The sequence below is a fragment of the Nitrincola iocasae genome (genome assembly GCF_008727795.1).
Taxonomy (GTDB): Bacteria; Pseudomonadota; Gammaproteobacteria; order Pseudomonadales; family Balneatricaceae; genus Nitrincola; species Nitrincola iocasae.
The window spans coordinates 230,687-346,029 of sequence record NZ_CP044222.1 but is presented as its reverse complement, the minus strand read 5'-3'; the positions used below and the strand labels follow the sequence as shown (position 1 = coordinate 346,029).

General features: G+C 49.4%; 120 protein-coding genes and 5 tRNA genes (2 of these 125 running past the window's edge). 27 read left to right on the top strand and 98 right to left on the bottom strand.

From position 1 onward, the window contains the following. The 17 genes from F5I99_RS01710 to F5I99_RS01640 all read right to left on the bottom strand — a co-directional run. A protein-coding gene (locus F5I99_RS01710; RefSeq protein WP_151053358.1) for a KilA-N domain-containing protein crosses the window boundary here: on the bottom strand, positions 1-778 show its 5' portion. 71 nt of this gene lie to the left of the window's left edge; the window shows 778 of its 849 coding nt (coding positions 1-778); it begins with the start codon at positions 776-778; the stop codon falls past the left edge of the window. Between the two features lie 20 nt (positions 779-798). Continuing rightward, positions 799-1,428, bottom strand: coding sequence for a type I-E CRISPR-associated protein Cas6/Cse3/CasE (gene cas6e, locus F5I99_RS01705; RefSeq protein WP_191906021.1), 630 nt, complete (start codon positions 1,426-1,428; stop codon positions 799-801). Between the two features lie 28 nt (positions 1,429-1,456). Next, positions 1,457-2,137: a type I-E CRISPR-associated protein Cas5/CasD gene (gene cas5e, locus F5I99_RS01700; protein ID WP_151053356.1), complete on the bottom strand. Its 681-nt coding sequence runs from the start codon at positions 2,135-2,137 to the stop codon at positions 1,457-1,459. Between the two features lie 3 nt (positions 2,138-2,140). After that, positions 2,141-3,301 (bottom strand): type I-E CRISPR-associated protein Cas7/Cse4/CasC, encoded by a 1,161-nt coding sequence (gene cas7e, locus F5I99_RS01695; RefSeq protein WP_151053355.1) that lies wholly within the window; start codon positions 3,299-3,301, stop codon positions 2,141-2,143. Further along, positions 3,298-3,846, bottom strand: a complete 549-nt coding sequence (gene casB / locus F5I99_RS01690; RefSeq protein WP_151053354.1) for a type I-E CRISPR-associated protein Cse2/CasB — start codon at positions 3,844-3,846, stop codon at positions 3,298-3,300. The genes cas7e and casB overlap by 4 nt, the downstream gene beginning before the upstream one ends. Then, on the bottom strand, positions 3,843-4,910 hold the full coding sequence (gene casA, locus F5I99_RS01685; protein WP_151053353.1) for a type I-E CRISPR-associated protein Cse1/CasA: 1,068 nt from the start codon (positions 4,908-4,910) through the stop codon (positions 3,843-3,845). The genes casB and casA (F5I99_RS01685) overlap by 4 nt, the downstream gene beginning before the upstream one ends. Next, positions 4,907-6,087 (bottom strand): IS3 family transposase gene (locus F5I99_RS01680; RefSeq protein WP_151053352.1). Its coding sequence is split into 2 segments (ribosomal slippage): positions 4,907-5,820 and positions 5,820-6,087, totalling 1,182 coding nucleotides; the frame shifts between segments, so codons are not numbered across the junction. Before F5I99_RS01680 ends, casA (F5I99_RS01685) begins: the two co-directional genes overlap by 4 nt. A 42-nt stretch (positions 6,088-6,129) precedes the next feature. Next, positions 6,130-6,621, bottom strand: a complete 492-nt coding sequence (casA, locus tag F5I99_RS01675) for a type I-E CRISPR-associated protein Cse1/CasA (RefSeq protein ID WP_151053351.1) — start codon at positions 6,619-6,621, stop codon at positions 6,130-6,132. Continuing rightward, positions 6,618-9,263, bottom strand: a complete 2,646-nt coding sequence (cas3, locus tag F5I99_RS01670; RefSeq protein WP_191905923.1) for a CRISPR-associated helicase Cas3' — start codon at positions 9,261-9,263, stop codon at positions 6,618-6,620. The genes casA (F5I99_RS01675) and cas3 overlap by 4 nt, the downstream gene beginning before the upstream one ends. Further along, the gene (locus F5I99_RS19400) at positions 9,256-10,293 is read right to left on the bottom strand and encodes a hypothetical protein (protein WP_191905922.1); all 1,038 of its coding nucleotides are present in this window, start codon (positions 10,291-10,293) and stop codon (positions 9,256-9,258) included. The genes cas3 and F5I99_RS19400 overlap by 8 nt, the downstream gene beginning before the upstream one ends. 134 nt (positions 10,294-10,427) lie before the next feature. After that, entirely contained in the window at positions 10,428-11,258 is an 831-nt protein-coding gene (locus F5I99_RS01665) for a helix-turn-helix transcriptional regulator (RefSeq protein ID WP_225307505.1), read from the bottom strand. Between the two features lie 115 nt (positions 11,259-11,373). Then, positions 11,374-11,502, bottom strand: a complete 129-nt coding sequence (locus F5I99_RS19815; RefSeq protein ID WP_267903004.1) for a hypothetical protein — start codon at positions 11,500-11,502, stop codon at positions 11,374-11,376. Positions 11,503-11,632: 130 nt separating this feature from the next. Next, a complete protein-coding gene (locus F5I99_RS01660) occupies positions 11,633-12,097 on the bottom strand; it encodes a methyltransferase family protein (RefSeq protein WP_151053348.1) in 465 nt (154 codons plus the stop codon). A gap of 3 nt (positions 12,098-12,100) precedes the next feature. Then, complete coding sequence (locus F5I99_RS01655) at positions 12,101-12,316, bottom strand: anti-sigma factor family protein (protein ID WP_225307504.1); 216 nt, start codon at positions 12,314-12,316, stop codon at positions 12,101-12,103. Between the two features lie 7 nt (positions 12,317-12,323). Next, a complete protein-coding gene (locus F5I99_RS01650; protein WP_225307503.1) occupies positions 12,324-12,962 on the bottom strand; it encodes a sigma-70 family RNA polymerase sigma factor in 639 nt (212 codons plus the stop codon). Beyond that, positions 12,955-13,587: a TIGR04282 family arsenosugar biosynthesis glycosyltransferase gene (locus tag F5I99_RS01645; protein WP_151053346.1), complete on the bottom strand. Its 633-nt coding sequence runs from the start codon at positions 13,585-13,587 to the stop codon at positions 12,955-12,957. Before F5I99_RS01645 ends, F5I99_RS01650 begins: the two co-directional genes overlap by 8 nt. Beyond that, a complete protein-coding gene (locus F5I99_RS01640) occupies positions 13,584-14,276 on the bottom strand; it encodes a TIGR04283 family arsenosugar biosynthesis glycosyltransferase (RefSeq protein WP_151053345.1) in 693 nt (230 codons plus the stop codon). Before F5I99_RS01640 ends, F5I99_RS01645 begins: the two co-directional genes overlap by 4 nt. Before the next feature lie 226 nt (positions 14,277-14,502). Between F5I99_RS01640 and mtnP the strand changes: the two genes are divergently transcribed. Continuing rightward, entirely contained in the window at positions 14,503-15,369 is an 867-nt protein-coding gene (gene mtnP, locus F5I99_RS01635; RefSeq protein WP_151053344.1) for an S-methyl-5'-thioadenosine phosphorylase, read from the top strand. Between the two features lie 3 nt (positions 15,370-15,372). On the opposite strand, the gene arsS is transcribed toward mtnP, so the two are convergent. The 5 genes from arsS to pomA all read right to left on the bottom strand — a co-directional run bounded on the left by arsS (position 15,373) and on the right by pomA (position 19,944). Next, on the bottom strand, positions 15,373-16,335 hold the full coding sequence (gene arsS / locus F5I99_RS01630; protein WP_151053343.1) for an arsenosugar biosynthesis radical SAM (seleno)protein ArsS: 963 nt from the start codon (positions 16,333-16,335) through the stop codon (positions 15,373-15,375). Between the two features lie 85 nt (positions 16,336-16,420). Beyond that, positions 16,421-16,810 carry an acyl-CoA thioesterase gene (locus F5I99_RS01625; protein ID WP_151053342.1) on the bottom strand — a complete coding sequence of 130 codons (390 nt, stop codon included), beginning with the start codon at positions 16,808-16,810 and terminating at the stop codon, positions 16,421-16,423. A gap of 44 nt (positions 16,811-16,854) precedes the next feature. Then, positions 16,855-18,168, bottom strand: coding sequence for an ABC1 kinase family protein (locus F5I99_RS01620; RefSeq protein WP_225307502.1), 1,314 nt, complete (start codon positions 18,166-18,168; stop codon positions 16,855-16,857). A gap of 69 nt (positions 18,169-18,237) precedes the next feature. Next, positions 18,238-19,167, bottom strand: a complete 930-nt coding sequence (locus F5I99_RS01615; protein ID WP_151053341.1) for a flagellar motor protein MotB — start codon at positions 19,165-19,167, stop codon at positions 18,238-18,240. Positions 19,168-19,173: 6 nt separating this feature from the next. Further along, entirely contained in the window at positions 19,174-19,944 is a 771-nt protein-coding gene (gene pomA, locus F5I99_RS01610; protein WP_151053340.1) for a flagellar motor protein PomA, read from the bottom strand. 173 nt (positions 19,945-20,117) lie between these two features. On the opposite strand from pomA, the gene F5I99_RS01605 reads away from it, so the two are divergent. Genes F5I99_RS01605 through F5I99_RS01595 form a run of 3 tightly spaced genes read left to right on the top strand, consistent with a single transcriptional unit; the run spans position 20,118 to position 23,028 of the window. Beyond that, positions 20,118-20,363: an exodeoxyribonuclease VII small subunit gene (locus F5I99_RS01605; RefSeq protein ID WP_151053339.1), complete on the top strand. Its 246-nt coding sequence runs from the start codon at positions 20,118-20,120 to the stop codon at positions 20,361-20,363. Beyond that, positions 20,360-21,247, top strand: coding sequence for a polyprenyl synthetase family protein (locus F5I99_RS01600; protein WP_225307501.1), 888 nt, complete (start codon positions 20,360-20,362; stop codon positions 21,245-21,247). The genes F5I99_RS01605 and F5I99_RS01600 overlap by 4 nt, the downstream gene beginning before the upstream one ends. Further along, positions 21,247-23,028 carry a 1-deoxy-D-xylulose-5-phosphate synthase gene (locus tag F5I99_RS01595; protein ID WP_151053338.1) on the top strand — a complete coding sequence of 594 codons (1,782 nt, stop codon included), beginning with the start codon at positions 21,247-21,249 and terminating at the stop codon, positions 23,026-23,028. Before F5I99_RS01600 ends, F5I99_RS01595 begins: the two co-directional genes overlap by 1 nt. Here F5I99_RS01595 and ribA read toward each other — a convergent pair. The 10 genes from ribA to glyA form a co-directional block, all read right to left on the bottom strand. Then, positions 23,019-23,630 carry a GTP cyclohydrolase II gene (gene ribA, locus F5I99_RS01590; protein ID WP_151053337.1) on the bottom strand — a complete coding sequence of 204 codons (612 nt, stop codon included), beginning with the start codon at positions 23,628-23,630 and terminating at the stop codon, positions 23,019-23,021. The two genes, F5I99_RS01595 and ribA, sit on opposite strands and share 10 nt — an antisense overlap. A gap of 12 nt (positions 23,631-23,642) precedes the next feature. Further along, positions 23,643-24,122 carry a phosphatidylglycerophosphatase A family protein gene (locus F5I99_RS01585; RefSeq protein WP_151053336.1) on the bottom strand — a complete coding sequence of 160 codons (480 nt, stop codon included), beginning with the start codon at positions 24,120-24,122 and terminating at the stop codon, positions 23,643-23,645. After that, a complete protein-coding gene (thiL, locus tag F5I99_RS01580) occupies positions 24,115-25,098 on the bottom strand; it encodes a thiamine-phosphate kinase (protein WP_151053335.1) in 984 nt (327 codons plus the stop codon). The genes F5I99_RS01585 and thiL overlap by 8 nt, the downstream gene beginning before the upstream one ends. Then, positions 25,098-25,574: a transcription antitermination factor NusB gene (nusB, locus tag F5I99_RS01575; protein WP_151053334.1), complete on the bottom strand. Its 477-nt coding sequence runs from the start codon at positions 25,572-25,574 to the stop codon at positions 25,098-25,100. Before nusB ends, thiL begins: the two co-directional genes overlap by 1 nt. Positions 25,575-25,579: 5 nt before the next feature. Then, entirely contained in the window at positions 25,580-26,053 is a 474-nt protein-coding gene (gene ribH, locus F5I99_RS01570; protein ID WP_151053333.1) for a 6,7-dimethyl-8-ribityllumazine synthase, read from the bottom strand. Positions 26,054-26,066: 13 nt separating this feature from the next. Further along, positions 26,067-27,188: a bifunctional 3,4-dihydroxy-2-butanone-4-phosphate synthase/GTP cyclohydrolase II gene (gene ribBA / locus F5I99_RS01565; protein ID WP_151053332.1), complete on the bottom strand. Its 1,122-nt coding sequence runs from the start codon at positions 27,186-27,188 to the stop codon at positions 26,067-26,069. A gap of 19 nt (positions 27,189-27,207) precedes the next feature. Continuing rightward, on the bottom strand, positions 27,208-27,888 hold the full coding sequence (locus F5I99_RS01560) for a riboflavin synthase (RefSeq protein WP_151053331.1): 681 nt from the start codon (positions 27,886-27,888) through the stop codon (positions 27,208-27,210). Position 27,889: 1 nt separating this feature from the next. Continuing rightward, complete coding sequence (ribD, locus tag F5I99_RS01555) at positions 27,890-29,008, bottom strand: bifunctional diaminohydroxyphosphoribosylaminopyrimidine deaminase/5-amino-6-(5-phosphoribosylamino)uracil reductase RibD (RefSeq protein ID WP_151053330.1); 1,119 nt, start codon at positions 29,006-29,008, stop codon at positions 27,890-27,892. Then, positions 29,008-29,481, bottom strand: coding sequence for a transcriptional regulator NrdR (gene nrdR, locus F5I99_RS01550; protein WP_151053329.1), 474 nt, complete (start codon positions 29,479-29,481; stop codon positions 29,008-29,010). The genes ribD and nrdR overlap by 1 nt, the downstream gene beginning before the upstream one ends. 61 nt (positions 29,482-29,542) lie before the next feature. Beyond that, positions 29,543-30,799, bottom strand: coding sequence for a serine hydroxymethyltransferase (gene glyA, locus F5I99_RS01545; RefSeq protein ID WP_151053328.1), 1,257 nt, complete (start codon positions 30,797-30,799; stop codon positions 29,543-29,545). A 232-nt stretch (positions 30,800-31,031) separates the two neighbouring features. Between glyA and ettA the strand changes: the two genes are divergently transcribed. Then, positions 31,032-32,690, top strand: a complete 1,659-nt coding sequence (ettA, locus tag F5I99_RS01540) for an energy-dependent translational throttle protein EttA (RefSeq protein WP_151053327.1) — start codon at positions 31,032-31,034, stop codon at positions 32,688-32,690. Here the strand turns inward: ettA and F5I99_RS01535 are convergent. Further along, positions 32,687-33,775 carry a GGDEF domain-containing protein gene (locus F5I99_RS01535; RefSeq protein ID WP_151053326.1) on the bottom strand — a complete coding sequence of 363 codons (1,089 nt, stop codon included), beginning with the start codon at positions 33,773-33,775 and terminating at the stop codon, positions 32,687-32,689. The two genes, ettA and F5I99_RS01535, sit on opposite strands and share 4 nt — an antisense overlap. A gap of 200 nt (positions 33,776-33,975) precedes the next feature. On the opposite strand from F5I99_RS01535, the gene F5I99_RS01530 reads away from it, so the two are divergent. Beyond that, on the top strand, positions 33,976-34,344 hold the full coding sequence (locus F5I99_RS01530; protein ID WP_151053325.1) for a PilZ domain-containing protein: 369 nt from the start codon (positions 33,976-33,978) through the stop codon (positions 34,342-34,344). 4 nt (positions 34,345-34,348) lie between these two features. On the opposite strand, the gene radA is transcribed toward F5I99_RS01530, so the two are convergent. Continuing rightward, positions 34,349-35,734 (bottom strand): DNA repair protein RadA, encoded by a 1,386-nt coding sequence (gene radA / locus F5I99_RS01525; protein WP_151053324.1) that lies wholly within the window; start codon positions 35,732-35,734, stop codon positions 34,349-34,351. Between the two features lie 100 nt (positions 35,735-35,834). On the opposite strand from radA, the gene F5I99_RS01520 reads away from it, so the two are divergent. The 5 genes from F5I99_RS01520 to F5I99_RS01495 all read left to right on the top strand — a co-directional run bounded on the left by F5I99_RS01520 (position 35,835) and on the right by F5I99_RS01495 (position 41,607). Next, a complete protein-coding gene (locus F5I99_RS01520; protein WP_191905921.1) occupies positions 35,835-36,860 on the top strand; it encodes a DNA adenine methylase in 1,026 nt (341 codons plus the stop codon). A 116-nt stretch (positions 36,861-36,976) separates the two neighbouring features. Next, a complete protein-coding gene (locus tag F5I99_RS01515) occupies positions 36,977-37,570 on the top strand; it encodes a hypothetical protein (protein ID WP_151053322.1) in 594 nt (197 codons plus the stop codon). After that, a complete protein-coding gene (locus F5I99_RS01510; protein ID WP_191905920.1) occupies positions 37,563-38,510 on the top strand; it encodes a beta-ribofuranosylaminobenzene 5'-phosphate synthase family protein in 948 nt (315 codons plus the stop codon). Before F5I99_RS01515 ends, F5I99_RS01510 begins: the two co-directional genes overlap by 8 nt. Continuing rightward, positions 38,503-40,050 (top strand): non-canonical purine NTP pyrophosphatase, encoded by a 1,548-nt coding sequence (locus F5I99_RS01505; protein ID WP_151053320.1) that lies wholly within the window; start codon positions 38,503-38,505, stop codon positions 40,048-40,050. Before F5I99_RS01510 ends, F5I99_RS01505 begins: the two co-directional genes overlap by 8 nt. A gap of 351 nt (positions 40,051-40,401) precedes the next feature. After that, complete coding sequence (locus tag F5I99_RS01495) at positions 40,402-41,607, top strand: IS256 family transposase (RefSeq protein WP_151053319.1); 1,206 nt, start codon at positions 40,402-40,404, stop codon at positions 41,605-41,607. 32 nt (positions 41,608-41,639) lie between these two features. On the opposite strand, the gene F5I99_RS19930 is transcribed toward F5I99_RS01495, so the two are convergent. Together F5I99_RS19930 and F5I99_RS01485 are read right to left on the bottom strand one after the other, a co-directional pair. Further along, positions 41,640-41,900, bottom strand: coding sequence for a zinc ribbon domain-containing protein (locus tag F5I99_RS19930; protein WP_151058877.1), 261 nt, complete (start codon positions 41,898-41,900; stop codon positions 41,640-41,642). A 340-nt stretch (positions 41,901-42,240) separates the two neighbouring features. Beyond that, positions 42,241-42,684, bottom strand: a complete 444-nt coding sequence (locus F5I99_RS01485; protein ID WP_151053318.1) for a hypothetical protein — start codon at positions 42,682-42,684, stop codon at positions 42,241-42,243. 355 nt (positions 42,685-43,039) lie between these two features. On the opposite strand from F5I99_RS01485, the gene F5I99_RS01480 reads away from it, so the two are divergent. Further along, the gene (locus F5I99_RS01480; protein ID WP_151053317.1) at positions 43,040-44,311 is read left to right on the top strand and encodes an O-acetylhomoserine aminocarboxypropyltransferase/cysteine synthase family protein; all 1,272 of its coding nucleotides are present in this window, start codon (positions 43,040-43,042) and stop codon (positions 44,309-44,311) included. Positions 44,312-44,521: 210 nt separating this feature from the next. Here F5I99_RS01480 and can read toward each other — a convergent pair whose 3' ends face one another. Together can and hemE are read right to left on the bottom strand one after the other, a co-directional pair. Beyond that, positions 44,522-45,181 (bottom strand): carbonate dehydratase, encoded by a 660-nt coding sequence (gene can, locus F5I99_RS01475; RefSeq protein WP_151053316.1) that lies wholly within the window; start codon positions 45,179-45,181, stop codon positions 44,522-44,524. Positions 45,182-45,191: 10 nt separating this feature from the next. Further along, on the bottom strand, positions 45,192-46,256 hold the full coding sequence (gene hemE, locus F5I99_RS01470; RefSeq protein WP_151053315.1) for a uroporphyrinogen decarboxylase: 1,065 nt from the start codon (positions 46,254-46,256) through the stop codon (positions 45,192-45,194). Between the two features lie 170 nt (positions 46,257-46,426). Between hemE and F5I99_RS01465 the strand changes: the two genes are divergently transcribed. Both F5I99_RS01465 and F5I99_RS01460 read left to right on the top strand, forming a co-directional pair. Continuing rightward, positions 46,427-47,212 carry an AraC family transcriptional regulator gene (locus F5I99_RS01465; protein WP_151053314.1) on the top strand — a complete coding sequence of 262 codons (786 nt, stop codon included), beginning with the start codon at positions 46,427-46,429 and terminating at the stop codon, positions 47,210-47,212. 57 nt (positions 47,213-47,269) lie between these two features. Continuing rightward, positions 47,270-48,199: an ornithine cyclodeaminase family protein gene (locus F5I99_RS01460; RefSeq protein ID WP_151053313.1), complete on the top strand. Its 930-nt coding sequence runs from the start codon at positions 47,270-47,272 to the stop codon at positions 48,197-48,199. Between the two features lie 5 nt (positions 48,200-48,204). Here the strand turns inward: F5I99_RS01460 and proC are convergent, their stop codons facing one another. Further along, a complete protein-coding gene (proC, locus tag F5I99_RS01455; protein ID WP_151058875.1) occupies positions 48,205-49,029 on the bottom strand; it encodes a pyrroline-5-carboxylate reductase in 825 nt (274 codons plus the stop codon). 202 nt (positions 49,030-49,231) lie between these two features. Here proC and putA point away from each other — a divergent pair, with 202 nt between their 5' ends. The 12 genes from putA to F5I99_RS01395 all read left to right on the top strand — a co-directional run bounded on the left by putA (position 49,232) and on the right by F5I99_RS01395 (position 64,324). Further along, entirely contained in the window at positions 49,232-52,351 is a 3,120-nt protein-coding gene (gene putA, locus F5I99_RS01450) for a bifunctional proline dehydrogenase/L-glutamate gamma-semialdehyde dehydrogenase PutA (protein WP_151053312.1), read from the top strand. After that, on the top strand, positions 52,351-53,049 hold the full coding sequence (locus tag F5I99_RS01445) for a hypothetical protein (protein ID WP_151053311.1): 699 nt from the start codon (positions 52,351-52,353) through the stop codon (positions 53,047-53,049). Before putA ends, F5I99_RS01445 begins: the two co-directional genes overlap by 1 nt. 175 nt (positions 53,050-53,224) lie before the next feature. Continuing rightward, complete coding sequence (locus F5I99_RS01440) at positions 53,225-53,536, top strand: transposase (RefSeq protein ID WP_151053310.1); 312 nt, start codon at positions 53,225-53,227, stop codon at positions 53,534-53,536. Beyond that, the gene (locus F5I99_RS01435; RefSeq protein WP_191905919.1) at positions 53,533-54,393 is read left to right on the top strand and encodes an IS3 family transposase; all 861 of its coding nucleotides are present in this window, start codon (positions 53,533-53,535) and stop codon (positions 54,391-54,393) included. The genes F5I99_RS01440 and F5I99_RS01435 overlap by 4 nt, the downstream gene beginning before the upstream one ends. Before the next feature lie 158 nt (positions 54,394-54,551). Continuing rightward, positions 54,552-55,580 carry a sensor histidine kinase gene (locus F5I99_RS01430; protein ID WP_151053308.1) on the top strand — a complete coding sequence of 343 codons (1,029 nt, stop codon included), beginning with the start codon at positions 54,552-54,554 and terminating at the stop codon, positions 55,578-55,580. After that, complete coding sequence (locus tag F5I99_RS01425) at positions 55,561-56,292, top strand: LytR/AlgR family response regulator transcription factor (protein ID WP_151053307.1); 732 nt, start codon at positions 55,561-55,563, stop codon at positions 56,290-56,292. The genes F5I99_RS01430 and F5I99_RS01425 overlap by 20 nt, the downstream gene beginning before the upstream one ends. Before the next feature lie 102 nt (positions 56,293-56,394). Continuing rightward, positions 56,395-56,892, top strand: a complete 498-nt coding sequence (locus tag F5I99_RS01420) for a GspH/FimT family pseudopilin (RefSeq protein WP_151053306.1) — start codon at positions 56,395-56,397, stop codon at positions 56,890-56,892. Positions 56,893-56,913: 21 nt separating this feature from the next. Further along, complete coding sequence (gene pilV / locus F5I99_RS01415; protein ID WP_151053305.1) at positions 56,914-57,345, top strand: type IV pilus modification protein PilV; 432 nt, start codon at positions 56,914-56,916, stop codon at positions 57,343-57,345. Then, positions 57,342-58,397, top strand: a complete 1,056-nt coding sequence (locus tag F5I99_RS01410) for a PilW family protein (RefSeq protein ID WP_151053304.1) — start codon at positions 57,342-57,344, stop codon at positions 58,395-58,397. Before pilV ends, F5I99_RS01410 begins: the two co-directional genes overlap by 4 nt. 7 nt (positions 58,398-58,404) lie before the next feature. Then, entirely contained in the window at positions 58,405-58,866 is a 462-nt protein-coding gene (locus tag F5I99_RS01405; RefSeq protein WP_225307500.1) for a pilus assembly PilX family protein, read from the top strand. A gap of 29 nt (positions 58,867-58,895) precedes the next feature. After that, a complete protein-coding gene (locus F5I99_RS01400; RefSeq protein ID WP_151053303.1) occupies positions 58,896-63,881 on the top strand; it encodes a pilus assembly protein in 4,986 nt (1,661 codons plus the stop codon). After that, positions 63,863-64,324: a type IV pilin protein gene (locus tag F5I99_RS01395; protein WP_325063006.1), complete on the top strand. Its 462-nt coding sequence runs from the start codon at positions 63,863-63,865 to the stop codon at positions 64,322-64,324. The genes F5I99_RS01400 and F5I99_RS01395 overlap by 19 nt, the downstream gene beginning before the upstream one ends. A gap of 57 nt (positions 64,325-64,381) precedes the next feature. On the opposite strand, the gene F5I99_RS01390 is transcribed toward F5I99_RS01395, so the two are convergent. The 10 genes from F5I99_RS01390 to pilM form a co-directional block, all read right to left on the bottom strand. Further along, positions 64,382-65,815 carry an FAD-dependent oxidoreductase gene (locus F5I99_RS01390; protein WP_151053302.1) on the bottom strand — a complete coding sequence of 478 codons (1,434 nt, stop codon included), beginning with the start codon at positions 65,813-65,815 and terminating at the stop codon, positions 64,382-64,384. Between the two features lie 77 nt (positions 65,816-65,892). Further along, positions 65,893-70,347: a glutamate synthase large subunit gene (gene gltB / locus F5I99_RS01385; protein ID WP_151053301.1), complete on the bottom strand. Its 4,455-nt coding sequence runs from the start codon at positions 70,345-70,347 to the stop codon at positions 65,893-65,895. A gap of 196 nt (positions 70,348-70,543) precedes the next feature. Then, a complete protein-coding gene (locus F5I99_RS01380) occupies positions 70,544-72,154 on the bottom strand; it encodes an AAA family ATPase (RefSeq protein ID WP_191905917.1) in 1,611 nt (536 codons plus the stop codon). A 34-nt stretch (positions 72,155-72,188) separates the two neighbouring features. Further along, positions 72,189-73,262 (bottom strand): 3-dehydroquinate synthase, encoded by a 1,074-nt coding sequence (gene aroB / locus F5I99_RS01375; RefSeq protein WP_151058869.1) that lies wholly within the window; start codon positions 73,260-73,262, stop codon positions 72,189-72,191. Positions 73,263-73,310: 48 nt separating this feature from the next. Then, positions 73,311-73,832 carry a shikimate kinase AroK gene (aroK, locus tag F5I99_RS01370; protein ID WP_225307499.1) on the bottom strand — a complete coding sequence of 174 codons (522 nt, stop codon included), beginning with the start codon at positions 73,830-73,832 and terminating at the stop codon, positions 73,311-73,313. Positions 73,833-73,842: 10 nt separating this feature from the next. Beyond that, entirely contained in the window at positions 73,843-75,945 is a 2,103-nt protein-coding gene (gene pilQ, locus F5I99_RS01365) for a type IV pilus secretin PilQ (RefSeq protein WP_225307498.1), read from the bottom strand. Between the two features lie 12 nt (positions 75,946-75,957). Next, the gene (locus F5I99_RS01360; protein ID WP_151053299.1) at positions 75,958-76,530 is read right to left on the bottom strand and encodes a pilus assembly protein PilP; all 573 of its coding nucleotides are present in this window, start codon (positions 76,528-76,530) and stop codon (positions 75,958-75,960) included. Next, positions 76,517-77,119 carry a type IV pilus inner membrane component PilO gene (locus tag F5I99_RS01355; RefSeq protein ID WP_151053298.1) on the bottom strand — a complete coding sequence of 201 codons (603 nt, stop codon included), beginning with the start codon at positions 77,117-77,119 and terminating at the stop codon, positions 76,517-76,519. Before F5I99_RS01355 ends, F5I99_RS01360 begins: the two co-directional genes overlap by 14 nt. Continuing rightward, complete coding sequence (locus F5I99_RS01350) at positions 77,116-77,667, bottom strand: PilN domain-containing protein (protein WP_151053297.1); 552 nt, start codon at positions 77,665-77,667, stop codon at positions 77,116-77,118. The genes F5I99_RS01355 and F5I99_RS01350 overlap by 4 nt, the downstream gene beginning before the upstream one ends. Before the next feature lie 11 nt (positions 77,668-77,678). Continuing rightward, on the bottom strand, positions 77,679-78,734 hold the full coding sequence (pilM, locus tag F5I99_RS01345; RefSeq protein WP_151053296.1) for a type IV pilus assembly protein PilM: 1,056 nt from the start codon (positions 78,732-78,734) through the stop codon (positions 77,679-77,681). 149 nt (positions 78,735-78,883) lie between these two features. Here pilM and F5I99_RS01340 point away from each other — a divergent pair, with 149 nt between their 5' ends. Next, on the top strand, positions 78,884-81,247 hold the full coding sequence (locus F5I99_RS01340; protein WP_151053295.1) for a penicillin-binding protein 1A: 2,364 nt from the start codon (positions 78,884-78,886) through the stop codon (positions 81,245-81,247). A gap of 285 nt (positions 81,248-81,532) precedes the next feature. Here F5I99_RS01340 and rplQ read toward each other — a convergent pair whose 3' ends face one another. The 49 genes from rplQ to birA form a co-directional block, all read right to left on the bottom strand. Next, positions 81,533-81,928: a 50S ribosomal protein L17 gene (gene rplQ, locus F5I99_RS01335; RefSeq protein ID WP_151053294.1), complete on the bottom strand. Its 396-nt coding sequence runs from the start codon at positions 81,926-81,928 to the stop codon at positions 81,533-81,535. A 39-nt stretch (positions 81,929-81,967) separates the two neighbouring features. Then, entirely contained in the window at positions 81,968-82,972 is a 1,005-nt protein-coding gene (locus F5I99_RS01330) for a DNA-directed RNA polymerase subunit alpha (RefSeq protein WP_151053293.1), read from the bottom strand. A gap of 26 nt (positions 82,973-82,998) precedes the next feature. Then, positions 82,999-83,619, bottom strand: a complete 621-nt coding sequence (gene rpsD / locus F5I99_RS01325) for a 30S ribosomal protein S4 (RefSeq protein WP_151053292.1) — start codon at positions 83,617-83,619, stop codon at positions 82,999-83,001. Between the two features lie 15 nt (positions 83,620-83,634). Beyond that, on the bottom strand, positions 83,635-84,024 hold the full coding sequence (rpsK, locus tag F5I99_RS01320) for a 30S ribosomal protein S11 (RefSeq protein ID WP_036524450.1): 390 nt from the start codon (positions 84,022-84,024) through the stop codon (positions 83,635-83,637). A gap of 19 nt (positions 84,025-84,043) precedes the next feature. Further along, positions 84,044-84,400, bottom strand: coding sequence for a 30S ribosomal protein S13 (rpsM, locus tag F5I99_RS01315; RefSeq protein ID WP_036524444.1), 357 nt, complete (start codon positions 84,398-84,400; stop codon positions 84,044-84,046). A gap of 130 nt (positions 84,401-84,530) precedes the next feature. Further along, positions 84,531-84,647 carry a 50S ribosomal protein L36 gene (gene rpmJ / locus F5I99_RS01310; protein WP_007021200.1) on the bottom strand — a complete coding sequence of 39 codons (117 nt, stop codon included), beginning with the start codon at positions 84,645-84,647 and terminating at the stop codon, positions 84,531-84,533. A gap of 18 nt (positions 84,648-84,665) precedes the next feature. Continuing rightward, a complete protein-coding gene (gene secY / locus F5I99_RS01305) occupies positions 84,666-85,988 on the bottom strand; it encodes a preprotein translocase subunit SecY (protein ID WP_151053291.1) in 1,323 nt (440 codons plus the stop codon). Beyond that, the gene (rplO, locus tag F5I99_RS01300) at positions 85,989-86,423 is read right to left on the bottom strand and encodes a 50S ribosomal protein L15 (protein ID WP_151053290.1); all 435 of its coding nucleotides are present in this window, start codon (positions 86,421-86,423) and stop codon (positions 85,989-85,991) included. A gap of 13 nt (positions 86,424-86,436) precedes the next feature. After that, entirely contained in the window at positions 86,437-86,619 is a 183-nt protein-coding gene (gene rpmD, locus F5I99_RS01295) for a 50S ribosomal protein L30 (protein ID WP_036524467.1), read from the bottom strand. Between the two features lie 3 nt (positions 86,620-86,622). Continuing rightward, positions 86,623-87,126, bottom strand: coding sequence for a 30S ribosomal protein S5 (gene rpsE, locus F5I99_RS01290; protein ID WP_036524438.1), 504 nt, complete (start codon positions 87,124-87,126; stop codon positions 86,623-86,625). Positions 87,127-87,137: 11 nt separating this feature from the next. Beyond that, on the bottom strand, positions 87,138-87,488 hold the full coding sequence (gene rplR / locus F5I99_RS01285; protein WP_151053289.1) for a 50S ribosomal protein L18: 351 nt from the start codon (positions 87,486-87,488) through the stop codon (positions 87,138-87,140). Positions 87,489-87,497: 9 nt separating this feature from the next. Further along, the gene (gene rplF, locus F5I99_RS01280) at positions 87,498-88,031 is read right to left on the bottom strand and encodes a 50S ribosomal protein L6 (RefSeq protein ID WP_151053288.1); all 534 of its coding nucleotides are present in this window, start codon (positions 88,029-88,031) and stop codon (positions 87,498-87,500) included. A gap of 11 nt (positions 88,032-88,042) precedes the next feature. Next, on the bottom strand, positions 88,043-88,435 hold the full coding sequence (gene rpsH / locus F5I99_RS01275) for a 30S ribosomal protein S8 (protein WP_151053287.1): 393 nt from the start codon (positions 88,433-88,435) through the stop codon (positions 88,043-88,045). Between the two features lie 81 nt (positions 88,436-88,516). After that, on the bottom strand, positions 88,517-88,822 hold the full coding sequence (gene rpsN, locus F5I99_RS01270; RefSeq protein WP_151053286.1) for a 30S ribosomal protein S14: 306 nt from the start codon (positions 88,820-88,822) through the stop codon (positions 88,517-88,519). Positions 88,823-88,836: 14 nt separating this feature from the next. Beyond that, entirely contained in the window at positions 88,837-89,376 is a 540-nt protein-coding gene (gene rplE / locus F5I99_RS01265; protein WP_036524430.1) for a 50S ribosomal protein L5, read from the bottom strand. Positions 89,377-89,390: 14 nt separating this feature from the next. After that, positions 89,391-89,714, bottom strand: coding sequence for a 50S ribosomal protein L24 (gene rplX / locus F5I99_RS01260; protein WP_151053285.1), 324 nt, complete (start codon positions 89,712-89,714; stop codon positions 89,391-89,393). A 98-nt stretch (positions 89,715-89,812) separates the two neighbouring features. Continuing rightward, complete coding sequence (gene rplN, locus F5I99_RS01255) at positions 89,813-90,181, bottom strand: 50S ribosomal protein L14 (protein ID WP_151053284.1); 369 nt, start codon at positions 90,179-90,181, stop codon at positions 89,813-89,815. Between the two features lie 71 nt (positions 90,182-90,252). After that, positions 90,253-90,549 (bottom strand): 30S ribosomal protein S17, encoded by a 297-nt coding sequence (rpsQ, locus tag F5I99_RS01250; protein ID WP_151053283.1) that lies wholly within the window; start codon positions 90,547-90,549, stop codon positions 90,253-90,255. After that, entirely contained in the window at positions 90,550-90,741 is a 192-nt protein-coding gene (gene rpmC / locus F5I99_RS01245; protein WP_036524423.1) for a 50S ribosomal protein L29, read from the bottom strand. It abuts the gene before it with no gap. Further along, the gene (gene rplP / locus F5I99_RS01240) at positions 90,741-91,154 is read right to left on the bottom strand and encodes a 50S ribosomal protein L16 (RefSeq protein ID WP_036524414.1); all 414 of its coding nucleotides are present in this window, start codon (positions 91,152-91,154) and stop codon (positions 90,741-90,743) included. Before rplP ends, rpmC begins: the two co-directional genes overlap by 1 nt. 11 nt (positions 91,155-91,165) lie before the next feature. Beyond that, on the bottom strand, positions 91,166-91,849 hold the full coding sequence (gene rpsC, locus F5I99_RS01235) for a 30S ribosomal protein S3 (RefSeq protein ID WP_151053282.1): 684 nt from the start codon (positions 91,847-91,849) through the stop codon (positions 91,166-91,168). A gap of 26 nt (positions 91,850-91,875) precedes the next feature. Beyond that, a complete protein-coding gene (gene rplV, locus F5I99_RS01230; RefSeq protein WP_036524462.1) occupies positions 91,876-92,205 on the bottom strand; it encodes a 50S ribosomal protein L22 in 330 nt (109 codons plus the stop codon). A 13-nt stretch (positions 92,206-92,218) separates the two neighbouring features. Then, a complete protein-coding gene (gene rpsS / locus F5I99_RS01225) occupies positions 92,219-92,497 on the bottom strand; it encodes a 30S ribosomal protein S19 (protein WP_036524409.1) in 279 nt (92 codons plus the stop codon). A 12-nt stretch (positions 92,498-92,509) separates the two neighbouring features. Beyond that, positions 92,510-93,337: a 50S ribosomal protein L2 gene (gene rplB / locus F5I99_RS01220; protein WP_151053281.1), complete on the bottom strand. Its 828-nt coding sequence runs from the start codon at positions 93,335-93,337 to the stop codon at positions 92,510-92,512. Positions 93,338-93,351: 14 nt separating this feature from the next. After that, positions 93,352-93,648: a 50S ribosomal protein L23 gene (gene rplW, locus F5I99_RS01215; protein WP_036524402.1), complete on the bottom strand. Its 297-nt coding sequence runs from the start codon at positions 93,646-93,648 to the stop codon at positions 93,352-93,354. Beyond that, positions 93,645-94,250 carry a 50S ribosomal protein L4 gene (gene rplD / locus F5I99_RS01210; RefSeq protein WP_036524399.1) on the bottom strand — a complete coding sequence of 202 codons (606 nt, stop codon included), beginning with the start codon at positions 94,248-94,250 and terminating at the stop codon, positions 93,645-93,647. Before rplD ends, rplW begins: the two co-directional genes overlap by 4 nt. Before the next feature lie 10 nt (positions 94,251-94,260). Continuing rightward, positions 94,261-94,899 (bottom strand): 50S ribosomal protein L3, encoded by a 639-nt coding sequence (gene rplC, locus F5I99_RS01205; protein ID WP_151053280.1) that lies wholly within the window; start codon positions 94,897-94,899, stop codon positions 94,261-94,263. A 111-nt stretch (positions 94,900-95,010) separates the two neighbouring features. Then, a complete protein-coding gene (rpsJ, locus tag F5I99_RS01200; protein ID WP_151053279.1) occupies positions 95,011-95,322 on the bottom strand; it encodes a 30S ribosomal protein S10 in 312 nt (103 codons plus the stop codon). Between the two features lie 167 nt (positions 95,323-95,489). Then, the gene (gene tuf / locus F5I99_RS01195) at positions 95,490-96,683 is read right to left on the bottom strand and encodes an elongation factor Tu (protein WP_151053272.1); all 1,194 of its coding nucleotides are present in this window, start codon (positions 96,681-96,683) and stop codon (positions 95,490-95,492) included. Positions 96,684-96,715: 32 nt separating this feature from the next. Further along, complete coding sequence (gene fusA, locus F5I99_RS01190) at positions 96,716-98,809, bottom strand: elongation factor G (protein WP_151053278.1); 2,094 nt, start codon at positions 98,807-98,809, stop codon at positions 96,716-96,718. A gap of 18 nt (positions 98,810-98,827) precedes the next feature. After that, complete coding sequence (gene rpsG, locus F5I99_RS01185; RefSeq protein WP_036524672.1) at positions 98,828-99,298, bottom strand: 30S ribosomal protein S7; 471 nt, start codon at positions 99,296-99,298, stop codon at positions 98,828-98,830. A 148-nt stretch (positions 99,299-99,446) separates the two neighbouring features. Further along, complete coding sequence (gene rpsL / locus F5I99_RS01180; protein WP_036524675.1) at positions 99,447-99,821, bottom strand: 30S ribosomal protein S12; 375 nt, start codon at positions 99,819-99,821, stop codon at positions 99,447-99,449. Positions 99,822-99,940: 119 nt separating this feature from the next. Then, a complete protein-coding gene (gene rpoC, locus F5I99_RS01175) occupies positions 99,941-104,164 on the bottom strand; it encodes a DNA-directed RNA polymerase subunit beta' (RefSeq protein ID WP_151053277.1) in 4,224 nt (1,407 codons plus the stop codon). A 74-nt stretch (positions 104,165-104,238) separates the two neighbouring features. Next, positions 104,239-108,339: a DNA-directed RNA polymerase subunit beta gene (gene rpoB / locus F5I99_RS01170; protein WP_151053276.1), complete on the bottom strand. Its 4,101-nt coding sequence runs from the start codon at positions 108,337-108,339 to the stop codon at positions 104,239-104,241. Between the two features lie 174 nt (positions 108,340-108,513). After that, positions 108,514-108,879, bottom strand: coding sequence for a 50S ribosomal protein L7/L12 (gene rplL, locus F5I99_RS01165; protein ID WP_036524681.1), 366 nt, complete (start codon positions 108,877-108,879; stop codon positions 108,514-108,516). Between the two features lie 71 nt (positions 108,880-108,950). After that, a complete protein-coding gene (gene rplJ, locus F5I99_RS01160) occupies positions 108,951-109,442 on the bottom strand; it encodes a 50S ribosomal protein L10 (RefSeq protein ID WP_036524683.1) in 492 nt (163 codons plus the stop codon). Between the two features lie 228 nt (positions 109,443-109,670). Then, positions 109,671-110,363: a 50S ribosomal protein L1 gene (gene rplA / locus F5I99_RS01155; protein ID WP_151053275.1), complete on the bottom strand. Its 693-nt coding sequence runs from the start codon at positions 110,361-110,363 to the stop codon at positions 109,671-109,673. Next, complete coding sequence (gene rplK, locus F5I99_RS01150; RefSeq protein ID WP_036524689.1) at positions 110,363-110,797, bottom strand: 50S ribosomal protein L11; 435 nt, start codon at positions 110,795-110,797, stop codon at positions 110,363-110,365. The genes rplA and rplK overlap by 1 nt, the downstream gene beginning before the upstream one ends. A 92-nt stretch (positions 110,798-110,889) precedes the next feature. Next, positions 110,890-111,435: a transcription termination/antitermination protein NusG gene (gene nusG, locus F5I99_RS01145; RefSeq protein ID WP_151053274.1), complete on the bottom strand. Its 546-nt coding sequence runs from the start codon at positions 111,433-111,435 to the stop codon at positions 110,890-110,892. A 9-nt stretch (positions 111,436-111,444) separates the two neighbouring features. Beyond that, a complete protein-coding gene (secE, locus tag F5I99_RS01140; RefSeq protein ID WP_151053273.1) occupies positions 111,445-111,813 on the bottom strand; it encodes a preprotein translocase subunit SecE in 369 nt (122 codons plus the stop codon). Between the two features lie 62 nt (positions 111,814-111,875). Continuing rightward, positions 111,876-111,951 (bottom strand) — tRNA-Trp (locus tag F5I99_RS01135). A 64-nt stretch (positions 111,952-112,015) separates the two neighbouring features. After that, the gene (gene tuf / locus F5I99_RS01130; RefSeq protein ID WP_151053272.1) at positions 112,016-113,209 is read right to left on the bottom strand and encodes an elongation factor Tu; all 1,194 of its coding nucleotides are present in this window, start codon (positions 113,207-113,209) and stop codon (positions 112,016-112,018) included. A gap of 88 nt (positions 113,210-113,297) precedes the next feature. After that, positions 113,298-113,372: transfer RNA gene (locus F5I99_RS01125), tRNA-Thr, on the bottom strand. Between the two features lie 6 nt (positions 113,373-113,378). After that, positions 113,379-113,453 (bottom strand) — tRNA-Gly (locus F5I99_RS01120). A gap of 20 nt (positions 113,454-113,473) precedes the next feature. After that, positions 113,474-113,557: transfer RNA gene (locus tag F5I99_RS01115), tRNA-Tyr, on the bottom strand. A 20-nt stretch (positions 113,558-113,577) separates the two neighbouring features. Continuing rightward, a tRNA-Thr gene (locus F5I99_RS01110) sits at positions 113,578-113,653 on the bottom strand. A gap of 87 nt (positions 113,654-113,740) precedes the next feature. Beyond that, positions 113,741-113,914, bottom strand: coding sequence for a hypothetical protein (locus tag F5I99_RS19395; RefSeq protein WP_191905916.1), 174 nt, complete (start codon positions 113,912-113,914; stop codon positions 113,741-113,743). Next, positions 113,914-114,642: a type III pantothenate kinase gene (locus F5I99_RS01105; RefSeq protein ID WP_151053271.1), complete on the bottom strand. Its 729-nt coding sequence runs from the start codon at positions 114,640-114,642 to the stop codon at positions 113,914-113,916. The genes F5I99_RS19395 and F5I99_RS01105 overlap by 1 nt, the downstream gene beginning before the upstream one ends. Continuing rightward, positions 114,639-115,343: the 3' portion of a bifunctional biotin--[acetyl-CoA-carboxylase] ligase/biotin operon repressor BirA gene (birA, locus tag F5I99_RS01100; protein WP_151053270.1), read on the bottom strand. It continues 264 nt past the right edge of the window; the window shows 705 of its 969 coding nt (coding positions 265-969); the start codon falls outside the window, past its right edge — the gene reads right to left on this strand; it ends in the stop codon at positions 114,639-114,641. Before birA ends, F5I99_RS01105 begins: the two co-directional genes overlap by 4 nt.

Here is a 115,343-nt window from a genome sequence, read left to right as displayed (position 1 = left end):
TGCGCATCTGCCGGATCGCCAGTTCATTCAATTTCTGCAGGCGTTCCGACTGGTACATACCTTCCTGTATAAAGTGTGCATTCATGCTCTCCAGATTGGCCAGACAAACCAACTGATGGACATTGGCATGATCACGCATATTGCCCTGCAAATCCGGGTTGGCGTCCCGCCACTTCTTGGCCGTAACGCCGAACAGAGCCATATTCAGCAAGTCTGCTTCGTCGGCGTACACATAACTAATTTGGGCCGAACTCAGAGTGTCCGGGATCAGGTTTTCCTTCACAGCATCGGTATGGATGCTGTAGTTAACCTTGGCCAGGTTACGCTTGATATCCCAGCCCAACTGCTGGAACTCCTGCTCCTTCAGACGTTGAAATTCTTTGATCAGATAAAGCTTAAACGCCACCGAGATCCAACTGGCAAACTCAAAAGCAATGTCCTTCTGAGCAAATGTGCCAGCATAACGGCCTTGCTTAGAAATCAGTCCGATGGCATTAGTTTTGGCGATCCACTCTTTGGGGCTAAGTGTAAAGCTGTTCAAGCCTGCCTCTTTTTTAATTACGTCGAATTCGACGTAATTAAAATCCGGGTTGTTGAGTTGCTCCCAGATCCCAATAAATTCAATGGTGTTTCGATTGCGCAGCCAATTTCGAATAATATCCCCAACCCGGCTAGGATTTTTGTACTTGGCAATATCGGTGATATTGATGTACTCGATTCCCTCCTTGGTCGTGGTGGATATAGCGTGGTCCAGAACTTGTAATTTAGGTTTTGTCATGACTCCTCCTTGAAGATCTCCTAAACGGGAATAATTGAAAGCATTCCTTGACCCATTGCTTTAGCATGCCCTATTCCGCTTCCAAGTGTCTGTATGAACTTTTCTGGTTCAGTCACACTCAAGACCCCTTCGAACAATACCGAAAAGATAGTGATGCTGTTACCTGAATGCTGCTTGCCCCGCAGTACTCTTTCTTCAACTATGCACACATCTAAACGACAATTCTCTGATTCAGTCAGTGCAAAAGAAGGAAGTTCCTGTAACTGAAATCCATGCAGGTGACTTTTCTTTTCGAGCCACGACTCCTGCTCTGATGCCTGCATCAAGCCAAATCGCTTCCCTTTACGGGTAACACTGGGGTTAGCCCGCAGCCGGAAGCGAAAGCGTTGCCCTGGTGAAAGCTGTTGTAACTGCAACTTTTCTTTTAAGTCGATAGCTGGATCCACAGAGTTCAACCAGCCCTTGATCCCGATACCACTCCAGTCAGGTAGATTTTTGCTCAGGATTAATATTTGCGGTAAGCCTTTTGCATTTGTTTCTGGTTCATGTCGCCACAAAAACTCGCCTGGCGGGCATTTTTTATCAGCTTTGCTAAAAGCACGGCATAGAGTCGAGTGCAACTGATAGTAATCAGCCAAATCACGACGCACTTCCTTACATCGCGGGTCAAGATGAATTCTATGCAGGAGCATTTTGCACCTCACTTGGCAGTTTAATCCAATCTGAACGTACCAAACGAGCACCAAAGCGACGCTCAGCAAAAGATGACAACGGTTGATCCATTTTAAGTAAACCTGTGCCATCGTCGGATTCAAAGGTAATACGTAAACTCCCCGGTGCCTTTTCACCCCTACGCCTTGTAGCAATCCATGGCCAGTTCTGCAGAGCATCTCGCAGAGACAAATCCAGCAAACCATTTTCTATCCAGATAGATTCAGAGGGTACATAAGATTTACGGCCCAAAGAAAGTGGCCAAACCGGATTTCTCAGTGCAGTATGAACATTTTCGAGCAATCTCATATTTGCTGACTCAAAACCAACAAGAAAAGCTGCGTCAGCAATATAATCCCGTGTAGTAACGGCGGTTGGTTGGATTTCTTTCCCGTTTGCACGAATAATGTTCTGGGCTGTCTGATAGTCGCGTTTCGGAATGCCAGGCCTGTCATGTCGAACCCCCATTGATAATTTTGTGAGTGGCTCCAGATCTATCCAGTTTTCACGATCAATCCCCAATGCAGCAGCAATCAGGCCTAACACACCAGATTTGCTAGGCTCATTTCCAGTATCTCGCTGATCAAAGCGGCTGGTAGTTCCCCATGATTGCATTGGCCCAGTCAACTGAAGCAATAATGTTGGCATTGTTTACTCCATCACTGTAGCTTGTGTTCTATCAAGCAGCGTACTCAGAGAAGAGGTGGCAGTTCCGAACTCGCCCAAATCAGCACCAATAAGATTCAATACATTCGTTTGGTCATCACTGCCAAAGGCAGCCTTCAGAATCAAGGCTTTATTAACTAGAGCCTCTGCTGATTTTCTGGTAAGTGACTCCCCTTTTCTAACAAATATTGGTGTCTCAAAAGCATTGGCCAAGTTCCTCGGCGCACCATTGTGGCGCACTGAAATAGCTACAAACTCAGGCGGGTTATGCGCTGCAAAGGTGTTTTGTTTTCCAGTAGGCTCAGCAACCACAAATCCCTCCAAAAATGCTCTCAGTCCCTTTGCAGCCAATTCGATATCGCCTTGCAAATTCTCAACAAGTTTCTCCCAATCCACCACCGCATACCTGTAAAAGCAGGCAGAATTAAACTCAATAGTACCCATCATGTCGGCCCCGGCAGTATCTTCAGGCTTCAAGTCATCCACAGCAGTGTAATAATCAAATTCGCGCTCAACTGCATGTGTGGAGATGGCATGAGAAACCTGGCAAGCAGCATGCTGATTTTTTCCAGGCATGTCTGCAAGCATTCGTCCAAAAAGTGCCAGGTCCACAGCTTTGCCACCGTTGAAAATGGCTTCAATACACTCTTTGACTTCTTTTGGAGCAGCTTTTGCTACGTCTTTTTTACTTTTTCCCTTCTTCTTACCGTCTTCCTCCGCTTCAACAGGGGCAGAAACAATTTGGTCCCAATATTTATCAATTGCATCGGCTAATGCCATTATTTCCTTCTGACCAAGATAGAGTAAATATTGACTCTTCCCTCCCTCAGCTGACTTGAGCTTTACATAAGACAAAGCCTGTTCTGCTTTTTCTATGACCTCTTCCGCATCACGCCTACCTTCTAATGAATTCGCTATTGCCCCATAGACACGCTTAGTCCTCACTGCCAAATCACTTTCATCAAAAAAACCATCTTTTTTCTTCTCCGCAAAAAAGGTACGTACCGCCCGCTTATTACATTGGCTGGAAACTCGTGCCCGGCGAACGCCGCCAAATAAGGCGTCCTTAGGTGCACCGGTATCATCACGATTTAGATTGGATGGCGCAAAGTTCTGCAGAGCGTGGATTTCAATAAAAGTTTTCATGCTGCACTCTCCTTTTGAGAAGTTTTATCCAATTCAGGTTCATGATTAAGGTGTTGGTAAAAATCACGCGCCCATTTGTTCTGTGTGCGTTTTTGTTGATCCCGCCAATTAAGCAAATCTGTAAGCATATGTTCAAAATCGATGGTGTATTCTTTCAATAATGCCACCATCTGCCGTAAACGGTATGGCAACTGATCTTCATCGGCATCCAGTAATGCGATTAAGCGCTTTTCGGTACTGGTCAGTTTGTGCTTGTCATCCATACCCATGCTGTCACGTTTTTCCCTATCAAGCCTGGCGCAAGCTTTTCCAATGGACAGAGCCTCTTCTTCACGACCCTCACGCCAATGCATAGCCCACACACCCGCTACCAGGTAATGAATATCTCTTCTCCAGCGGCTTACATCACCTCTCAAGAATGGTTCTACATAAGGGAATGCAGGCACATGTTGGCCCGGTTCAAACGCCAAGCTTCGGCGCAACACTGCACGGGCCTTGCTGTCACTCTGGTTTAATTTCTCCAACCATTCAATTAGCCCACTCATGCTCCAACCTCCCGTGGTTCGTATTTTTGAATCTCATCTTTCAGTTCCTTCATTTTTTTTCGTATCAGCCCCTCGCTTTTCATCAATGACCTCAATGTCCAAGCATCATTGGTAGCAACAGAAGCGGCATGTTGTTCCCATGCTTCACACAAAGCATCGAGCACAGACTTCAGCCATTGACAACGGATATCATCGGGGTCGGCTTCGAGGGTGTATGAACTGAGGGTTTCGTGAAATCGGGATTCGATCATTGACCAGTAGAGGGAACTGGCAGTCATTTGTTTGACGGCTTTGCTGATGTCTTTCTTATCCGGATCACGATCACCGTGGCTTATAATGCCCCGCGCATAATCACTACAGGCCTGCCACAGAGTTTTTTGAGTTTCCTCAGCTACATCGAGAAACTGTCTAACATCTTCTCGGCTAAATCTATTCGTTGCCAACACTTCTGGAAGAACAAATCGTTCCATACGCCAGAAATCGACATTCGCATTCGGAGGAGTATATCTTAAGCCTAGAACCAGAACAGAACCTGGCATGAATCTTAAGTTCTTTCCTGCCAACCGAAGTGCGTTCTGAATAGTCAATGGAGCTAATTCGGAGCTATCTGGTATCAATGAATCAAAATCTCTCCATGTGCCTCTATCTTCTCGAAACTGGACAGGAAGCCGACCCTTTTCCTTGTCCGTTTTATATGGCTGCATTGGGTCGATAATATTTGAAGTTACATCAAAGCCATGGCCCGCCACGAATCGCATAAAAACAACGTTACCGGATGTTTCACTTTCAAGATAAATCATGCGCGAAGGCCATGTATAAAGGTTTGCATAACCGGATACAGGCTGCTTAGGAATGGCAATAGGCAGTGACGCTGGCTCATGCTCCCAGAGAGCAGAGTCGCCTCTATTTGAATCGACGTTTTCAGGTACAAGGTTGTAACTGAGCGTTTGATGTAATGTATTTCCAAGAGGGATACACATTATTCCGTTGACTGATGGTGACGGATAATATCCTCTACCTCCACTTAACGAAAAATTTAGTGTTGCAAGTAATGTAGTGGTCAAGTAAAACTGGCCACCGGTTTATAGTTAATCCAGTACTGTTCCTCTGCCTGATTCGGACTCATTCCATTGTTATGCCGGTGTGGTCGAAGCTGACTATAATACCCGATTAAATACTTCACTACGTGATGCTGCGCCTGAACGAGTGAGTGGTAGCCGTAGGTAGGCACCCATTCAACCTTCAAGCTTCTAAAAAAACGCTCCATTGGTGCATTATCCCAGCAGTTACCACGTCGGCTAAGGCTCTGCTTTATTTGACACTTCCAGAGCGTCTGACGGAATTTACGACTCGTATAATGGCTACCCTGGTCACTATGGAACATCACGCCTTTCGGTCGACCACGGCTCTCATACGCCATTTTTAGTGCATTGCTGGTAAGCTCACTGTCTGGCGATAGCGACATCGCCCAGCCCACTGGCTTACGTGCAAATAAATCAATGACAACCGCTAAATAAGCCCAGCGATTGCCAGTCCAGATGTACGTGACATCGCCACACCAGATGCAGTTTGGCGCATCAACGTTAAACTGGCGGTCTAAATGATTCGGTATCTGAACATGTTCATCACCTGTTTTCTTATATGTGTGACCAGGTACCTGGCAACTGATAAGTCCAAGCTTTTCCATCAAGCGTCCGGCTCGATAGCGGCTCAATGGCACGTTCTGATTGGTAGCCATTTCCGCAATGCTTCGTGCACCCGCAGAGCCCTCGCTCGCGCGAAAGAGCTCCCTAACGACTGCCTGTTCTACGGTCTTTTTCGCACATACAGGCTTTTTTGAACGTTGTTTCCAGTACCTGAAGCTGCTGCGGTGCACGCCAAACACCTCACACAGCTTCGTTACCGGGTAGCTCGTCTTGAGTTTCTCGATTATCGAGAATTGTTCAGAGAGTCCGACATCAAGAGAGCGGTAGCCTTTTTTAATATATCTTTTTCCATTTCAACTTCGCGGATACGTTTCTCAAGCTCGCGTATTCTAAGTTGATCTGGTGTCATTGGTGTTGCTTTTGGACTTTCACCACCACGCTCTTTTCGTAGCTGGCGAACCCATTTATCCATGGTCGAATGTCCGACATTCATGGCTTCAGCCGCATCTCGAATAGAGTAATTTTGGTCGACTACCAGCTGTGCTGCTTCGAGTCTGAATTCAGGGCTGAAATTTCGGTTTGGTCTTCTGGTCATATTGTCACCTAATTATCTCTTGGTGCATGATAGCACCTCTAATTAGATGGCCAAATTAACTATGCCACTACATAACCATCGAGAGCACTCACTAGGCGTCCGAGTCCCTGGATTACCTGTGTCTACATGATCAAATAGGACTTTGTTAGATGTTGCATTATATTCAGCCGTAAGCTTCGTCCATGGCTCAATTGCTTTCTTTGGAACGTTCGGATTCTGTCCAAACGGATACTTCTCATCAAACAACCAAAACCTGTCTCTCCATTTATCCAAGTAGCTCGTTATCTTGTTTGCTGGAAATCCATTTCTGAATAATTCTTTGGCTTGCTCAATGTCCGTTGGCCCTCCCAGGGCCCGGTAGAGCACTGCCAACAAAAACCTATGCAGCGCAGCTACAACCAAAGGTGAGGCGTCTTCAATGGATTGTATTTCTCCTGCCCTCAATAACGTGTCCCGAATACCAAGCTCATCCCGAGTGCCATCGGGAAATTTGACCGGTATCCACTTCTCATCAATCAAATTAAAGCGACTCATACATTCTCCTTTGTTTCGTAAACCAAACCTAGTTCACTGTCCAGTCTCACCTTGACATCCTCAATCCACTCACCATTCACGTTGAGTAATAACGGAAAACAGTTACATAACAAAGGGGATTCCTGCCAACCATCAGGCCGACCCAGTTTTTGTAATCGTCCTACGATAGCTTTGCGTGAGATGCTAATTGCGCACATAAACCATGTTTTGGCCTGCTGGAAATCCGGAACGACACCCGCATCAAACTCATCTTGCGGCCATATAGGAATGGTAATTACTGAGTCTTCTCCAAGACGCGTTTTTGCCATTAGTGTTTTGTGAATACCCGGTTCATCTTCATCAAAAAGGGTAAATCTGGCCGGGTCGTTCCATGAAGCATCATCTGGCAAACCGATAATGGCTGCATGTGCCTGTTGGCGATGAGCAACAATTTCACCTTCTTCCAAGATAGCGTGATTCATTCTGCTATCAAGGTGAGCTGGAATCGCTACGCGATCTTCGTATACATCCTGCACCAAGAAATCAATCTGATCGGGCAATGTAATGGCTGACAGTGTCTTTAACAAAACCCAGCTTCGCAGCAAAATGTCTTCGCGGTATACCGAAGACCACCATAGTGGGTTACCAAAATCATCAGGTTTATCACCCTGCAACCCAGCAATAAACAAAACTGGTTGAGTACCAGGTCGCTTCTCTCGTCGATGTCGCCACAAACGGCCTGCACGCTGCAGAATCAAGTCAATCGGGGCTAGATCAGATGCCATCACATCGAAATCCAGATCAAGGCTTTGTTCGGCAACCTGCGTTGCTATTAGGATTTTTGCTCCAGCACGCTTACCCTCTCTGCCGAATAGAGCCAATGCGTTATCTTCACGCACTTGCCTTAACCCAGCCGGGTAGCGAGCATGAAAAAGGTATATTTCCATGCCATTATCCAATCGCTTACCAATACTGGTATTGGTGCCTTTAATGGTTTTTCCATAGCCAAAAAGACTGTACAGCTCTTGAGCACGCTGAACTGTATTAACCAGAGCAAGAGCCATCCCACCATTCTGCAACTGTGCAAGCAATGAATCACGCATGTCTGCAAGCTCCACAGATATACCCTTTATTTGAACGGTGATAGTGCGTGATGAGTCAGCTGGGAAGTGGATTTGCGAGGGAGTACGCCCCTGCTGGAAGACAGAAAGACGCGGATATTTAACCTCATGTTCCGGTATCCTACCACCAACTACCCTTGCCAGATCTCGTCTGAAGGCAGGGGGCAAGGTGGCTGACAGCAGTACAATTGAGGATCCTAACGATAACAACCAACGCAATAGATGTATCAGCAGCGTGCCGGTATAGGCATCGTAAGCATGAATCTCATCAAATATGACAACCCGATTGGCAAGCCCCCACAAACGTACAAACTGATGCCGTACCGGAAGGATAGGTAAGAGAGCCTGATCAATCGTACCAACCCCGTATTCAGATAATAATGCGCGCTTCTTACTAGTGAACCACTCGCTAGCACGGACATTCCCACCGAAAACTTCATCAAATATGTTTGTAACTTTGATTTTCTGGAAGTCATCGTTTAATAATGTACCGCCATGCAGTAACTGCAAATCGAGCTGCCGGTCAATACCTTGATTTTGTAAGAACTCGAGGGTTCGTTTAAACATAGCGTTGCCTGTCGCTTTAGTAGGCAAAGCAATATACAAGCCTCGATGTTGCATTTGCTGCTGTAACCTAAGATGGGCAAAAAAAGCACCTTCTGTTTTTCCCTCTCCCATAGGTGCTTCCACCAACAGTATACTTGGTGCCTGTATATTTATTACTGCTTCGGTAATTGCCTGTTGTAGCGGGCGTGGTGGAAATGGAAATACCTGTTCAAATGTCTTGGTCTCTGAAGCAAGTGGTGCGCGTGGTTGCCATCCAATTTGATTCAGTGCGCGTTCAGCATTTTCTTCCCGACGCTTAACAAGCCACGCCTTCGGGTCATCGCAATCGTCTGGCGTGCCGAAAGGGAACCAGTTTTCATTTGACCCTATCCAATCAGAAAAGCTGGTTAAGCCAGCTAAAAGCATAAAATCAGAGCCAGTGAGAGTGCTTTTTGTCGGAATAAACGTAGGTTTTAGAACTTCAAACAGGGATTCAAAGACTTCATTACGTACGTCACTCCAATCAACATTACCAAGCGCCCTGCGGTTCCCTGATAACTTATTGATAGTGCTTGGAGTGGCTCGACTACCATGATGGCACCCTACTGCATCTGCAACCAAATCCGCCAAATCCTCTGGCCAGCCTTTTCCGCAAAGCATTTCAGCCAAAGCAATTTGACTGACAAAAGCATGGTTTATATCCGTATCTGGATTTTTCCCGACATCGAGCTCTGTCAGGTTCTTCCATTTGCACTGAAACCCAGGACAAGCTTTTCCCAAATCATGGCACGCTATCAATAATAGTAGCCAAGGTCGAGCCATTTCCCATGTAGTGCCCAAAACCTCAGCAAGCCTATTGCGAGTGGATTCCGGCTCCCTGCTCAAAATAGCATCCGCACTCGCAGCAACATCCAACAGATGCAGAATGAGCGGATGCCATTGGCTATCTGTATTTTTACTAGTTTTTGCCCATACTTTGCTTGATCTTTTAGTCACCTTCCCTCTCCCCCAATAGCCCACCCAACACCCCTGGCACCATAACGATTTTGCGCTTCTTCCTGAGCTTGACCACCTTGGGATCAAAGCTGGCCAGAATGTCCTGATGGGTTTGCTGTAGCCATTGTTCAGCTTTTGCCAGTTCCTGCACTTTAAGTTCAGCCACTTTGGCGACATCACCTTTCAGGCGGTTGCAGTCGGCCAGAAAATGCCGCCAGCGCACCTGTTTGAGGGCGGTTTCGTTGTTGAAAATGATGTTCAGATATTGTTCGCCGTGCTGATCCACGTGCTGGAAATATATTGCGGGCGGTTGCTGGCAATGGGCTAGGCTGAGCTCCAGCCAGCGCTGTTGCTGATAGTGGTACCAACGCTGTTTCAGTTCATCAAGATGCTTTTCAAGACCATTGGCTTTGATTTCCATGTTCCACAGAAAACCACCCTTGGTCGGCTTGCCGTGGTTTTTGCCATCGACATACTCATGAGGTATCAGAGTTTGAATAAAGTCACTCCCTTTCTCTTCCAGCTCATCGGTTAAGTATCCGGCCAGGGAGTACAGGGTAGCGTAATGGAACTGGTCACCAATAATCAGTCTCGCCCAACGGGAAAATCTCAAGGCGTAGTAGTTGCAAGGCTGGTAATCCGGGGATTGTTCCTTGTTGGCTCGCTCCTGAAACAGATAATCGTCATAGTCATAATCATAGAGCGTTTCAAAACCCAGCAGGCTGGTATTTTCTGCCATGTATTCATTAAGCATGATCAGATCATCGCCGATGCCAGAGGTAAGCAGTTTGGCCCAGTTGAGTGTGTTGACCTCTGACAGGGGGAGCTCGTCCCAGATCTCTTCGGCGCTTTCAGCCGTGCATTGAATACCGAGTAAATCACTCAGGAGTACGGCATCAATTCTGTCTTCCGCGGCTTGATCCATGGTTGCGCGAAAAGTCTCCTGCTGTTGCGCGGACCAGGCATGATATTGTGGATGAGCGGCAATCAGGGCTTTGTTAGCGGCGGCCTTTATTTTTGTGCTATCCACTCTTTACGTCTCCTTTGGGGTGATCCCATCAATCATGATCATTACCCTACGCCCCTACTCCAATGAAAAAAATACTGTAAATTCAAACATGTAAAGTTTATTGACACATCCTTTGCTCAGGATGAAAAAGGTTTTCAGAACAGCCAGCTCTTAACCTCTTCATAATTCGCCAGCACCAGTTGCTGTGCAGCCGGATTGCCATCCAGCATTTTGGTTTTCACCTGTAAATCCTGCAGCGTGTACTGGGCCAGTGCGGCGCGGGTCTGGATGAGCAGCGCGCCGTTTTGCATCAGGTAGTCCCGTTCAATCACAGCTTTTTGTCTGTCGCTGAGCCGGGGATCTGGTTGAATGATGAGTGTTACCTGTGTGTTCCAGGCAACATCCTGCTCCGCGGTGTACTCCGATACTCCATCCTGAAGATCGGGCTGGCCACGGAATCGGCTGAGCACAAAGTCGCGGTAATCCTGGTTTTTCTCGCACCAGGCTCTCACATGCCAACGCAGGCCGGTGTTAACAAAGGTATGGGGCGAGATGAGGCGCTCTTCTGAGTCAGCACTGGAGACAGACTGATACTCGACATCGACACGACGACGCTCTCTCAGTGCAATGACCAGTGGCCGGATGATATCGGGTGAGATATGGCGGGGTGGATGCTGGATGACATGATGGTGCAGTTTGTTGTCGGGCGGTGCGGGCGCGATGCCGGTCACCCAATTGAGGTATTCGGCGACATCACCGCTGATATGGTGATACCGGAACGAGGCTGCAGGAATATAAGCCTTGATGTCACTGCGGTACTCAAGCGCTCCCGGATATTGCTCCAGGTACTGGTTCAGATGCTTGCTGGCACTTTGCCGGCTGATGTTGAAGTAGCGCTGCAGAGGGGAGGTATTAACCCGCCCTTCCCACCAGGCGAGCAGTTCGATCAACCAGGCACGCGCTTCGGTACTTTGTTCGTTGCTCACAATACGCTCCCTGTCATCCATGTATTCCTTATGGACTATAGACAGATGTTTCCTTATGAACAACCGGCATTCGGCTTCATTAGTCGGATAGTCACCAGGGCAATCGCACTACCTGTCACGCATCCTGTTTGCCTTTAGGGCTCTGTTCCATCTGCTCACGGATCTGCAACAGGTCACAGATCTCTTGTGTATCCAGACCGATCATTAGCACGGGTAACTTTGGCGCTTTGTATGAAGTATTCAAGCGAATCGAAAGTATGAGAAATGGGCAATGGTAGAAAGCCAACAGTGCATGTCTTTCTCAGAATAAGAATCCTTAACGAGCTTGGCGACCTGACCCTTATACTCACAAGCGCTACGAAATGTCGTGCTCTTTACAACCAGCGACGAACGCTGCTCTTATAGTCGCGATAGCGATCACCAAAGTGAGCTTCCAGCGCCTCCTCTTCCGGTTCGATTTGCATTTTCACCAACGCATAGATAAACACCGGCAGCAGTAGTATCGGGGTCAGACTGCCCAGCCAGATCCACCAGCCTATCAGCATCAACAGCATGCCTAAGTACATAGGATTACGTGAGTAGCGATACAACCCGGTGGTCACCAGGTGTGTCGCCGCACCAGGTCGCATGGGGTTAGGGGTGGTATGGAGTTTCAGGAACAGACTCAGTGACCAGAGATCGGAGAGTCCAGCCAGAAGAATTAACGCCGGACCTGCGTAACGCCAGGGCATATCCAGCCAGTAATAGAGTGGAACGTAACGGTGCATCAACCACATCAAAGCGGCAAAGCTCAACAGATAGACAGGTGGTGGTATTAAGGTTTTCAGGCGGTTACGCATAGATCAATCATCCTGTTTGCCTTTAGGGCTCTGTTCCATCTGCTCACGTCGTGCCTGGCAGGATTGTTCCAGCAGGCTGAATTGCTTATGACAACGCCGACAGTGATAACACATCATCAAATGCGTAGCTAACCATAAGCGCTCAGGTCTTTTCAGGCTGCGATCATATTGCTGAGACATCAATTCAGTTGCGTGCTTACAGGAGCGCATCGATTTCATGGGTTCATTACCTCGTTTTCAGGAACCAGCCATTTTCCAGGCAGGCACGTAACTTCAGGCGGGCCCGATGCAGAATCACCCAGCAGTTCTGTTCACTGATCTGCAACAGGTCACAGATCTCCTGCGTGTCCAGACCGATCATTTCACGCAGGGAATACACCCTGGCGGTATTTTCCGGCAAATGAAATACACAAATATCAAACACCTGCCAAAACTGATCCTGCTCCAGTGCCTGATCTGGCTCACTCCAGCTTGCTGGCGCACTGGCTTTGTCCCAGGACTCGCTGGTTTTAAAAAAACCATCGATATCTGCCAGACTGGCTTCATCGAGGCTAACCGGCTTAAAGGCTTTTTTACGGCGAATCTCATCAATAATTTTGAAGCGCAGTATGCCAAACACCCAGGTTTCAAATTGCGATTCACCACGAAACTCAGCCAGCCCCTGCCATGCGGCGGTGATAGCTTCCTGAGTCACATCTTCAGCCATGTCCCGGTCACTCAGCTGTAAACGGGCAAACGCCAGTAGTCTGGGCCGTAAATTACCCAAGCGTTGATTCAGATCCACTGTGTCCCGGGCATGTACCCGGCTTGCTGCAGCTGCTGGTCTTTGTGTTTGCGGCTCAGACATGGTTTGCCATTCACTCATTGATAAGTAATTCGACAGCAGGCCGCCAAGTGGATGGCAAGCCACGCAGATCCTCTGGCCGATCTATATCTGCAAGTCGGCCTAATACTTTACACTGCCAGCCTAAACGGGAAAAAGCCAGATGCGTTTGCTCACTCACCTTGTCGGTACTCCAGGCGATCTGTGTAAATAAAGCAGGATCAAACGCCTGTAACCCCAGCAGGGTATATCCACCATCCAGTGCTTCAAACATCACCGCCCGCTGAGTCTGCAATGCAGCAATCGCTTCGTTCAACTTCTGTCGGGTTAAACCCGGGCAATCCGTTCCGATCAGGATCACCCGCTCTCCCTGACTCACTACCCGCTGCACCACCCGCGCCATCCGCTCACCCAAATCACCTGCCCCCTGATAACTCAAACTGATGTTCTCAGGAAAACTGACTCCCTGCCAGGCAGGATCATCAAATGCCGGTTCAGCGCAGAGCTCGACGCTATCAGCCTGACTGTGACGAACCTCTTCCAGTGTTGAGTGGAGCAGGTAGCCAGCCAACGCGGCCGCACCGTCAGCCCCAAGCGCTGGAATCAAACGGGTTTTTACCAGCCCAGGACGAGGTGCTTTGGCAAAAATGACAATACGTGTGTTCATCGATATAACCTTACCAGTCGTTCAGCTGACACACCGCGCCAGTAGGCAAAGCGCAGCCACCACATCAGCCCTATCGTGCGCCAGACACCGCTTTGTTCCCAACGCCGACCAGATGTATATACCCGGTCCTTAAGACAAACAGGCCGGGATAATTGCTTTAGACGCCGGCTCATCTCAATATCCTCCATTAAAGGCTGCTGAGGAAAACCACCTACCCGCTTAAACAGGTCACGTTGCATAAACAGTGTCTGATCCCCGGTAGCAATTCCTGTCAGGCGCGAGCGTTGATTCATCATCCAGCCCACCAGCTTAAGCATCGGGTGGCGCCCTTCAATATACACATCAAACCGCCCCCATTGGCCACCCTGACCGGTAGCATTCAAGGCGGTACGAACAAGGTCCGGAGCCTTGTCGGGCAGACGAGTATCTATATGCAAAAATACCAGCAGTTCAGTGCCAGCCTGGCTGGCTCCCAGATTCATCTGTATGGCCCGCCCAGGTTCTGAGTGCACTACATACATTCCTGCAGCCTGCAGTTGGACAACCGAATCATCCCGACTGCCACCATCGACAAAGATCAGTTCACAGCCCTGCTGACTCAGCTGCTTCAGCCTTGGCAGCTCACGTCTAAGTGTTTCTGACTCATTCAGAATTGGCAGGATAATCGAAATATCGGCTGCTTTAGTCATTAAATGTCCTGACAACTGTTTAATGAGCATGACCACCCCCCGAGTAGTATCAGGCGTTTTGGCACGGCAGCTCCTTTAGCCCTGTTTATGTTACTTTATTAACGCTGAAGTCGGATTCAACTGGGTTTCCTTACACAGCTGGTGTAAGTTTTAAGGCTCGGTTTCGACTCAGTATAAGTATCTGCCTCCCCCTGTGCAGACTCTCGCAGTGTATTAGGATAACAGCATGACAGACATAAAAATCGGCATCCTCGGCGGCAGTGGCTTGTACGATATGCCCGACCTTGAAGATCGTCAGGAACATCAGCTCAGCACCCCTTATGGCGTTCCCTCGGACAGCCTTGTTAGTGGCCGGATACAGGGAATCCCGGTGGTTTTTCTGGCACGCCACGGACGAGGGCACCGGCTACTGCCGGGTGAAGTGCCCTATCAGGCCAATATTTATGCAATGAAACAGCTAGGTGTGCGCTACCTGATCTCCTTTTCAGCGGTAGGCTCCCTAAGTGAGGAGATCGCGCCGCTGGATATGGTACTGCCGGATCAATATATCGATATGACCCGACAACGCCCGAATAGTTTTTTTGGCGCGGGTGCCGTCGCCCATGTTGCCCTGTCTCAACCCGTCTGCCCCGCCCTGACCAGCCTGCTTGCCGATGCCGTACAGCAATTACCAGGCGAGGAGGCCGTCAAACTACACCAGCATAAAACCTATATCTGTATAGAAGGGCCGCAATTTTCCACTCAGGCAGAGTCTCATTGGTACCGTAGTCTGGGAGCGGGCATTATCGGTATGACCAATATGCCGGAAGCGCGTCTGGCGCGGGAAGCCCAGATAGCCTACGCCTCCCTGGGTATGGTGACAGACTACGACTGCTGGCACCCCAAAGAACCCCATGTCAGTGCCGATTATGCCATTAGTAACCTGCTGAAGAACGCACAACGCGCTGAGAAAATAGCCCTCACAGCCATCAGGCTACTGGCGCAAACCTGGCCGGAATCGATTGCCCACCGCGCCCTGGCCAGTGGCCTGGTGACACCCCTGGAGGCAATGGATAGCTCTACCCGTGAGCGGATCAGCCTGTTGTTAAAATAGCAGTCAGGATAGTGCACCGCCACAACTGCTACCCTGACCCGCAGTACAGCCATAGCAATGGTCTGCCACCTTGATTGGCAGACCTTTCAGGTCCAGATCCAGGTAGTCACGTAAATGCAGGGGCTCAACTGCACTGCCAGCATGGAGTTTAAGCTGCTGGTTAAAATCGCAATCATACACCTGACCCAGATAGTCCACTGACAGGGTATTCCGACACATCAGATCAGGTAGCGTGGCGGCATTGAAGTTATCTTTTAATAGCTGCATATAGCTGCTGAACTGCCCCTTGCTGATCAAGGTGCTGCCAAAGCGCTGAATCGGCATATTCGCCAGGGTAAACAGCTGGTTGAACGCTATGCCGAAGTGCACCTTCAACTCGCGCTTGTAAGCGGCTTCCAGTTCAACCTGCGCGGGTGGTAAAGCCGGGCCCAAAGGGTTATACACCAGGTTTAACGTCAACCCTGTGCCTTCTTTGCCATAACCCAGTGCATTCAGTTGTTGCAACCCGGCAATACTGGCATCAAATACCCCATCGCCCCGCTGTGCATTGACATTGTCAGCCGAATAACAGGGCAGAGATGCCACAATATCGACCTGCTGCTCAGCCAAAAAGGCCGCCATCTTCTCAAAACCAGGTTCGGACAAGATAGTGAGATTGCAACGATCGATCACCGTCACACCGCGCTGACGCGCTTGTCTGACCAGCCACTGAAAGCGCGGATGCAGTTCAGGTGCGCCGCCGGTAATATCCAGCGTGTGTATCTCCGGGTGCTGATCAAGCATTTGCAGTAGCAGCTCCAATGCCTCATCGCTCATCATTTCAGTGCGTTTTGGACTGGAGGCAACATGACAGTGAAAGCAGGATTGATTGCACTTGAGGGTAATATTCGCCTGCAGCACACCCACCCCCTCACGCTGTAGAGGACGGAAATCTGTTGCGATCAATAGTGGCAGAGTATCTTTCATCACATTATCCTGAATCGTGTATTACCGTGACTGTATAACTACCTAGTCGTGACGGAATAGGAATCCTTACACTCTGCCTACTGATTTATGCCTGGTGAAGCTCCAGGGCGGTTTTTTGCTCATCACTGAGCGGCAGTGCTTTGGCAGCAGCGAAGTCATAGCGCACCATCACAGCTTCACCTTTGGCTCCAAGCACTCCCTGTTGCCAGGCTTCCTGATGCACGCTAAACGAGCTGCTACCGATACGACTGACTGTGGTGCGGATTTCGACATCCTTGCCATAAAACAGTTCACCAACGAAATCCACCTCAATACGCGCCAGTATCAGTTGCCATTTTTTCATATCCAGATCGGGAGTGAAAATACGGAAAAGCTCATTCCGAGCCCCTTCAAACCACTGGGGCACACGGGTGTTGTTAATATGCCCCAGACCATCAGTATCGTAAAAAGCGGGTGTCACTGTCTGTGTAAACATGGATAGTTCCTTGAGTAAGTGCCTTGAATAAGTACCTTGAATAATCAGTTTGTTAACCAAGGTTTTAGTATATCACGACATGCTAAAGAAACACCGAGGCGAGCAAACAACAGATACAGCCCGGCTAACTTGCGATGTAAAAACAACGCATCAACCGGTGGTGAATGCCAGTAACCTTCACGCATACTCAGCTCCATACCCTGATCACGTAAACGTCGCGCCAGGTCCGTGGCGGAAAAGTTATAATTATCCGAACGCAAAGGCTCCAGCGCTAACTCGAAGAGCTCCAGCACCGCTTGCTGCTGCGACGCAGTGACCTGCTCACTAAAGTAGCCAATCTGCGTGGCTGCATCCAACAGTTGCTGACGGTCCTGGATTAGTCCGGCCTGGAAAAGCTGGCGGTAAGACTCGATAAGGGCGGGGGAATAAAAACGTGTGGCGCCAAAATCCAACAATACCAGTTGGCCGTTATCAGGGTCATAGAGGAAATTGGCAAAGTTTGGATCTGTCTGCACACGACCAAATTCGAACAGCTCACGAAACAGCAACTGCAATAGTAGTCCGGCACAACGATTGCGTTCCTCCAGTGAATAACCCGTCAGAGATTCAACCGTAACACCCTGCTCAAATGACATCACCAGCAGGTTTTCACTGCAAAGTTCCGGATAACATTGTGGCACCCTGAAACTCAGATCATCCGCCAGCAAGGCTTTATAGGCCAGCAAATGCTGCGCTTCCAGGTGATAGTCAGCCTCGGCATGCAGTTGAGCTTTGGCTTCCTCAATTAACTCATCAGCAATCACACCCGCGGGTAGCAGTCGCGACATTTTCAGCAGAGTCATGACATTATCCACATCTGAATCAATGCTCTGACGCACACCGGGATATTGTATTTTCAGTGCCAGTGCCCGGCCCTGATGATCCAGCGCTTTGTGCACCTGCCCTATGGATGCCGCCGCAACCGGGGTGAAACCAAACTGACTGAAATGTGACTGCCAGTCCTCGCCCAGGGAGGTTTCCATAATGGTCGCCAGTTGCAGCATGGGCATGGGATTGGCACCAGCACGCAATACTGATAACAGCTCAGACAGTTCAGGAGGAAGCAGGTCACCAGCATCCATTGACAGCAACTGGCCAATTTTCATTGCCGCGCCACGCAGGTGTGAAAGTTTGTCAGCCACACGGCGAACATTGGCTGGCGTAATCAGCATATCTCGGGAAGACGGGCGTTTACCCGAGGCCATCTGACGCGCACCCTCAGCCAACATGCCGCCCGCCAGGCGTGTTGCCAAACCGCCCATATGGGCCATGCGTGAAAGTCGACCGGCGGGTACTGCTCGATTAGGTATTTTTGTCACGACCTGCTCCTTTTCACTAACCTACGTGCAGCAGGGCATTTCAGCTCACTGTTCGTCGTGATGAGCGGGTTAGAAAATATCGCGAGGGGTCAGCCGTTCACCTTCGGTATCACCCTCGGGTCGAGTCTGAATAGGCAGAGCTTGTTCATCCAGACCACGCTCAATAATGATTTCTACACGACGGTTACGGGCACGGTTAGCCTCAGAATCATTCGGCACACGCGCCCGACTTGAAGCATGGCCTGAAACGGTAAAGCGGGACTCGTTCACACGCCGGTCTGCAAATAGCTCATGGGCAACAGCCAGTGCACGTGCTGCCGACAGATCCCAGTTCGATGTAAACTCTGTCCCTGTATAGGGGATAGAATCGGTATGCCCTTCTATTGCCACAGCTCCAGGTATGGTGATCAGTACATCCCTGATTTTTGCCAACACCGGAATATAATCATCTTCAACATAGGCTGAGCCTCGTGCAAACGAACCCTGCTCTCTCAGGCGGATAATCACCTTAGTGCCTTCTGTCTCAACTTCAACCGCACCTTCACCGATTTCGGCCGATAGTGCCATCGAGAAGGTTATTGCATCCTGACGCGCTTGTTCTTCCTGTTCTTGTTGCTGCTGTTGATCTACAGCAGACTCGCGATCATGCACTATGGCCTCGCCTTCCATTGAACGCACGTCCAGGGTATGCAGCTCAACATTAGTGGTCATCTGACGCACTTCATTGAGCGGAGTCGGTTCAGGACGACCGGGACTAAACTCCTGAGCGATGATCGACGTTCCTTTAGGAATATCCTCAACCTTGATCTGCGCTTGAACACCAAAGGCTTCGCGCATAGAGCCAGCCAGCTGTTTGAAGCGCAGCACATCCATTTCCGAAAAGGACAGCAAGAGCACAAAGAAACACATCAGCAGCGACATCAGGTCGCCAAAGGTTGCCAACCAGGCGGGCAAGCCAGGCTTACAGGGTTTACAGTTGCATTCTTCCTCGGCACTCATAAACGCTTATCCTTCTGCCTTTTCAGCATTGGCAAAACGTTTTTTCTCCGGTAGATAGTTACGCAGCATCTGATCGATAACACGTGGATTTTGTCCGGCTTGAATTGCCAGCAGACCATCGATGATCAGTGCATTATTCAGTGCTTCCTGATCGCGTCGCAGGTTCAGTTTGTCAGCTATCGGGATACAAAGCATATTAGCCATCACCGCCCCGTACAGGGTCGTCAACAACGCAACAGCCATTGCCGGGCCGATAGCTTTCGGGTCATCCATATTCGACAGCATTGCCACCAGACCAATCAGTGTTCCAATCATTCCCATAGCCGGGCCAACATCCCCTAGCGCGGCAAAAATTCTGGCGCCAAAGTCATGTCGGTCATACGTCAATCTGGCTTCTTTATTCAGTAACTGCTTAACCACTTCGGGATCATGACCATCGACCAGCAGCTGAATACCTCGCTGCATAAAATCACTGGAGACCTGTTTATCTTCCAGGGACAACAGCCCGCCTTTACGAGCCGCGTCAGCCATATCAACAGTTTCAGCGATAATATCTTCAGGGTTAACGGCCTTGAACATGAATGCCTTGGCGGCAACTTTACCCGCAACCAGGAACTGTGCCAGAGTAAACTTGATCAGCACCACAAACAGACTGCCACCAAACACGATCAACATAGAAGGCGGGTTAACAAAGATCCCTACATCGCCTCCCAAGACCATCGCCATAATGACGATCGCGAAGGAACCGATAATACCGACGATTGTTGCTATATCCACGAACAGACCCCAATGTATGGCAAATTAAGCCTTTATATCACTGCTTTTGGTGCTGATAATACCAGATTTATACACTTGTTCACCCGCTATTTAAGTATTAACTGTTAAACTCAGATTGACCCGATGGCCCAGGTTGGGTAAGTTGCAGCGTTAATACACAAAGGTTGACTCCCATGTCTGATACCCATGACAAACACAGTTTTGAAACTTCGATGCAACGCCTGGAAACCCTGGTCAGTCAGATGGAAGAAGGCAAACTGAGTATCGAAGAGTCCTTGCAGGCCTTTGAAGAGGGCATCCGCCTGACCCGTCAGTGCCAACAAACACTTGAACAGGCCGAACAGAAAGTAAAACTGCTGACCGAAGAAGCCGGTGAAATTAAAGCAGTTCCTTTTGATTCACATGAGAGTAACTCTTGAAGCTTGAGCAACAACTAAAAGCGCTGGCATTACGCAACCAGCAGGTGCTGCAAGACTGCCTGACGCATCAGGACAGCATTCACCCACCACTACAACAAGCAATGCTGTACAGTCTGCTTAATGGTGGCAAACGTATCCGGCCAGTACTGGTGTATTTGGCCTGCGAGTTCTGCGGTGGCAGCGCAGAGCAGGCTGACTTGCCCGCGGCAGCCATAGAGATGGTGCACAGCTATTCACTGGTGCACGACGACCTACCGGCGATGGATAACGATGAATTGCGCCGGGGCAAGCCTACTTGTCATATTGCCTTCGATGAAGCCACGGCGATACTCGCTGGCGATGCGCTGCTGACCAGCGCCTTCGAACTCCTCAGCCAGCCAGGAGAAAGATATCAACCGGCCCAGCAACTGGCAATGATACAGTGCCTAAGCCGCGCTGCTGGTGAGCACGGCATGGTGCAAGGGCAAGCCTTCGACCTCAGTCATGTCGGTAAAGCCTTAACTGTGGAAGCTTTGCAACAGATGCATGCGCTAAAAACCGGTGCATTAATAACAGCCGCGCTGGAACTCGGTGCACTAGCCGCTAATTGTGGAAATTCCGATCAACTCAACGCTTTGCGACAGTTTGGTCAGCACATAGGCCTGGCCTTTCAGGTTAAAGATGACCTGCTGGATATCGAAGCTGACACAGTCACTCTGGGCAAACCCAGCGGCTCTGACCAGGTACGTAACAAGCCTACCTATCCATCCCTGCTTGGACTGGCCCCCTGTAAAGCCCTGTTACAACAGCTGTTACACCAGGCCGAAGACGCCTTAAAGCCGTTTGGCGACAGGGCCCGGCCGTTACTGCAACTGGCTGATTATATTGTACGACGTAGCTACTAATGCTGGATAAACTGCCTGATACACCACCCACTACCCTTTTACTGGACCAGATTCAGTCACCGGCTGATCTGCGCCGCCTGTCGACTGAGCAACTACCGGCTTTGGCCGAAGAACTGCGTCACTGGCTGCTCTACAGTGTTGGGCAAACCGGCGGTCATTTTGGGGCGGGACTGGGTGTCACGGAGCTGACTATTGCGCTGCATTATCTGCTCAACACCCCGGAAGACAGTCTGATCTGGGATGTGGGACACCAGTGCTATCCACATAAAATCCTTACCGGGCGCAAAGATCAGATGCTGAGCATGCGTCAGCAAGCCGGTCTGGCCCCGTTTCCAAAGCGCGATGAAAGTATGTATGACTGCTTTGGTACCGGGCATTCCAGCACCTCCATCAGTGCGGCGCTAGGCATGGCCTTGGCAGCCCGACTGCAACAACAACCACGTAAAAGCGTGGCGGTCATAGGCGATGGTGCAATGACTGCAGGTATGGCCTTTGAAGCCCTGAACCATGCCGGGCACACAGGCGCTAATTTACTCGTCATTCTGAATGACAATGACATGTCGATCTCCCGCAACGAGGGCGGACTGGCTACCTATCTGGCCAACAACCTGCGCAACCGACTGGCAGGGGCTACCACTGCAGCACTGTTTGAAGCGCTGGCTTTTGAATATACCGGCCCTGTCGATGGCCATGATTTTGAACAACTCCTGCCAGCACTACAACAAGCGCTGAATCGGCCCGGTCCGCAGTTTTTGCATGTTATCACTTGTAAGGGCAAGGGTTACGCCCCGGCCGAAGCCGACCCGGTTGGTTTTCATGCCATCACCAAGATTGAACCTTTGCATCAGCCACCGACTGGGAGAAGCCCGCGTTACTGCAACGTTTTTGGACAATGGCTGGTCGACAAGGCGGCCGCAGATAACCGCCTCTGTGCCATTACACCAGCCATGCGTGAAGGCTCTGATCTCATCGCGTTTTCGCAACAATACCCGGACCGTTACTTTGATGTCGCCATTGCCGAACAACATGCATTAACACTGGCGGGTGGCTTGGCTGTGGGTGGGATGAAACCGGTGGTGGCGATCTACTCCACTTTTTTACAACGCGCCTATGATCAACTCATACATGATATCGCCATACAAAAGCTGGATGTTCTCTTGGCTATCGACCGAGCAGGACTCGTCGGTGAAGACGGTGCCACTCATGCCGGCTGTTTTGATATAGCCTATCTGCGCTGTTTACCCGGACTACAAATCCTGACCCCCTCTTGTCATGCTGAATTGCAACGCATGCTGGACTATGCCTATGACACGCCCGGCCCAGTAGCCGTGCGCTATCCCAGAGGTAGTGAAACGGCTCATCTAAAGGATCGGCCGGCACCTGCAGCGTTACCGGGGGCGCAACTGTTGCGACAAGGCGAACAGACCCTTTTGCTTAACTTTGGCCCACTACTGGATCAGGCCTTGCGTGTTGCCGACACACTCAATCTGACCCTGGTCGATATGCGCTGCGTCAAACCACTGGACACCCAGCAACTCACCAGCCTGGCAGAGGCACACCAACTGATTGTCACACTGGAAGATCACGCCATTAAAGGTGGAGCGGGAGCGGCAGTCAGTGAGTGGTTACATACTGAAGGTCACAACAATCCTCTGCTGATGCTGGGCATCCCGGATCGTTGGATAGAGCATGCCAGCCGTGATGAACAACTGGCCCTGTGTGGATTAGATAGTGAAGGGATACAGGCGGCGATAGAAAAACGTTTAACGCATCAGTCCTGATCGCGAAAGTGCTCATCCTGCATCATATGCCCAAGCTTGCCCATTTTGGTCTGCAAATAACCTTCGTTATGAAAGTTTTTACCTACCTGTAACGGTACACGTTCAGCCACAGTCACGCCAGCCGCTTCCAGTGCTTTCACTTTGCGTGGATTATTGGTCATCAAACGCACTGAGTTGATACCCAGGTGCTTTAGCATCGGCAAGCAGATACTGTAATCACGCATATCGGCGGCAAATCCCAGTTGCTCATTTGCCTCAACGGTATCAGCACCCTGATCCTGTAAATGATAGGCCTTAATCTTGTTCAGCAGACCAATTCCCCGACCTTCCTGACGTAAATACAACAATACGCCACGGCCCTCTTCAGAGATGCGCCGCAAGGCTTCCTGGAGTTGAAAACCACAGTCGCAGCGCAAACTGAACAACGAGTCACCGGTCAAGCATTCAGAGTGCATGCGTGCCAGCACCGGGGTATCCCCGCTAACATCACCGTATACCAGCGCAACGTGTTCTTTGCCGGTAGCCGTATCTTCAAACCCTACCATGGTAAAAGTACCCCAGGGGGTTGGTAGCTTGGAATCCGCAACAAACTCAACAGACAAGATCAGTACCTGTTAGTAGAAAAAATAAAGTAAACACTGAATGATCACCAATGCATAAATACCTGCGATCACATCATCCAGCATAATGCCCATGCCGCCACTGACTCGCTGATCGACCCAGCCAATTGGCCAGGGCTTCCAGATATCAAACAAGCGGAACAGGGCAAAACCCAGCAGCACCCAGAACCAGTGTACAGGCACCGCAAACAGAGCTATCCAGAGACCGACAAACTCATCCCAGACAATACCGCCGTGATCATGCACACCGATATCGGCGGAGGTCTGATGGCACAACCAGACACCAATAATGAAGGCGACAATTAGTGTCAGCAGATAGGCATCTGTCGACAGAGGCGCCAGAAATAACCATAACGGAACTGCAGCCAGGGTACCAAAAGTGCCCGGTGCCACGGGTGCAGCACCACTGCCGAAACCAAAAGCAGTAAAGTGCACCGGGTTGCTCCAAACAGAAGCAGGCGTTTTTTCAGTCATGTATTCTCCTGAAATGATCATAGCCACCCTGACGCACTTGGCTCAGAGGTACGGGCTGCCCTTCATCCAACAGGCACAGGGTTGGCGCTGCAATAATACGACCGACGTCTGTGAGTGGAATCGCCAGACTGGCCGCCAGTGCCTGTGCCTGCGCCCAGTTAGCCGCAGGGATAGTCAGACATAATTCAAAATCTTCACCACCGCTCAAAGCCCAGTCACGCAAGCGTTGCTGATCCTGGCTGAAATTTTTCAATGCGGGTGATAAGGGTAGCGCCGTCAGCTCCAGCTCAGCGCCCAACTGACTGGCTTGTAAAAGATGCCCCAGATCAGCCATCAGGCCATCGGAAATATCGATAGCACAGTGAGCCAGCGGAGCCAGTTGCTGTGCCAACTGCAAACGCGGTTCAGGTCGATAGAAACGCTGCCGTAACCAGTCAAGATCGGCCATCGTCGCTTTTTGCGGATGCAACAAACTTTCTAACCCAGCACGGCTATCACCCAACGTGCCGGTTACGGCAATTATATCACCGACCTGCGCGCCCTTGCGCTGTAATGCCAGACCCGGCTGTACCGAACCCTGCACTGTCAACGTCAGTGACAAGGGACCCCGGGTTGTGTCCCCCCCCACCAGGATAATACCCAACTCAGCTGAGCGCTGCGCCAGCGCTACCGCGAAAGCTTCCAGCCAACTTTCCGAGACATCCGGCAGGGTCAGCGCCAGGGTATACCAGAGCGGCCTGGCCGCCATAGCCGCCAGATCACTCACGGCAGCTCCCAGTGCCCGCTGTGCAATCAGTTCAGCCGGGGTATCAGCGAGAAAGTGAGTGCCCGCTACCATAGTATCCACGGAGACTACCAGCAGCTCACCGACAGGCAGCTGCAGTATGGCAGCATCGTCACCGATGCCCAGCGTCACGGCACTGGACGTCGGTTGATTACGAGCAAAGTAACGCTGGATCAGCTCAAATTCGCTCATTAACGCCCACGTTTTGCCATGACTTCAGCGGCACGCACTTTTTGCGCCAGCTTGTCGAGGACACCATTCACGTAACGGTGGCTTTCAGTAGCACCAAAGATTTTTGCCAGTTCAACGCTTTCATTGATGGCCACTCGGTAAGGCACATCGAGGCGCTCAATCAGTTCATAGGCACCGATTCTAAGCACTGCCAGCTCTACCGGGTCCAGATCGTCCACCGAACGATCCAGGAACAGTGAATAGGCATCATCCAATGCTCGAGCTCTGGATGTCACACCACGCAACAATTCACCGAACAAGGCGACATCGGTATCTGCCATGTCATTATTGACACGAAACTGTGCTTCGATTTCATTCACTGGCTGCGCCGCCATATGCCATTGATACAGCGCTTGCAGGGTATAGCTGCGGGCATTGCGGCGCATTTCAGTGCGCGACAGCTTGCGTTTTTTTTCTGGGCTGGGTGTATCAGTCATTTCTATTAGGCCTCTAGGCGACGCATCAGGCTGACCATTTCCAACGCTGACATGGCGGCTTCCGCTCCCTTGTTACCCGCTTTGGTGCCAGAACGCTCGACCGCCTGTTCAATACTATTGACCGTAAGGATGCCGTTAGCAACCGGAAGGTCGAAGTCCATCATCACCTGCGCGATGCCCTTGGAGCTTTCGGCAGACACATATTCAAAGTGAGGCGTACCGCCACGGATGACCGCACCCAGTGCAATAATGGCATCGTCACATTTCTGACCGGCAATTTTCTTCACCGCCAAAGGAATTTCAAAGGCACCAGGCACACGAATAATACGAATATTGTCATCACTGACACCGTGGCGTTTCAGGGTATCCAACGCACCTTCGAGCAGGCTTTCAACCACAAACGCATTGAAGCGACCGACAACGATCGCATATTTTCCATCGGCGCTGACAAAGTCGCCTTCATAGGTTTTTACTGACATAAGTAAGTTTCCGTTATTCGTCCTGGTAAGGAATATATTCTTCAATTTCCAGATCGAATCCGGAAATCGCATTAAATTTCATCGGTGAACTCATCAGTCGCATTTTTCCGACACCCAGATCCCGCAGAATCTGTGAGCCGGTGCCGACGGTCAGATAAGCCCCTGACGCACTGACATTCACTTTAGAGCGCGCCTGACTGCCATTGAGTATCTGATCGACGGCATCACCCAGATCGATACGGTGACCGCCGTCAAGCAACAGCACTACGCCCTTGTCTTCTTCGGACACACGCCGTAAGGCACGACGCATAGTCCACTTTTTCTCTTCACTGGTAATCGCACCCACCACATCACGCAGCACTTCGGAACGGATGTGCACTCGTACCAGGGTTGGATCGTCAGCCTGAATATCACCTTTAATCAAGGCCAGGTGCGTACAGTTTTTAATCTCATCACGGTAAGTGACATAACGGAACGTACCGTACTCTGTGGGTAACTCACCTTCTGCTTCACGACTGATAGTGTGTTCGTTCAGCGTGCGGTAATGGATCAGATCAGCAATAGTACCGATTTTAAGTCCATGCCGAGCTGCAAACACTTCCAGATCCGCGCGCCGCGCCATACTGCCATCGTCATTCATCACTTCAACGATGGCCGAGGCCGGGGTCAGACCCGCCAAACGCGGCAGATCACAGCCAGCTTCGGTATGACCGGCACGACTTAGCACACCACCTGGCTGTGCCATCAGTGGGAAAATATGTCCAGGCTGGACTATATCTTCAGGCCTGGCATCAGCTTTAACAGCGGTGCGTACGGTATGGGCACGATCAGCCGCTGAAATACCGGTGGTCACACCGCTGGCCGCTTCGATGGACAGGGTAAAGTTAGTGGAAAACTGAGCACCATTGCTTCTGACCATCAGTGGCAATTTAAGCTGCTCACAATGCTCACGCGTCAGTGTCAGGCAGATCAGTCCACGTGCGTGCGTGGCCATAAAATTAATATCTTCAGCGCGCACTTTTTCTGCAGCAATGACCAGGTCGCCTTCGTTTTCACGGTCTTCATCATCCATCAGGATAACCATTTTACCCTGGCGTATATCTTCAATCAGTTCTTCGGGGCTGTTCAGCTCCATGGTTGTATTCTCCGGATACTTATCTGCGACTCATAAAGCCATATTCTGCCAGCTTTTCCAGGCTGACACCTTCACTGGCACTGGGCTGTGCATAACCCTCACTGGAGGCTGAACCTGTGAGTAAGCGCTCCAAGTAGCGTGCAATCTGATCCACTTCCAGATGTACCTGCCGACCGCTCTGGTAGTGTTCCATAATGGTTTCCTGTGCCGTGTGCGGGACGATATTCAGCTCAAAGCTATCGCCCTTCACCGCATTCACTGTCAGACTGACACCATCAACAGTAATGGAGCCCTTGTGGGCAATGTAACGGCTCAGCTCAGCGGGTGCCTTCAGCGTAAAACGTATGGAGCGGGCATCATCATGACGCTCTACCACTTCACCCAGGCCATCTACATGACCACTGACCAGATGCCCACCCAGACGACTGGTTGGCATCAGCGCTTTTTCCAGATTCACTGGCTCGCCAATTTTCAACGACTCAAAGCGGGTATGTGCCAGAGTTTCGCGTGAGACATCAGCAACAAAACCATCACCGGGTAACTGCACCGCTGTCAGACAAACACCATTGACCGCAATACTATCGCCTAGTTTAACATCACTTAGCGCGAGTTTCCCGGTGCGTAAGGTCAACTGCATATCACCATCTTTCATGCGCATATCAGCGACTTCGCCGACGGCTTCAATTATACCTGTAAACATTTCAGCTCTCCGTTACTGGCTGCAGGGTCATACGAATATCCTTACCAAACTGGCGTAGATCGGTCATGTGTAGACGCCGCTGCTGCGACATCTGTGTTAACGGCAGATCAATCAACGGACGGGCATCACTACCCAACAGTGTCGGTGCCATATAGATCACTATCTCATTGACCCATTGCTGCGCTACAAAACTGCCAGCCAGACGGGCACCGGTTTCCACTAACACTTCATTACACTGATGCACCTGCGCCAAATGTCGCAACAAGGCTTCAAGATCTAACTGACCATCGCGAAGTGGCAAGGGTAATATCTCAACACCCAGATCCTGCAGTGCGTTGACCTTGCGGGTGTCAGCCGTTTCAGTCGTTACGATTATTACTGGACCCTCTGCAGCCAGAAGTTTGGCAGACAAAGGAATACGCAACTGCGAGTCCAATACCACACGTAACGGCTGACGTAGAATACCCGCTTCACCCAACAGGCTGGGATCCCGTACAGTTAATTGCGGGTCATCCAGCAGCACCGACTCGATGCCACTAATAATAGCGGAGCTGCGGGCGCGCAAGCACTGCACATCAGCCCTGGCTTCTGGCCCGGTAATCCACTGTGACTCACCACTTTGCATGGCGGTACGACCATCCAGGCTCATCGCCAGCTTCATCCGCACATAGGGCAGGCCTGACTGCATACGAGTAATAAAGCCCGGATTGATCAGTCTGGCCTGCGCTTCCATCAGGCCACTGACAATCTCAACACCGGCTTGTTGCAAACGCTGCAAACCCTGCCCTGCCACCAGCGGATTCGGGTCTTGCATGGCAACGACCACACGAGCCACACCAGCGGCGATCAGTGCATCAGCACAGGGCGGAGTCCGGCCAAAGTGACTACAGGGTTCCAGAGTGACATAGGCGGTTGCCCCTTGCGCCTGACTTCCCGCTTGCTGCAGCGCCAAGGGCTCGGCATGCGGCTGACCGGCACGCTGGTGCCAGGCTTCACCAATAATTTGACCTTCGCGCACCAGCACACAGCCAACACGCGGGTTAGGATGAGTAGTGTAGAGACCGCGAGCAGCCAGTTGCAGTGCTCGCGCCATAAAGCGATGATCATCGGCAGAAGACATTATTCGTCCCCACCTGTCTCTTTATTCAAAGACAGCCGGTCGATTTCCTGGCGAAATTCATTGATATCCTGAAAACTACGGTAGACGGAGGCAAAGCGCACATAAGCCACTTGGTCCAACTGATGCAGCGCTTCCATGACCGCTTCACCGACTTCACGAGAGGGAAGCTCGCGCTCGCCCGTCGCCCGCAGGCGATGTTTGATACGTGTCAGGCAAGCTTCGAATTCTTCAACACTGACCGGCCGTTTTTCCAGCGCTCGCTGGATACCGGCTCGCAGTTTGTCTTCATCGAAAGGTTGACGGGTGCCATCATTTTTAACCACCTTGGGCATCAGCAGCTCAGCTACTTCAAAGGTGGAGAAACGCTCATGACAACTGATGCACTCACGTCGACGCCGGATCTGCTGCCCCTCAGCCACTAGCCGGGAGTCAACTACCTTGGTTTCATGTTCGCCACAGAATGGACAATGCATCAGTTGCCTCGGAACCTAAAGAGCGTTAAACCTGACCCCGCCTTTGCGGAGTCAGAGTTGATTATTTATAAACGGGGAAGCGGGCACAAATGGCTTTAACCTGCGCCTTAACCTGCTCGATTGTTGCTTCATTATTGATATCGTCAAGAATATCACAAATCCAGCCAGCCAACTGCTCCACTTCAGCTTCTTTAAAGCCACGGCGAGTCACAGCCGGTGTACCGATACGCAGACCTGAGGTGACAAACGGAGAGCGCGGATCATTCGGTACCGAGTTTTTGTTCACGGTAATATACGCGCGACCCAGGGCGGCATCCGCATCTTTACCGGTGATGTCCTTACGAATCAGATCCACCAGGAACAGGTGATCTTCGGTGCCACCGGAAACAATGTCTATGCCACGATCAAGGAACACTTTAACCATCGCCTGGGCATTTTTCACCACCTGCGCCTGATACGCCTTCCACTCAGGCTCCATGGCTTCTTTGAAGCAAACAGCCTTGGCGGCGATTACATGCATCAATGGGCCACCCTGAGATTCAGGGAAAACCGCGAAGTTAAGCTTTTTCTGCAGCTCTTCATCAGCACGCGCTGACAGGATCAGGCCACCACGCGGCCCACCCAGGGTTTTGTGGGTAGTGGTGGTAACAACATCGGCCAACTGCACTGGTGATGGATAAACACCCGCCGCTACCAGGCCAGCAATGTGTGCCATATCAACAAACAAATAGGCACCAACTTTATCAGCGATGTCACGGAAACGCTGCCAGTCGACAATACGCGAATAGGCGGAGAAGCCAGCAATAATCATGCGTGGTTTGTGCTCAAGCGCCAGCGCTTCAACCTGATCATAGTCGATCTCGCCAGTCGCTTCGTTCAAGCCATATTGTACGGCATTGTAGATGCGGCCAGAAAAGGACACAGAAGCACCGTGAGTCAGGTGTCCACCGTGTGCCAGACTCATGCCCAAAATCGTGTCACCTGGCTTGCACAGCGCCATGAACACAGCGGCGTTTGCCTGTGAACCGGAATGTGGCTGTACGTTAGCATAGCTGGCCCCAAACAGCGCTTTAGCCCGATCAATCGCCAAATCTTCAACGATATCAACGTACTCACAACCACCGTAATAACGCTTGGAAGGATAGCCTTCAGCATACTTGTTGGTCAGTTCAGAGCCTTGCGCCTGCATGACACGCGGACTGGTATAGTTTTCGGATGCAATCAGTTCAATATGCTCCTCCTGACGAGTCGCTTCAGACTGCATGGCAGACCACAGTTCCGGATCAAAACCGGCAATAGACATAGTTTTGCTGAACATGACTTTCCTCTGTATTTAACCGAGCAGGCGCGGAAATCCGGACACCTCGAAAAAAGGAGCACATTATAGTACAAAGCCACCCCATAACGCACATGAAAGCGCATCATGCCTAGTTGAATTTCCTTATTGTCGCTCAGCCACCGAGTTGCTGTTTGTCATTCGCATTCGTTGACTCACACAGGTAGAATTTAAGTATCATTTCCCGTATCTCATTTTTCGACGGATGCATTGCATGGCTCAATACGTATACAGCATGAACCGCGTTGGCAAAATTGTGCCACCCAAACGCGAAATTCTAAAAGACATCTCACTGTCATTTTTCCCTGGTGCCAAAATCGGCGTGCTTGGCCTGAACGGCTCAGGTAAATCCTCACTGCTGAAAATCATGGCCGGCCTTGATCAGGAATATATCGGCGAAGCCCAGCCTATGCCCGGCATTAAGGTGGGTTACCTGCCACAGGAACCTGAGCTGGATGACAGCAAAACCGTGCGTGAAGTGGTTGAAGAAGCCGTCGCCGATGTTAAAGAGGCACTGGCTGGATTGGATGCAGTGTATGCCGCCTATGCTGATCCTGATGCCGACTTTGATGAACTGGCGAAAAAACAGGCCGAACTGGAAAACCTGATTCAAGCCAAAGACGGCCACAACCTCGACAATGCTCTGGAGCGTGCCGCCGATGCCCTCCGCCTGCCGCCCTGGGAGACGCAAGTTGCGGTACTCTCCGGCGGTGAGCGCCGTCGAGTGGCGCTGTGCCGCCTGCTGCTCGATCACCCGGACATGCTGCTGCTGGATGAGCCTACTAACCATCTGGATGCTGAATCCATTGCCTGGATCGAACGCTTTCTGCAGGAATATCCCGGTACCGTTGTGGCCATCACCCATGACCGCTACTTCCTGGATAACGCCGCTGGCTGGATTCTGGAACTCGACCGTGGCCGTGGCATTCCTTACGAGGGTAACTACTCTTCCTGGCTAGAGCAGAAAGACCAGCGCCTTGCCGCCGAAGCCAAGCAGGAAGCCTCGCATCGCAAAGCGATTCAGGCTGAACTGGAATGGGTCCGTCAGGGAGCCAAAGGACGTCAGGCTAAGTCCAAATCGCGTATCAAGCAGTTTGAAGAGATGAACTCTCGCGAATTCCAGCAGCGCAACGAAACCCAGGAAATTTACATTCCACCTGGACCGCGTCTGGGAGACAAAGTCATTGAGCTGCACAATGTCACCAAGTCCTATGATGACAAGCTGTTATTTGAAAACGTCAGCCTGTCAATTCCACCCGGTGCCATCGTTGGTATCATCGGTCCGAATGGTGCGGGTAAATCCACGCTGTTCCGGATGATCAGTGGCGAGGAACAACCCGATTCCGGCGAGATTGAAATCGGCAGCACGGTGAAGCTGTCCTATGTTAACCAGTCACGTGAACTGGAAGGCAACAAGACCGTATTTGAAGAGATCTCCGGCAGTCAGGACATCATTACTGTTGGCACCTATCAGACACCGGCACGCGCTTATTGCGGTCGCTTTAATTTTAAAGGTGCCGATCAGCAGAAGTTCGTCAAGGATCTGTCCGGCGGTGAACGCAATCGTCTGCACATGGCCAAGCTGCTGAAAGAAGGCGGCAACGTGCTGTTACTGGATGAGCCCACCAACGACCTGGACGTGGAAACATTGCGCGCCCTGGAAGAAGCCATCCTGGCCTTCCCCGGCTCGGCTGTGGTGATCTCGCATGACCGTTGGTTCCTGGATCGCGTGTGCACCCACATGATCGCCTACGAAGGGGATTCTACCGTGGCCTTCTTCGAAGGCAACTACACGGAGTATGCGGATGACTACCGCAAGCGCCACGGCAAGGATCACCAGCCGGAGCGCATCAAGTACAAGCGGATGCATTAATCCGCCAGTTTATACTGATCCCGGCCGCTGTCCTTGGCTTTATACAGGGCCTCGTCGGCGCGCCGGATCAACTCAGATTGCGTCTCACCTTGTTTCAATACAGCGACTCCTATACTAGTGGTAAAGCCGACCTTCTCACCACTGGGTACCTGGACACTGACTTCACGGCACGTTTTGCCGATAGCTTCGGCCACAACTGATGCCTCAGCACCACTCATCCCCGGCAACACCATCAAAAACTCCTCACCGCCAAAACGCCCCGCCAGATCCAGTTTTTTGCGCGTGTGCTTTTTCAAGATACCAGCAAAATATTTAAGCACGATATCACCGGCGGCATGACCGTAGGTATCGTTAAAGCCCTTAAACTTATCCAGATCGAACAGCAGCACAGCCAGCGGCTTTTCGGCATCCTTTGATAAGGCCATGTCTGTGTCCAGTTGCTCCAGAATCAGACGTCGGTTAGCCAAGCCAGTCAGCGCATCACGCGTAGCCTGTCGATAGAGCACCAACAGCATGTTCAACTGATTCACCGCTGCCCAGCCAGCAACTACGGCCAACACCAATAGTAACCAGAGGTTATTAATTGCCGACACTTCCCCCAGATTCCCCCTGGAAAGCTGAGTTACGAGCTCTACCAATAACAGCAGCAGGGTTATGCCAAGCACTTCTACTATAGCCAAGGGGAAGATTGCCATCATGCTGATAATCATAAATGGAAAAAACTGATAACCGGCAACACTCTGCTCGTGACCATGAATAATCAACAGCGCCGTGCTAAAGGTATGAAATGCCGTCAGCACCAGAAATAGTAGTAATTGACGCAACAATGCCAGGCGAGGACTGTAAGGGCGTCGCCCCCAGAAAAACAATCCAAGAAAAAACAGGCTACTCAGCACCCTCGCTATGGCAATCGGCATCTGCACATCTGCCGGCAACAAATAATGATCCACCAGAATCCAGGCGCTTTGCAGAATCGCCAAAATCAGTGAGATCACCCGCACTCGGCGATAAGTATAGAAGCTACGCGTATGTTGAAAATAGTGCGTATGGCCCCGAGCTGAAAACAACTCAAGAATTGGATACATCAATTCACCCCTTTTCCCACCCAGTGACAGCAGACAGCGCCAGACAGTATGTGTTAATTTATCAGAAGGATAACCGAGTCTGAGGTCAGACTCCATAAACAAAGCAAGTGATTAACGCTGTTGTGCAAGTTGTACTAAAATGGAATCAATCTCTCGTCTGATTCAATCTCAGCCGAGGGATATCAAACGAGGAAAACACAGTGAACACTAACGAACAAGACCGCCGCCGCTTCACCCGGATCAACTTTGATGCCGAGTGCGAAGTGCATTACAGCGGTGGCGCCATTGTCATGCAGCTGATCGATATTTCACTGCGCGGTGTATTATTGCAGTTCAACCATCCGCTGGCACTGGATATCGGCGGCGAAGCAGAAATCAATATTTACCTCGCCAACGATGTATTGATCCGCATGAAAACCCAGCTGAACTATGCTGAGCCGCCAAATTATGGTTTCTTTGTCAAAGAAATAGACCTGGACAGCATGTCCCACTTGCGTCGCCTGCTTGAACTGAATTTGGGTGACGAAACCTTATTGGAACGGGAACTGGAACAGATGGTACTGGATTAAGCATCTAGATCTGATCCAGTGCATCAGCCAGAACACTGACACCTATCACCTGTATCCCCGGCACGGGCTCCTTGGGCACATTGGCCTTTGGCACTATCGCTCTTTTGAACCCGTGCTTGGCCGCTTCGCGAATGCGTTCCTGGCCATTGGGCACCGGGCGAATTTCACCCGACAACCCCACTTCGCCAAACACGATCAATTCATGCGGCAAGGCCTGATCACGAAAACTGGAAACAATAGCCAGTAACAACGCCAGGTCGGCACTGGTTTCCAATACACGCACGCCGCCAACGACATTGACAAACACATCCTGATCGCCGGTCATTAGTCCGCCATGACGATTTAGCACCGCCAACAACATCGCCAGACGATTCTGATCCAGACCCACGGCTACACGGCGCGGATTAGACAAATGCGACTCATCCACCAATGCCTGCAACTCAACCAGCAAAGGCCGCGTCCCCTCCCAAACCACCATCACCACACTGCCCGCACTGGGCTCATCCCCCCGCGTCAGGAAAATAGAACTGGGGTTACGTACCTCTTTTAAACCGGTTTCCAGCATGGCAAACACACCCAGTTCATTCACAGCGCCAAAGCGATTTTTATGACTGCGCAAGGTGCGAAAACGACTATCAGACGACCCTTCCAACTGCAGCGAACAGTCAATCATATGCTCCAATACTTTGGGGCCAGCTAATGAGCCATCCTTGGTCACATGTCCCACCAAAAACAGCACCGTACCGGTTTGCTTGGCAAAGCGGGTCAGGTAAGCGGCGGATTCACGCACCTGGGATACAGAGCCCGGAGCTGACTGTACATCTGCTACATGCATCACCTGAATCGAATCGATAACGATCACCTTCGGCTTAAGCTGCTGTGCCACATCACAGATAGTCTCTACGGAAGTCTCCGATAGCATTTTCAGATGATCTGCCTTCAACCCCAGACGCGACGCACGCAGAGCGACCTGCTGCAAGGACTCTTCACCCGTAACATAGAGTGCAGGGTAATGTCCGGCAAGGTGGCACAGGGTTTGTAACAACAACGTACTCTTACCGGCCCCCGGATGCCCGCCAATCAACACCGCAGAACCCGGCACCAGCCCTCCGCCCAGCACACGATCCAATTCACCTGTGCCAGTTGGAATACGCGGCATGGCTTCAAGATCCACCTCGCCCAGGCTGACAACACGCTTACGCGCACTCAGACCTGAATCTCCGGCATAGCCATCAAAGCGTGCGCCGCGGCTAGAACCTGCTGCGGATGCACTACTGAGTCGCACCTCGGTCAGGGTATTCCAGGCACCGCAGGCACTGCACTGCCCCTGCCACTTGGTGTAGTCAGCGCCACAGTCATTACAGACATACGCGGATTTTGCTTTAGCCATGTCCACTATTCATCCGACATTGAATTAGAAGTTCAGTATATGCATAAAGATGTGATATGTTAAAATTATATCTAGTATAGAATCATTGGTGCAACAACTTGTGAATGAACTAAAAATTACAGAATTTCCAAAAACCAGGTATTACGGCAGTAAACGACAACACCTAAGCTGGATCCATGCAATTACAAAAAACATTGAATTTGAAACTGTTTTAGATGTATTTGGTGGTACCGCAAGCGTCAGTCTACTTTTTTTAAAGATGGGAAAAAAAGTAACCTACAATGATAACCTAAAGTTCAATGCCATTTCAGCCGATGCAATTTTAAACAAACCCAATACCAATATAATAGAAGAATGCTGTGAACTAATTAAAGACGTTGTCCCATATGCTGGATTTGTCTCCAATACATTCAATGGAATGTATTATACCGATGAAGAAAATATGTATATTGATGGTTTTAGTCGATTTATAGAAAAAATAAATGGACCGCATAAAAAAGTGCTTTATTATGGATTTTTTCAAGCATGCCTATCCAAAAGACCATACAACCTTTTCCACAGAGCGAATTTAAACATGAGACTTAAAGATACAGATAGGTCATTTGGAAATTTAACAGCATGGAATAAATCATTTGAAAAATGGATAACACACAATCTAAGAGAATTTGCCAAATTAGATATATCCGGAAAATGCGAGATCAAATGTCAAGACGCTTTAGATTTAGAAAATAACCATGATCTAGTCTACTTAGATCCACCATACATTTCAAACACGAAGTATACAGAAAGCTACTTATCAAGATATCATTTTTTAGAGGGAATAGTAAATTTTGATGTATGGAATGATCTAATAGACCACAATACTAAAACAAAGAAATTCAAAGACAACTATCCAGAAAATACATGGAATAACAAATCAAAAACCAAAGAAAAACTTTTCGAACTTATAGCTAAGCACCAAAAATCAAAGATAGTATTTTCGTATTGTGACAAAGCCTGCCCATCATCAGAAGAAATTATAGAATTCATGAACTCTATATTTAACACTGTAGATATTCATTACAAAAACAGCAGGCACTCATTATCAAAAAAGGATAGAAACGAATTAATTTTTATTGGACGCTAACCATGAATATAAACCACATCATGTGTAACATACGATTATCAACAATAGTAGTCTCAATCCTAATAATTGTATTATTATCAACAGGATACTATTATTTTGTAATTGATAGCAGCAATATGATTGGTACGCTATCTGGAGGAATATTAGTAACAACATTATTTTCAATAGTACAAGTCATGTTGGATAAAAAAAGATATGATGAAATTGACAAATATAACAAATTAAAAGTAAAGAAAATAATAGATCAACGTGATGACAAGAGCTATTATGAGAATTTAATTTCTAATTGCACGCACAAGCTACATATAATGGGTGTTTCATGCAATAGATTCATTGCAGACTTTGCTGATCCAGAATCACGTGATCATGTCTTAATAGATATACTCAAAAGAAATACCGAATTAAATGTTAAATTTCTAGTAGCAAATTATGAACATGCACCTACAGACATTCAAAATAATTTTCATGAAATTAAAAGAAAAATGGAAGAATTAAAAAAACAATATCCAGAACAATTTGATTATAAATATTATAACCACAACCCATCTCATAGCTACTTTAGGATTGACAGCGATGTATTAGTCGGCCCTCACTTTGAAAAAATATCCTCAAAAAACAGCCCTGCAATTCACTTAGACATCAATAGCTCTTACGTCTCAAAATATATAAGCTATTTTGATGACGAGTGGGAACTTGCTAAACATGGTTAGTATAAAGGCATCGGCAAGAATACACTCAGGACTAATATCAATGCATGAAAATGCATATAGAAAATTCGGCAGCGTCGGATTTTCTATAACCAATCCATATTTAATAGTTAATACCTTTAGGTGCAATTCGGGAATAAAAATAACAGATGAAAGACTAGAAAAAATCACTAACGATAAAATCATACATCTACTTAAGATTATTGAAGACATTTATAGATATTATAATATAAATGGGGGATGCGAGATTATAATTGAGGGGGATTTATTCCCACACATGGGACTAGGTTCAGGAACAGCACTAACCTTATCGACAATTGAGAGCATCCTGATTCTAAATAACATTAATTATAATGATAGTGATCTTATTGCTTTATCAAAAAGAGGTCGAACTTCAGGAGTAGGCATACAGACTTATTTTAAAGGTGGTGCTATTCTAGATTTAGGGCAAAAATTCAACAACTGTCACTGGGCCCCCAGTAGTTTAAACTTCGCAACCAACATATCAAATCTATTAAGTAGAATTGATATACCAGATTGGGAAGTTAACTTAATTTTTCCACACACAAAAAATAAAATACACTCAAACAAAGAAAGAGATTTTTTTAATAAAAACCTTCCTCTAGATGAATATGAATCATTCCGCTCCAGTTACCATTTAATATTTGGATTATTTGCATCTTTTTTGGATAACGATAAAAAATCAGCCATCAATAGTTTACAAAGTATTAACGATTTAAAATGGAAGGAGTTAGAAATAACTAACCAACCAGCTTCTTCAGATTTATTGGAATATTTAAAAAGCAAAGGAATTAATGCATCCATGAGCAGCATGGGACCAACTTTATACTCCTTTTCCACCTTAAAGGAACTTTCGATAAAAAATTTTAACTATTTAACAACCAAGCCAAATAACCAGGGAAGAGTACTCCTAAATGTTTAAGCTTATTTTTTTTACCAGCAGCAAAATTAAGCTTGCTCACGCTAGACATTTACTAAAAGAAACGGATATAGAGGTAGTTGGCTTTAAAGAACACTCATATATGGCAGACTACATAGAGCCAAGAATCAGCAATAGAATGGAACTCTTAAAAATTAGTTATGAGGGTGCATTGGATCAAGCAAAGAAAGCTAAACTAAACTTAGAAAACCCATTCATCCTTGAAGATACATCGGTTAACATTTATGCACTTTCTAAGAAGTATGGCAAAGAGACACCGGGACTAGATATTAAATATTGGATGAAAGAAATTTCATTCAATAAACTGGACAGCGAGCTAAAGTCTCTTGGAAATAATAGAGTTGTAGAAGTTAGATCAGATCTAATAGTTCATATTCCAATTCATTTGCGCGAAAAGTACGGATCAAAATTTTTACACTTCACGGGCAAAGTTTTTGGAAAAATTATTAATAACGAAATATTATTTAATACACAGTCTCTTTATCCATGGCTAGATAATAAAACATTCAATAAATGGTTCTGCCCTGCAGACCAAACAAAACCAATCAGCATGCTAGATATCAAAACTGCTGATAGATACGATTTTAGAAAGTCCTGCTTTAATCATTTAATTAATTTCTTAAACAATGAAGGATTATTGAACTCACGAAAACCATATGAACCAAGACTTGACTCTAGCATAATATTAAATAAAAACATAATACTTGTTGGTTTGCAGTGTACTGGAAAGACAACTTCCGCTCAATACATGTGCGATACGTATGATTACTTTCATATTGAAGCTAGTGATTTCATGCATCTAATGTTTAGAAAACTACATAGTGTAAAATCTGATATTCCAGTAAGCTCTTTCGCAATGGAAATGCTAGCAAGAGACCCTGTTGCGATAGCTCGGGAGGTAGTAGAATTTATTGAGCAATATAACGTAGGTCCTGTAGTTATAACAGGTTATAGAATGATTAAAGAGGTAGATTATACTAGAGAGTGCCTCTCTTACGCAGATTTCGAATGCTACTTCATTAAAAGTAGCACCAGTGCAAGAAAAGATAGATTTATAATCCGAAACCGAGGACAAGAAGAGTCTTTTACCTCCAGAGATGAAAGGGAATCTAAGATGGGCGTTGGAGATATGAAAACCGCTTATAACTGCATCAACAACTCTAAAGAAATCCCCCATCTATTCAACAAAATTGACCAGACAATTTTTTCAAAATGGAATTACACTCACACTCCAAAAGCAATTGTTACCGATCTTTTTGAGAAAATATTAATAGCACTTGATACTAACTGGACCAATGAAGTTGAAAGTGAATTCTTTACCACCACCGAAATATCTAAACTTATAAATAGTTCATCAAATAATATTGAAAACTCCAAACATAAAGACAATATTAGCAGATTTTTCAATCAGAAAGATTATGTATTTTTTGATGTTCACTTAATTAATGGCAGAAAAAAATATAGACTCTCGAACACTGGAAGAAGTATGGCAAAATTAATTTGTAAAAAACAATCTACTTAGCAATACTTCCTACATATAAAGCATATTGAAAATTTATACTTCCTGAATTAAGAAAATAACCATAGACTGGTGTTAATCACAAAAGCCAAAATCGGCTACCTTGGCATCCTCCAGACACTAAACTAAAATTTAGTGACGAACTCCCTCCTCAGGACGGCCATGCCCGACCGCGAGAATATTCCTGGCCGCATTAATATGCGCGGTTATGAGTGACACCACACTCACAGGTCCAGTCTCTTATTCCAAGATCAGCTCTACCTTTCGGGCTGTTGGGGCTAAGTGCACCGTAACACGAGGTAGTGTTCAGAATTCTGTGTCATTTCGATAAACTAAGCAAAAACGAGATGACACATGACCAAACCAAGCTTCGATATGGAAGCCGCTTTAGCCCAACTGCGTGAAGGCAAAGATCTCACAGGCAAAGACGGTATTCTAACGCCGCTTATCAAACAATTGACTGAAGCAGCCATGCAAGCTGAGCTTGATGAGCACCTGTCGACTAAAGAGCAGCCTAATCGTAAAAATGGCTCGACGTCAAAGACCGTCAAGAGCCCCGCTGGCAGCTTTGAGCTCAACACACCCCGTGACCGCGTAGGCTCATTCGAGCCACAGTTGGTTAAGAAACATCAAACCCACTTAACCGACGAGCTTGAGCGCAAGATTATCGCCTTGTTTTCGTTGGGTACCAGCTATCAAGATATCCGCATGCACATTGAAGATCTTTACGGTATTCACGTGTCCAATGGCACTCTCAATGCGGTGACCGATAAACTCCTGCCAGAGCTTCAGGCGTGGCGTGAGCGACAATTAGAAGCGGTGTATCCGATTGTCTGGCTCGATGCTATTCATTACAAAATCAAGGAAAATGGCCGCTTTGTCAGCAAGGCGGTGTATACCATCCTGGGTCTCACTGTCGAGGGTAAAAAGGAGCTTCTAGGGCTTTATCTATCCGAGTCTGAAGGCGCTCACCATTGGCTTAGTGTCCTCACTGACCTGCATAATCGTGGCGTTCAAGATATTTTAATTGCTTGTATTGATGGACTCAAAGGCTTCCCTGAAGCCATAGAGTCCATTTATCCGAACACGGAAATACAGCACTGCATTATTCATCAAATCCGCAACTCGTTGAAATACGTGGCTAGTAAGAACCAGAAAGCGTTCATGGCTGATCTCAAATGTGTTTATAAGGCGGTGACATTAAGTGCGGCAGAAAGCGCTCTGGACGACCTGGAGGCCAAATGGGGTGATAAGTATCCCATTGTTATTAAATCCTGGCGCAATAAGTGGATGACGCTCTCGGCCTATTTTAAATACCCAGATTACGTACGCACCGCCATCTACACCACCAATGCTGTTGAAGCTGTGCATCGCCAGTTCCGTAAGCTGACCAAAACCAAAGGAGGGTTTAGCAATGAGAACAGCTTGCTCAAGCTGTTGTACGCGGGTATGTTAAAAGCGTCTGAGCGGTGGTCACACCCGGTGCAAAACTGGAACCTGACCCTGTCGCAGCTGACCATTCACTTCGACGGCCGTCTGGATGGTTACATTGACCTATGAAAACCTGGCTGACACAGAATATTGAACACCCTCTAACACGAACAGACTTGGGTTGTGTAAGCTTCATCAACTTCTTTGAAAACAATGCCTGCGTGATCGCACTTATCTTTCAACATGGCTTTCAATTGGCCCCAACCAGCATCCAATACCAACTTAGCCATCGGGGTTTTGACGAGTGTGATTGATCTCACATTGCCCACTGTGATCTCACCACAGCGATTCACCAACTTACGAGAGAATTTATGCAGCGCATTCTTGCGCCGATTTGTAATCTTCGCGTGAATAGCTTTTATCCGTTGTTTTTTTTATGAGCTCTCTGAGCTTTGGTCAGCTTAAGTTCTAAGTCGCGGCAAAAGTGAACAGCTTCCACAGTACTTCCGTCTGAGCAGGTTGCAGTTGTTTTCAATCCCAGACCAATCCCAATCCCAATCCGGTCCTGCCCGTTAGAGATCTGAGAGTTAACCTCAACCACCGCATTAAAATACCAGCGTCCTCTGGCATCCTCATTGAACGAACCCGACTTGAAGGTATATTGGCATACTCCGTAACTATCCCAAATCTTGAAAAATTGGCCGTTGTGGACGACTTGACCGTTTTTGAGATGAACACAATCCTTACGTACTGGCACCCAGCTCAGTGAGCGATGTACACCACAGCTCTTTCGCCAGTTAAGTTTATTTTTTTGAATTGATTACGGCGCGTGGCGTATTCATGCCCGATCATTTGCACAGTCGCAGTATTTAGACCCAGTTCTTTGCTTGCGCCCTTCGTATAGGCTTGTAAGTCGTAGACAGACAACCAGACTTGGCGTTCTCGAATACTTCGGCTACTGAGATCACTGCAGCAACTCCACACTTGATTTACAGCAAACGCCCATGCATTCAGCACAGATACGTGCTTATCACGCACTCTTACCTTTAATGTTTTAATATGGCGAATGGTATTAATAGCTGATAGTATCACCTTAAATATATTAAGTGTAAATACAATCGCTAATGCTTTACTAGTGCGACTAGATGATATCTGTTCAGAGTTATGAGCAAACGGCAGATTTGATTGCTTGAGTTTTAGCAGCAAGCCTTACTATAGCCGTTTTTTACTAGAACCCAATCTAACGATTCATACATCAAAATTGATCGACACTCTGAAAGCTATGTTAAGCAGACTTATACGAAAATAATTTTCGGTCCATTTACGACACTATCATCAGGAACATGAGTTACAGTGAAGGGCTGACTACATCCTTCCCTCATAAAGAATAACCAATAGCCATATTGCGTCAATACATTGAAAAGAGAACTAATCTGTTGTTGTCCACACTACCCATCTCCACCCAAATCAGCGACCATATGGATAAATATTCTCACACGGCCAATTTAATACCACCTCCAGCCACTGGCTGACATAACACTAACAAAACAGAGATAGTCTAATGAAACTTGAAACTCTAGCGCTACACGCCGGTTACAGCCCCGATCCAACCACCAAAGCCGCCGCAGTTCCCATTTATCAGACCACTTCTTACGCTTTTGATGATGCCCAGCACGGCGCCGATCTGTTTGACCTCAAAGTACCCGGCAATATCTACACCCGCATCATGAACCCGACAAACGACGTGCTGGAACAACGCGTGGCCGCACTCGAAGGCGGCATTGCCGGTCTGGCTGTCGCCTCAGGCATGTCGGCCATCACCTATACCATCCAGACTCTGGCGGAAACCGGTGATAACATCGTTTCGACCAGCGAGCTGTATGGCGGGACTTACAATCTTTTTGCCCACACCCTGCCACGCCAGGGCATCAACGTACGCTTTGTCAATAAAGATGACTTTGCTGCTATCGAAGCACAGATCGATGCACGCACAAAAATGCTCTACTGCGAATCCGTAGGTAACCCATCAGGTGGCATTTCTGACGTCGAGAAACTGGCCGAGATTGCTCACCGCCACGGTATTCCATTAGTCGTCGACAATACCGTTCCCAGTCCTGCCCTATGGCGGCCAATTGAACAGGGCGCTGACATTATCGTCACAGCGGCGACCAAATATATCGGGGGACATGGCAATTCTATCGGTGGCGTGATTGTCGATTCGGGCAAATTCCCCTGGGCAGAGCATAAAGAACGCTTCCCGCTGCTGAATACACCGGATGTATCCTACCACGGCGTGGTGTACACCGACGCCTTTGGCCCTGCCGCGTTTATCGGGCGCTGCCGGGTAGTACCCCTGCGCAATATGGGTGCCGCCCTGTCTCCCATGAATGCGTTCCTGCTGCTGCAAGGCCTGGAAACCCTCAGCCTGCGCATGGAGCGTATCTGTGAAAACACCGCTAAGATCGCTGCGTTTCTGCAGCAGCATAATGCGGTTGCCTGGGTGAATTATGCCGGTCTGCCTGAACACAAGGATCATGCACTGGCACAGAAATATATGCAGGGTCAGGCCTCAGGCATTCTTAGCTTCGGCCTGAAAGCCGGACGTGAAGCCACTCGGCGCTTCTATGATGCACTGGAAATTTTCCTGCGCCTGGTCAATATCGGCGACTGCAAGTCGCTGGCCTCCATCCCCGCCGAAACCACCCATCGTCAGCTGAACGATGAAGAGCTCAAGTCCGCAGGCGTCTCTCCGGAAATGGTGCGCCTGTCGATTGGCATCGAACATATCGATGATCTGCTGGCTGATCTGGAACAGGCGTTGAGTAAGGTCTAACGACATCAGTAGCATATAAGGTCTTTATGCTACTACAGACATCGCAGAAGGTGGATAAGGTCGAGTCTGGCTGACCATCTGCCGCCAGGCCGAAAAATGCTCCTGCATTTTCGGCATTCCCGCCGTCCATGGCGGTCACGGCGGCAGTCGAGCCCCCATGGATGGGTTCACGGCGCGTCAGCCAGACCCGATTTGTCCGCCCCCACTAAGTTAAAGTAGCGCCAGCCGCCGAACCCGCCCCACAGCACGCTCATACTCCGCATCGACTTCATCATCAGCACTGACACAGAAGTTCAAATCAGTCAGCAAACCATTCTGCAAACCGTAGATCCAGCCGTGCACCGTGACATCCTGCCCCCGCGACCAGGCTTCGCGCATCACCGTGGTGTTACACACATTCTCGGCCTGTTCAATGACATTCAACTCGCATAGGCGATCAAACTGCACATCGTTAGCCTGCCACTCACCCACCAGTTGGCGGTGTTTGTGATAAACATCACGGATATGCCCTAACCAGTTATCAATCAAGCCATTGGAGCGTGCATCCAGTGCCGCTTTAACGCCACCACAGCCATAGTGACCCACCACCATAACGTGCTTGACCTTGAGCACCTGCACCGCATATTGCAAGACCGACAAGCAGTTCATATCGGTATGCACCACCAGATTAGATACATTCCGGTGAACAAACAGCTCACCCGGTAACAGATCAACAATCTCGTTGGCGGGTACGCGGCTGTCCGAGCAGCCGATCCACAGGTATTCAGGTGCCTGCTGCGCTGCCAGCGTCGGAAAAAAATCCGGTGATTCATTGCGAATACGCTCTGACCAGATTTTATTCTTATCAAATAAGGGTGACAGCTTTTTCATCCCTGAATCCTCATCGGTGATACTTGGCACTCAGCTCATGCACCGCATCAACAAATACACCCGCACTGGCCGGATCTACAAACTGATGTATCCCATGCCCCAGATTAAAGACATGCCCGTCACCTGGCCCGAAACGCTCCAGAATATCCGCCACTTCAGCACGAATACGCTCAGGCGAGGCATACAATACTGACGGGTCCATATTGCCCTGCAGCGCTACTTTATCGCCAACCCGACGGCGTGCATCGTCGATGTTAGTGGTCCAGTCCAGCCCCAGCGCATCCGCACCGGCCTCCGCCATAGTTTCTAACCACTGACCACCGTTTTTAGTGAAGAGTATCACCGGCACCTTACGACCATCATGCTCACGGATCAGCCCATCGACGATCTGGCGCATGTATCGTAGCGAAAACTCCATATACATTTGCGGACTAAGCACGCCACCCCAGGTATCAAAAATCTGTACCGCCTGAGCACCACTGCGAATTTGCTCATTCAGGTAATCCGTCACTGACTGCGCCAGCTTGTCCAGCAACTGGTGCATTACCTCAGGTGTGGCATACATCATCTGTTTGATATGACGAAAATCTTTACTCGACCCACCTTCAACCATATAGGTAGCCAGCGTCCAGGGGCTGCCCGAGAAACCGATCAGAGGCACACGGCCATTCAGGGCTGAACGTATGGTTTTCACCGCGTTCATCACATAATCAAGATCACTGGCCGCTTTAGGTATTGGCAAGGCCTCCACATCAGCAGCGCTGCGAATAATCTTGCGAAAACGCGGACCTTCACCGGTTTCAAAGTACAGACCCAGACCCATGGCGTCCGGAATGGTAAGGATGTCAGAAAACAGAATAGCCGCATCCAGGTCGTAACGCTCCAGTGGCTGCAAGGTGACCTCACAGGCCAACTCGGCATTCTTGCACAGACTCATAAAATCACCGGCCTGAGCACGCGTGGCTTTATACTCTGGCAGATAACGACCCGCCTGGCGCATCATCCATACGGGGGTCATATCGACGGGTTCGCGCAGTAATGCGCGAAGGAAGCGATCATTCTTGAGCTCGGCCATAACAACAGGGTCCTGTAGTCTACTGAAAATTTGTTGCGCCTATTGTAACTGGATTCAGAGAAAATTTCTGGCTGGATTGAAAGCCTATCGGCTAGTTTTTGAAGCTATGCTATTATGGTCCTAGCATAAAATGATTAAACTATAACCACCTTGACAATAAGCGAGCGTAATTGGTTAAACAGGCTGAAGTGATCAGTCTTCCAGAGAGTGCGGAGCACCATGACCACAACCACCATCAGCTGGTATTTGGCCTGGAAGGCGCAACAGAGTTCGATATTGCTGGGCATACCAAACCGGTAGGCTCGGGTATAGGTTGCCTGCTCCCCTGCTCAACTGATCATGCCTTTCGCGGAATGGGTGACAACAGCATCGTGGTGCTTAATCTGGCCCCTATCAACCCGGATCAGCTACTACAACCACGCATTGATGCCCTGTTCAACCAGTCTCGTTTTATCCACTGCAGCAGCGAACTGCAAGTTCTGATTGCCGCCCTCAGCCGTGAAATGCAAAAAAATCCGAATGACTCGCTATTACAAAGTGCCTGCAGCAACGCGATTGTCTGCGCGCTGCAACGCCATCTGGATCAACAGTTGGCGGGTTATCATCGGGTGCGCCTTCCTGGCAAGATCAATATGGATGTTATCGATAACTACATTACCCTGCATCTTGAGCGCAAAATTCGGGTCAGTGAACTGGCTGGGCTGGTGTTCCTCAGCAGCAGCCAGTTTTTTGATCGCTTTCGCCTGCAAACCGGCATGACCCCGCAACAGTACATTCTCAACAAACGCCTCAAAGGGGCGCAAGATGCGCTCACCCTGACAGACGACCCCTTGATCGAGATAGCCGGACGCTTCGGCTTTACCAATCAGAGCGCCCTAACACGCGCCTTTACTCAGCACCTGAACATCTCCCCAGCCCGTTACCGCAAATCGCCCCCTTCTGCATCCCAGACCTGATCTGCTAAGATCAAACCCACCTATCAAATCCAGCTCAAAGACAACAAGGAACTGACAATGTCTACGCCTATCTATATTTCAGCGGCCGATGCCGATAGTGCACTTACCTGGGAAGGCCTGGTGGCCGCACTGAAGCAATCGCACCTGACACCACAAGCAACCATTGCCGACCTGCACCTGAAAATGGATAAAGGAGGCATGCTCAACCGTGTCGCCTGGATTCCCGGCTTTGGTGTAGGCTTGAAAACCGTTTCTGTTTTTCCCGATAATCCATCTCGCCCTACACCCCTACCGACTGTTCAAGGTGTATTTGTACTCTTTGATGATCAGGACGGTCAGGTTAAAGCCCTGATCGACGGAGCCACTATCACTCGTTGGAAAACCGTTGCCGACTCCTTGCTGGGCGCCTCTTTACTGGCACGAAAAGACAGTGAAACCCTGCTACTGGTCGGCGCAGGTAACATCGCCTCGACGCTGGCGCAAGCCTACCCGCAACTCTTTCCATCGATCAAACGCATTCTGGTGTGGAACCGCACCTTCAGTAATGCCGAAAAGCTGGCAGCCCAGGTGGGTGGCACAGCCGTTGAATCACTGCAGGAAGCCGTGATGCAAGCCGACATTATCAGCTCCGCCACCGTCAGTGTGGAGCCGATCATTCAGGGCGACTGGCTTAAGCCCGGCACCCATCTGGATCTGATCGGCGCCTTCCGCCCCGACATGCGCGAAGCGGATGATAAAGCCATGCAGGTCAGCCGCGTATTTGTCGATTCGCGTAAAACCACCCTGGGAGAGATCGGCGAGCTGATCAAGCCGATTGAATCCGGCGCCATCACTGAAACCGATGTTCTGGCCGACCTCTATGATCTGGTGCGCGATGCCCCCGGTCGCTTAAGCCCTGACGATATCACCCTGTACAAAAATGGCGGCGGCGCACATCTGGATTTAATGACAGCACAGCATATTTTGGAAAAGACATCCGGCAACTAGACACATCAGTTCGCCAGTTCCCGCGCCAGCTCATCAGCCCTATCAGCACAGGCTTGCATTGCCTTTAGAAACATTGCATCCATACCTTCTGCTTCAAAGGTATGGATAGCACGTTCGGTGGTGCCTTTGGGTGACATCACATTGCGCTTGAGCTGTGCAGGCTCTTCACCGGTTTCTTGAGCCATACGCACGGCGCCTAATCCTGTCTGCAGGATTAACCGACGCGCGGCATCAGCTGGCATACCCATTTCAACAGCGGCTTTTTCCATCGCCTCAAAGATCATAAAGAAATACGCCGGTCCACTGCCGGAAATCGCGGTGACCACATCCAGCAATGACTCTTGATCGACCCACTCTGCCAGCCCCACACCGCTAAGCAACTGATTAGCAAAATCGCGCTGTTCTGGCTGCACACTCGGAAGTGCATACAAGCCACTGGCTCCTGCACCCACCAGGGATGGCGTATTCGGCATACAGCGGATAATGGCATGTTCGCCACCCAACCAGGCATTGAGTGTTTCGGCTTGTAAACCGGCGGCTACGGAAATAATCAACGGGCGGGTACGACACACCGAAGATGCGATTTCACGACAAACCCCCTGCATCACCTGAGGCTTCACTGCCAGCACGATTACCTCGGCATCGGCAACAGCCGCCAGGTTATCGGTAGTCACGTGGATGTTAAGACTTTGTTTCAGTGCCTGCAGGTGATCAGCATCGGGCGCGGTCGCTGTAATGGCATCAGATGGATAGCCATTAGCCAGCAGGCCTTTGAAAATTGCACCTGCCATATTACCGGCACCGATAAAGGTGATTTTTTTTGTCGACATTGGCATAACAGCCTCCTCTGCAGTCAGTTTTCCAGAGTGTAATGCCAGTAAGCACACAACACCATCATTCACACTGGCATTACCCCATAACAGGAGCATTCAAAAAAACATCCGGAGAATCCTGCAAGACCTGACAGCACTCTATACTTACAGTGGTGTCATGATAAAAATTCTGCGTGAAGTCAAAACTGAGGACTGCACTATGTTCAAACCGCAAGATGTAATGGATCCAGCCTGGATCAAGCAGCCCACAACTGAGCTCTGGAAAGCCATTTCTCCACTCTATTCCATCGATGAAGACACCTGGCTGCGTGAGCTGATGCCACTGGCCAAGCCTGATGAGCATGAAATTAAAGATTCTGAAGACAAAGCCACCCACCTGATTGAACAGGTTCGCGCTGATGGCGACTCAATCCACATGATTGATGCTTTGTTGCTGGAATACAGTCTGGATACCAAAGAAGGCATTCTGCTGATGTGCCTGGCTGAAGCGCTGATGCGTGTACCCGATGCCGACACAGCCGATGCACTGATCCGCGACAAACTGAGCGTTGCCGACTGGAAAAAACACCTGCGCAACTCTGACTCACTGCTGGTGAATGCCTCCACCTGGGGACTGCTATTAACCGGTAAAGTTGTCACTCTGGATGAAAAGGAAGATGGCTCTGCCAGTGGCATCATTAACCGGCTGGTAAACCGCGTGAGTGAACCGGTGATCCGCAAGGCGATGCAGCAAGCGATGAAAATAATGGGACACCAGTTTGTACTGGGTCGCACCATTAATGAAGCGATGAAGCGTGGCAGTGAATATCGTCAGAAGGGCTACACCTATTCCTTCGACATGCTTGGCGAAGCGGCACTGACCAGCAAAGATGCCAGAAAATACTTTGATGACTACATGAGTGCCATCGAGTACACAGGTAATTTCGTAGACAAAAAAGTACAGGGCCCACGCCCAAGCATCTCCATCAAACTGTCTGCACTGCACCCACGCTATGAAGTCGGGCAGGAAGAGCGGGTGATGACCGAGCTGTTTGACAGCGTACTGCAGCTGATCAAAAAAGCCCGCTCACTGAATGTCGCTATCACCATCGACGCGGAAGAGATGGACCGCTTAGAGCTGTCGCTGCACCTGTTTGCCAAACTTTACCGTGATCCGGCCTGTCAGGGTTGGGGTGGTTTTGGTCTGGTGGTACAGGCCTATTCCAAACGCGCTCTCGCCGTTCTGGTCTGGCTGGCGTCACTGGCCAATGAACAGGGTGACCTGATTCCAGTACGCCTGGTCAAAGGCGCTTACTGGGACACTGAGATCAAGCTATGCCAGCAGAAAGGTCTGGATGGCTACCCGGTCTGGACCCGCAAAGAAAGCACCGACGTGTCCTACCTGGCCTGTGCTCGCTTCCTGCTGAGCGAACAGATCAAAGGGCTGATTTGGCCTCAGTTTGCCAGCCATAATGCGCACACCGTTGCCAACATCATGACGCTGGCCAAGCACGATCAGTATGAATTTCAGCGCCTACACGGCATGGGTGATGCGCTGTATGACCGGGTTGTCAAACAGGCCGGTGTCAGCGTACGTATTTATGCCCCTGTCGGCAGCCATAAAGACCTGCTGCCCTACCTGGTACGCCGTCTGCTGGAAAATGGCGCAAACAGCTCGTTCGTTCACCGCCTGGTGGATGCCCGCTGTCCAATCAGCGACCTGGTACAACACCCTTACACTACGCTGAGTCAGCGCAAAACCCTCAGCAACCCACAGATCCCATTACCGGTGGGTATCTTTGAAGACCGCAGCAACTCCTACAGCCCGAATATCGAAATTGAGTCTCAATGGCTACCGTTCAGCGAGGACGTCAAACGCTTTACCACTCAGCAATGGCTGGCACAGCCGTTTATCAATGGCGAAGCAATTGCTGATCTACCCGGCCACGCGGTAAAAGCACCACATGACAACCGCATCACTGTCGGTGAAGCCAAGTTTGCCAATGCTGAGCTGGTGGATAAAGCCATCAGTGTAGCTCAGGAAGGTTATACGAACTGGAGTGCTACGCCTGTCAGAACGCGTGCGGGTGCGCTACGCAAACTGGCCGACCTGTTGGAAGACAACCTGGCCGAACTCTGTGCTATCTGTCATATGGAAGCCGGAAAAACCATTCAGGATGCTATCGATGAAGTGCGTGAAGCGGTCGATTTTTGTCGCTATTACGCCAACCAAGCCGAGCAGCATTGCAGCCACCCCATCAGCCTCAGTCAACTTGAAGGTGCTAATACCCTCTGGCAGCGTCAGGGACGTGGAGTATTTGTATGCATCAGCCCCTGGAACTTCCCGCTGGCGATTTTCCTGGGACAGATCAGTGCCGCACTTGCGGCAGGCAACAGCGTGATTGCCAAGCCAGCTGAACAAACCAGCCTGATTGCCAGCCGCGCCGCCGAACTGATCTTCGAAGCTGGCGTACCGGGTAATGCCTTCTGTCTGCTACCCGGTGATGGTGCCGGTGTGGGTGCCCCGCTCACCAGCGATCCTCGCATCAGTGGTGTCGCCTTTACCGGTTCCACTGAAACCGCACAACTGATTAACCGGGCACTGGCCAAACGCGATACCGACCCGGTTCCGTTTATTGCCGAAACCGGTGGTCAGAATGCCATGATTGTGGATTCTACCGCACTACCCGAGCAGGTTATCAAGGATGCGGTACTGTCAGGTTTTGCATCAGCCGGTCAACGCTGCTCAGCTCTGCGCATCCTGTGCGTGCAGGAAGATATTGCCGAACGCATTATCGAACTGCTCAAGGGCGCCATGGCAGAACAAGTTGTAGGTGATCCTCGCTTACACAGTACTGATGTCGGTCCAGTCATTGATAAAGAAGCCCAGGCCGGACTGCTGGCGCATATCGACAAGATGAAAGCCTCAACCAACTTCATTGCTCAGTCACCCCTGCCAGCAGACTGCGAACACGGCACCTTTGTCGCGCCAACGGCATTCGAAATTCAGTCCATTGCTGAGCTCGGACGTGAGCAGTTTGGACCTATCGTCCACCTGTTACGCTACAAAGCCAGCCAACTGGACAAGTTGATTGATGATATCAATGCCACCGGCTACGGTCTGACACTCGGTATTCACAGCCGCAACGAGCGCACCGCATCGCATATCGAATCGCGTATTCGGGTAGGTAACTGCTACATCAACCGTAACCAGATAGGTGCTGCGGTGGGTGTGCAGCCATTCGGCGGCCAGGGCCTGTCAGGCACCGGCCCGAAAGCTGGCGGACCACACTACCTGATGCGTTACACCCAACTTACACCTGCTCAGGAGACTCGCTGATGACCACAACAGCCTCTCAAGTAACTCAGGCGCAAGCCGCCTGGGAAGCCTGGAACCATCTAGGGTTCACCCAACGCAGTGAGCGCCTGAAGAAACTTGCCAGCGAACTGCCAGAACTTCGCGACACCAAAACTCAAGCACTGCTGAAGCAACTGCTTGATCGCACCATCACCCTTGAACCCATTCAGGTGATGCCAGGGCCAACAGGTGAGTCTAACGAACTCTACCTGAATGGACGGGGTGTTGTACTGGTCACTGGCGATGCTACAGCAACAGAAGTTGCCCTGGTCGGGCAACTAATCACCGCACTGGCCTGTGGTAACTGCGTGCTATTGCATTGGCCGCAACAGCCGGATTGGGCTCGTAGCCTGGTGGAAAAAGTGCACACGTTTGGTTTACCCAAGGGGGTTATTCATTACCTGTCGGAAGCTGAACTGGAACCTTTACTGGCACTTGAAGGGATCGCCGTGATAGCGCCAGTGTGTACAGCCGCGCAAGCGCGCGACATCAACCGACACCTGGCACAGCGCAAGGGTCTACTGGTACAGCTGGTGAGTGAAACCGATCCACAAGCCTGCACGCACCTGTTACAGCCCGATCACCTGTTGCGCTTTGTAACGGAGCGTACGCGCACCATCAACACCACCGCTGTGGGTGGTAATGCAACACTGCTGGAGCTGGGGAGTACCGAGCTTTAAGTACAAGTAATAAGGGGGCAGGTATATTGCCCCTTTTCTTTTCATTAGTCCTGCATTACCTCACTAGCCTTGCAAAGATCAAGAAAGCTGACCCCTTGAAGCCTAGAAAGCTGAACCTCCCCTAGTTTAACGGACACTTTAAATCAGCGACAATGCTGGCTAAGGAGTGTTCAACATGATTATGAAACGTAAGCCGTATAAAACCTATACCAAGGAATTCAAGCAAGAGGCCATCCGGATGATGGAAGAGTCTGGAAGGCCAGCTGCCGAGATTGCCATGGAGCTTGGGATTCGCCGAAACCAGCTCTACAAGTGGAAGGAGCAGCTTCAAAGCCAGGCTGAACAGGCTTTCTCAGGAAACAGAGGCCGCCCCAAGAAAGAGAATCAGAGTGAGTTAACCACTCTGCGGCGGGAGAATGAGCGGCTGAAGGAGGAGCTGGAAATCATAAAAAAGGCCGCGGCGTACTTTGCGAAGGAATTCAAGTGAAGTACGCATTCATTGGTGAGCACAGCAAAGATCACAGCGTTATTCGCCTCTGTCAGGCCCTGGAGGTATCACCCAGTGGTTACTATGACTGGCGCAACCGGCCAGAGAGCGACCGTGCCAAGCAGAACCGGAAGTTGGTGACGAAGATATCACTGTTCCACAAGGCCAGCCGTGGGATCTACGGTTCACCCCGTATTCACCGAGACCTTTTGGAATCGGGTGAAGCGGTGAGTGAAAAGCGTGTAGCCAGACTGATGCGAGAGAATAACATCCAGTCGAAAATGGCACGCCGATTTGTAATCACTACCGACTCAAAGAATACTATGCAGCCAGCGCCAGACAGGCTCAAGCGTGAGTTCGATGTCGATTTACCCGATAAAGCCTGGGTGACGGACACGACGTTCATTCCTACGCGTCAAGGCTGGCTGTATTTGGCCGTGGTGATTGAGTTGTATTCACGCCAGGTGCTGGGGTGGGCAATGGGAGACAAGAATAACGCTCAGCTTGTCCAGGATGCCCTGACGATGGCTGTCTGGCGTCGAGGTAAGGTAGACTCAGTTATCGTCCATTCGGACCAGGGAAGCACCTATGCCTCGGGCAGCTACCAGCGGCTACTAAAGGAAAACAAACTACTTTGCAGCATGAGCCGGAAAGGGGAATGTCTCGATAACGCTGTGGCAGAGAGCTTCTTCGGAACGCTGAAAACGGAACTGGTCTACGACGAGGACTATCGGTCGAGAGATGAAGCAAAGAAAAGCCTGTTTGAATACATTGAAGTCTTCTATAACAGGCGCAGACGGCATTCTTATCTGGGCTATATCAGTCCAGTGGAATACGAGGCTAAGTACGCCTCTTAATTAAACCGTCCGTTTTATTGGGGGAAGCTCAAGCTGACCCCTTGAAGCCTTGAAGCCCTTTGTATAGATAAGGCCTTAGCTCTATACTAAAGCCGCTTGAGCTATTAACCCCTCAGCGCTACATATCATTGATCAAAAGGACGCACATAGGCTGAAACATGCTTAAGATGCCCACAACTCACCCTGGCACCCCGCTTTGCAGCAGCAAGCTGGTTTTACGTGCAACCGTGCTGGCGCAAGCTGTGGCGATACTCCTGGCACTGGCACCCGGCGCCGTGGAAGATCGCTGGTTTCGATTGGGATTAAGTACCCTGTTCGTACAATGGGTGGCCTTACTTACCCTGCTATTGCTCTGTCAGTTACAAAAGTACCGCCCCAACATATCCGCAAAACGTCTCGCCGCCTGTGCTTTTGCGATACTCCTCACCTGTACCACACTCGTCAGCCTGGCAGCCTTTGTCCTGCTTACGGAAAAAGGCTGGGAACCCCAGGTGAACCTCAGTTGGTTTATACTGCACAATCTAACCATTGCACTGATCGTCGGTATTATTGGCCTGCAATTTTACCTGATGCATCTGGAACGCAATCAACGTATTGCCGCCCAGTCACGCGCTGAGCTGGACGCGCTGCAAGCACGCATACGACCACACTTTCTATTCAATAGTCTGAACACCGCTGCAGAGCTGACCCGAGAAGACCCGGAAGCCGCCGAAGCGGCGTTACTCAACCTGTCCAGCCTGTTTCGTGCCGCCTTGAATGCTGGCGAAGCCTCGACACTAAAGGCTGAAATCGCCCTGGCAAAGGCTTATATCGACCTGGAACGCTGGCGCCTGGGAGATCGACTCAGTATCACCTGGGATCTGCCGGACCCGCTACCTGACACGCCCCTGCCAGCACTCACCCTACAACCCTTGTTGGAGAATGCTGTAGGCCATGGAATTGAACGCATCACCACGGGAGGCAGTATTTCTGTCAGCCTGTTGCAAAGCGAGCAAAACATCACACTGCTGATAACCAATCCAGCCGGAGAAAAGCCGGCTCGCCTTAAAGGCAACGGCATGGCGATTGACAATATTCGTAAACGCCTTGAACTCTTATCAGGTGAACAAGCTAAGCTGATAACAGGTACAATCGATAACCACTATCGCGTTAAACTGGTTATTCCTTATGCGCACACTGATCGTTGATGATGAACCTCTCGCCCGCTCAAGGCTAAAGCGTTTGCTGTTAGCACACCCTGATTATGTCTGTGTGGGTGAAGCCAGCAATGGTGAAGAGGCTATAGCACAAGTTGAAGCACTCAAGCCTGATCTGGTATTGCTGGATATCGAAATGCCCGGCAGTGATGGTTTGTCCGTTGCTGAACAGCTCAATGCCAGACAAATTCCACCTGCTATTATTTTTGTAACCGCTCATCCGGAACATGCACTGGATGCCTATCGCGTCAGCCCGGCTGATTACCTGCTCAAGCCTGTTGATCCAGAAAGACTAACCACTGCCCTCTCCCGTCTGGGTATGCATACGCGAGCTCATCTAGAAAGAAATGAAGAACTGAACCCCTGGATCAGCTACCAAATAGGCAATAGCCTGCGCCGTATTCGCTTTGAAAAAGTACAGTATTTTATGGCTGAGGATAAAATAGTGAAGATGGTGTTTGATGGCGGGGAAGCGATTGTTGAGCAGAGTCTGAAGCAGTTGGAACAACGTTATGGACAACTCACTCTAAGAGCACACAGAAATTGCATCATCAACAAATCACGCATGATTGGCATCCAGAAAGATATACATTCGTGTTATTTCGCCGAACTTTCAGGTACAGCAGACAAGATCGAAGTCAGTCGCAGATTCGCCTCTCAATTGAAACATATTTACCATTTATCAGATGTTTTGGACCGTTGATCCCTAAAACAATTTTCACAACCAAGCATTCATACTAAGCTTGAAGTACTTATACAATACAGCAAGTTTTAGCATACAAACTTTATTCATCGAATTTTACTTATGAAACACAAGTCATCCGGCATAACCTTGATTGAACTACTTGTCGCTATAGCAGTGTTGACGATTTTGCTGAGCATTGGGGTTCCGAGCTTTAATAATGTCATTCAGAACAGCCGCTCCACCGCTTTAGCTAATGAAATTGTGACTGCACTCAATTTGGCACGCTCTGAAGCTGTCAGGAGGGCACAGGATGTTAAAGTTTGTGCTAGTACAGACGAGGCAACCTGCAACGGCGCCTGGGATGGAACCAGTGGCTGGATAGTCATACCTGATGTAGCGGGGGCAACGCCACTAAGGGTATGGGAAGCGCCATCTGCCAGCGCTGTAATAGTGCAAGCAGGTGCTGCTGGGGACATTATTTTTGATGCTTTGGGCGAGCTCAGCGGTGGTGCAACAACTTTATCGACTCGCTTTACTGGTTGCACAGGTGATCAAGCTAGGTCTATTAACATAAACGCCAGCGGCAGAATAAACGCCAGAAGAGTTAGCTGCCCCTAACATGCATATGAATGAATAAATATGATGAACACTTTTAACAGCAGATATCAGAAGGGTGTTTCCCTTATAGAAATACTCATTGCCTTAGTCATACTCTCTGTTGGCTTGCTGGGCATGGCTGGCTTGCAAGCACGTACCCTATCGCTAAACCACAGTGCTTACCAGAGAACACAAGCTGTCAATCTGTCCTATGATATCGCTGACAGAATGCGCGCCAACAGACGCGCTGCACTGGATGGGGATTATGAAATAGACCTGACCGATGCCAACCCCACCGGTAACTCAGTACCAGATCAAGATCTTCGTGAATGGCGTCAAATCATACAAGCCACCCTGCCATCGGGGAACAGCAGCGTGACTCTTAACGGCGACACCGTAACAGTCGTTGTGCAATGGGATGACAGCCGTGGCGCGGAAGGTTTGCAATCTTTTCAAATGGCCACAGAAATATGAGATTAACTTATCTGCAAAAGCCAAAAACACACCAGAGCGGGTTATCACTGATCGAGTTGATGATCTCGATGGTGCTGGGCCTATTGATACTTGCCGGTGTCATTCAGGTGTTTGCATCTACGCAGCAAGCCTACCGAACCCAGGAAGCCATGTCGCGAATCCAGGAGAGTGGCCGCTATGCTACAGAGGTATTGAGCCGCAATATTCGTCAGGCAGGGTATAAGGGTGGCTGTGGGAGTAATGTGGATATTAATATTCTGTTAGATGAAGCTCATAGTGACTATGATGCTGCTGTACATGCGCTGGGGGCTGGATTAGAAGGCTGGAATAATAGTTCAGGCACTTATGCAGCCAGTATGGCAGGCTATGTTGCTAATACAGATGTGCTACTGGTAAAACATGCATCAACGAACTCAGGAGTCACTGCTAGTGGTAATACACCATCACAAGCGGCCAATATAAATTTAACGGGCTCCAGTGATATACCTAAAGGTCAAATCGTAATGGTGGCTGATGATGATGCTTGTGATATTTTTCAGAATGCATCAAGTGTCAATGCGAATAATCTAAACAGAGGTAATCCTGGAGCAGGTATAGGACCCGGAAACAAACTACCTGCCAACACAAACCCATTCAGCAAATCCTATTCAGACAATATGCGTATTATGCTGTTTCAAAGTGATCTTTATTACATAGGCGCCAGCACCGATCCAAACAATACGGCACTTAGAAGAATTCGTTTTGGTGGTTCTGGAGCCGCTGTAGATGAAGAGCTGGTAGATAATATAATTAATATGCAGATCCGCTATGGTGTTGACACAAGCGGTGACAAACGCGTCGATGCTTATATTACTGCAAATAATGTTACTGATTGGGACGACGTCGTCGCGGTAAGAATCAGCTTGTTAGCGCGTAGTGAACATGCCAATATTTTACCAAATAACATGACAGGCATACCTTTTGATGGTGCTACGTTTAATGCACCAGCTGGTGATCGAAGGATGTATCAGGCATTTAACACAACGATCGGTGTACGAAATAAACTTCCATGAGTAATAGATGATGGCTTTAAATCAACAAACAGGCAGTGCACTTATAGTCAGCTTACTCTTTCTACTGATACTGACTATTTTAGGTGTTGCGGGTATTCAAACTACCTCCATGCAGGAGCGCATGTCCGGCAATATGCGTGACCGCAATATGGCGTTTCAAGCGGCTGAAGCGGCACTACGTGGTGGAGAAGATTACGTGCGAGATAACTCCGATAATGAAGCACTGTTTGATGGAGAAGAATTAGCAGATCCAGCAACCTGGGATGGAACTGGTGGAACGACTCATGCGGTAAGTGACATGTTATCAGAGAATCCAAAATATTTTGTTAGTGAACCCGGGCTGTATCGCGTTAACCCAGGTGAACTACCTGCCGAGTTTCATAATATCTTTCCGGTGAATGCAATAGGCTGGGGTGGCACAAATATAACCTCTATTGTTGTTGAGACCAGGTTTAGACCTGTTCAGTAAATTTAAAAGCTGAAAATTAGGTGATGCAAATGACTACTTACCAAACCATTAAAAAAATGCTATCAAAAACAGCTTTTATACTGATCACTCTTATAGTAAGTAGCCATGTAACGGCTGATGTTGATATTTCACCAGTACCCCTTTCAGTCAGGGGAGAGGCGGTCCCCCCCTTAAATATGATTGTAATGGGGCGTGATCACACACTCTATTATGAAGCTTATAATGACGCATCTGATCTCAATGGTGACGGCGAGCTGAACATAGGCTATGAACCGGAAAAAGTTGATTATTATGGCTATTTCGATTCAACACTCTGCTACTCTTATACTAATAATCAATTTAAAGCAGCAGCAGAAGCCGCTAATAAAACCTGCAGCTCCGGCTGGAGTGGCGATTTCCTCAACTATATTACTACGGCTAGAATAGACGCCCTCAGGAAAGTGCTTTATGGTGGCAACCGTATCACCGACACAGAAACTCAAACCGTTCTTGAAAGAAGCTATATTCCCCAAGATGCACATAGCTGGGGTAAAGAATATAGAAGCATCGAACATGATGGTTATGATATAAGAAATTACACACCTCTTGGTTTACCTGCATCTGGCACTCGTCACTTATTCGCAAATACAACTCTACTAAAAAATGATGTATTAACGCCCTATAAAAGCGCAAACATGGAACCTTTGATGCGTGTACTAACAAACTCACGTTTTCGCATTTGGGAGTGGGTAGCCATTGAGCGTCATGTAGCAGGTTCCCGGTGTATTCATGGAGGAAATAACAATAACCCCTGTGTTTATAATGCAGCAGATCTACCTACATCAAATGCCGACAGCCACCAAGAATTTTTGCAAATGCGTGTAGAATTAACTGATTTTGAATGCGGCAGTGATTACATAGCTGACGGAAATATAGATACAACTGGCTCTGATAACAATCCATTTACTGTAGCCAGCGACTGTGGTCATGATTATTATCTCACAAATATAACAGGTCAATTTCGTGCGCAACAGACTGGAACCTATCAGTTTGCAGCGAACGGTGATGATGCTGTTGAATTTGAAATTAATGGAGAAGTAGTATCATATTGGTATGGTGGCCATGGACGTAAGTCAGGCAGCACTGCAAACCAAATAGCACAAGCATTAATTGATGATGCTAATGCACATATAGGGCAGATAGAATTAAACCAAGGATGGCATAATTTTACTTTTAGACATGAAGAACAAACTGGCGGTGATAACTGGCAGCTATTAGTTAAGCGACCTGGCCAAACTAACTGGGAAGTTGTACCCAGCTCACTACTTCGAGCCAGTGAAACCGACACGTCGCAAGGTCCTGTCATTACAACCTGGACAAAAGAAGCAACCGTTCCAGCATCACGCATGACTGATTATGCTGTAAGAGTCGAGGTTTGTGGCACAGAGTTTCAAGAAGAAAACTGCCAACAATACCCTGAGGGAAACTATAAGCCAGTAGGTTTGCTTCAGGACTTCGGTAAAAATGACCAAATGTTGTTTGGCCTGATAACCGGCTCTTATACACATCCTTATAATATGAGGGGTGGATTGCTAAGAAAAAACATTGATAGCATTTCTGATGAAATAGACTCGGCAACAGGGGCTTTCACTACAACCAGCGGTATCATCGATACCATTAGCAAGCTTAGAGTCGTTGATTTTGATGCAGGTAGTAATTTCCAATATAACGGAGGTTGGCTAACCGACAAACCCATGTCTGATTCAAATACAAAGTTTCCCGACTGGGGCAATCCAATTGCTGAAATGCTATATGAAAGCCTAAGATATTTTACAGGAGAAGAAACGGCAACTTCTCAATTTTCTCCGACTCTAGATAATAAGCGAGAAAAGGTCACCCTTCGACATTACTCGGGCACTAACCATATGTTTCTGCCAGCACCGGATTGGATAGATCCGTATGAGGATCGCCTTTGGTGTACGCCATCTGCCCAGTTAATCATCAGTGATGTTAACCCTTCATATGATACAGAGTTTTTACCCGGCAGCAATTTTAATAGCAGCTTTTCTGGCGACCTTCCAAGCGGCGTAAGTCTTAATGTCACCACAGAAGCAGATGCCGTTTGGAGTAAAGAATATGGTAGCAATGGGCTACACTTTATTGGTGAGTCAGGCAGTTTGAGTGATGGTGTGCCCACTGCAAAAACAGTTACTGGTTTTGGTAATATCAGAGGCCTAAGCCCAGCCGAACCGACCAAAGAGGGTGGCTATTACTCAGCAGCTATAACACATTTCGCATATAACAATGATCTGCGAACAGATTTACCTAATACGCAGAACATTAATACTTTTTCTGTTGCACTGGCATCGCCTTTACCAAAAATCGAAATACCAGTTGATAACAAAATTGTTACTATAATTCCTTTTGGTAAATCAGTTGGCCAAGACTCTTCAAGCTGGGCAAGCCGATCTTTTCAGCCTACAAATACTATTGTTGATTTTTTTGTAGAGAAGTTTGAATCGGACCATTATATTTTCAGAATCAACTTTGAGGATGTTGAACAGGGTGCTGATCATGACATGGATGCTATTGTTCGATACGACATCAAAGTCAATAGCGATAACACTATAACCGTTACATTAGATTCTGAATATGCTGCTGGTGGTATTATTCACCATATGGGCTATGTTATTTCAGGCACTGATAAGGATGGTGTCTATTTGGAAGTCCGTGATAGAGCCACATCAGCAGGCAATGACCCTTGGTTCCCAATGGATACCCCTGTTGGGTTTGAAATAGGCGACTGTTATGGCGCCTCACGTCCGTCTGCGTGCTCTGAAAAGCCATCGCTTCCACTACTTGCCACTAGAACATTTACACCCAGCTCAACGTCTACAGCAACACTTCTTAACGACCCGCTTTGGTATGCAGCAAAATATGGTTCAGCAGGCTCGGAAGAGCTGTCAACTGGTGAAACTTCACCTAATTACTTCTTAGTCACTAATGCTTCAAACCTTAAACAGCAATTAACATCAGCATTTGAAGCCATACTCGTTTTGGGTGAGCCCTCAACAACTGCCGCCGCAGTAAGCTCCGGATCACTACGAACTGGCACACTTGCCTATACCGCAGGTTTTCGCCCAGAAGACTGGTCGGGACAATTAAAGGCATTTGAATTAAATACCGATGGTACCGTTGGTTCGATGGTATGGGATGCTGAAAGCAAGCTGCGTGCGATGATACAAGCAAACCTGAGTCGTAATATTTTTACAACCAAGACAGTTGATGATGCACAAACAGCCGTTGAGTTTGAATTTGATCAACTCAGCGCAACACAACAAGGCGCTTTAAATAAAGACTTAAGTAATGTCGCTGATGGGCTGGGCTCTGAACGTGTATCTTGGCTACGTGGAGATGATTCAGCACATAGTACTTTCAGAAGTCGTGAAGCTCCTGGCGGACAACGACTTCTTGGCTCAATTATTAACTCAGATCCACAATTTATGGGCAAACCGAATTTCGGCTTTAGCTTACTACCTGTCGACGCTTCATCTTCTTATAAAAGCTTTAGAAACTCAACAACCTATACCGCCAGACCTGACGTATTATTTGTAGGCACAAACTCAGGTTTTGTTCATGCATTTAATGCAACTTCTGATACAACAGACGGCGGCAAGGAGCTATTTGCTTACATCCCCCAAGAGTTAATTGAACCCGAATCAACCACCGGCTCTGCAGCAAAAGTAAACCGTTTAATGGATACAGAGTATGTCGATAAGCATCAGTATATGGTTGACGGTACTGTCGCCGTAACGGATGCCTATTTTCAAGCGCCGGGAGAATCTGCAGCAAAATGGCGTACCATTGCTGTTGGTAGCATGGGCGCTGGAGGAAAGAGTATTTTTGCACTGGATGTGAGTGATCCTGAAAACTTTAGCGCATCAGATGTGTTATGGGAATTTAACGATGTGGATTTAGGCTATGGCGTAACACATCCTCAGCTAGGCTGTATTGTGACTGGAACCGCCTGTCGGTGGGTAGCGATATTTGGCAATGGTTATAATAGTGCTTCAAATCGTGCCATCTTATACATTGTTGATTTAAAAGATGGGACATTGATTGAAAAACTCGATACGAGTATTGGCAGTGCTGCATCACCTAATGGTATGGCTCCGGCTTCAATTTCAGACTGGCCAAATAACGATCTGGCTATCAATCATGTGTTTGCGGGTGACTTACAGGGCAACGTTTGGAAGTTTGATCTTTCAGGTAACCAAAACCAGTGGAAAAACAATATCGATAAAGTTTTTACTGCTACAGATCCTGATGGTCTAGCTCAACCCATCACCTCACAGATACTTATAGCTGCAAAACCTAACACCAATTCAACTATGATGCTGCTATTTGGTACCGGAAGCTATTTCCGGAATACAGACGGTGATACAGATTATCAGGTCCAGACTTTATATGGACTTGAACAGACCACTTCAAGCAACACTACAATTCTTAAAAATCAGTTACTTGAGCAGGAAATAACCTGGATTAATTCGGCCGGAGGGTATCAGTCAACCAGCACCAACTCAGTGGGTGCCACTCAAGTTTATAAAGGATGGTATTTAAACCTGGCTGTTAATGACGTATCAGACGGTGAGCGTGTTATTAACAAACCCACCATTATCCCAGGTATTCGCAGAGACCGGGTACTCTTCACTTCGATGGCACCCGCTACGGACCCCTGCATTGGTGGTGTTGAAGGTCGCTATACTGACTTAATGATCGGTACAGGTGATAGAAATACCTCTTCAGTATTCGATCTTAATCAAGATGGTAAAATTGATGCTGGTGATATTGTAGATGGGGAAGTTGTCAGCCGTGTAACCGGAAGCTCCCATACAGGTGAGTCAGCAACAATAGTCACTGATGAAGAAGGACGCGCCTTTGCACTTGAAGGTGGATTAGAAGAAGATGAAGATCTAACTGAAATACTGGGCACAGGACAACAATTCGGAAGGCAATCATGGCAGCAACTGAGATGAGCTTATACAATCACCCAAAAAAATCGTTCTTTCATAGGGGTTTTAGCCTGATAGAACTTATGATAGTTGTCGCAATCGTAGCGATTTTAGCTTCGATTGCCTATCCATCCTATCAAAATAGTATTATTAAAACCCGAAGAGGTAATGCAACGGCTTGTCTGCTTGAGATGTCCCAATTCCTCGAGCGTTACTACACTGCAAACCTTAGATATAATTCAGCCGACACAACTGTTAACCCGCACCCTGACCCTACAGCTTTAGGTTGCACCTCTGAGAATGATATAGATAGCTTTTATACTTTTTCAGTCGCAAGCTTAGCTCAAAATAGTTATCAGCTAAATGCTGCACCGGTGGCTGGTAGTGTGCAGTCAAGTGACAGCTGTGGAACCCTGACACTGAACAATATTGGACAGAAAACAGCTGCCGATTCAGACTGCTGGTAATTACAGATCACTATAGAAGGCAGCTAGCTACTTGTAAGCTAGTTGCCTTCTATCAATTCACACTTGCAAATAATCCAGTATCCCCTCAGCCGCATTACGCCCTTCATCGATGGCAGTGACCACCAAGTCAGAACCTCTTACCATATCCCCACCGGCAAACACCTTAGGGTTAGTAGTCTGGAAGGCAAAGCGGTTGGCTTCTTTGGGTTGTGCGGAGGTATCTACACGTCCATCCTGATGCAGGCCGATATTCTGATCAGCAAACCAGGGGGCTGGGCTGGGGCGGAAACCGAAAGCGACCAGTACGGCATCGGCCTTGAGGATTTCCTCAGAGCCTTCAACAACTTCAGCGCGCTGACGGCCATTTTCATCCGGCTCACCCATACGGGTAGTGACGACTTTGACACCGGTTACCTGGCCATCTTCACCAATGATCTCCACTGGCTGGCGGTTAAACACAAATTTAACCCCTTCTTCGCGGGCGTTAACCACTTCGTTTTTGGAGCCAGGCATATTGGCTTCATCACGACGGTAGGCACAGGTCACGGATTTTGCGCCCTGACGGATAGAGGTGCGGTTACAGTCCATGGCGGTATCGCCACCACCAAGCACCACAACCCGCTTACCTTTCAGGTTAATATATTTGGATACGTCTTTCTCATAACCCAGACAATGGTTCACGTTGGAGATCAGGAATGGCAGGGCTTCAAACACACCTTGCAGATCTTCACCGGGAAAACCGCCCTTCATATAACTGTAGGTACCCATACCCATGAAGACAGCGTCGTATTCACTCAGCAAGGTATCTATTGTGACATCCTTGCCAATTTCGGTATTCAGACGGAATTCGATACCCATGCCTTCAAAAACTTTACGACGGCGCACCATCACTGATTTTTCCAGCTTAAACTCTGGAATACCGAAGGTCAGCAAGCCACCGATTTCCGGGTAGCGATCGAACACCACCGGTTTAACACCATTACGTACCAGCACATCTGCACAGCCCAGACCCGCAGGGCCTGCACCGATAACAGCAACTTTTTTATCTGTCCAGACCACGTTGGACATATCCGGCTTCCAGCCCATAGCGAAAGCGGTATCGGTGATGTACTTTTCAACAGAGCCGATGGTGACAGCACCAAAGCCGTCATTCAGAGTACAAGCACCTTCACACAGACGATCTTGTGGACACACGCGACCACAGACTTCCGGTAGTGTATTAGTCTGATGACTAAGCTCCACGGCTTCCATGATGTTGCCTTCGGATACCAGCTTCAACCAGTTAGGGATGAAGTTATGTACCGGGCATTTCCACTCACAATAAGGATTACCACATTCCAGACAACGGTGTGCCTGATTCTCCGCGTGACGCGGTTTAAACGGTTCATAGATCTCGGCAAACTGCTTCTTACGAACAGTTGCATTGATTTTATCCGGACCTTTACGGCCCACTTCTATAAACTGAAAATCATTACTCAGACGGTCAGCCATCTTTACACCTCATTCGCAGGCCGGCTCGCAGCCGGCTCTACCTTTAATCATTACCCGTCAGGGAGTTCAGGACGCTCTTATTCAGGGCGTTTGCGAATACTGTTCAGCAGGTCATTGATCCCGGTTGCATAGGGTTTAACCAGCCAGAACTTCCCAATCAGGTCATCGAAGTTATCCAGAATTTCCTGACCCCAGGCGCTACGCGTTTCACGGGTGAATTCAATGATTGTTGAGCGCAGGTGGTTCTTATGCGCTTCCATCTGCTCAGTGGCAATACGGTGGATATCTACCAGCTCATGGTTGTATTTATCCACGAAGCTGTTATCCAGATCCAGTACATAGGCAAAACCACCGGTCATACCCGCACCGAAGTTATACCCGGTTTTACCTAACACCGTAATGATGCCACCGGTCATGTATTCACAACAATGATCGCCCGCACCCTCGATTACCGCATGACAACCAGAGTTACGTACACCGAAACGCTCACCCGCCTGACCGGCTGCAAACAGCTTTCCGCCAGTTGCACCATAGAGGCAGGTATTACCCATAATGGAGGCCTCATGGGTTTTGTAACTCACATCGTCAAAAGCACGTAGTACGATCTTACCGCCAGCCATGCCTTTGCCGACATAATCGTTGGCATCACCTTCCAGGTAGAGGTACTGACCACCGGCATTCCAGACACCAAATGACTGGCCGGCATGACCTTTGAAGTTATAAATCACCGGCTCATCTGACATGCCCAGGTTGCCGTGTAGTTTGGCAATCAGGCCTGAAGTGCGAGCACCTACTGAGCGATCACAGTTGGTAATCTTAAACAGGAACTCTCCACCACTCTTTTCCTGAATCGCGGCGCTGGATTGTGCCAGCATCTCATTGTTCAAACTACCCGGATCGTAAGGCTCGTTACGGTGCTGCTGAACGGTATGCGGTGCCTCTGTCGGAATATTGGCCTGACTCAGCAAAGGCGACAGATCCAGACATTTCTGCTTATCGGTCTCACCTTCCAAAACTTCCAGCAGGTCGGTACGCCCCACCAGTTCTTCCAGCGTACGCACACCCAGCACGGCCATCCACTGGCGTGTTTCTTCAGCCACAAAGCGGAAGAAGTTTTTAACCATTTCCACGGTGCCGCGGAAGTGCTCTTCACGCAGATCGGCACGCTGTGTTGCCACACCGGTTGCACAGTTATTCAGGTGACAGATTCGCAGGTATTTACAACCCAGGGCCACCATCGGCATGGTACCAAAGCCAAAGCTTTCAGCACCCAACATGGCAGCCTTCACCACATCCAGACCAGTTTTCAGGCCACCATCTGTCTGCAGGCGGATTTTACCGCGCAACTGGTTGCCGCGTAACGACTGGTGAGCATCGGCCAGACCCAGTTCCCAGGGGGAACCGGCATAATGGATAGAGGTCAGCGGTGATGCCGCTGTACCGCCATCGTAACCGGAAATAGTGATCAAATCGGCATAAGCCTTGGCAACACCGCAGGCAATAGTGCCAACGCCCGGACGCGATACCAGTTTGACCGATACCAGGCCTTCCGGATTGATCTGCTTCAGGTCGAAAATTAACTGCGCCAGATCTTCAATCGAGTAGATATCATGGTGTGGTGGCGGCGAAATCAGCGTGACACCGGGTACTGAGTAGCGCAGACGCGCAATCAGCGCATTGACCTTACCGCCAGGTAACTGCCCGCCTTCACCTGGTTTGGCGCCCTGAGCGACCTTGATCTGCATCACATCGGCACTCATCAGGTATTCCGGGGTCACCCCGAAACGACCAGAGGCGATCTGCTTGATCTTGGAGCGTTTGATGGTGCCATGACGCGCGGGATCTTCACCGCCTTCACCGGAGTTGGAGCGACCACCCAGTTCATTCATTGCCACAGCCAGTGCTTCGTGAGCTTCGGGAGACAAGGCCCCCAGCGACATGGCGGCTGAGTCAAAGCGGGTGAACAGTTTTTCGGCAGATTCAACCTCAGACAGTGGAATCGGCTGAATATCCTTACGAATGCCCAGCAGGTCACGCAGGGTGGCCACGCCACGCTTGTTGACCAGATCAGCATAGCGCTGATAATCGCGCACATCCCCACTGCTAACAGCTTTATGAATCGTGGTGACTACATCGGGGTTATAGGCGTGGTATTCACCATTATGGATATACTTGAGCAAACCGCCCTGCTGGATCGGCTTGCGTGCACTCCAGGCTTCGGCGGCCAGCAGAGACTGCTCCTGCTGGAAGTGCTCAAAACGCGCCCCTTCGATACGGCTGGTGACACCCTTGAAACAGAGGTCAACCACTTCGCTGGAAAGGCCCACAGCTTCAAACAGTTGTGCCGAACGATAGGAGGCAATGGTAGAAATCCCCATCTTCGACAGGATTTTCATCAAGCCTTTGTTGATACCTTTACGGTAACTCTCGTGGGCTTGCAGTGGCTCACCGGCGATTTCGCCAGTACGGCACAGATCATTCAGGACGCGATAAGCCAGGTACGGATATACCGCTGTGGCACCGAAGCCAAACAGCACGGCAAAGTGGTGAGAGTCACGTGCTGTGGCAGTTTCCACCACCAGGTTAGCACTGGTACGCAAACCTTTAGACACCAGATGCTGATTCACGGCACCGGTTGCCATGGCGGCATGAATCGGCAACTTACCTTGTTTGATATAGGCATCACTCAGAATCAGAATGACTTTGCCATTACGAGCAGCCGCTTCGGCCTGCGCACACAGATCGACAATCGCCTGCTTAAGGCCGACTGCCGGATCGTATTGCATATCCAGAGTTTGTGATTCAAAGCCTTCAATGTTCATATCCCGCAGGCGTCTGAATTTACTCGCCGATAGCACTGGAGATTTCAACACGATACGCCGAGCATGTTCCGGTGTTTCTTCAAACACATTCTTTTCACGACCAATGCAGGTCTGCAGCGACATAACAATCGCTTCACGCAAGGGATCGATTGGCGGGTTGGTAACCTGAGCAAACTGCTGGCGGAAATAGTCATATACAGACCTGACCCGGCTTGATAGCACGGCCATGGGTTTATCATCACCCATAGAGCCCACGGCTTCCATACCCGATTCACCCAGGGGACGCAGCACCTGATCACGCTCTTCAAAGGTGACCTGGAACATTTTCATGTGAGTGCGGGTTTCTTCCGGGCTCATCTCACGAAAGGCCGTGGACTCTTCGACGAAATTCATCGTCTGTTCCAGCGGTATAGAGTGCTCGCGCAGCCACTTACGATAGGGTTGACGTGATTTCAGAATTTTATCGACATCAGCGGTATGCATCACTTCACCGGTCTGAGTGTCAACAACCAGTATTTGTCCTGGACCCACTCGTCCCTGCGCCTTGATGCTGGAGGGCTCATAATCGAACACGCCGATTTCAGAGGCGGTACATAGCAATCCATCATCGAGCATCACCCAGCGAGAGGGCCGCAGACCATTACGGTCCAACATGCACACAGCATAACGGCCATCGGTCATGACCATGCCCGCAGGGCCATCCCAGGGCTCCATGTGCATGGAGTTGAATTCATAGAAAGCACGCAGGTTGGAGTCCATGGTTTCAACATTCTGCCAGGCCGGAGGCACAATCATGCGCACGGCGCGGTAGATATCCATACCGCCGACCATCAGGAACTCCAGCATGTTATCCATGCTGGAAGAATCTGAACCGGTGCTGTTCACGATAGGCTGCAGCTCATCGACATTCGGCAACAGCGGGGTAGCAAATTTAGTGCTACGCGCACGAGACCAGGCCCGGTTACCTTCGATGGTATTGATTTCACCATTGTGTGCCAGAAAACGAAACGGCTGCGCCAGTGGCCAGCGCGGCGCGGTATTAGTTGAAAAACGCTGATGGTAGGTACAAATTGCCGTCTGTAAACGCTCATCACTGAGGTCTTTATAAAAGACCGGCAGGTCGACGGGCATCATCAGGCCTTTGTAGGAAATAACCTTGTCAGACAGACTACAGATATAGAAATCTGGATCATTACCGAGAGCAATTTCAGCCTTGCGTCTGGCGCTGAACAGGCTGATAACAAACTCACGTTCAGACTTTTCTTCTGTATCGACAAACACTTGCTCAATACGTGGCAGAGTATCTTTGGCGATGGGCCCCAAACAAGCTTCATCTGTAGGCACTTCACGCCAGCCTTTGACTCGCAATCCTAACTGGGTCAATTCACTATTAACCTGGTTACGGGCTTTTTCAGCCAACGCTGGATCCTGCGATAGAAACACCATACCTACGGCATAGAGATCACTCAGATCTACTTTGAGTGCTTCTTTTGCCACGGCTCGCATGAATGTGTCCGGTTTCTGCATCAGCAGACCGCAACCGTCACCGGTTTTGCCATCTGCTGCAATCCCCCCGCGGTGCGTCATACAGGCTAATGCCTGAATCGCTTTCTGCAGGAGGCTATGACTTGCTGTTCCCTGCATGTGCGCCATCAGACCAAAGCCGCAGTTGTCCTTGAATTCACCTGGGCGGTACAGACCATTGCTCATAAGCCAATCTCACTAAAAAACCAATAAAATCAATGCGTTAATAACGCAAGATATAAAAACCCCTTATCCCGGAGTCAAAAAAGGGGTGTTTATGCTACACCCCTTATGGGATAAGAACAATTTTGGTGTTTCCGTGGGCGCTGATATTTTCAGTATCACAGCCTCTCAAGGGCCGTATTATATGATCAATCACGCATTATTGATCGACTTTTTTAATATCTTCTTTGACACTTGAAATTGATCTGGCCCACGGATTTCGATCCCTGAGGTCAGCAGGAAGGCTTCGTACAGCTTCCATAGCGGCTGCACGAGTTGGGTATTGGCCATAAACAACAACATTCCATGGCGCACCCTGGAATAGCGCTTTGAAACGATAAAAACGCTGAGGTTGCTCCTGTGATTGAATGAATTTTACCACACTTTCTTCTGATCGTGCGCCTAGCATCTGCAAGGTGAAGCCACTATCAGGCCAACCCAGCAGCATTTCAGCCTGAGATCCCGGGGTAACAGAGGCTGTTAATTCGGGTTCGGTGCTCACAGCAGGGGGCTCAGGTGCAGGTGCAGCAGGCTCAGCTACTGGCTCAGGCTCTGGTGTGGAAACAGCCACGCTCGGTTCGCTTTGCTCTGGTGTTTCTTCAGCAACGGGAACTTCGACCTCAGACTGAATGGGATCAGGCTCTGGCTCAGCTTCATCGTTAACCATGGCGACTGCCTGCTCGTCGGCAACAGCGTCAACCTCTGATAAAGGCTCAACCTCAGCCACAGCGCCAGCATCCGCCAACGGGGTAACGTCTAGCGCAGATTCGGCTTCAGCCGCCAACCCGGAGACTGGCTCCGTTTGCGGCGGCTCTTCAACTTGCGCATCAGGTGCAGTCAATAATGCTTCCTGCTCTGCAATGCGCTGCGCCAGCTCTTCTCGCGCTTCGATTACATCGACCCGCACAACAGGCTGGCTATCAACCGCTACTGGATCAGGCATCACCTGAATACGCGCCATCCCTTGAGGTTCATGCTCGGCTCTAGGTACATAGTGCCAGACAGCAAAGCCCGTAATCAGCAACAGCACCATTGCAATCGCACCCATGTGCAAGGGGGGTAAGGGAAAACTACGCACCTGACTTTCCAGCCCGCCTTGCTGAACTAAGGCCGAGATGGCGGCTTTAAGGCTGCCAGGATGTCGATCGCCGGCATCAATGAGCTTGCGTAATTGTTTTGGGCTCAGGTTAGCTTGAGCAGGCAGCAATGCCAGCACAAAATCCTCCGCCTCCACCTCTGTAAACGGTTCCAAACGCTGGATATGTACACGATTTTCAAAACGTTCAAACACACCCTTATCACTCGCCCGCTGCTCAAAAGAGGGCAGCGCGGTCAGTAGCAAATGTGGTGCGGATTCGTTTAATTGCAACAGACTTAGTAACAACTCCAGCGCATTATCACTGAGGTAGTCAGCATTATCGATATGCAGATGCAGGGTAATATCAACTTCAGTGAGTGCACGTAGATGTTTATGAATTGCAGCAAGACGTTTACGATTATCGATCAGGGCGTCTGATTCCAGACGCAATGCGCTAATTAACAAGATCAAAATGCCACTGACATCAGTTTTTTCTTCCAGATCGAGTCGAGCAATGCGCTGGGTGCGGGGTTCATGCTGTTGCGCCAGCTGTTCAAGTAGCAGGCTGCGCCCACTGCCAGCATCACCCAGCAATAGAACCATGAACTCCGAATAGCTGGATAGATGACTTAGCTTTTCAGCCAACTGCATTCGGGAAGCGGGTTCGACATATTCATGTTCGCTAACTGGCATAATTATTCCCTGCTTAGTAAGTTTCCTGACAGGGCTAAATGCCCCCATTCAGAGTCTGCATTAGCGCTGCTTGCTCAAATTGTTCGGTAACAACCGCTTGCCCAATTGAGCTCAACAACACCAAGCGCAAACGGCCGTCCATTACTTTCTTATCAACAGACATCAAGGTACGGAAACGTTCTGGTGTCATATCTTGTGGTGGTTTGACTGGCAAACCGGCGGCCTTAAACAATCGTTCTATTCTATCCACATCGGCACGGCTAATCCATCCCATCCGGCAGGACAGATCGGCGGCCATCACAGTACCTGCTGCCACAGCCTCTCCATGTAACCATTGACCATAGCCCGCATGCGTTTCAATTGCATGGCCAAAGGTGTGTCCCAGATTCAACAGCGCCCGCACCCCTGATTCCCGCTCATCTTGTGCTACAAGCTCCGCCTTTATCTCGCAAGAACGATAGATGGCGTAAGCCAGGGCCTGCTCATCCTTATCTCGTAGTGCCCGAGCATTTTTTTCAAGCCAGTCAAAAAAAGCTGCATCGTAAATCAAACCATACTTAATCACTTCTGCCAGCCCGGCTGACAACTCGGAATCCGGAAGTGTTTGCAATACGGCGGTATCAGCGATTACGGCCACTGGCTGATGAAAGGCACCAATCATATTCTTGCCTGCTGGATGGTTAACGCCCGTCTTGCCTCCGACAGAGGAATCCACCTGAGAAAGCAACGTAGTTGGTAGTTGGATAAAGTTAACTCCGCGCTGATAACACGCCGCAGCAAATCCTGTCATATCACCGATCACCCCACCACCTAATGCAATTAGCGTAGTGGTGCGGTTGTGGCGGCTCGCCAACAACTGATCAAAAATCAGATTCAGGTGCTGCATATCCTTATAAGCCTCGCCGTCGGGCAGTATGACTTCATCTAACTCAAACTGAGACAAACCATTTCGGACCAACTCTTTATACAGTGGCGCCACCGTGGTGTTACTAACAAGCATCACTTGGTTGCCTTTGATATAAGGCTGCAACCTGGCCTGCTGCAGAAGCCCTGAACCAATAAAAATCGGGTAGCTTCTGTCACCCAGCTCAACGCTCAGGGTTTGCATCATGTAGAACTCCGCGTTTCAAAAATTTGAATATTTAAAAGAATAACATCAGGCGTTAAGCGGTTGATGTTGCTTCAACTGACGCAAAATTTCCTGAATGACTGCGCGCGGGTGCCGCCTGTCCGTCCGGATGATAATATCTGCACAGCTTTTGTAAAGCGGATCACGTTGCTGCAACAACCGGCGCAACACCGCTTCTGGATTCCCGGTCTGCAACAAGGGGCGATTTCGGTCTTTTGCCGTACGCTCAAGCTGCTGCTCAATCGAAGTCTGCAAATAAACAACCAACCCTCTACTCTGAAGATTGGTGCGATTTTCGGGTCGCATCACCACGCCGCCACCGGTAGCCAGCACACAGTCGCTTAACTGTGTCAGCTCATCAATAACAGCCGCTTCACGATCACGGAACCCCTGCTCACCTTCAACATCAAAAATCCAGGGAATGTTCGCACCGGAGCGTTCCTCTATAACTTTATCTGAATCGATAAAATCATAATGAAGCTCATGAGAGAGGAGACGCCCTATGGTGCTTTTTCCAGCACCCATAGGGCCAACAAGAAAGATGTTCAACGCGGAAAACCTACTGTATAGCTAAGGATTCCCGAATCATAGTAGGTGTGATGAAGATCAGCAACTCTCGTTTGGTTTCTGTTTCACGTGTATAGCGAAACAATCGACCCAACACCGGTAGATCACCCAGAATCGGCGTCTTGCTGGTTGCATTTTCCATATCATTTCGGAATACACCACCCAACACGATAGTGTCGCCATCATTAACAACCACGGAAGTTTCTAACTGGTTAGTATTGATCAACAGCTCACCACCAAGACGGTTAGGGTCAAGCGAATCCTGCAGCACTTTTAAATCCATGGATATACGATCACCCGGATTGATCTGAGGGGTTACCTCCAGGCTCAACACCACTTCCTTAAACTCCAGATTCACTTCTCCATCTTCAACTGTTTGATACGCCACTTCCTGACCTGATTTGATTACAGCCGGACGGCCATTAGTAGTAATAACTTTTGGCTGAGACACTATCTCTACTTTGTTATCACTTTGTAATGCAGATAATTCAGCAGCTAACAAGAAACTGCTCCCGAGGTAACCTATACGTATAGCTGAAGTGGCATCGCCAACGCCCAGATCGACCATACCTGGCACAAATTGACCGGTATCACCAATTTCAAACATTTCGTCATTGGCACCACCATTTATCACCAGCGGATTACCTCCATGATTTGATGTATTGGAGGCACCCCAGCGAATACCAATTTCTTTAGCAAACTCAGTAGAGGCTGTCACAAGACGTGCTTCAACTAAAACCTGTGCGACTTCAATATCAAAGCGACGCAGTGTACGGCGAATATCTTCCATCTGACTGGCGGTTTCACGCACCATCAACACATTAGTCTGGTCATCAGCCAAGATAAAGCCTCGCTCAGATACCAGCCGCGCTTCTTCCAATCGAGTGCGCATATCAGAGGCACGACGGAAATCCACTTGAATAAATTCGGTAACCAGTGGAGCCAGCTCCTGAACCTGCTGCTGACTTTCCATTTCGGCGCGTTCACGCTCGGCGATTTCTGTTGATGTACCTACCATCAACACATTACCTATCTCACGCTTATCCAGATTTTTGGACTTCAGCAGAATATCCAGCGCCTGATCCCAGGGTACATTTTTAAGTCGTAGCGTAGTGGTCCCGCCGACATTCTCGCTGACTACCAGATTCATCTCGGCTACTTCAGCAATAATCTGTAGCACAGCCCGAACTTCTACATTTTGGAAATTCAGATCAATACGCTCACCCGTGTAAGGAAACTGATTTTCAAGCTGTGCATCCTGTTCACGCTTCGTCATAGGTTTAAAATCAACGATCAGTTGATTGCCGGTCTGATAGGCCATGTAATCGTATGGGTCAGAGCCCGGACGAAGCAGAATGGTCGCACCACTGCCAGAAGCCATACTGTCGATAAATTCAAGCGGTGTCGCAAAGTCCTGAACATTCATACGCTTTGCCAGTGACGGATCAAGCACGGCGTCTGACAAATTCAGAACGATATTACCACCTTCACGCATCACATCCATGCTGGCACGATCATCAGACATGGCAATGATGACACGGCCCTGATTACCTTCCACACGCTGAAAATCTATTGAGTTGACACGGGTGCGGCCAGCCATCGCTGCGCTCTGCGATGGCATAGTAGAATCGGATGAGGCTTGCTGATTACTATTGCCAGTAGGAGCTGCTACAACCTCCCGAAAACGCATCAGTAAAACATTGCCGTCTACCTGTACATCATGGGCGGCAGCGCCATACAGATTGGTAACGACACGCAATCTATCCTGTGCCTGCGCAAAATTGACACTGTCCACAATACCTGTGTTGATCGCTATATTACGCTGACCTAAATCATTGATCACACCACTAAAATCCATAACCAGCCGCGGCGGGCTGTCGATCATATAGCTGCTGGGCATCGCCGGAGGTGTGTCAAACTCCATTCTTACCTCAACACCCTGGCCCGGCAAGGATACAAATTCTGTTTTAGTCAATCTGGCTTCCTGTGCAAGCAAAGCCGTGGAGAACAGCAGTACAACCGGGATCACCAGCCAGCTACCGAGGCATTTCAGCAACGACGTAGTTTTCTTTTGATTCATGTCTATTTTTTTCACGGTCAGTATCCCTTAGTTGGACTCGGGAAGAACAATGCTGCGTGGTCGCTTCATCCATCCGCCACGGCCATTTGAAACAATTTCGGACAATTCTATCCGTCTTTCATCCAATGCAATCACCTGGCCGTTATCCAGCCCCAGGTAGTCACCCATTTGTACTCGGTGCACTTCGCCCATAGGGTCTCGTACCAGTGCATACATCAATTCTGCTTCCAGTGGGGATGTAATGGTACCAACCATTGAGAGGTTATCCACCGCATACTGTTCCAGGTACTCGCTTAGCCTGTCTGGGTCGGGGTAGACCTCAGAAACTTCTTCAGGTAACTCAGCCACTTCCGGCATCATAACCCTGAATGGATTGCGAAGACTGGAACCTTCATAGACAAAAGCTTCATAGGGTTTGAATTCCGGGAGAGGGGGTATTTCACCAACAGGCCTTGAGGAACGATCGGCAACAAACGCTCTCAGGTCTGCTGTACCTTCTACCCAGATGCAGCCCTGTATCAACAAAACCAGTAGCGCCAGAGCCCAGAACCTGGCGGACAGCGCCTTGCGTAAGCCGTTATATCGTTTAATTCTGTTCATAGCGATAGGTCTTAGCGTTAATGGTCATGGAAAGCTGGTCATTGGCAGTTGTCTGGATTGAATAGTCATGTAATGTGACAATCCTTTCGATAGCCGCGACACCGCTCACAAACTCACCCATCTGGTGATAGGTACCACTTACCTGAATATTAATAGGCAATTCGATATAAAAATCAGTACGGGTTTCAGGCTGCAGTGCAATTGATTCAATTGATAGCCCGGCCTGCCGCCCTATATCAGAAATATCTTCGAGCAATCCAGGTACTTCTTTATCTGTTGGCAACTGTTTAAGTATCTCAGAAAAACGCTCTTCCACATCAGCCATCTGACGACGCAAAGCATCAAGATTGGCAACACGAAAAGCCTTATCTTCATACTGAGCTTTCAGCTCGTTCTCACGTACAATTTCCTGCTCAACAGCTTTGTGCTTATCGGTTATTAAAAAATGAATACCCGCACCCACTACGACAGCGAATGCCAGCAGGTAACAGATGAATTTAACCCCAACCGGCCAGTTGCCTGCTGCTTTAAAATCGAGGTTATTGATATCAAAACCACGAAATGCATTTTGAAGCGCATTCATTTTCATTCAGCACTCCCCTCTTCAGCAGGTCGACGCATGGGCACCGAGAGATTAAATTGCCTGAGGTTATTCGATGTACCCACCCGACTTAGGTTAGGCTCACTGAACCAGTCGGAACTGTTTAACTGGCGCATTAATGCTGAAACGTCACGATTCTGCTCTGCAAAGCCATCAATAGTAATCATATCACCATTGCGGCTGACTGAAGTGTAGTAAAGATCATCAGGCAACACACGTACCATCTCATCAAAGTTGCGCACGATCAGTGGGCGACTACCCTGAAGATCTTCAATGGCTTGCAGGCGTGCTAGCAACTGGTCGCGCATTCTATTCAACTCATTGATCTCGGCAAGCTGTCTATCCAGTCGTGCATTTTCAGTACGCAGGTATTCGTTTCTGACTTGCTGGCGATCCATTTGCATATCGTAATAATAACTGATTGCAAAAATAGCCAGACCAGCCAGCACAGCCGAACCCAATAAGTTTGAAACAAACCGTTTCTGATGCAAAGTATTCCGTTCTTCACGCCAGGGTCTTAAATTTATTCGGGCCATAGTATCAAGTCCTATTGATTGGAGCTTCTAAGAGCCAGACCACAGGCTTTAGCCAGCACAGCACCATCACGATTAAGGCGCTCAGGGTTTAACTTTCTGTTAACTGCCGTATGATTAAAGGGCATCAACAACTGCGTTTCAATTTCCAGCTCATCGGCTAACCGAGTGGTCAGATTTGGCAGGCCTGATACACCACCACAGACATAGACTTTGCCGAGTTGGCCATGCACTCCGGATGAGTAGAAAAACTGTAGCGCACGCGACACCTGCTGGATAACCGTATCAGTAAAAGGTACAACCATTTGCTCAACAATAGCCTGATCCAGCGTATTCTCACGGAATGCGAGATCCACCTCTTCCATGGACATACCATGCTGCTGATGAATGGCCTGGGACAAGTCATTGCCACCAAAGGCCTGCTCCCTATTGTAGACCAGCTTACCTTGAGTAAAGACATTTAAACACAAGGTCGACGCACCTATATCAACTACGGCAACCAGTTGATCACCTTCAGCATGGTCAATCAGTGCAAGCACTCGCTCCATAGCATAAGTATCAACGTCGACTACCTCACACTTAACGCCAGCAGCGTTAACAGCATCTTCCCGAGAGTCTGCATTTTCTTTGCGGCATGCTACCAATAAAATTTCATTCAGATTCGGATCTTTGGCGACCGGACCGATCACCTCAAAATCCAGTGCAACCTCTTCCAGCGGGTAAGGAATAAACTGGTCAGCTTCGATCTTGACTTGATCTTCAAGCTCAATCCCGACAAACAGGTTGCTGATTTGAATACGTTTAGTAATAACAGCAGAAGAAGGAACTGCTACGACAGCCGCATTGTATTTGCCGCCGCAAATCTTCAGACCGCGCTGCACGGCCGCCGTCACTTCTTTAACTTCTTCAACATTACCATCGATTACAGCACTTGCGGGTAAAGGAACGATTGCATAAGCATCGATCTGATGTTGATTTCCGCTGACAGACATGGAAACTAATTTGACTGAAGATGATCCAATATCGATACCAATCCAGCCTGATGTTTTTTTTCTGAATAAGCTGACCACAATTCAATCCTTTTCCGTTAGTACCGGAACATGCTGTAGGTTAACAGCTATAACCCTTTTCAGTAATTTAAACGCCTGTCAGGTATACTGTAAAGCCCTGCGACAGATATAATAGCCATTTTAGACCGAAATTAGACCAAAAGGTGACCATGCGCAATTTTTTCACTCTGTTTAAGTATTTTCTGGGCCTTTTGTTACTGGTAATTGTACTGGTGATTGCTGGCGTTTTTTTTGCTTTACATCAATATAAGCCTAATCTTCCGGATGTCCAAGAACTTCGGGAAGTAAGATTTCAGATTCCACTGCGGATTTTTTCTGCAGATGGCAAGTTGATGGCTGAGTATGGCGAGCAGCGCCGAATACCAATTAGTTATGCTGAAATTCCTGATACTTTACGCCATGCTATTCTGGCTGCAGAAGACAGCCGCTTTTATGAGCATTCAGGTATCGATATTAAGGGGCTGAGTCGAGCGGCCTTTCAACTTATTTCCAGTGGTGAAATTCAATCAGGTGGATCCACCATTACTATGCAGGTAGCTAAAAACTTTTTCCTCTCACCTGAGCAGACCTTTGTACGCAAGTTTAATGAAATTCTACTCTCACTAAAAATTGAACAAGAACTAAGTAAAGAAGAAATACTCGAACTCTATGTAAATAAAATTTATCTCGGCCAGCGCTCGTACGGTGTTCAAGCTGCTGCCAATATTTATTATGGCAAGGATATCAGTGAACTTTCTCTTGGACAGATGGCCACAATTGCTGGCCTTCCCAAAGCACCTTCAGCCAACAACCCTGTACGCAACCCCCAGCGCTCAATAGAACGACGCAATTGGATTCTCGGACGCATGCTCAGTCTTGGCTATATCGATCAATCTGATTATGACAAAGCCATTCAGGAAACTGAAATTGCTCGATACCATACACCAGATATTGAGTTATCGGCACCTTACGTGGCCGAAATGGCTCGTGCTGAGATGGTACGTTTATTTGGCGATCTTGCCTACACAGAGGGCTTTAATGTTACCACTACGCTGGACAGCACTATGCAATTGGCAGCAGATAACGCCTTGAGCAAGGGCCTAATTGCGTACCATGAACGCCATGGTTATCACGGACCGGAAGCACAGGTCAGCCTTAACGAGCTTGATGATGAAGCCCGCACTTCAATCCTTGCTGACTATTCACTGTATGGTAATATGCATCCTGCCCTGGTTATTAATACCACCGAGCAAGAAGCCACATTTCAGTTACGTGATGGCAGTGAACACACCCTGCACTGGGACGCAATGAAATGGGCTCGACCTTATCTCTCAGTCAATTCCATTGGCGCAGCCCCCGGCAAAGCTTCTGATGTACTGAGCATCGGCGACATTATTCGGGTAATCCCCAATGAAGAAAATACTTGGCACCTAAGCCAGCTTCCGCGTGTGCAAGGCGGGGTTATTGCCATGGAGCCTGATACTGGAGCCATCCGGGCGCTGTCTGGTGGCTTCAATTATTACCACAGCAAGTTTAACCGAGTCATCCAAGCCTACCGCCAGCCAGGGTCCACATTCAAACCATTTCTTTATGCGGCAGGACTCGAAAATGGTTACAGCGCTGCCAGTGTTATCAATGACTCGCCGATTGTTATTCATGATATAAGCCTTGAAGGTGAATGGCGCCCTGAAAATCATTCACGGGATTTTGAAGGACCGATACGCCTGCGCGAAGCCCTTTATCGCTCTAAAAATCTGGTTTCGATTCGTTTAATGCGGGACATTGGTGTGGAGACGGCCCAACAGCATATCCTTAGGTTTGGTTTTGAAGCAGATCGTACACCTGCCAACCTGTCTTTATCCCTTGGAAGTGCCGACGTCACACCTATTCAGATCAATACAGGCTATGCCACATTTGCTAATGGCGGCTACCGGGTTACGCCTTGGTTCATTGATGAAGTTAATGTAAACGGCCAACCGGTTGCACTCCCCGAAAATGCGGGTGACGCCTTCAAACACAGCAATTCCCGCCTAAATCACGACAACCCCGAAGACTTCCGTATTCTGGATGAATCTACAGCATTTATAATCAGCGATATCCTTGCTGATGTTATTCGCCGTGGCACTGGACGTCGCGCTCAGGTTCTGCAGCGTAATGATCTCGCAGGCAAAACAGGCACCACCAACCAACAAAAGGATGCCTGGTTTAGTGGTTTCAATCGCAACTTGGTCGCAACAGCCTGGGTTGGATTCGACCAACCGGCCCCCCTTGGACGTAGAGAATACGGCGGAACAGCCGCTTTACCTATCTGGATAGATTTTATGCGCGAAGCTTTGCGCGACAAACCTGAATCGGCACCACAGCGCCCGGACAGCGTAGTACGTGCTCGCATAGATCCAGCAACAGGTTTACTGGCATATGAAGGTCAGCCTGATGCCATTAACGAATATTTTTCTGAAGACTCAGCCCCTAGACGACGCGCCAGGTTGCCGGGCGAATCTGCTAATCAGGTACTTGAGTCGCTGTTTGACTAACTAGCGCTCACGACTATAGCACCATGGATGGCGCGGCGTGTATGCAGAAAACGCAGGAGCTGTTTTCTGGCACGCACATCCTGTACAGGAATCGCCCGCAGAGCGGGCTCCTACAGCTCACGCCTACAATATCGCCCTCCTTGTGGGAGCTCGTGCTTACAAAATCGCCCGCAGAGCGGACTCCTACAATATTGCCCTCTGTGGGAGCTCGCTCCGCGAGCGAATAATGCCTTCTGCAAACAAAAAACCCGGCTAATGCCGGGTTTTTTAATGCTTAAAGCTGGATTAATCTTCGCTGCTATCTTCAACTGCTACGGAAGAAGCGGGACGATCAACCAACTCTACATAAGCCATAGGCGCATTGTCACCACTACGGAAACCACATTTCAAAATACGAATGTAGCCACCTGGACGATTAGCATAACGCGGGCCTAGCTCACCAAACAATTTACCTACAGCCGCATCACTGCGCGTACGGGAAAATGCCAGACGACGGTTAGCCACGCTGTCAATTTTAGCCAATGTAATAAGCGGCTCAGCCACACGGCGAAGTTCTTTAGCTTTTGGCAACGTAGTCTTGATCAGTTCATGTTCGAACAAAGACACAGCCATATTCTTGAACATCGCTTTGCGGTGAGCACTTGTACGATTTAAGTGTCGACCTGATTTACGATGACGCATTTTTCAAAATCCTTAACAACTTAGTGTCAGAAGGCTAACTCAGGATGCCGCTTTTTCGTCATTTTTGAGACTGGCTGGTGGCCAGTTCTCTAGACGCATACCAAGTGACAGCCCTTTGGAGGCCAGTACATCCTTGATTTCCGTCAGCGACTTCTTACCCAGGTTAGGAGTCTTCAACAGTTCAACTTCGGTGCGCTGGATCAGGTCACCGATATAGTAGATCTGTTCTGCTTTAAGACAGTTTGCCGAGCGCACTGTCAGTTCAAGATCATCAACCGGACGCAACAGAACCGGATCGATCTCAGGATCGTCTGTTTCTGTACGCGACTGCTGGCTGGCATCTTTAAGATCCACAAAGACTGACAACTGCTCATGAAGAATGGTAGCCGCACGGCGAATACACTCTTCAGGGTCGATAGTCCCGTTGGATTCAATATCAATTATCAGCTTATCAAGGTCGGTACGCTGTTCAACACGCGCACTTTCCACCTGATAGGACACGCGTAATACCGGGCTGTAACTGGCATCCAGTAACAGACGCCCGATAGTACGATTTTCATCCTCATCAAGCATTCGTGAGTCAGCCGGAACATATCCACGACCACGTGTGACCTTGAGTTGAATATTCAGGCTGTTATTACCGTTGAGATGTGCAATCACGTGATCGGGATTAACAATCTCAACATCCTGTGTCAGCTGAATATCAGCTGCCGTTACTACGCCTGCTACAGATTTGCTCAGTGTCAGAATTGCTTCGTCTGCATTATGCAGCGTGAAGGCAATCCCTTTTAGATTCAGGAGGATCTCAATGACATCCTCCTGAACACCTTCAATGCTGCTGTATTCGTGTAACACGCCGTCAATTTCGACTTCGCTAACGGCACAGCCAGGCATTGAAGAGAGCAAAATACGGCGCAGCGCATTGCCAAGGGTATGTCCAAAGCCACGTTCAAGCGGCTCCAGAGTCACTTTGGCGCGAGTTTTGCTGATTTCCTGTACGTCAATATGACGTGGACTAAGAAACTCGTTTACAGAACGCTGCATAGTATCACCAGTCAAGAGTTCAAGAATTACTTCGAGTAAAGCTCGACGATCAAATGTTCGTTGATGTCCTGAGCCAGTTCACTGCGCTCTGGAAGTGCTTTGAACTCACCTTCCATCTTCGCAGAGTCGACTTCAATCCACTCAACAGGAGCACGCTGACCAGCCAGATCCAGTGCATGTTTGATACGCAACTGGGCTTTGGATTTTTCACGTACTGCAATTTTATCGCCAACGCTAACCTGGAATGACGGGATATTAACAACCTGACCATTCACAGTAATCTGACGGTGAGATACCACCTGACGCGCTTCTGCACGTGTAGAGCCGAAGCCCATGCGGTATACAACATTGTCCAGACGCCCTTCCAGAAGCTGCAACAGGATTTCGCCTGTAGCGCCCTTACGACGAGCGGCTTCTTTGTAATATCCACGGAACTGACGTTCCAGCACACCGTAGGTACGACGTACTTTTTGTTTTTCACGAAGCTGCAGGCCATACTCTGAGAGACGACCACGGCGTGCACCATGCACACCGGGAACAACTTCTGCTTTGCACTTACTGTCCAGCGCACGAACACCACTCTTCAAAAAGAGATCTGTGCCCTCACGACGGGACAGCTTGCACGTTGGTCCAAGATAACGAGCCATTATACCGTCTCCTGATTAAACACGACGTTTCTTCGGTGGACGACATCCGTTATGCGGGATAGGCGTCACATCAGTGATATTTGTAATTTTGTAGCCGCAGCCGTTCAAAGCACGAACTGCAGACTCACGACCGGGTCCCGGTCCTTTTACAAACACGTCGAGGTTTTTAAGTCCGTACTCCAGGGCTGCCGTACCGGCACGCTCTGCAGCAACCTGTGCTGCGAAAGGCGTGCTCTTACGTGAGCCGCGGAAACCAGAACCACCAGAAGTCGCCCAGGAAAGTGCATTTCCCTGACGATCGGTAATGGTGACAATTGTGTTGTTAAAAGAGGCGTGGATGTGCGCTAGCCCATCCGCTACCTGCTTTTTAACCTTTTTACGTGTGCGATTACCTGGCTTAGCCATATTCGGGAATTCCTATCGCTTACTTACGGATCGGCTTACGCGGCCCTTTACGAGTACGCGCATTCGTTTTGCTGCGTTGACCACGAACCGGTAGGTTACGACGGTGACGCAGACCACGGTAACAACCAAGATCCATCAGACGCTTGATGTTCATGTTGACTTCACGACGAAGATCACCTTCGACAGTCAACTTAGTAATTTCACCACGAACATTATCGAGCTGCTCTTCAGACAGCTCACCGATCTTGACCGTTGGCACAATGCCTACTGCAGCACAGATCTGCTGAGCAGTAGTGCGGCCAATCCCATAAATGTAGGTCAGAGAAATTACCGCATGCTTATGGTCAGGAATATTGACGCCAGCTATACGGGCCATTCAATCTACTCCATATTAAGGCTCTGCTACACGCAGAGACAAATCATTCATCGTTCGTGGAAGGCGCGCAATTCTACAACCTGATCAAAAATAAATCAAGTCGGACGCCTCCACGGCTTTTATTTTGTGGTTAACCCTGGCGCTGTTTGTGACGGGGTTCCACTTTACAGATCACGCGCACGGAACCGTTGCGACGTACGATCTTGCAATTACGGCAAATCTTTTTAACAGACGCGCGTACTTTCATGATCCACCTCTAACAGGTTTAACGCAGTGAACCTGCGCCACCTTTAAGATTCGATTTTTTCATAAGTGATTCATATTGATGGGACATAAGATGCGACTGCACCTGCGCCATAAAATCCATCACAACCACCACGACTATCAACATTGAAGTACCACCGAAGTAGAACGGTATGTTCCACGCCACAACCAGAAACTGCGGCATCAGTGATACAGCCGTTATGTACAGTGCGCCAAACAGAGTCAGCCGCGACAGCACAGTGTCGATATAACGGGCAGATTGCTCACCGGGTCTGATTCCGGGGATGAATGCACCAGACTTTTTCAGGTTATCTGCCACTTCACGCGGATTAAACATAAGAGCCGTATAGAAGTAACAGAAAAACACAATTGCAATGCCGAACAGCAGAATGTGCAGCGGTTGACCTGGACCTAAAGCCAGGGCCATATCCTGCAGCCAAGCCAAGCCTTCACTCTGACCGAACCACTGCCCCATAGAAGCAGGGAACAGCAGGATACTGGAAGCAAAGATAGGCGGTATAACACCAGCCATATTCACTTTCAGTGGCAGATGACTACTTTGTGCTGCATAGACACGGCGACCTTGCTGACGTTTTGCATAGTTAATGGTAATGCGGCGTTGACCGCGTTCCATAAACACTACAAACGCCACAGTCGCCATAGCCAGAACAGCGATCAACAGCAGAGCCAGAATATTCAGATCACCCTGGCGTGCAGCCTCGAAAGACTGCCCGATAGCACCAGGAAGACCTGCAACAATACCGGAAAAGATCAGAATGGAGATACCATTACCGATTCCACGTTCTGTGACCTGCTCGCCCAACCACATCAGGAAAACCGCACCCGAAACAAAAGTTACGACTGCGACAAAGTAGAAACTGGCATCAGTAGCAAACGCCACACCTTGACTCGCAAGGCCGACGGACATACCAAATGCCTGGATCGTCGCCAATACAACCGTACCGTAACGCGTGTACTGGTTGATTTTACGACGCCCAGATTCTCCTTCCTTCTTCAGCTGCTCCAGTTGTGGACTCACTGCCGTCATCAGCTGCATTATGATCGATGCAGAAATATACGGCATAACACCCAGCGCAAGAATACTCATGCGCTCGAGTGCACCACCTGAAAACATGTTGAACAAACTCAGAATGGTTCCAGAATTTTGTTCGAACAGAGCAGCAAGCCGATCAGGGTTAATACCAGGTACCGGAATATGAGCACCGATACGGTATACAATGATCGCTATCAGAACGAAACGCAGGCGAGCCCAGAGCTCGCCCAGTCCGTTTTGTCTTGCCGGTGTTTGTCCTAGCTTAGCCATTTACGCCTCGACTTTACCGCCAGCAGCTTCAATCGCCGCCTGAGCACCTTTGGTCACTTTAAGACCTTTAACAGTGACAGGCTTTGTGATTTCACCTGACAGGATTACACGCGCAACTTTAATTTCATCGCGAATGATGTCAGCATTTTTTAACGCTTCGAGATCTACCACGTCAGCGGTGATTTTGCCGATTTCATTCAAACGAATTTCGGCAACATAACGCGACTTACGTGATGTGAAACCAAATTTTGGCAGACGACGCTGGATAGGCATCTGACCACCTTCAAAACCTGGATTCACGCTTCCGCCTGAGCGGGATTTAAGACCCTTGTGACCACGGCCACAAGTTTTACCCAGACCGGAGCCGATACCACGACCAACACGCTTGGGAGCCTGTTTGGAACCAGCACCCGGGCGTAATGTATTCAGACGCATTGGGTCACTCCTTTCATTCACCAACTACATGAACCATGTAGTTGACTTTATTGATCATACCGCGCACTGCAGGAGTGTCTTCCACTTCCACAACGTGACCTATACGGCGCAGCCCGAGACCCTTCACACACAGCTTATGCTTCGGCAAAGTGCCGATGGTGCTGCGCGTCAGGGTAACTTTAATAGTATTAGCCATCGTTTAGTTCCCCAGGATCTCTTCAACGGATTTACCACGTTTTGCCGCAACATCATCAGGTGACTTCATAGAAGACAACCCTTTGACAGTTGCACGCACCACGTTTACCGGGTTAGTAGAACCATAACATTTAGCCAGTACGTTCTGTACACCAGCCAGTTCCAGCACGGCACGCATCGCACCACCGGCAATGATACCGGTACCTTCAGATGCTGGCTGCATGTATACGCGGGACGCACCATGCTGTGCTTTAACGGGATACTGCAGAGTGTGTGCATTCAGTGACACGCTGACCATGTTACGACGCGCTTGCTCCATTGCTTTTTGAATAGCAACAGGCACTTCGCGAGCCTTACCGCGGCCGAAACCGATGCGGCCATTGCCATCACCGACCACTGTTAGTGCTGTGAAACCGAAGATACGGCCACCTTTCACAACTTTGGCTACACGGTTTACCTGGACCAGTCTCTCCTGGAGTTCACCGTCTTTCTGTTCGTGATTTGCCATATTAGAAACCTTTAGAATTCCAGTCCGCCTTCGCGGGCCGCATCAGCCAGAGCCTGGACTCTGCCATGATATTTATAACCGGAGCGATCAAACGCTACCTGCGAAACACCCGCTGCTTTGGCACGATCTGCGATCAGTGCACCCACTTTCTTGGCGGCTTCAACATTACCGGTTACACCCGCACGCAGGTCCTTCTCAACAGTTGATGCAGAGGCAAGAACAGTTGAGCCGTCAGCGGAAATAATCTGCGCATAGATATGACGTGGTGTGCGATTAACACACAAGCGTACTGCGCCCAGTTCACGCATTTTAAGGCGAGAGCGGCGCGCACGACGAATTCGAGCTACATTTTTTTCGTTCATGACCCAGCCTTACTTCTTCTTAGCCTCTTTGCGGCGTACATACTCATCCACATAACGAACCCCTTTACCCTTATAAGGTTCAGGCGGACGGAAAGCGCGTATTTCAGCAGCTACCTGACCAACCTGTTGCTTGTCAGCACCAGACAGGATAATGGTTGTGTTATTTGGAGTTTCAGCCTTTACGCCGGCAGGCAGTTGGTAATCGATCGGGTGTGAAAAACCCAGTGTCAGGTTTACTACGTCGCCTTTAACGGCGGCACGGTAACCGACACCGATCAGCTGCATGGTTTTCTGAAAACCAGTGCTGACACCTGTGACCATGTTATTGACCAGAGCACGCGTTGTACCGGATAGTGCAATAGACTGTTTGCCGCCATCACGGGCTACAAATACAACTTTGCCTTCATTCAGTTCAACACCCACTGAAGGATGCACTTCCAGACTTAACTGACCGTTGCTACCTTTGACAGCAACTTGCTGCCCCTGGATTTTCACCTCAACACCTGCAGGTACGACAACGGGATTCTTTGCTATACGTGACATCAGAACTCCCCTTAGAATACCGTACAGATGACTTCACCACCGATACCGGCTTGACGAGCAGCGCGATCGGTCATGACACCTTTACTGGTAGAGATAATTGCAACACCTAGACCGTCAGATACTTTCGGCAGCTTTGCAACATGACGGTAAATACGCAAACTTGGTTTGCTTACACGTTTAATCTCTTCAATTACCGGCTTGCCTTCGAAGTATTTCAGTTCGATGGTCAGGACCGGCTTGCTTTCACCCTCAACACTGTAATCAGTGATGTAGCCTTCCTCTTTGAGCACTTTGGCAATAGCCACTTTGTGCTTTGAAGAAGGCATGGTGACTGCAGGCTTTTCAGCCATATTACCGTTACGGATACGGGTAAACATATCCGCGAGGGTATCTTGCATACTCATGCTTATTTCCTCAGTTGTGCAGCTCAGTGCGGTAGCAGAAACAAAATTCTGCCCTGACCACTGGGCTTACCATTGACAAGCTTACCAGCTTGCTTTTTTCAGACCAGGTACGTCACCGCGCATAGCGGCTTCGCGCAACTTGATACGTGACAGACCGAACTTACGGTATACACCGTGTGGACGACCTGTAACCTGACAGCGGCGGCGTTGACGAACCGGACTGGCATCACGTGGCAGCTTTTGCAAAGCTACCTGCGCATCCCACCGCTCATCTTCTGAGCTGGCAGGATTTACAATGAGTGCCTTCAGCTCAGCGCGCTTGACTGCATACTTCGCAGCCAGCTTTTCACGCTTGGCTTCACGGTTTTTCATAGATACTTTAGCCATTGTTCTACCCCTAATTATTTACGGAACGGGAACTGCAGAGCTTCCAGCAGCGCACGGCCTTCGTCGTTAGACTGGGCTGTAGTAGTGATCGTGATATCCAGACCACGCAGCTTATCAACCTTGTCATAGTCGATTTCTGGGAAAATAATCTGCTCTTTCACACCCATGCTGTAGTTTCCGCGTCCATCAAATGACTTCGGGTTCAAACCACGGAAGTCCCTGATACGAGGGATAGAAACGTCAACCAGACGATCGAGAAATTCCCACATACGCTCACCGCGCAGGGTCACTTTACAACCGATCGGCCAGCCTTCACGGACTTTAAAGCCCGCAATGGATTTACGAGCCTTGGTAACAACTGGCTTCTGACCTGCAATTGCAATCATATCAGCCACAGCGTTTTCCAGCTGCTTTTTGTCGCCGAGAGCTTCACCCACACCCATGTTCAGGGTGATTTTACTTACGCGAGGAACAGCCATGATATTCGGGCTATTCAGCTCTTCTTTCAGCTTTAGCTTCAGTTCGCTTTCGTACAGCGCTTTTAATCTAGACATTGCACCAACCTCTCTTACTTATCGCCAACGACGATTTCGCCGTTAGACTTGTAGAAGCGTACCTTGGTGCCGTCTTCAAGCTTTCTGAAGCCTACACGATCACCTTTGCCGGTAGCAGGATTAAAAATGGCGACATTTGAAACAGCCAGAGCCGCTTCCTTTTCTAATATGCCACCCTGCTGACCTAACATCGGGTTCGGCTTAACATGCTTCTTGATCATGTTGATACCGGATACGATCAGGCGGTCGTCAGACAGTACGCGCATTACTCTGCCACGCTTGCCTTTATCTTTACCTGCGATCACGATGACTTCATCGTCGCGACGAATTTTACGCATTAGTTACCTTCCTTTCCTACTACCCTCTCATGCTCAAAAACGCCAAACCCTTTCGGGGATGGCGTTTTATGAATCAACTAGCTTCAAAAGCTGTTAACTCAGAGCACTTCAGGCGCCAGGGAAATGATCTTCATGAACTTCTCAGTACGAAGTTCACGCGTTACTGGGCCGAAGATACGAGTACCGATTGGTGCGCCGTTGTTATTCAGCAAAACCGCTGAGTTAACATCGAAACGGATGATGGAACCATCCGGACGACGGACACCTTTACGGGTACGTACTACGACAGCTTTAAGAACCTGACCTTTTTTCACCTTACCACGCGGAATTGCTTCCTTAACGGTGACTTTGATGACATCACCAACACCGGCGTAGCGACGGTGAGAACCGCCCAGGACCTTAATACACTGTACTCGCTTGGCACCGCTGTTATCAGCGACATCAAGCATCGATTCAGTCTGAATCATGGTCTACCCCACAAAACTGTTATACCGACCATCCAATGACAGCCGGAGTAATGGAGCAAAGGCGCATAAGTTTACACCTCTGCGGCAGGCTCTTCAACTGCCATTAACGCTTTATTTGCCTGTTCTTCGATTTGAACCAGTACCCATGTCTTGGATTTAGATAAAGGACGTGACTCCTGAATCGTTACCAGATCACCGATACGGCAAGCATTATCAGCATCGTGAGCATGCAGCTTGGTGGAGCGACGAACAAACTTTCCGTAAATCGGGTGTTTTTCTTTACGCTCTACCATCACCGTGATGGTTTTATCCATCTTGTCACTAATGACCTTACCGGTCACAGTACGAATACGTTTTTCTGCGCTCATTTATGCACCTGCCTTTTGCTTAAGAACAGTTTTGACGCGAGCAATGTCGCGACGTACCTGGCCTAAAAGGTGATTCTGAGCCAGCTGACCGGTCGCTTTCTGCATGCGCAGATTGAACTGGTCTTTCAGCAGACCTAGCAACGTCTGCTGAAGCTCTTCTGCAGTTTGTTCGCGCAGTTCAGTCGCTTTCATTACATCACCGTCCGTTTAACTATGGTTGTAGTTACAGGCAGCTTTGCAGCAGCCAGAGCGAAGGCTTCAGATACCAGCTGCTCGCTGACACCACTGATTTCAAACAGCACCTTGCCTGGCTGGATCTGTGCAACCCAGTATTCTACGTTACCCTTACCTTTACCCATACGTACTTCAAGGGGCTTGGTCGTGATCGGTTTGTCCGGGAACACCCGAATCCAGATCTTACCACCACGCTTTACATGACGCGTCATGGTACGACGAGCCGCTTCGATCTGACGCGCTGTAATACGACCGCGACCGGTCGCTTTCAGCGCATACTCACCAAAGCTGACCTTGCTGCCACGCTGTGCCAGGCCGCGGTTACGGCCTTTCATCACCTTGCGGTACTTAAGTCGTTTTGGTTGCAGCATTGACGTTTACCTCACTTAGTTCCTTTCTTCTTGGGAGCGTTCTTCTCGGCACGTACCTGTTCGATACCACCCAGAACTTCACCCTTGAAGACCCAGACTTTAACGCCAATCACACCATATGTTGTGTGCGCCTCGTAGGTTGCGTAGTCAATGTCCGCACGCAGCGTATGCAAAGGTACACGACCTTCACGATACCACTCAGTACGCGCAATCTCGGCACCGCCAAGACGACCGCCAACCTGAATTTTGATACCCTTTGCGCCGATACGCATAGAGTTCTGCACCGCACGCTTCATAGCGCGACGGAACATAACACGGCGTTCCAACTGGCTGGCGACGCTTTGCGCTACCAGTTTGGCATCTAGGTCTGGCTTACGAACTTCTTCAATGTTGATGTGCACAGGCACACCCATCATCTCAGAAACCGTAGAACGCAGTACTTCAACATCCTCACCCTTCTTGCCGATCACGATACCGGGACGGGCTGTGTGGATGGTGATTTTAGCGTTCTGAGCCGGACGTTCAATATCTATGCGACTTACAGACGCATTCTTAAGCTTCTGCTCAAGGTAGCTACGCACCTTGAGATCATTCAGCAGCTTAACAGCATAGTCTGACTTGTCAGCGTACCACACCGAAGTGTGGTCTTTGACGATGCCGAGACGTATACCGGTTGGGTTAACTTTCTGACCCATTTCGAAATCTCCTAGCCGTCAGCTTCTTAGTCAGCCACTTTTACAGTGATGTGTGCAGTACGCTTCAGAACTCTGTCTGCGCGACCTTTTGCACGTGGCCGAATGCGTTTCATGGTCATACCTTCGTCAACGAAGATAGCAGAAACGCGCAACTCGTCCACGTCAGCACCTTCGTTATGCTCAGCATTTGCTATAGCGGAGTCGAGCACCTTCTTGACCAGATCAGCACCTTTCTTATTGCTGAACGTCAGGATATCCAGAGCTTCGCCCACAGATTTACCACGGATCTGATCTGCGACCAGACGGGCCTTCTGGGCGGAGATGCGGGCGCCGATATGTTTGGCGACTATTTCCATCATCTATCCTCCCTTACTTCTTCTTGGCCTTCTTGTCGGCTGCATGACCGCGGAATGTACGTGTAGCAGCAAACTCACCTAATTTATGACCGACCATGTCCTCAGTGACAAACACTGGAACGTGCTGGCGGCCGTTATGTACTGCAATTGTCAAACCCACAAAATTCGGAAAAATTGTGGAACGACGCGACCAGGTTTTGATCGGACGTTTTTCATTTGCTTCAATTGCAGCCTCTACCTTCTTCAACAGGTGAAGGTCGATAAATGGACCTTTCTTCAGTGAACGTGGCACAGCTGTATCCCCTTATTTAGCGCTACGACGGCGTACGATAAGTTTATTGGTACGCTTGTTCTTGCGAGTTTTATGACCTTTAGTCGGGACGCCCCATGGAGAAACCGGATGACGGCCACCAGAGGTACGACCTTCACCACCACCATGTGGGTGATCGACCGGGTTCATTGCTACACCGCGAACTGTCGGGCGCACACCACGCCAGCGTTTGGCACCGGCTTTACCCAACTGACGGAGGGAATGCTCGGAGTTGCTGACTTCACCCAGTGTGGCGCGACAATCGACCAGTACTTTACGCACTTCACCAGAACGCAGACGCAGAGTGGCATAAGCCCCTTCACGCGCGACCAGCTGTGCAGAAGCACCCGCAGAACGTGCCATCTGAGCGCCTTTTCCAGGCTTCAGTTCGATACAGTGTACGGTACTACCCAGTGGGATATTACGCAGCGTCATGGTGTTGCCGATTTTGATATCAGCTGCTTCACCAGAAACTACTTTAGATCCCGCCTGCAGACCTTTCGGTGCAATGATGTAACGACGCTCACCATCGGCATACATAATCAATGCGATGTGCGCAGTACGGTTAGGATCATACTCAATGCGCTCTACAGTGCCCTGAATACCATCCTTATTGCGACGGAAGTCGACGATACGATAATGATGCTTGTGGCCACCACCGATATGACGGGTAGTGATACGACCATTATTGTTACGACCGCCGGTTTTACTTTTCTTTTCGACCAGTGCGGCGAAAGGCTTACCCTTATGCAGGTCAGCGCTGACTACCTTAACGACATGACGACGTCCGGCAGAGGTCGGCTTTGATTTAACGAGTGCCATGATCTAACCCCTTCTTATTCGCCAGCCATGAAATCAATTTCAGAGCCATCAGCCAGACGAACATAGGCCTTACGAACATCATTTCGCTTGCCCAGACCGCGCGCAGTACGCTTGGTCTTGCCCTTGACGTTCAGTACGTTGACACCATCAACTTTTACATTGAATAGCTCTTCAACGGCTCTTTTGATTTCAGGCTTAGTAGCATCTGGTGCAACCCGAAATACGACTTGCTGTGATCCGTCAGCAACAATAGTTGCTTTCTCAGAGATGTGCGGACCCAACAACACTTTAAAAATGCGTTCTGGATTCATGCCAACACCTCATTGATTTTATTCAGAGCAGCAGCAGTAACAACGACTTTATCAAAACCGATCAGACTGACCGGATCGATAGCCGCTACGTCACGCACGTCAACGTGCGGAACATTTCGTGCAGCCAGATACAGATTAACTTCAACTTCTTCAGTGATCACCAGTGCATTGCTGAGCTCAAGCTCTTGCATTTTAGCAATGAACTGTTTGGTCTTAGGCACTTCCATCTGGAAACCTTCAACTACAACCAAACGATCCTGTCGAACCAGCTCAGAAAGGATGCAACGCATGGCAGCGCGATACATCTTCTTGTTTACTTTCTGCGAGAAGTCACGTGGACTTGCAGCGAAAGTAACACCACCGGAGCGCCACAGCGGGGAACGAATGGTTCCTGCACGGGCACGACCTGTTCCTTTCTGACGGAATGGCTTAGCGCCACCGCCGGATACTGCGGAACGATTTTTCTGTGCTTTGGTTCCCTGACGGCCACCTGCCATATAGGCAGTTACCACCTGGTGTACCAGAGACTCATTAAACTCTTTGCCAAATATCAGTTCGGATACTTCGACCGAACCGTTGGCTCCTGTCAGATTTATATTCATGTTAACCCCTTCAGCCGCGTGCTTTTACAGCAGGTTTAACGATGACATCACCGCCGGTTGCGCCAGGAATGGCACCCTTAACCAGCAGTAGGTTACGCTCAGCGTCTACACGCACAACTTCTAGAGTCTGTACTGTGCAACGCTCATCACCCATGTGACCTGCCATCTTTTTGCCCTTGAACACACGCCCCGGAGTCTGACACTGACCTATGGAGCCCGGAGCACGGTGAGAAAGCGAGTTACCGTGTGTCGCATCCTGAGTACGGAAATTCCAGCGCTTAACTCCACCCTGAAAACCCTTACCCTTACTACGACCGGTTACGTCGATTTTCTGACCTGCTTCGAAGCGCTCAACCGTCAGCGCATCGCCAACGTTGATTTCTTCATCACCGGAGAGACGGAACTCCCACAAACCGCGACCAGCTTCTACTCCTGCTTTCGCAAAGTTTCCAGCTGCCGGCTTAGTCAGGCGATTAGCCTTCTTAGCGCCGGTTGTCACTTGAATAGCGGCATAACCGTCAGTATCAACAGTTTTGACGCAAGTCACGCGGTTCGGATCCACCTCGATGACAGTGACTGGCACGGACACGCCATCTTCTGTGAAGATACGGGTCATGCCCGCTTTACGTCCGATAAGTCCTACAGACATTTTAATACCTCTTGCCAGTTGAGTACGGGGCTGTAACCCACTATGGCCGCCCATTACAGAGCATTCCTCAAATAGCGCTTCATTAAATGTTATTAATTCTGCGCAGCTTGTTTAGCCCAGGCTGATCTGCACTTCTACACCCGCAGCGAGATCCAGCTTCATCAAAGCATCAACTGTTTTTTCAGTTGGCTCGACGATATCCAGAACACGTTTATGCGTACGGATTTCATATTGATCACGTGCATCTTTGTTCACGTGAGGTGAAATCAGTATGGTAAAACGCTCTTTGCGAGTAGGAAGTGGGATCGGACCATGCACCTGTGCGCCCGTCCGTTTCGCAGTTTCAACAATCTCCTGCGCGGATGAGTCGATCAGGCGATGATCAAAAGCCTTCAGACGAATTCTGATTTTTTGGTTCTGCATTCTGATCACGCATTTCCTGTTAATTTTATTACGGCAATAGCCGACCTCCCCTTACATGAGGGGACGCAAATTATACTTATACCGTGACGTGAGTACAAGCCCATCGGTACAGTTTTTAACCAGCCATAAAAAAACCCTCCGTAGAGGGTTTTTAGAATGACTAAATCTTAGTCAAGAATTTTCGCAACAACACCTGCACCCACTGTACGACCGCCTTCACGGATCGCAAAGCGCAGGCCTTCTTCCATCGCAATCGGGTTGATCAGCGTAACAGTCATCTGCACGTTATCACCCGGCATTACCATCTCAACACCTTCTGGCAGTTCACACGCGCCAGTGATGTCCGTGGTACGGAAGTAGAACTGTGGACGGTAGCCTTTAAAGAATGGTGTATGACGACCACCCTCTTCTTTGCTCAGTACGTACACTTCGCCTTCGAACTTGGTGTGTGGTGTGATTGAACCTGGCTTGGCCAATACCTGACCACGCTCAACGTCATCACGCTTGGTGCCACGCAACAGCGCACCGACGTTCTCACCTGCACGACCTTCGTCCAGCAGCTTACGGAACATCTCAACACCAGTACAAGTAGTCTTGGTGGTTGGACGGATACCGACGATTTCGATCTCTTCACCCGCTTTAACAACACCACGCTCAATACGACCGGTTACTACAGTACCACGACCGGAAATAGAGAATACGTCTTCAATCGGCATCAGGAACGGCTTATCAATCGCACGCTCCGGCTCAGGGATATAGCTATCCAGAGCTTCTACCAGCTTCTTAACAGCGGTAGTACCCATTTCATTGTCGTCTTTACCCTCCAGCGCCATCAGCGCTGAACCGATGATGATAGGGGTATCGTCGCCTGGGAAGTCGTACTGATCCAGAAGTTCGCGAACTTCCATCTCAACCAGTTCCATCAGCTCTTCATCATCAACCATGTCCGCTTTGTTCAGGAACACGACGATGAAAGGTACACCCACCTGACGTGACAGCAGAATGTGCTCACGCGTCTGTGGCATAGGGCCGTCAGCGGCTGAACACACCAGAATTGCACCATCCATCTGCGCCGCACCGGTGATCATGTTTTTTACATAGTCAGCGTGCCCTGGGCAGTCAACGTGCGCATAGTGGCGAGTCGGTGATTCATACTCTACGTGTGATGTAGAGATAGTAATACCACGCTCACGCTCTTCAGGTGCGTTGTCGATACCGTCAAAGGCAACCGCTGCTCCACCCCATACTTCCGCACATACGCGCGTCAGAGCGGCTGTCAGGGTTGTCTTACCGTGGTCAACGTGGCCAATGGTTCCTACGTTGACGTGCGGCTTGTTACGTTCAAAAGCTTTCTTAGCCACGGCTAAATCCTCTTAATCAAGTAATTGCTAAATCAATTCTGTTTAGTAACAGCTTCGGCTATGTTCTGCGGCGCTTCACTGTAGGAATCAAATTCCATAGAGTAAGTTGCCCGACCCTGTGAAGCAGAACGAAGGTCAGTTGCATAACCAAACATCTCGCCCAGCGGAACCTGAGCATTGATGACTTTACCGGACACGGTATCTTCCATACCCTGCACCAGACCACGGCGACGGTTAAGGTCACCCATCACGTCACCCATGTACTCCTCAGGAGTTACCACTTCAACCTTCATCATCGGCTCAAGCAGACAAGGGCTTGCTTCCTGGGCATATTTTTTCAGTGCCTGGGATGCAGCGATTTTAAACGCCATCTCGTTGGAGTCAACCTCATGGAACGAACCGTCATACAGACGCGCTTTCAGGCCGATCAGCGGATAACCGGCAATAACGCCGTTTTTCATCTGCTCTTCGATACCCTTCTGCACCGCAGGGATGTATTCCTTAGGAATCGCACCACCCACGATTTCGTTAATGAACTCCAATCCTTCTTCATCACTCGGACTGAACTCAACGACGACATGACCATACTGACCACGACCACCGGACTGACGGGCAAACTTATGGTTTGCAACAACCGGTTTACGGATCTTCTCACGGTAAGCAACCTGTGGCTTACCGATATTGGCTTCAACCTTGAACTCGCGACGCATACGGTCAACGATGATGTCCAGATGCAACTCGCCCATACCAGAAATAATGGTCTGACCACTTTCTTCGTCTGTAGCCACACGGAAAGACGGATCTTCCTGAGCCAGCTTGCTCAGTGCAATACCCATTTTTTCCTGATCAGCTTTGGACTTAGGCTCAACAGCAACCGAAATAACTGGATCCGGGAATTCCATACGCTCCAGAACGATCTTGTCATCCAGACTACACAGGGTATCACCCGTAGTAACATCTTTCAGACCGATAACCGCAGCGATATCGCCAGCGAGAATCTCTTTGATCTCTTCACGTGAGTTAGCATGCATCTGCACCATACGACCCACGCGTTCTTTTTTCTCTTTAACAGAGTTATAAACACTGTCACCAGATTTCAGAACACCCGAGTACACACGAATAAAGGTCAGCGTACCCACGAACGGGTCAGTAGCGATTTTGAACGCCAGCGCCGCAAACGGTGCATCGTCATCCGCTTCACGCGTTGCCACTGTGCCGTCTTTATCGTCCAGCTCACCTTCGATCGCCTTAACTTCAGTTGGCGATGGCAGGAATTCAATAACGGCATCCAGTACAGCCTGTACACCCTTGTTCTTGAATGCAGAGCCGGCCAGCATCAGTACGATATCATTTGCCAGGGTACGTGCACGCAAACCGGCTTTGATTTCTTCCTTGGTCAGCTCTTCGCCGCCCAGGTATTTTTCCATGTACTCATCATTGCTTTCTGCTGCGGCTTCGACTAACTGCTCACGCAGCTCTTCAGCACGCGCCTGAAGCTCAGCAGGAATCTCTTCCAGAGAGAAGGTCATACCCTGATCAGCTTCGTTCCAGATGATTGATTTCATCTCAATCAAGTCAACGACGCCTTTGAAGTCATCTTCAGCACCGATTGGGAAATTCAGCACAACAGTATTAACATTCAGACGCTTTTTCAGCTGCTCTTCAACACGGAAGAAGTCTGCACCGGCACGGTCCATCTTGTTGACGAATACCATGCGGGGTACTTCGTACTTGTTCGCCTGACGCCAGACTGTTTCAGTCTGTGGCTGCACACCTGAAGAGGCGCACAACACCACAACCGCACCATCAAGAACGCGCAAAGAACGCTCTACTTCGATAGTAAAGTCAACGTGCCCAGGGGTGTCGATGACGTTGATACGGTGTTCATCGAACTGTTTGCCCATACCACTCCAGAAAGTGGTGATTGCAGCCGAGGTGATAGTAATACCACGCTCCTGCTCCTGTTCCATCCAGTCTGTGGTAGCGGCACCATCATGCACCTCACCCAGCTTATGAGACAAACCTGTATAAAATAATACACGCTCCGTAGTGGTGGTTTTACCAGCATCTACGTGCGCACAGATACCTATGTTACGGTATCTGGATAGCGGTGTTTTACGAGCCACGACGTTATCCTCTGAAGTTTAGAAGCGGTAGTGAGCAAAAGCTTTGTTAGCTTCAGCCATACGATGCACGTCTTCACGTTTCTTAACGGCTGCGCCGCGCCCTTCAGAAGCGTCAACCAGCTCTCCAGCCAGACGCAAGGCCATGGATTTTTCACCACGCTTACGCGCAGAATCGACCAACCAGCGCATAGCCAGAGCCATACGACGTGAAGGACGAACTTCAACAGGTACCTGATAGGTGGCACCACCGACTCGACGGGATTTAACTTCCACTACGGGCTGAACCGTTTCAAGTGCTTTATCAAACAGTTCCAGCGGATCCTGTTTAGTACGCTCTTGTACTTTATCCATTGCGCCATAAACTATGCTTTCTGCAACAGATTTTTTGCCACTGACCATCAGATGGTTGATGAATTTTGCCAGTGTGATGTTACCGAATTTTGGATCCGGCAGTATTTCGCGCTTCGCAGCTATGCGTCTTCTAGGCATGATAAGCCCTCAATCAATTAAAAGGTCTTCAGGTTTAGCCAGGATGTCTTGGACACCTGCCCTTACTCTTATCGTCAGTTCGGTTTAGCGCAACAGCATGCGTTTTGAAAAAAGCCTGACTGTGACAACTTTGCCGTTTAACGACTTATTACGACTTAGGACGTTTGGTACCGTACTTGGAACGAGCCTGTTTACGGTCATTAACACCGGAACAGTCAAGCGCGCCACGTACTGTGTGATAACGCACACCCGGCAAGTCTTTTACACGACCACCACGAATCAGAACAACAGAGTGTTCCTGCAGGTTATGGCCTTCACCACCGATATAAGAAGACACTTCATAGCCGTTGGTCAGACGTACACGACAGACCTTACGCAGCGCTGAGTTAGGCTTCTTCGGTGTGGTTGTATAAACACGGGTACAAACACCACGACGCTGAGGACAAGCTTCCAGTGCACGAACGTCACTTGGCTGTACTTTGCGCTTACGCGGCTTACGTACCAACTGGTTAATTGTTGCCATTCAGCAAACTCTCCACCTTTGGTTTTAACATATAAAAAGACTGAGCATTCCTACTCAGTCAACAAGAGGGCGGGAAGTTTACCTAATTCCCGCCCCGATCGTCAATTACTGTCTGTTTTTTAATCAGAACCAGACATTGACGCATTCAGTGCTTTGGTCAGTGCCTGCTGGACTTCTTCCGCACTCACTGTACCACTTTCGGAGCCCAGACGACGTTTGCGTTTGCGCTCACTGTGGTAGGCAAGACCGGTACCGGCTGGTATCAATCGACCGACCACAACGTTTTCTTTCAAGCCGCGCAGGTAATCGCTCTTGCCATTCACGGCGCCTTCGGTCAATACGCGGGTTGTTTCCTGGAAGGATGCCGCCGAAATAAACGACTCGGTTGCCAGCGATGCCTTGGTGATACCCAGCAGTACGCGCTCGAACCGTGCCGGGAATTTACCTTCCTCAACCAGTCGTGCATTTTCATTACGTACAGCAATGTATTCAACCTGATCGCCCTGGATAAAGTCAGAATCACCAGAGTCGATAATTTCAACTTTACGCACCATCTGACGCACAATCACTTCGATATGCTTGTCGTTGATGCCTACACCCTGGAGACGGTATACATCCTGAATTTCAGCAACGATATACTTAGCCAGTTCATTAACACCCAAAATACGCAGGATATCGTGTGGGTTGGATGGGCCATCAGAAATAACCTCACCCTTCTCAACCGACTCACCTTCGAAGATGTTCAGGTTACGCCATTTCTGGATCATGATCTCTACCGGATCACTACCGTCATGCGGTGTAATCACGATACGGCGCTTACCCTTGGTTTCCTTACCGAAGGTCACCACACCAGAGATTTCAGCCAGGATGGCGTACTCTTTCGGCTTACGCGCTTCAAACAGGTCGGCCACACGTGGCAGACCACCGGTGATATCCTTGTTAACCGTACCTTCCTGTGGAATACGTGCCAGAACGTCACCGATCTGCACTTCAGCACCATCATTCAGGTTGACGATCGCCTTAGGCGGCAGCAGATACTGCGCTGACATTTCTGTACCCGGATAACAGAGATCCTTACCGTCGAAATCGACCAGCTTGATCATCGGACGAATATCTTTACCCGCCTGAGGACGATCCTTGCCTTCCAGAATCTCGATAGTGGAAAGACCGGTCAATTCATCAGTCTGACGTTTGACGGTGATACCATCTTCCAGACCCGCAAAGACAATCTTACCCTGTATTTCCGACACGATTGGATGCGTATGCGGATCCCAGTTAGCCACGACGGCACCAGCGTCTACTGTTGAACCTTCGCGTACTTTGATCATCGCACCATAAGGCAGCTTGTAACGCTCGCGCTCACGACCATGTTCATCAGTTATGCCCAGTTCACCTGAACGTGACGTGGCAACCAGATTACCATCGGTACGCTCTACGTACTTCAGGTTATGCAGGCGTACGATACCGCCATTCTTGACCTGAATACTGTCAACTGCGGCGGCCCTCGAGGCTGCACCACCGATATGGAAGGTACGCATAGTCAGCTGTGTACCTGGCTCACCGATTGACTGGGCCGCGATAACACCTACAGCTTCACCCTGGTTAACCAGGTGACCGCGTGCAAGATCACGCCCATAACAGCTGGAACAAACACCCTGATTAGCATCACAGGTGATAGCAGAACGCACCAACACTTCATCAATTTTGCTCAGTTCTTCGTCTGTTTGCAGACGATCAACCCAGGCTTCATCGATCAGCGTAGCCTTCTCGATAAGCACATCGCCCGTTACCGGACTCAGCACATCGACCGCCACGACACGACCCAGCAACTGCTCACCCAGACTGACGATGATATCGCCACCCTCAATGATCGGCTGAACCAGAACACCGTTTTCGGTACCACAATCTACTTCAGTGATCACCAGATCCTGAGCCACGTCAACCAGACGACGAGTCAGGTAACCGGAGTTAGCTGTTTTCAGCGCCGTATCGGCAAGACCCTTACGCGCACCGTGCGTGGAGATAAAGTACTGCAGTACGTTTAGACCTTCACGGAAGTTGGCGATGATCGGCGTTTCGATGATCGAACCATCCGGCTTGGCCATCAGACCACGCATACCGGCTAACTGACGTATCTGTGCCGCACTACCACGTGCACCTGAGTCAGCCATGATATACACAGAGTTAAACGATTCCTGCTCAACCTGGTTACCATTAACATCGGTCACCAGATCAACTTTCAGGTTGTCCATCATGCGCTTCGCCAGTACTTCGTTGGCGCGCGACCAGATATCGACTACCTTGTTGTATTTCTCACCGTGCGTGACCAGACCTTCAGCGAACTGACGTTCAATTTCGGTCACTTCAGCTTCAGCATCAGCGATAATACGAGGTTTTTCATCCGGAATAACGAAATCATTGACACCAATCGAGGCACCGGACAAGGTCGCCTGACGGAAGCCCATGTACATCAGTTGATCCGCAAAGATAACCGTTTCTTTCAGGCCGCAACGACGATAGGCTTCGTTAAGCAGCTTGGAGATAGCTTTCTTTTTCATTGCCTGATCAACCAGCGCAAACGGCAGGCCATCGGGAACGATATCAAACAACAGCGCACGGCCGACAGTGGTATCACGAACCGCAGTGATCTCTTCAACATTACCGTGAATATCACGGATCAGTTCACGGATACGCACTTTAACCCGGGCCTGCAGATGTACCTGGCCAGCACCGTGCGCACGAGTCACTTCTTTGATGTCACTGAACAACATACCTTCACCAGCAGCGGCAACGCGCTCACGGGTCATGTAATACAGACCCAGAACCACGTCCTGCGATGGCACGATGATTGGCTCACCATTGGCAGGCGAGAGGATGTTGTTGGTAGACATCATCAAGGCACGGGCTTCAAGCTGTGCCTCAATGGTCAGCGGCACGTGAACGGCCATCTGGTCACCGTCAAAGTCGGCGTTGTAAGCCGCACAAACCAGCGGGTGCAGCTGGATCGCTTTACCTTCGATCAGTACTGGCTCAAATGCCTGAATACCTAAACGGTGAAGTGTCGGTGCACGGTTAAGTAGCACTGGGTGCTCACGGATCACTTCATCGAGTATATCCCAGACCAGCGCTTCTTCACGCTCAACCATTTTCTTGGCGGCTTTGATGGTGGTGGCATGACCACGCAGTTCCAGCTTGGAGAAGATGAACGGCTTAAACAGCTCCAGTGCCATTTTTTTCGGCAGACCGCACTGATGCAGACGCAGTGACGGACCGACCACGATAACCGAACGACCCGAATAGTCGACACGTTTACCCAGCAGGTTCTGACGGAAACGACCCTGCTTACCTTTGATCATATCGGCAAGCGATTTCAGCGGACGCTTGTTAGAACCGGTAATGGCACGACCACGACGACCGTTATCCAGCAGCGCATCAACCGATTCCTGCAACATACGCTTCTCGTTGCGTACGATAATATCCGGTGCATTCAGGTCTAGCAGACGCTTCAGACGGTTATTACGGTTAATTACGCGACGGTACAGATCGTTCAGGTCAGACGTAGCGAAACGGCCGCCATCCAGCGGTACTAACGGACGCAGATCCGGTGGCAGAACTGGCAGCACATTTAGAATCATCCACTCCGGCTTGTTACCGGATTTAAGGAAGGCTTCCATCAGCTTCAGACGCTTGGACAGTTTCTTCAGCTTGGTCTCAGAGTTGGTCTGCGGAATTTCTTCACGCATACGCTGACACTCGCCTTCAAGGTCGATAGAGCCCAGCAACTCTTGAACCGCTTCAGCACCCATACGCGCATCGAATTCGTCGCCGAACTCTTCCAGCGCTTCAAAGTACTGCTCGTCATTCAGCAGCTGTCCACGCTCCAGGGTAGTCATACCCGGATCGATCACTACAAAGGATTCAAAATAGAGCACGCGTTCAATATCACGCAGCGTCATGTCCATCATCAAGCCGATACGGGACGGCAGAGATTTCAGGAACCAAATGTGAGCTACCGGTGAAGCCAGCTCAATATGCGCCATACGGTCACGGCGCACTTTGGTCATGGTCACTTCAACGCCACACTTCTCGCAGATAACGCCGCGGTGCTTCATGCGTTTGTATTTACCGCACAGGCACTCGTAATCCTTGATCGGGCCAAAGATCTTGGCACAGAACAAACCATCACGTTCCGGCTTAAAGGTACGATAGTTAATGGTTTCCGGCTTCTTAACTTCACCGTAAGACCAGGAACGGATCATATCCGGTGATGCCAGGGTGATACGGATAGAGTCAAACTCTTCAGTTTTACCCTGATTCTTGAGCAGATTCAGCAAATCTTTCATTGTCTATAGCTCCTCACGGAGTTCTCTGGGGAAGCGCCCGCAAGGGGCGCCACCTGATGTGATCAGTTTAGGTCTCAATCGCTTTCAAGTTCGATATCGATACCGAGAGAACGAATTTCCTTGATCAATACGTTAAACGACTCTGGCATGCCAGGCTCCATACGATGGTTGCCATCCACAATGTTTTTATACATTTTGGTACGACCATTGACGTCATCTGACTTAACGGTGAGCATTTCCTGAAGCGTATAAGCCGCGCCATACGCCTCCAATGCCCAGACCTCCATCTCACCGAATCGCTGTCCACCGAATTGCGCCTTACCACCCAGCGGCTGCTGCGTAACAAGACTGTAAGAACCGGTAGAACGTGCATGCATCTTGTCATCAACCAAGTGGTTGAGCTTGAGCATGTACATGTAACCTACGGTGACCTGACGGTCGAATTTATCACCGGTACGGCCGTCATACAGGGTCACCTGACCACTGTCATTCATATCGGCCAAACGCAACAGGGCTTTGATTTCACTTTCCTTGGCACCGTCAAATACTGGCGAGGCCAAAGGCACGCCCTTACGCAGGTTATTCGCCAATTCCAGAATCTCGGCATCACTGAAGCTTTCCAGATCTTCACGACGACCCAGTGGCAAGCCAGCATGTTCGGCGTTATACACCTGACCCAGGAAGTCCCGAACGTCTTTGACTTTTTCAGCCTTGGCACGTTCAATATCCAGCATGGTGTTGATCTTACGACCCAAGCCCTTGGCTGCCGCACCCATGTGGGTTTCCAGGATCTGACCGACGTTCATACGTGACGGTACACCCAGCGGGTTGAGGACGATATCGATCGGCTCGCCGTTTTCGTCATAAGGCATATCTTCAACCGGCATGATGACCGAGATAACACCTTTGTTACCGTGACGACCCGCCATCTTGTCACCTGGCTGGATACGACGTTTGGTAGCAACATAAACCTTGACGATTTTCAGCACACCCGGTGCCAGGTCATCGCCAGTTTGCAGCTTGCCTTTCTTGTCTTCGAAACGCTTATCCAGATTTTCACGACGCTCTTCAAGCTGCTTCTGCGCCTGTTCCAGCATGTCCTGCACTTCAGAATCGGCAAGACGAATCTTGAACCACTCAGAACGCTTTAAGTTGCTGAGGAATTCTTCAGTAATCGTTTCGCTCTTCTTCAGTCCGGCACCGCCTTCGGCTTTCAGACCGACCAGTGCTTTAGTCAGACGTTCGAAAGTCGCATCTTCAACGATGCGGAACTCATCGTTAAGGTCTTTGCGGATGCTATCCAGCTCAGACTTCTCGATGGAAACAGCACGGGCATCTTTTTCCACACCATCGCGGGTAAACACCTGCACATCGATAACCTTACCGATCGTACCACCCTTCACACGCAGGGAGGTATCTTTAACATCAGAGGCTTTTTCACCAAAGATGGCACGTAGCAGTTTTTCTTCCGGGGTCAGCTGGGTTTCACCCTTAGGGGTAACCTTACCGACCAGAATGTCGCCTGGGCCAACTTCAGCACCGATATGCACGATACCGGTTTCATCCAGCTTGCCCAGCGCCGCTTCACCAACATTAGGAATATCGGAAGTGATTTCTTCAGATCCCAGCTTGGTATCACGCGCCACACAGGTCAGCTCCTGAATGTGGATAGTAGTAAAACGATCTTCTTCAACGACACGCTCGGAGATGAGGATAGAATCCTCGAAGTTGTAACCATTCCAGGGCATGAAGGCGATACGCATGTTCTGACCCAGTGCCAGCTCACCCATATCTACCGAAGGACCGTCGGCGAGAATATCGCCACGGGCTATGCTTTCACCTGGGCGCACGATGGCACGCTGGTTAATACAGGTGTTCTGGTTAGAACGCACGTATTTGGTCAGATTATAGATGTCGACACCGGCATCGCCGACGGCAGTTTCATCATCGTTGGCGCGTACCACAATACGGCTGGCATCAACAGATTCAATCACACCACCGCGGGTAGCAACCACACAGACACCCGAGTCCTGTGCCACACTACGTTCAATACCAGTACCTACCAGCGGCTTCTCGGCACGCAGTGTGGGTACAGCCTGACGCTGCATGTTCGAACCCATCAACGCACGGTTGGCGTCATCGTGTTCCAGGAACGGGATAAGGGCGGCGGCTACAGATACGATCTGACGTGCCGACACATCCATATACTGGACCTTGTCACGCGGCATAACGGTAAATTCGTTAGCGTGACGGACTTCAACCAGATCTTCTGCCAGACAGTTTTTATCGTCCAGCTTGGCGGATGCCTGTGCGATAACGAAGTTGTTTTCTTCAATCGCTGACAGGTAATCGATGTCGTCAGAAACTTTACCATCCAATACGCGGCGATAAGGGGTTTCCAGGAAGCCATAATCATTGGTGCGTGCATAAACAGCCAAGGAGTTGATCAGACCGATGTTCGGACCTTCAGGGGTCTCGATCGGGCAGACACGGCCATAATGGGTTGGATGCACGTCACGTACTTCAAAGCCAGCACGCTCACGGGTCAGACCGCCTGGGCCTAACGCGGAAACACGACGTTTGTGAGTAATCTCGGACAGCGGGTTGTTCTGGTCCATAAACTGGGACAGCTGACTGGAACCGAAAAACTCTTTAACGGCAGCAGCAACAGGCTTGGCATTAATCAGATCCTGAGGCATCAGGTTATCCGCTTCTGCCATGCTCAGGCGCTCACGTACCGCACGCTCGACACGCACCAGCCCTACACGGAACTGGTTTTCAGCCATTTCACCGACAGAACGGATACGACGGTTACCCAGATGGTCAATGTCATCGACAATGCCTTTACCGTTACGAATACCGATCAGGGTCTTCATCACATCGAGGATGTCAGCTTTTTCCAGAATCGGGCTACCGACTTCAGCATCACGACCCAGACGACGATTGAACTTCATCCGACCAACGGCTGACAGATCATAGCGCTCTTCGGAGAAGAACAGATTCTCGAACAAGCCTTCTGCCGACTCTTTAGTAGGCGGCTCGCCCGGGCGCATCATACGGTAGATTTCTACCAATGCTTCAATCTGATTGCGAGTGGTATCGATACGCAAGGTATCGGAAATATAAGGACCACAATCCAGATCATTGGTGTAAAGCGTTTCAAAACGCTCGACACCGGCCACCTGCAGACGGGTAATCAACTCGTCGGTGATCTCGGTATTAGCAACAGCGATCACTTCACCGGTTGAAGGATCAGCCATATCTTTCGCCAGCACTTTGCCGCTGAGGTATTCAGCAGGAACCTGCAATTGCTTCATGCCGGCCTGGGTCATCTGACGCGTATGACGCGGGGTAATACGACGACCCGCTTCAACAATCACATTGCCCTCAGGATCTTTGATCTCAAAGGACATGGTTTCACCGCGCAGGCGCTCAGGTACCAGATCCATCCAGATCAGGTCGCCTTCAAAATTCCAGCCGGTATTTTCGAAGAAAATTTCCAGAATTTCTTCTGTGCTGTAACCCAGCGAGCGCAACAGCACCGATGCCGGCAGTTTACGCCGACGGTCGATACGTACAAACAGCGCATCTTTTGGATCGAATTCGAAATCCAGCCATGAACCACGGTAAGGAATAATACGCGCAGAGTAGAGCAATTTACCCGATGAATGGGTTTTGCCTTTATCATGATCAAAAAACACACCCGGTGAGCGGTGTAGCTGCGACACGATTACACGTTCAGTACCATTAATAACAAAGGTACCGTTATCTGTCATCAGGGGCATTTCGCCCATGTAGACTTCCTGTTCCTTGATATCTTTAACCGCTTTACTTGACGATTCACGGTCGTAGATTACCAGACGCACTTTGACACGAAGTGGCGCGGCATAAGTGATACCCCGCTGCATGCACTCCTTGACATCAAAAACGGGTTCACCGAGGCGGTAACCAACGTATTCCAGTGCCGCATTTCCGGAATAGGAAACAATTGGAAAAACAGAATTAAATGCTGCCTGGAGTCCGGTCTCGTCGCGCTGTTGCGCGTCCGCTCCCTGCTGCAGAAACTTGCGGTAAGAGTCCAGCTGTGTAGCAAGCAGGAATGGAACATCCATTACCTGGTTCAGCTTGCTGAAATCCTTACGAATACGTTTCTTTTCAGTATATGAATAAGCCATCAGTGTTCCCCAGCATGTGCACCTAGTTGAGAAGCCAGCCCAGAAGGGGATCTTCCAGTCTGTAGATCCGTTATCTGTTTGCTGTCATTCAATAACGGAAAAAGGCCGGTGGCTCGCGGCCACCAGCCATACGCTTTCAAAGCAGTTTACGCTGCTTGCAGCGCATTAAAGCGATTACTTGAGCTCAACTTTAGCGCCGGCTTCTTCCAGTGCTTTCTTGAGTTCTTCAGCTTCGTCTTTAGAAACGCCTTCTTTGATCGTAGCAGGCGCTCCGTCAACCAGTTCTTTAGCTTCTTTCAGACCCAGGCCTGTAGCGCCACGAACAGCTTTGATTACGTTAACTTTCTTATCACCAGTTTCAGCCAGGATGACGTTGAATTCAGTCTGTTCTTCAGCCACTTCAGCAGCTGCAGGACCCGCAGCTACTGCAGCAGCAGCAGATACACCGAATTTTTCTTCCATAGCTTCAATCAGAGTAACAACGTCCTTTACAGACATTTCAGCTACTGCATTGATGATATCTTCTTGAGTCAGAGACATTATATAGATTCCTGAATTACTTTCGGGCTTAGCCCATTAAACGCTTAATCAGACAGCTTGCCGTAAGGCAATCAGGCTGCCTGCTCTTTCTGATCGCGAACGGCTGCCAGTGTACGTACCAGCTTGCCAGCAGAAGCTTCCTTGAGGACGCTCATCAACTTGGCAATTGCTTCGTCGTAAGTTGGCAGGCTTGCCAGCAGGGAGATATCAACTTTCTCACCCTCAAAGGCTGCAGCTTTCAGCTCAAACTTCTCGTTACCCTTGGCAAATTCTTTCAGAATACGTGCACCCGCACCCGGATGCTCTGTAGAAAATGCAATGATAGAAGGCCCTACAAAGGTGTCTTGCAGACACACGTAGTCGGTACCTTCAAGGGCACGACGTGCCAGTGTGTTACGAACCACACGCAACCAGACACCGTTTTCACGGGCCAGTTTACGCAACGCAGTCATATCTGTTACAGATACGCCACGTGAGTCAGCAACAACAGCAGACACAGCTGATTTAGCAGCTTCCTGGACCTCAGCGACGATCGCTTTTTTGTCTTCGAGTCCTAATGCCACGATTTACTCCTGGATTGAGTCTTTCGACCATTTACCAAACCAAACACCCGAACCAGTTGATTCAGGCGGTGAGTACGGTGGTACTGATTCGTTTGAATCTTCACCGTCTGCGCAGGCCGGTTAAACCATTAAGAGGTACAACCTGAGTCATACCTCACCTGCGGTCTTTGACGGTCTTCGTATCTGTCTGACAGGTCACGAAGACCCTCAAAAACGTTGTAGTTAAAATCAGCTCAATGAAGACTGATCAACTACTACACCCGGGCCCATAGTAGTGGACAGGGTTACTTTCTTTACATAAATGCCTTTAGAAGAAGAAGGTTTAAGTTTCTTCAGATCCGCTACCAGCGCTTCAATATTTTCTTTGATTGCATCAGCTGCAAAGCCAACCTTACCGACTGAACAGTGGATAATACCATTTTTGTCAGTACGGAAACGCACCTGACCGGCCTTGGCATTCTGAACAGCCGTGGCGACGTCTGGTGTTACTGTACCGACTTTCGGGTTAGGCATCAGGCCACGTGGGCCGAGGATCTGACCCAACTGACCGACAACACGCATAGCATCAGGCGTGGCGATAACAACGTCAAAATCCAGATTACCGGCTTTAACCTGTTCTGCCAGATCTTCGAAACCAACGATATCAGCACCAGCCGCTTTAGCTTTTTCGGCATTTTCGCCCTGCGCAAACACAGCAACACGAACATCTTTACCGGTACCGTGTGGCAGTACAGTAGAACCACGAACAACCTGATCCGATTTACGTGGATCAACGCCCAGGTTTACAGCCACATCGATAGATTCAACAAATTTAACTGTAGAAACTTCAGCCAGCACAGCAACAGCATCCTGTACCGGGTAGAGTTTACCAGCTACGAGTTTCTCACTGATCGCCTTCTGGCGCTTAGTTAGCTTAGCCATTACTCTTCACCTTCTACAATAATACCCATTGAACGCGCACTGCCTGCGATAGTACGTACAGCAGCATCCATATCAGCAGCGGTCAGATCCGGCATTTTAGCAGTTGCGATCTCTTCAACCTGAGCACGAGTCACAGTAGCAACCTTCTCGGTGTTAGGACGCGCAGAACCACTTTTCAGACCCGCTGCTTTTTTCAGCAGGATTGAAGCCGGTGGGGTTTTGGTGATAAAAGTAAAGCTACGGTCACTGTAAACAGTGATCACCACAGGTGTTGGCAGACCTGGTTCAATACCCTGAGTTGCGGCGTTAAACGCTTTGCAGAACTCCATGATATTAACACCATGCTGACCCAAAGCCGGACCTACTGGTGGACTTGGGTTAGCCTGACCGGCTTTAACCTGCAGCTTGATATAAGCATTAATTTTCTTAGCCATTAAGCTACTCCTTTGGGTACAAGCGCTTTTCAGCTCCCCTTCGTTACACAAAACTGCCCGGTCGTAACCGACCAGGCATCACAAAAACAGACTCAGGCTTTCTCTACCTGACGGAATTCCAACTCTACAGGCGTCGAGCGGCCGAATATCAGCACAGCAACCTGCAGGCGGTTTTTCTCGTAATTAACTTCTTCAACCACACCATTAAAGTCAGCAAATGGTCCTTCAGTGACACGCACCATCTCGCCCGGCTCAAATACAGTCTTCGGACGTGGCTTATCGGCACCACTTTCAACACGCTGCAGAATTTCGTTTGCTTCACGCTCAGTAATTGGCGCTGGCTTATCAGCCGTACCACCAATAAAACCCAGCACTCTTGGTGTACTTTTCACCAAATGCCAGGTCTCATCATTCATAACCATATTCACCAGCACATAGCCGGGATAAAACTTACGCTCGGACTTACGCTTTTTGCCGTCACGTATTTCAACCACTTCTTCGGTCGGCACCAGCACATCACCAAAGAGGTCCTGCATACCATGGAGCTCTATACGCTCTTTAAGACCGCTCATAACCCGCTTTTCGTAGCCGGAATAGGCATGCACAACATACCAACGCTTTTTTTCTTCTGTACTCATGCGAGACCCCTAGCCTATCGTACTGGAAACTATCCAGCCGAAGAATGTATCCATGCCCCAGAGCATAAGCGCGACAACCAGCACCGCAGCCAGCACCATCAAGGTGGTCTGCAATGTTTCCTGACGTGTCGGCCATACTACACGCCGCATTTCACCCTTGGCATCTTTAAACAACTTATACCAGGTACGGCCTTTTGCCGTCTGCAGCACAATAAATCCAGCTGCAACAGCAAGCACCAACAGTGCCAACACCCGATACAACAGAGACTCGTCAGAGAACATAGAGTTCCCGACCACGCCTGCAACTACAATCGCTACAACAGCTACCCACTTAAGGCTGTCATATTTAGATTCTTCAGCTTGTACTTTTGTGTTCACGCTAAGAAGCCTCGGCTTAAAAAGGTAAGCTTACGCTATGTGACGCCACTTCCGACTGGAGGTGGCAGGCCAGGAGGGAATCGAACCCCCAACCTGCGGTTTTGGAGACCGCTGCTCTGCCAATTGAGCTACTGGCCTACTGCATAATAGGGAGGCACATTATAGTGACCTCCCCAACAGCTGGCAAGGAAAATTCTACTAATTAGTCAAGAATTTTCGCAACAACACCTGCACCCACTGTACGACCGCCTTCACGGATCGCAAAGCGCAGGCCTTCTTCCATCGCAATCGGGTTGATCAGCGTAACAGTCATCTGCACGTTATCACCCGGCATTACCATCTCAACACCCTCTGGCAGTTCACACGCGCCAGTGATGTCTGTGGTACGGAAGTAGAACTGTGGACGGTAGCCTTTGAAGAATGGTGTATGACGACCACCCTCTTCTTTGCTCAGTACGTACACTTCGCCTTCGAACTTGGTGTGTGGTGTGATTGAACCTGGCTTGGCCAATACCTGACCACGCTCAACGTCATCACGCTTGGTGCCACGCAACAGCGCACCGACGTTCTCACCTGCACGACCTTCGTCCAGCAGCTTACGGAACATCTCAACACCCGTACAAGTAGTCTTGGTGGTTGGACGGATACCGACGATTTCGATCTCTTCACCGGCTTTAACAACACCACGCTCAATACGACCGGTTACTACAGTACCACGACCGGAAATAGAGAATACATCTTCAATCGGCATCAGGAACGGCTTATCAATCGCACGCTCCGGCTCAGGGATATAGCTATCCAGAGCTTCTACCAGCTTCTTAACAGCGGTAGTACCCATTTCATTGTCGTCTTTACCTTCCAGCGCCATCAGCGCTGAACCGATGATGATAGGGGTATCGTCGCCTGGGAAGTCGTACTGATCCAGAAGTTCGCGAACTTCCATCTCAACCAGTTCCATCAGCTCTTCATCATCAACCATGTCCGCTTTGTTCAGGAACACGACGATGAAAGGTACACCCACCTGACGTGACAGCAGAATGTGCTCACGCGTCTGTGGCATAGGGCCGTCAGCGGCTGAACACACCAGAATTGCACCATCCATCTGCGCCGCACCGGTGATCATGTTTTTTACATAGTCAGCGTGCCCTGGGCAGTCAACGTGCGCATAGTGGCGAGTCGGTGATTCATACTCTACGTGTGATGTAGAGATAGTAATACCACGCTCACGCTCTTCAGGTGCGTTGTCGATACCGTCAAAGGCAACCGCTGCTCCACCCCATACTTCCGCACATACGCGCGTCAGAGCGGCTGTCAGGGTTGTCTTACCGTGGTCAACGTGGCCAATGGTTCCTACGTTGACGTGCGGCTTGTTACGTTCAAAAGCTTTCTTAGCCATATTGAGTTCCCAATCTTTCAGGTTGACCACAGGTCGTTAAATACAACAAAGGGCAGACATATCGCTATATCTACCCTTCATAAATACATGGAGCTCATGGGCGGAATTGAACCGCCGACCTCACCCTTACCAAGGGTGTGCTCTACCCCTGAGCTACATGAGCGAAAAATGGAGCGGGTAGCGGGAATCGAACCCGCCTCTTCAGCTTGGAAGGCTGAGGTAATAGCCACTATACCATACCCGCCGAAGTCAGCTGATTGAGAATGGTGGTGGGAGGTGGATTCGAACCACCGAAGCTCTCGCGTCAGATTTACAGTCTGATCCCTTTGGCCACTCGGGAACCCCACCACACACTTCGCGATCTCAACTGGTGCCGGCACGAGGAGTCGAACCCCGGACCTACTGATTACAAGTCAGTTGCTCTACCAACTGAGCTATACCGGCGTAACCGTCGAAGTGGTGCGTATCTTACTGATAGCCAACGACTGATGCAAGCCCTGTTTTTTAATTTTTTGGTTTTTTTATTAATTCTTACAGAACCGGGGATGCCTGCCCAGCTTCCGGTGCATCATCAACCAGTTGCAGCGCATTCTGACTGGGTAGTGGCGGGACGGACGGGCTCGCCAGTCCAGAATACTGTTGGGCATACCAGAAAAAAACCAGCGCATTGACCAGAAATAGCATCACCATCAACCAACGCCACATCAACCCTCTCCAAACCACTGCAGACCATCCAGCACCAGCGACTCCTGCAACCTCCCAATCTGACTTTGCCGATACAGCTCAGCTGCATCGCCACCTGTCAGGATAATATGATCAATACCATAAGCCGCACAATCCATCTTTACCCGCTGTAGTAACGCAGCCAGCAGATAGTACCCGCCATTGTACACACAGGCTGCCGTTGAACTGCCTGGCAGTAAAGAATAGTCCTCCGGCAGCTTCGACCATCGCACTCCTGCCGTAGAACCTAACAGACTATCCTGAAGCAGTCGCAAGCCGGGCATAATATAGCCTCCCAGATGCTGCCCCTGTGTATCAACAAAATCCACGGTAACTGCACTGCCAGCATCCACAACACAGACTCCTTGACGGGTCTGCTGCCAGGCAGCCAGCATGGCCACCCAGCGATCAACCCCCATCTGCAGTGGCTGTTCATAAGCATTTTTCAAACCATACCGTTGCGCTGAAACCTGCACAAAATCGACGCAAACATCCAAAGCGACTAATACACCAACAAGCCAGTCATGAACAGCATCACCTGCCACAGAGGCTACTTTTGCCTGCTCAGCCTGCCCCCAAACTGGAGGAGGCTGCACATCCCCATCGCGCACCTGTGCTGTTAGGAGCCGCCCCTCCTGTATTACCTCGCGATTGTCACGCAAACGCCATTTTACAAAAGTATTCCCGGCATCTATTTCGAGCTGTCTCATACCGGCCTCAGGCTAACCTCTCCACCATGCAACGTCCGCAACTCCTGTTCGGTCTGCAATAATAATGCGCCGGTTTCACTCACACCCGCCGCTATGCCGGTAATATAAGCTTCAGCACCCGTCTGCACACGCACAGGTTGATTGCGATAGATATCCGCCGCAAGCCATTCATCTCGAAACGCCTTGAAGCCATCACGCTCAAACACTTGCAACACCGCAATCAGCTCGATCAATAAAGCAGCCAGCAGTTCCGTGCGATTCATTGCCAGCCCTTGCTGATTCAGATCAGACCATTGCTGATCGATAGCATCTGTTTCAACCTCCCTTAAGCCGGTATTCAGACCTATGCCAATAACAAGTTGCGACTCAACCGCCGTGTCACCCGTCACCTCGATTAACACCCCGGCCAGCTTCTTTCGCCCAACCAACAGATCATTAGGCCACTTTACCCCGACATCATGATAGCCAGCCCGATCCAGCACCCGCTTGAGTGCCAGCCCTACCACAAGACTCAAACCCTCCAGAGCCGTCACACCACAGCGAAAACGCCAGGCTAATGAGAAATACAAACCCGAAGCTAAAGGACTGACCCATTGACGCCCACGACGCCCCCGGCCAGCGGTCTGTTGCTCAGCTACATACAATGCACGATGTACACCTCGGCGCAATCCCTCTAAGGCCAACTCATTGGTTGAACCCGT

Excerpts from the sequence above, each read along its gene's own strand:
- cas5e (WP_151053356.1), bottom strand. The coding sequence starts at position 2,137 with ATGCCAACATTATTGCTTCAGTTGACTGGGCCAATGCAATCATGGGGA.
- cas7e (WP_151053355.1), bottom strand. The coding sequence starts at position 3,301 with ATGAAAACTTTTATTGAAATCCACGCTCTGCAGAACTTTGCGCCATCC.
- casB (WP_151053354.1), bottom strand. The coding sequence starts at position 3,846 with ATGAGTGGGCTAATTGAATGGTTGGAGAAATTAAACCAGAGTGACAGC.
- casA (WP_151053351.1), bottom strand. The coding sequence starts at position 6,621 with ATGAGTCGCTTTAATTTGATTGATGAGAAGTGGATACCGGTCAAATTT.
- F5I99_RS01660 (WP_151053348.1), bottom strand. The coding sequence starts at position 12,097 with ATGCGTAACCGCCTGAAAACCTTAATACCACCACCTGTCTATCTGTTG.
- F5I99_RS01655 (WP_225307504.1), bottom strand. The coding sequence starts at position 12,316 with ATGAAATCGATGCGCTCCTGTAAGCACGCAACTGAATTGATGTCTCAG.
- F5I99_RS01650 (WP_225307503.1), bottom strand. The coding sequence starts at position 12,962 with ATGAGTGAATGGCAAACCATGTCTGAGCCGCAAACACAAAGACCAGCA.
- F5I99_RS01645 (WP_151053346.1), bottom strand. The coding sequence starts at position 13,587 with ATGAACACACGTATTGTCATTTTTGCCAAAGCACCTCGTCCTGGGCTG.
- F5I99_RS01640 (WP_151053345.1), bottom strand. The coding sequence starts at position 14,276 with ATGACTAAAGCAGCCGATATTTCGATTATCCTGCCAATTCTGAATGAG.
- mtnP (WP_151053344.1), top strand. The coding sequence starts at position 14,503 with ATGACAGACATAAAAATCGGCATCCTCGGCGGCAGTGGCTTGTACGAT.
- arsS (WP_151053343.1), bottom strand. The coding sequence starts at position 16,335 with ATGAAAGATACTCTGCCACTATTGATCGCAACAGATTTCCGTCCTCTA.
- F5I99_RS01625 (WP_151053342.1), bottom strand. The coding sequence starts at position 16,810 with ATGTTTACACAGACAGTGACACCCGCTTTTTACGATACTGATGGTCTG.
- F5I99_RS01615 (WP_151053341.1), bottom strand. The coding sequence starts at position 19,167 with ATGAGTGCCGAGGAAGAATGCAACTGTAAACCCTGTAAGCCTGGCTTG.
- F5I99_RS01605 (WP_151053339.1), top strand. The coding sequence starts at position 20,118 with ATGTCTGATACCCATGACAAACACAGTTTTGAAACTTCGATGCAACGC.
- F5I99_RS01595 (WP_151053338.1), top strand. The coding sequence starts at position 21,247 with ATGCTGGATAAACTGCCTGATACACCACCCACTACCCTTTTACTGGAC.
- F5I99_RS01585 (WP_151053336.1), bottom strand. The coding sequence starts at position 24,122 with ATGACTGAAAAAACGCCTGCTTCTGTTTGGAGCAACCCGGTGCACTTT.
- thiL (WP_151053335.1), bottom strand. The coding sequence starts at position 25,098 with ATGAGCGAATTTGAGCTGATCCAGCGTTACTTTGCTCGTAATCAACCG.
- nusB (WP_151053334.1), bottom strand. The coding sequence starts at position 25,574 with ATGACTGATACACCCAGCCCAGAAAAAAAACGCAAGCTGTCGCGCACT.
- ribH (WP_151053333.1), bottom strand. The coding sequence starts at position 26,053 with ATGTCAGTAAAAACCTATGAAGGCGACTTTGTCAGCGCCGATGGAAAA.
- ribBA (WP_151053332.1), bottom strand. The coding sequence starts at position 27,188 with ATGGAGCTGAACAGCCCCGAAGAACTGATTGAAGATATACGCCAGGGT.
- F5I99_RS01560 (WP_151053331.1), bottom strand. The coding sequence starts at position 27,888 with ATGTTTACAGGTATAATTGAAGCCGTCGGCGAAGTCGCTGATATGCGC.
- ribD (WP_151053330.1), bottom strand. The coding sequence starts at position 29,008 with ATGTCTTCTGCCGATGATCATCGCTTTATGGCGCGAGCACTGCAACTG.
- nrdR (WP_151053329.1), bottom strand. The coding sequence starts at position 29,481 with ATGCATTGTCCATTCTGTGGCGAACATGAAACCAAGGTAGTTGACTCC.
- glyA (WP_151053328.1), bottom strand. The coding sequence starts at position 30,799 with ATGTTCAGCAAAACTATGTCTATTGCCGGTTTTGATCCGGAACTGTGG.
- ettA (WP_151053327.1), top strand. The coding sequence starts at position 31,032 with ATGGCTCAATACGTATACAGCATGAACCGCGTTGGCAAAATTGTGCCA.
- F5I99_RS01535 (WP_151053326.1), bottom strand. The coding sequence starts at position 33,775 with ATGTATCCAATTCTTGAGTTGTTTTCAGCTCGGGGCCATACGCACTAT.
- radA (WP_151053324.1), bottom strand. The coding sequence starts at position 35,734 with ATGGCTAAAGCAAAATCCGCGTATGTCTGTAATGACTGTGGCGCTGAC.
- F5I99_RS01515 (WP_151053322.1), top strand. The coding sequence starts at position 36,977 with ATGATTGGTACGCTATCTGGAGGAATATTAGTAACAACATTATTTTCA.
- F5I99_RS01510 (WP_191905920.1), top strand. The coding sequence starts at position 37,563 with ATGGTTAGTATAAAGGCATCGGCAAGAATACACTCAGGACTAATATCA.
- F5I99_RS01505 (WP_151053320.1), top strand. The coding sequence starts at position 38,503 with ATGTTTAAGCTTATTTTTTTTACCAGCAGCAAAATTAAGCTTGCTCAC.
- F5I99_RS01495 (WP_151053319.1), top strand. The coding sequence starts at position 40,402 with ATGACCAAACCAAGCTTCGATATGGAAGCCGCTTTAGCCCAACTGCGT.
- F5I99_RS01480 (WP_151053317.1), top strand. The coding sequence starts at position 43,040 with ATGAAACTTGAAACTCTAGCGCTACACGCCGGTTACAGCCCCGATCCA.
- can (WP_151053316.1), bottom strand. The coding sequence starts at position 45,181 with ATGAAAAAGCTGTCACCCTTATTTGATAAGAATAAAATCTGGTCAGAG.
- hemE (WP_151053315.1), bottom strand. The coding sequence starts at position 46,256 with ATGGCCGAGCTCAAGAATGATCGCTTCCTTCGCGCATTACTGCGCGAA.
- F5I99_RS01460 (WP_151053313.1), top strand. The coding sequence starts at position 47,270 with ATGTCTACGCCTATCTATATTTCAGCGGCCGATGCCGATAGTGCACTT.
- proC (WP_151058875.1), bottom strand. The coding sequence starts at position 49,029 with ATGTCGACAAAAAAAATCACCTTTATCGGTGCCGGTAATATGGCAGGT.
- putA (WP_151053312.1), top strand. The coding sequence starts at position 49,232 with ATGTTCAAACCGCAAGATGTAATGGATCCAGCCTGGATCAAGCAGCCC.
- F5I99_RS01445 (WP_151053311.1), top strand. The coding sequence starts at position 52,351 with ATGACCACAACAGCCTCTCAAGTAACTCAGGCGCAAGCCGCCTGGGAA.
- F5I99_RS01440 (WP_151053310.1), top strand. The coding sequence starts at position 53,225 with ATGATTATGAAACGTAAGCCGTATAAAACCTATACCAAGGAATTCAAG.
- F5I99_RS01430 (WP_151053308.1), top strand. The coding sequence starts at position 54,552 with ATGCTTAAGATGCCCACAACTCACCCTGGCACCCCGCTTTGCAGCAGC.
- F5I99_RS01425 (WP_151053307.1), top strand. The coding sequence starts at position 55,561 with ATGCGCACACTGATCGTTGATGATGAACCTCTCGCCCGCTCAAGGCTA.
- F5I99_RS01420 (WP_151053306.1), top strand. The coding sequence starts at position 56,395 with ATGAAACACAAGTCATCCGGCATAACCTTGATTGAACTACTTGTCGCT.
- pilV (WP_151053305.1), top strand. The coding sequence starts at position 56,914 with ATGATGAACACTTTTAACAGCAGATATCAGAAGGGTGTTTCCCTTATA.
- F5I99_RS01410 (WP_151053304.1), top strand. The coding sequence starts at position 57,342 with ATGAGATTAACTTATCTGCAAAAGCCAAAAACACACCAGAGCGGGTTA.
- F5I99_RS01405 (WP_225307500.1), top strand. The coding sequence starts at position 58,405 with ATGATGGCTTTAAATCAACAAACAGGCAGTGCACTTATAGTCAGCTTA.
- F5I99_RS01400 (WP_151053303.1), top strand. The coding sequence starts at position 58,896 with ATGACTACTTACCAAACCATTAAAAAAATGCTATCAAAAACAGCTTTT.
- F5I99_RS01395 (WP_325063006.1), top strand. The coding sequence starts at position 63,863 with ATGGCAGCAACTGAGATGAGCTTATACAATCACCCAAAAAAATCGTTC.
- F5I99_RS01390 (WP_151053302.1), bottom strand. The coding sequence starts at position 65,815 with ATGGCTGACCGTCTGAGTAATGATTTTCAGTTTATAGAAGTGGGCCGT.
- gltB (WP_151053301.1), bottom strand. The coding sequence starts at position 70,347 with ATGAGCAATGGTCTGTACCGCCCAGGTGAATTCAAGGACAACTGCGGC.
- F5I99_RS01380 (WP_191905917.1), bottom strand. The coding sequence starts at position 72,154 with ATGCCAGTTAGCGAACATGAATATGTCGAACCCGCTTCCCGAATGCAG.
- aroB (WP_151058869.1), bottom strand. The coding sequence starts at position 73,262 with ATGCAAACCCTGAGCGTTGAGCTGGGTGACAGAAGCTACCCGATTTTT.
- F5I99_RS01360 (WP_151053299.1), bottom strand. The coding sequence starts at position 76,530 with ATGAACAGAATTAAACGATATAACGGCTTACGCAAGGCGCTGTCCGCC.
- F5I99_RS01355 (WP_151053298.1), bottom strand. The coding sequence starts at position 77,119 with ATGAAAATGAATGCGCTTCAAAATGCATTTCGTGGTTTTGATATCAAT.
- F5I99_RS01350 (WP_151053297.1), bottom strand. The coding sequence starts at position 77,667 with ATGGCCCGAATAAATTTAAGACCCTGGCGTGAAGAACGGAATACTTTG.
- F5I99_RS01340 (WP_151053295.1), top strand. The coding sequence starts at position 78,884 with ATGCGCAATTTTTTCACTCTGTTTAAGTATTTTCTGGGCCTTTTGTTA.
- rplQ (WP_151053294.1), bottom strand. The coding sequence starts at position 81,928 with ATGCGTCATCGTAAATCAGGTCGACACTTAAATCGTACAAGTGCTCAC.
- F5I99_RS01330 (WP_151053293.1), bottom strand. The coding sequence starts at position 82,972 with ATGCAGCGTTCTGTAAACGAGTTTCTTAGTCCACGTCATATTGACGTA.
- rpsD (WP_151053292.1), bottom strand. The coding sequence starts at position 83,619 with ATGGCTCGTTATCTTGGACCAACGTGCAAGCTGTCCCGTCGTGAGGGC.
- rpsK (WP_036524450.1), bottom strand. The coding sequence starts at position 84,024 with ATGGCTAAGCCAGGTAATCGCACACGTAAAAAGGTTAAAAAGCAGGTA.
- rpsM (WP_036524444.1), bottom strand. The coding sequence starts at position 84,400 with ATGGCCCGTATAGCTGGCGTCAATATTCCTGACCATAAGCATGCGGTA.
- rpmJ (WP_007021200.1), bottom strand. The coding sequence starts at position 84,647 with ATGAAAGTACGCGCGTCTGTTAAAAAGATTTGCCGTAATTGCAAGATC.
- secY (WP_151053291.1), bottom strand. The coding sequence starts at position 85,988 with ATGGCTAAGCTAGGACAAACACCGGCAAGACAAAACGGACTGGGCGAG.
- rplO (WP_151053290.1), bottom strand. The coding sequence starts at position 86,423 with ATGCGTCTGAATACATTACGCCCGGGTGCTGGTTCCAAACAGGCTCCC.
- rpmD (WP_036524467.1), bottom strand. The coding sequence starts at position 86,619 with ATGGCTAATACTATTAAAGTTACCCTGACGCGCAGCACCATCGGCACT.
- rpsE (WP_036524438.1), bottom strand. The coding sequence starts at position 87,126 with ATGGCAAATCACGAACAGAAAGACGGTGAACTCCAGGAGAGACTGGTC.
- rplR (WP_151053289.1), bottom strand. The coding sequence starts at position 87,488 with ATGAACGAAAAAAATGTAGCTCGAATTCGTCGTGCGCGCCGCTCTCGC.
- rplF (WP_151053288.1), bottom strand. The coding sequence starts at position 88,031 with ATGTCACGTATAGCAAAGAATCCCGTTGTCGTACCTGCAGGTGTTGAG.
- rpsH (WP_151053287.1), bottom strand. The coding sequence starts at position 88,435 with ATGAGTATGCAAGATACCCTCGCGGATATGTTTACCCGTATCCGTAAC.
- rpsN (WP_151053286.1), bottom strand. The coding sequence starts at position 88,822 with ATGGCTAAAGTATCTATGAAAAACCGTGAAGCCAAGCGTGAAAAGCTG.
- rplE (WP_036524430.1), bottom strand. The coding sequence starts at position 89,376 with ATGTCTAGATTAAAAGCGCTGTACGAAAGCGAACTGAAGCTAAAGCTG.
- rplX (WP_151053285.1), bottom strand. The coding sequence starts at position 89,714 with ATGCGTAAAATTCGTCGCGACGATGAAGTCATCGTGATCGCAGGTAAA.
- rplN (WP_151053284.1), bottom strand. The coding sequence starts at position 90,181 with ATGATTCAGACTGAATCGATGCTTGATGTCGCTGATAACAGCGGTGCC.
- rpsQ (WP_151053283.1), bottom strand. The coding sequence starts at position 90,549 with ATGAGCGCAGAAAAACGTATTCGTACTGTGACCGGTAAGGTCATTAGT.
- rpmC (WP_036524423.1), bottom strand. The coding sequence starts at position 90,741 with ATGAAAGCGACTGAACTGCGCGAACAAACTGCAGAAGAGCTTCAGCAG.
- rplP (WP_036524414.1), bottom strand. The coding sequence starts at position 91,154 with ATGCTGCAACCAAAACGACTTAAGTACCGCAAGGTGATGAAAGGCCGT.
- rpsC (WP_151053282.1), bottom strand. The coding sequence starts at position 91,849 with ATGGGTCAGAAAGTTAACCCAACCGGTATACGTCTCGGCATCGTCAAA.
- rplV (WP_036524462.1), bottom strand. The coding sequence starts at position 92,205 with ATGGAAATAGTCGCCAAACATATCGGCGCCCGCATCTCCGCCCAGAAG.
- rplB (WP_151053281.1), bottom strand. The coding sequence starts at position 93,337 with ATGGCACTCGTTAAATCAAAGCCGACCTCTGCCGGACGTCGTCATGTC.
- rplW (WP_036524402.1), bottom strand. The coding sequence starts at position 93,648 with ATGAATCCAGAACGCATTTTTAAAGTGTTGTTGGGTCCGCACATCTCT.
- rplD (WP_036524399.1), bottom strand. The coding sequence starts at position 94,250 with ATGAATATAAATCTGACAGGAGCCAACGGTTCGGTCGAAGTATCCGAA.
- rplC (WP_151053280.1), bottom strand. The coding sequence starts at position 94,899 with ATGTCTGTAGGACTTATCGGACGTAAAGCGGGCATGACCCGTATCTTC.
- rpsJ (WP_151053279.1), bottom strand. The coding sequence starts at position 95,322 with ATGCAGAACCAAAAAATCAGAATTCGTCTGAAGGCTTTTGATCATCGC.
- rpsG (WP_036524672.1), bottom strand. The coding sequence starts at position 99,298 with ATGCCTAGAAGACGCATAGCTGCGAAGCGCGAAATACTGCCGGATCCA.
- rpsL (WP_036524675.1), bottom strand. The coding sequence starts at position 99,821 with ATGGCAACAATTAACCAGTTGGTACGTAAGCCGCGTAAGCGCAAAGTA.
- rpoC (WP_151053277.1), bottom strand. The coding sequence starts at position 104,164 with ATGAAAGATTTGCTGAATCTGCTCAAGAATCAGGGTAAAACTGAAGAG.
- rpoB (WP_151053276.1), bottom strand. The coding sequence starts at position 108,339 with ATGGCTTATTCATATACTGAAAAGAAACGTATTCGTAAGGATTTCAGC.
- rplL (WP_036524681.1), bottom strand. The coding sequence starts at position 108,879 with ATGTCTCTGACTCAAGAAGATATCATCAATGCAGTAGCTGAAATGTCT.
- rplA (WP_151053275.1), bottom strand. The coding sequence starts at position 110,363 with ATGGCTAAGCTAACTAAGCGCCAGAAGGCGATCAGTGAGAAACTCGTA.
- rplK (WP_036524689.1), bottom strand. The coding sequence starts at position 110,797 with ATGGCTAAGAAAATTAATGCTTATATCAAGCTGCAGGTTAAAGCCGGT.
- nusG (WP_151053274.1), bottom strand. The coding sequence starts at position 111,435 with ATGAGTACAGAAGAAAAAAAGCGTTGGTATGTTGTGCATGCCTATTCC.
- tuf (WP_151053272.1), bottom strand. The coding sequence starts at position 113,209 with ATGGCTAAGAAAGCTTTTGAACGTAACAAGCCGCACGTCAACGTAGGA.
- F5I99_RS19395 (WP_191905916.1), bottom strand. The coding sequence starts at position 113,914 with ATGTGGCGTTGGTTGATGGTGATGCTATTTCTGGTCAATGCGCTGGTT.
- F5I99_RS01105 (WP_151053271.1), bottom strand. The coding sequence starts at position 114,642 with ATGAGACAGCTCGAAATAGATGCCGGGAATACTTTTGTAAAATGGCGT.